This is a genomic window from Janthinobacterium sp. GW822-FHT07H10 (genome assembly GCF_058798675.1).
Genome location: NZ_JBXAKS010000003.1, coordinates 507,526 through 619,516 on the forward strand (window position 1 = coordinate 507,526; position 111,991 = coordinate 619,516).

Annotated in this window: 100 protein-coding genes (2 of these 100 running past the window's edge); 44 read left to right on the plus strand and 56 right to left on the minus strand. The window is 64.3% G+C overall.

Features of this window, described 5'->3' with window-relative positions; all coding sequences use genetic code 11:
* Together AC1RDJ_RS10085 and AC1RDJ_RS10090 are read left to right on the plus strand one after the other, a co-directional pair.
* Nucleotides 1–320: the 3' portion of an iron-containing alcohol dehydrogenase gene (locus AC1RDJ_RS10085; RefSeq protein WP_493027337.1), read on the plus strand. 838 nt of this gene lie to the left of the window's left edge; 320 of the gene's 1,158 nt are visible here — the last part of the coding sequence; the start codon falls outside the window, past its left edge; the stop codon is at nucleotides 318–320.
* A 44-nt stretch (nucleotides 321–364) separates the two neighbouring features.
* Nucleotides 365–1,156, plus strand: a complete 792-nt coding sequence (locus AC1RDJ_RS10090) for an EAL domain-containing protein (protein ID WP_493027338.1) — start codon at nucleotides 365–367, stop codon at nucleotides 1,154–1,156.
* A gap of 47 nt (nucleotides 1,157–1,203) precedes the next feature.
* On the opposite strand, the gene AC1RDJ_RS10095 is transcribed toward AC1RDJ_RS10090, so the two are convergent.
* From AC1RDJ_RS10095 to AC1RDJ_RS10125, 7 genes are all read right to left on the minus strand, one after another.
* On the minus strand, nucleotides 1,204–3,264 hold the full coding sequence (locus tag AC1RDJ_RS10095) for a 3-hydroxybutyrate oligomer hydrolase family protein (RefSeq protein WP_493027339.1): 2,061 nt from the start codon (nucleotides 3,262–3,264) through the stop codon (nucleotides 1,204–1,206).
* Between the two features lie 76 nt (nucleotides 3,265–3,340).
* On the minus strand, nucleotides 3,341–4,321 hold the full coding sequence (locus AC1RDJ_RS10100; RefSeq protein ID WP_493027340.1) for a branched-chain amino acid ABC transporter permease: 981 nt from the start codon (nucleotides 4,319–4,321) through the stop codon (nucleotides 3,341–3,343).
* Nucleotides 4,322–4,352: 31 nt separating this feature from the next.
* Nucleotides 4,353–5,237: a branched-chain amino acid ABC transporter permease gene (locus AC1RDJ_RS10105; protein WP_071325919.1), complete on the minus strand. Its 885-nt coding sequence runs from the start codon at nucleotides 5,235–5,237 to the stop codon at nucleotides 4,353–4,355.
* A 158-nt stretch (nucleotides 5,238–5,395) separates the two neighbouring features.
* A complete protein-coding gene (locus tag AC1RDJ_RS10110; protein ID WP_071325920.1) occupies nucleotides 5,396–6,613 on the minus strand; it encodes an ABC transporter substrate-binding protein in 1,218 nt (405 codons plus the stop codon).
* A 67-nt stretch (nucleotides 6,614–6,680) separates the two neighbouring features.
* On the minus strand, nucleotides 6,681–7,409 hold the full coding sequence (locus AC1RDJ_RS10115; protein WP_493027341.1) for an ABC transporter ATP-binding protein: 729 nt from the start codon (nucleotides 7,407–7,409) through the stop codon (nucleotides 6,681–6,683).
* Complete coding sequence (locus tag AC1RDJ_RS10120; protein WP_071325922.1) at nucleotides 7,409–8,179, minus strand: ABC transporter ATP-binding protein; 771 nt, start codon at nucleotides 8,177–8,179, stop codon at nucleotides 7,409–7,411. The genes AC1RDJ_RS10115 and AC1RDJ_RS10120 overlap by 1 nt, the downstream gene beginning before the upstream one ends.
* Before the next feature lie 133 nt (nucleotides 8,180–8,312).
* Nucleotides 8,313–9,938 (minus strand): GMC family oxidoreductase, encoded by a 1,626-nt coding sequence (locus AC1RDJ_RS10125; protein ID WP_071325923.1) that lies wholly within the window; start codon nucleotides 9,936–9,938, stop codon nucleotides 8,313–8,315.
* 1,508 nt (nucleotides 9,939–11,446) lie between these two features.
* On the opposite strand from AC1RDJ_RS10125, the gene AC1RDJ_RS10130 reads away from it, so the two are divergent.
* A complete protein-coding gene (locus tag AC1RDJ_RS10130) occupies nucleotides 11,447–12,205 on the plus strand; it encodes a 5'-methylthioadenosine/adenosylhomocysteine nucleosidase (protein ID WP_493027342.1) in 759 nt (252 codons plus the stop codon).
* 75 nt (nucleotides 12,206–12,280) lie between these two features.
* Here the strand turns inward: AC1RDJ_RS10130 and putA are convergent, their stop codons facing one another.
* On the minus strand, nucleotides 12,281–15,934 hold the full coding sequence (gene putA, locus AC1RDJ_RS10135; protein WP_493027343.1) for a trifunctional transcriptional regulator/proline dehydrogenase/L-glutamate gamma-semialdehyde dehydrogenase: 3,654 nt from the start codon (nucleotides 15,932–15,934) through the stop codon (nucleotides 12,281–12,283).
* 207 nt (nucleotides 15,935–16,141) lie between these two features.
* On the opposite strand from putA, the gene AC1RDJ_RS10140 reads away from it, so the two are divergent.
* Together AC1RDJ_RS10140 and AC1RDJ_RS10145 are read left to right on the plus strand one after the other, a co-directional pair.
* On the plus strand, nucleotides 16,142–16,597 hold the full coding sequence (locus AC1RDJ_RS10140; protein ID WP_010393827.1) for an Lrp/AsnC ligand binding domain-containing protein: 456 nt from the start codon (nucleotides 16,142–16,144) through the stop codon (nucleotides 16,595–16,597).
* A gap of 204 nt (nucleotides 16,598–16,801) precedes the next feature.
* Nucleotides 16,802–18,367, plus strand: coding sequence for a methyl-accepting chemotaxis protein (locus tag AC1RDJ_RS10145; protein ID WP_493027344.1), 1,566 nt, complete (start codon nucleotides 16,802–16,804; stop codon nucleotides 18,365–18,367).
* A 53-nt stretch (nucleotides 18,368–18,420) separates the two neighbouring features.
* Here AC1RDJ_RS10145 and AC1RDJ_RS10150 read toward each other — a convergent pair whose 3' ends face one another.
* Nucleotides 18,421–19,401: a LysR family transcriptional regulator gene (locus AC1RDJ_RS10150; protein WP_071325928.1), complete on the minus strand. Its 981-nt coding sequence runs from the start codon at nucleotides 19,399–19,401 to the stop codon at nucleotides 18,421–18,423.
* Between the two features lie 198 nt (nucleotides 19,402–19,599).
* Here AC1RDJ_RS10150 and AC1RDJ_RS10155 point away from each other — a divergent pair, with 198 nt between their 5' ends.
* Complete coding sequence (locus AC1RDJ_RS10155) at nucleotides 19,600–19,905, plus strand: hypothetical protein (RefSeq protein WP_071325929.1); 306 nt, start codon at nucleotides 19,600–19,602, stop codon at nucleotides 19,903–19,905.
* A 63-nt stretch (nucleotides 19,906–19,968) separates the two neighbouring features.
* Here AC1RDJ_RS10155 and AC1RDJ_RS10160 read toward each other — a convergent pair whose 3' ends face one another.
* The 5 genes from AC1RDJ_RS10160 to AC1RDJ_RS10180 all read right to left on the minus strand — a co-directional run bounded on the left by AC1RDJ_RS10160 (nucleotide 19,969) and on the right by AC1RDJ_RS10180 (nucleotide 23,344).
* Nucleotides 19,969–20,565 (minus strand): chalcone isomerase family protein, encoded by a 597-nt coding sequence (locus AC1RDJ_RS10160; RefSeq protein WP_493027345.1) that lies wholly within the window; start codon nucleotides 20,563–20,565, stop codon nucleotides 19,969–19,971.
* 109 nt (nucleotides 20,566–20,674) lie between these two features.
* Nucleotides 20,675–20,941: a YfhL family 4Fe-4S dicluster ferredoxin gene (locus AC1RDJ_RS10165; protein ID WP_071325931.1), complete on the minus strand. Its 267-nt coding sequence runs from the start codon at nucleotides 20,939–20,941 to the stop codon at nucleotides 20,675–20,677.
* A gap of 19 nt (nucleotides 20,942–20,960) precedes the next feature.
* Nucleotides 20,961–21,458, minus strand: a complete 498-nt coding sequence (gene coaD, locus AC1RDJ_RS10170) for a pantetheine-phosphate adenylyltransferase (RefSeq protein ID WP_071325932.1) — start codon at nucleotides 21,456–21,458, stop codon at nucleotides 20,961–20,963.
* Nucleotides 21,459–21,558: 100 nt separating this feature from the next.
* On the minus strand, nucleotides 21,559–22,218 hold the full coding sequence (gene rsmD / locus AC1RDJ_RS10175) for a 16S rRNA (guanine(966)-N(2))-methyltransferase RsmD (protein ID WP_198043842.1): 660 nt from the start codon (nucleotides 22,216–22,218) through the stop codon (nucleotides 21,559–21,561).
* Nucleotides 22,219–22,438: 220 nt separating this feature from the next.
* Entirely contained in the window at nucleotides 22,439–23,344 is a 906-nt protein-coding gene (locus tag AC1RDJ_RS10180; RefSeq protein WP_493027346.1) for a DUF6279 family lipoprotein, read from the minus strand.
* Nucleotides 23,345–23,371: 27 nt separating this feature from the next.
* Between AC1RDJ_RS10180 and glmU the strand changes: the two genes are divergently transcribed.
* Nucleotides 23,372–24,748 (plus strand): bifunctional UDP-N-acetylglucosamine diphosphorylase/glucosamine-1-phosphate N-acetyltransferase GlmU, encoded by a 1,377-nt coding sequence (glmU, locus tag AC1RDJ_RS10185; protein ID WP_493027347.1) that lies wholly within the window; start codon nucleotides 23,372–23,374, stop codon nucleotides 24,746–24,748.
* 665 nt (nucleotides 24,749–25,413) lie between these two features.
* Here the strand turns inward: glmU and AC1RDJ_RS10190 are convergent.
* Nucleotides 25,414–25,887 carry an Lrp/AsnC family transcriptional regulator gene (locus AC1RDJ_RS10190; RefSeq protein ID WP_071325935.1) on the minus strand — a complete coding sequence of 158 codons (474 nt, stop codon included), beginning with the start codon at nucleotides 25,885–25,887 and terminating at the stop codon, nucleotides 25,414–25,416.
* Between the two features lie 161 nt (nucleotides 25,888–26,048).
* Here AC1RDJ_RS10190 and glmS point away from each other — a divergent pair, with 161 nt between their 5' ends.
* Nucleotides 26,049–27,878 carry a glutamine--fructose-6-phosphate transaminase (isomerizing) gene (gene glmS, locus AC1RDJ_RS10195; protein ID WP_071325936.1) on the plus strand — a complete coding sequence of 610 codons (1,830 nt, stop codon included), beginning with the start codon at nucleotides 26,049–26,051 and terminating at the stop codon, nucleotides 27,876–27,878.
* Nucleotides 27,879–28,077: 199 nt separating this feature from the next.
* Here glmS and AC1RDJ_RS10200 read toward each other — a convergent pair whose 3' ends face one another.
* A complete protein-coding gene (locus AC1RDJ_RS10200) occupies nucleotides 28,078–28,947 on the minus strand; it encodes a methylenetetrahydrofolate reductase (protein WP_493027348.1) in 870 nt (289 codons plus the stop codon).
* 10 nt (nucleotides 28,948–28,957) lie between these two features.
* Nucleotides 28,958–29,863, minus strand: a complete 906-nt coding sequence (locus AC1RDJ_RS10205) for a LysR family transcriptional regulator (protein WP_493027349.1) — start codon at nucleotides 29,861–29,863, stop codon at nucleotides 28,958–28,960.
* 128 nt (nucleotides 29,864–29,991) lie between these two features.
* On the opposite strand from AC1RDJ_RS10205, the gene msuE reads away from it, so the two are divergent.
* From msuE to AC1RDJ_RS10230, 5 genes are all read left to right on the plus strand, one after another.
* The gene (msuE, locus tag AC1RDJ_RS10210) at nucleotides 29,992–30,573 is read left to right on the plus strand and encodes an FMN reductase (RefSeq protein WP_289888005.1); all 582 of its coding nucleotides are present in this window, start codon (nucleotides 29,992–29,994) and stop codon (nucleotides 30,571–30,573) included.
* Nucleotides 30,574–30,643: 70 nt separating this feature from the next.
* The gene (locus AC1RDJ_RS10215; protein WP_071325940.1) at nucleotides 30,644–31,621 is read left to right on the plus strand and encodes a DUF1852 domain-containing protein; all 978 of its coding nucleotides are present in this window, start codon (nucleotides 30,644–30,646) and stop codon (nucleotides 31,619–31,621) included.
* 26 nt (nucleotides 31,622–31,647) lie between these two features.
* Nucleotides 31,648–32,676 (plus strand): methionine synthase, encoded by a 1,029-nt coding sequence (locus AC1RDJ_RS10220; protein ID WP_493027350.1) that lies wholly within the window; start codon nucleotides 31,648–31,650, stop codon nucleotides 32,674–32,676.
* A 184-nt stretch (nucleotides 32,677–32,860) separates the two neighbouring features.
* Nucleotides 32,861–33,259: a VOC family protein gene (locus tag AC1RDJ_RS10225; protein WP_071325942.1), complete on the plus strand. Its 399-nt coding sequence runs from the start codon at nucleotides 32,861–32,863 to the stop codon at nucleotides 33,257–33,259.
* A gap of 209 nt (nucleotides 33,260–33,468) precedes the next feature.
* Nucleotides 33,469–35,940, plus strand: a complete 2,472-nt coding sequence (locus AC1RDJ_RS10230) for a DUF3772 domain-containing protein (RefSeq protein ID WP_493027351.1) — start codon at nucleotides 33,469–33,471, stop codon at nucleotides 35,938–35,940.
* Here AC1RDJ_RS10230 and AC1RDJ_RS10235 read toward each other — a convergent pair.
* A complete protein-coding gene (locus tag AC1RDJ_RS10235; protein WP_493027352.1) occupies nucleotides 35,937–36,425 on the minus strand; it encodes a DUF2938 domain-containing protein in 489 nt (162 codons plus the stop codon). The genes AC1RDJ_RS10230 and AC1RDJ_RS10235 overlap by 4 nt on opposite strands.
* 63 nt (nucleotides 36,426–36,488) lie before the next feature.
* Here AC1RDJ_RS10235 and AC1RDJ_RS10240 point away from each other — a divergent pair, with 63 nt between their 5' ends.
* From AC1RDJ_RS10240 to AC1RDJ_RS10255, 4 genes are all read left to right on the plus strand, one after another.
* Nucleotides 36,489–37,133, plus strand: a complete 645-nt coding sequence (locus AC1RDJ_RS10240; RefSeq protein ID WP_493027353.1) for an ArsR/SmtB family transcription factor — start codon at nucleotides 36,489–36,491, stop codon at nucleotides 37,131–37,133.
* Nucleotides 37,133–37,645, plus strand: coding sequence for a ClbS/DfsB family four-helix bundle protein (locus AC1RDJ_RS10245; protein WP_493027354.1), 513 nt, complete (start codon nucleotides 37,133–37,135; stop codon nucleotides 37,643–37,645). The genes AC1RDJ_RS10240 and AC1RDJ_RS10245 overlap by 1 nt, the downstream gene beginning before the upstream one ends.
* A gap of 95 nt (nucleotides 37,646–37,740) precedes the next feature.
* Complete coding sequence (locus AC1RDJ_RS10250) at nucleotides 37,741–39,456, plus strand: NAD+ synthase (protein ID WP_493027355.1); 1,716 nt, start codon at nucleotides 37,741–37,743, stop codon at nucleotides 39,454–39,456.
* Nucleotides 39,453–40,508 (plus strand): bifunctional nicotinamide-nucleotide adenylyltransferase/Nudix hydroxylase, encoded by a 1,056-nt coding sequence (locus AC1RDJ_RS10255; RefSeq protein WP_493027356.1) that lies wholly within the window; start codon nucleotides 39,453–39,455, stop codon nucleotides 40,506–40,508. Before AC1RDJ_RS10250 ends, AC1RDJ_RS10255 begins: the two co-directional genes overlap by 4 nt.
* Before the next feature lie 48 nt (nucleotides 40,509–40,556).
* On the opposite strand, the gene AC1RDJ_RS10260 is transcribed toward AC1RDJ_RS10255, so the two are convergent.
* Together AC1RDJ_RS10260 and AC1RDJ_RS10265 are read right to left on the minus strand one after the other, a co-directional pair.
* Entirely contained in the window at nucleotides 40,557–41,393 is an 837-nt protein-coding gene (locus AC1RDJ_RS10260; RefSeq protein ID WP_493027357.1) for a hypothetical protein, read from the minus strand.
* 139 nt (nucleotides 41,394–41,532) lie between these two features.
* The gene (locus AC1RDJ_RS10265) at nucleotides 41,533–42,435 is read right to left on the minus strand and encodes a LysR family transcriptional regulator (protein WP_071325948.1); all 903 of its coding nucleotides are present in this window, start codon (nucleotides 42,433–42,435) and stop codon (nucleotides 41,533–41,535) included.
* 127 nt (nucleotides 42,436–42,562) lie between these two features.
* Between AC1RDJ_RS10265 and AC1RDJ_RS10270 the strand changes: the two genes are divergently transcribed.
* Nucleotides 42,563–43,984: an MFS transporter gene (locus AC1RDJ_RS10270; RefSeq protein WP_493027358.1), complete on the plus strand. Its 1,422-nt coding sequence runs from the start codon at nucleotides 42,563–42,565 to the stop codon at nucleotides 43,982–43,984.
* A complete protein-coding gene (locus AC1RDJ_RS10275) occupies nucleotides 43,981–44,391 on the plus strand; it encodes a DUF4440 domain-containing protein (RefSeq protein WP_493027359.1) in 411 nt (136 codons plus the stop codon). Before AC1RDJ_RS10270 ends, AC1RDJ_RS10275 begins: the two co-directional genes overlap by 4 nt.
* 1 nt (nucleotide 44,392) lies before the next feature.
* On the opposite strand, the gene AC1RDJ_RS10280 is transcribed toward AC1RDJ_RS10275, so the two are convergent.
* The 5 genes from AC1RDJ_RS10280 to AC1RDJ_RS10300 form a co-directional block, all read right to left on the minus strand.
* The gene (locus AC1RDJ_RS10280; RefSeq protein WP_071325951.1) at nucleotides 44,393–44,968 is read right to left on the minus strand and encodes a DUF1349 domain-containing protein; all 576 of its coding nucleotides are present in this window, start codon (nucleotides 44,966–44,968) and stop codon (nucleotides 44,393–44,395) included.
* A gap of 25 nt (nucleotides 44,969–44,993) precedes the next feature.
* Nucleotides 44,994–46,385 (minus strand): efflux transporter outer membrane subunit, encoded by a 1,392-nt coding sequence (locus AC1RDJ_RS10285; RefSeq protein WP_493027360.1) that lies wholly within the window; start codon nucleotides 46,383–46,385, stop codon nucleotides 44,994–44,996.
* Between the two features lie 9 nt (nucleotides 46,386–46,394).
* Nucleotides 46,395–49,493: a MexW/MexI family multidrug efflux RND transporter permease subunit gene (locus tag AC1RDJ_RS10290; RefSeq protein WP_493027361.1), complete on the minus strand. Its 3,099-nt coding sequence runs from the start codon at nucleotides 49,491–49,493 to the stop codon at nucleotides 46,395–46,397.
* A gap of 15 nt (nucleotides 49,494–49,508) precedes the next feature.
* A complete protein-coding gene (locus AC1RDJ_RS10295; RefSeq protein WP_493027362.1) occupies nucleotides 49,509–50,618 on the minus strand; it encodes an efflux RND transporter periplasmic adaptor subunit in 1,110 nt (369 codons plus the stop codon).
* Nucleotides 50,619–50,680: 62 nt separating this feature from the next.
* The gene (locus AC1RDJ_RS10300; protein ID WP_493027363.1) at nucleotides 50,681–51,160 is read right to left on the minus strand and encodes a DUF2165 family protein; all 480 of its coding nucleotides are present in this window, start codon (nucleotides 51,158–51,160) and stop codon (nucleotides 50,681–50,683) included.
* 123 nt (nucleotides 51,161–51,283) lie between these two features.
* Here AC1RDJ_RS10300 and AC1RDJ_RS10305 point away from each other — a divergent pair, with 123 nt between their 5' ends.
* Nucleotides 51,284–51,943, plus strand: coding sequence for a helix-turn-helix transcriptional regulator (locus AC1RDJ_RS10305; RefSeq protein ID WP_493027364.1), 660 nt, complete (start codon nucleotides 51,284–51,286; stop codon nucleotides 51,941–51,943).
* On the opposite strand, the gene AC1RDJ_RS10310 is transcribed toward AC1RDJ_RS10305, so the two are convergent.
* Entirely contained in the window at nucleotides 51,930–53,216 is a 1,287-nt protein-coding gene (locus AC1RDJ_RS10310) for an MFS transporter (protein WP_493027410.1), read from the minus strand. The two genes, AC1RDJ_RS10305 and AC1RDJ_RS10310, sit on opposite strands and share 14 nt — an antisense overlap.
* A gap of 106 nt (nucleotides 53,217–53,322) precedes the next feature.
* Here AC1RDJ_RS10310 and AC1RDJ_RS10315 point away from each other — a divergent pair, with 106 nt between their 5' ends.
* The gene (locus tag AC1RDJ_RS10315; RefSeq protein ID WP_493027365.1) at nucleotides 53,323–54,222 is read left to right on the plus strand and encodes a LysR substrate-binding domain-containing protein; all 900 of its coding nucleotides are present in this window, start codon (nucleotides 53,323–53,325) and stop codon (nucleotides 54,220–54,222) included.
* Here AC1RDJ_RS10315 and AC1RDJ_RS10320 read toward each other — a convergent pair.
* Nucleotides 54,219–54,971 (minus strand): SDR family oxidoreductase, encoded by a 753-nt coding sequence (locus AC1RDJ_RS10320; protein ID WP_493027366.1) that lies wholly within the window; start codon nucleotides 54,969–54,971, stop codon nucleotides 54,219–54,221. The genes AC1RDJ_RS10315 and AC1RDJ_RS10320 overlap by 4 nt on opposite strands.
* Before the next feature lie 166 nt (nucleotides 54,972–55,137).
* The gene (locus AC1RDJ_RS10325; protein ID WP_493027367.1) at nucleotides 55,138–56,181 is read right to left on the minus strand and encodes a class I SAM-dependent methyltransferase; all 1,044 of its coding nucleotides are present in this window, start codon (nucleotides 56,179–56,181) and stop codon (nucleotides 55,138–55,140) included.
* A gap of 130 nt (nucleotides 56,182–56,311) precedes the next feature.
* Between AC1RDJ_RS10325 and AC1RDJ_RS10330 the strand changes: the two genes are divergently transcribed.
* The gene (locus AC1RDJ_RS10330) at nucleotides 56,312–57,202 is read left to right on the plus strand and encodes a helix-turn-helix transcriptional regulator (protein ID WP_493027368.1); all 891 of its coding nucleotides are present in this window, start codon (nucleotides 56,312–56,314) and stop codon (nucleotides 57,200–57,202) included.
* A 55-nt stretch (nucleotides 57,203–57,257) separates the two neighbouring features.
* Nucleotides 57,258–57,662, plus strand: a complete 405-nt coding sequence (locus AC1RDJ_RS10335) for a VOC family protein (RefSeq protein WP_493027411.1) — start codon at nucleotides 57,258–57,260, stop codon at nucleotides 57,660–57,662.
* A gap of 60 nt (nucleotides 57,663–57,722) precedes the next feature.
* On the opposite strand, the gene AC1RDJ_RS10340 is transcribed toward AC1RDJ_RS10335, so the two are convergent.
* The gene (locus tag AC1RDJ_RS10340) at nucleotides 57,723–60,593 is read right to left on the minus strand and encodes an insulinase family protein (protein ID WP_493027369.1); all 2,871 of its coding nucleotides are present in this window, start codon (nucleotides 60,591–60,593) and stop codon (nucleotides 57,723–57,725) included.
* A 292-nt stretch (nucleotides 60,594–60,885) separates the two neighbouring features.
* Here AC1RDJ_RS10340 and AC1RDJ_RS10345 point away from each other — a divergent pair, with 292 nt between their 5' ends.
* The 5 genes from AC1RDJ_RS10345 to AC1RDJ_RS10365 all read left to right on the plus strand — a co-directional run bounded on the left by AC1RDJ_RS10345 (nucleotide 60,886) and on the right by AC1RDJ_RS10365 (nucleotide 66,065).
* Complete coding sequence (locus AC1RDJ_RS10345; protein WP_071326778.1) at nucleotides 60,886–62,298, plus strand: HAMP domain-containing sensor histidine kinase; 1,413 nt, start codon at nucleotides 60,886–60,888, stop codon at nucleotides 62,296–62,298.
* The gene (locus AC1RDJ_RS10350) at nucleotides 62,295–62,837 is read left to right on the plus strand and encodes a hypothetical protein (protein WP_071325961.1); all 543 of its coding nucleotides are present in this window, start codon (nucleotides 62,295–62,297) and stop codon (nucleotides 62,835–62,837) included. Before AC1RDJ_RS10345 ends, AC1RDJ_RS10350 begins: the two co-directional genes overlap by 4 nt.
* A complete protein-coding gene (locus AC1RDJ_RS10355; RefSeq protein ID WP_493027370.1) occupies nucleotides 62,834–64,207 on the plus strand; it encodes a sigma 54-interacting transcriptional regulator in 1,374 nt (457 codons plus the stop codon). The genes AC1RDJ_RS10350 and AC1RDJ_RS10355 overlap by 4 nt, the downstream gene beginning before the upstream one ends.
* A 267-nt stretch (nucleotides 64,208–64,474) precedes the next feature.
* Entirely contained in the window at nucleotides 64,475–64,837 is a 363-nt protein-coding gene (locus AC1RDJ_RS10360) for a BON domain-containing protein (protein ID WP_034752546.1), read from the plus strand.
* A gap of 214 nt (nucleotides 64,838–65,051) precedes the next feature.
* Entirely contained in the window at nucleotides 65,052–66,065 is a 1,014-nt protein-coding gene (locus tag AC1RDJ_RS10365) for a bile acid:sodium symporter family protein (protein WP_071325963.1), read from the plus strand.
* Here AC1RDJ_RS10365 and AC1RDJ_RS10370 read toward each other — a convergent pair.
* Both AC1RDJ_RS10370 and AC1RDJ_RS10375 read right to left on the minus strand, forming a co-directional pair.
* Entirely contained in the window at nucleotides 66,017–67,486 is a 1,470-nt protein-coding gene (locus AC1RDJ_RS10370) for a UdgX family uracil-DNA binding protein (protein ID WP_493027412.1), read from the minus strand. The genes AC1RDJ_RS10365 and AC1RDJ_RS10370 overlap by 49 nt on opposite strands.
* On the minus strand, nucleotides 67,483–68,715 hold the full coding sequence (locus AC1RDJ_RS10375; protein WP_071325965.1) for a putative DNA modification/repair radical SAM protein: 1,233 nt from the start codon (nucleotides 68,713–68,715) through the stop codon (nucleotides 67,483–67,485). The genes AC1RDJ_RS10370 and AC1RDJ_RS10375 overlap by 4 nt, the downstream gene beginning before the upstream one ends.
* Before the next feature lie 141 nt (nucleotides 68,716–68,856).
* Between AC1RDJ_RS10375 and modA the strand changes: the two genes are divergently transcribed.
* From modA to AC1RDJ_RS10395, 4 genes are read left to right on the plus strand one after another with little or no spacing between them, the layout of a single operon-like run.
* Nucleotides 68,857–69,615, plus strand: coding sequence for a molybdate ABC transporter substrate-binding protein (gene modA / locus AC1RDJ_RS10380; RefSeq protein WP_071325966.1), 759 nt, complete (start codon nucleotides 68,857–68,859; stop codon nucleotides 69,613–69,615).
* Between the two features lie 16 nt (nucleotides 69,616–69,631).
* Nucleotides 69,632–70,303, plus strand: a complete 672-nt coding sequence (gene modB, locus AC1RDJ_RS10385) for a molybdate ABC transporter permease subunit (RefSeq protein WP_071325967.1) — start codon at nucleotides 69,632–69,634, stop codon at nucleotides 70,301–70,303.
* 5 nt (nucleotides 70,304–70,308) lie between these two features.
* A complete protein-coding gene (locus AC1RDJ_RS10390; RefSeq protein WP_493027371.1) occupies nucleotides 70,309–71,004 on the plus strand; it encodes a sulfate/molybdate ABC transporter ATP-binding protein in 696 nt (231 codons plus the stop codon).
* 40 nt (nucleotides 71,005–71,044) lie between these two features.
* On the plus strand, nucleotides 71,045–71,812 hold the full coding sequence (locus tag AC1RDJ_RS10395) for a TOBE domain-containing protein (RefSeq protein WP_493027413.1): 768 nt from the start codon (nucleotides 71,045–71,047) through the stop codon (nucleotides 71,810–71,812).
* A gap of 95 nt (nucleotides 71,813–71,907) precedes the next feature.
* Here the strand turns inward: AC1RDJ_RS10395 and AC1RDJ_RS10400 are convergent, their stop codons facing one another.
* The gene (locus tag AC1RDJ_RS10400) at nucleotides 71,908–74,982 is read right to left on the minus strand and encodes a response regulator (protein WP_493027372.1); all 3,075 of its coding nucleotides are present in this window, start codon (nucleotides 74,980–74,982) and stop codon (nucleotides 71,908–71,910) included.
* 250 nt (nucleotides 74,983–75,232) lie between these two features.
* Between AC1RDJ_RS10400 and fnr the strand changes: the two genes are divergently transcribed.
* Complete coding sequence (gene fnr / locus AC1RDJ_RS10405; RefSeq protein WP_071325969.1) at nucleotides 75,233–75,991, plus strand: fumarate/nitrate reduction transcriptional regulator Fnr; 759 nt, start codon at nucleotides 75,233–75,235, stop codon at nucleotides 75,989–75,991.
* A 125-nt stretch (nucleotides 75,992–76,116) separates the two neighbouring features.
* On the opposite strand, the gene AC1RDJ_RS10410 is transcribed toward fnr, so the two are convergent.
* The 11 genes from AC1RDJ_RS10410 to AC1RDJ_RS10460 all read right to left on the minus strand — a co-directional run bounded on the left by AC1RDJ_RS10410 (nucleotide 76,117) and on the right by AC1RDJ_RS10460 (nucleotide 88,014).
* Nucleotides 76,117–76,641 (minus strand): FixH family protein, encoded by a 525-nt coding sequence (locus AC1RDJ_RS10410; protein ID WP_071325970.1) that lies wholly within the window; start codon nucleotides 76,639–76,641, stop codon nucleotides 76,117–76,119.
* Nucleotides 76,642–76,696: 55 nt separating this feature from the next.
* Nucleotides 76,697–78,079, minus strand: a complete 1,383-nt coding sequence (gene ccoG, locus AC1RDJ_RS10415) for a cytochrome c oxidase accessory protein CcoG (RefSeq protein ID WP_083412060.1) — start codon at nucleotides 78,077–78,079, stop codon at nucleotides 76,697–76,699.
* Nucleotides 78,080–78,082: 3 nt separating this feature from the next.
* A complete protein-coding gene (ccoP, locus tag AC1RDJ_RS10420) occupies nucleotides 78,083–79,003 on the minus strand; it encodes a cytochrome-c oxidase, cbb3-type subunit III (RefSeq protein WP_493027373.1) in 921 nt (306 codons plus the stop codon).
* Complete coding sequence (locus AC1RDJ_RS10425; protein WP_289888054.1) at nucleotides 78,996–79,196, minus strand: cbb3-type cytochrome oxidase subunit 3; 201 nt, start codon at nucleotides 79,194–79,196, stop codon at nucleotides 78,996–78,998. Before AC1RDJ_RS10425 ends, ccoP begins: the two co-directional genes overlap by 8 nt.
* A 1-nt stretch (nucleotide 79,197) precedes the next feature.
* Complete coding sequence (gene ccoO, locus AC1RDJ_RS10430; RefSeq protein ID WP_071325973.1) at nucleotides 79,198–79,812, minus strand: cytochrome-c oxidase, cbb3-type subunit II; 615 nt, start codon at nucleotides 79,810–79,812, stop codon at nucleotides 79,198–79,200.
* Nucleotides 79,813–79,827: 15 nt separating this feature from the next.
* Nucleotides 79,828–81,255, minus strand: coding sequence for a cytochrome-c oxidase, cbb3-type subunit I (ccoN, locus tag AC1RDJ_RS10435; RefSeq protein ID WP_071325974.1), 1,428 nt, complete (start codon nucleotides 81,253–81,255; stop codon nucleotides 79,828–79,830).
* 214 nt (nucleotides 81,256–81,469) lie between these two features.
* Nucleotides 81,470–81,649, minus strand: coding sequence for a cbb3-type cytochrome oxidase assembly protein CcoS (gene ccoS, locus AC1RDJ_RS10440; RefSeq protein ID WP_071325975.1), 180 nt, complete (start codon nucleotides 81,647–81,649; stop codon nucleotides 81,470–81,472).
* A 3-nt stretch (nucleotides 81,650–81,652) separates the two neighbouring features.
* Nucleotides 81,653–84,079 carry a heavy metal translocating P-type ATPase gene (locus AC1RDJ_RS10445; protein WP_493027374.1) on the minus strand — a complete coding sequence of 809 codons (2,427 nt, stop codon included), beginning with the start codon at nucleotides 84,077–84,079 and terminating at the stop codon, nucleotides 81,653–81,655.
* A gap of 10 nt (nucleotides 84,080–84,089) precedes the next feature.
* Nucleotides 84,090–84,860 carry a sulfite exporter TauE/SafE family protein gene (locus AC1RDJ_RS10450; RefSeq protein ID WP_493027375.1) on the minus strand — a complete coding sequence of 257 codons (771 nt, stop codon included), beginning with the start codon at nucleotides 84,858–84,860 and terminating at the stop codon, nucleotides 84,090–84,092.
* A 10-nt stretch (nucleotides 84,861–84,870) separates the two neighbouring features.
* Complete coding sequence (gene hemN, locus AC1RDJ_RS10455; RefSeq protein ID WP_493027376.1) at nucleotides 84,871–86,319, minus strand: oxygen-independent coproporphyrinogen III oxidase; 1,449 nt, start codon at nucleotides 86,317–86,319, stop codon at nucleotides 84,871–84,873.
* 24 nt (nucleotides 86,320–86,343) lie between these two features.
* Entirely contained in the window at nucleotides 86,344–88,014 is a 1,671-nt protein-coding gene (locus tag AC1RDJ_RS10460) for a methyl-accepting chemotaxis protein (protein ID WP_493027377.1), read from the minus strand.
* A 256-nt stretch (nucleotides 88,015–88,270) separates the two neighbouring features.
* On the opposite strand from AC1RDJ_RS10460, the gene AC1RDJ_RS10465 reads away from it, so the two are divergent.
* Nucleotides 88,271–89,488 carry a DUF1444 domain-containing protein gene (locus AC1RDJ_RS10465; protein ID WP_493027378.1) on the plus strand — a complete coding sequence of 406 codons (1,218 nt, stop codon included), beginning with the start codon at nucleotides 88,271–88,273 and terminating at the stop codon, nucleotides 89,486–89,488.
* Between the two features lie 12 nt (nucleotides 89,489–89,500).
* Here the strand turns inward: AC1RDJ_RS10465 and AC1RDJ_RS10470 are convergent, their stop codons facing one another.
* The 3 genes from AC1RDJ_RS10470 to AC1RDJ_RS10480 all read right to left on the minus strand — a co-directional run bounded on the left by AC1RDJ_RS10470 (nucleotide 89,501) and on the right by AC1RDJ_RS10480 (nucleotide 93,124).
* Complete coding sequence (locus tag AC1RDJ_RS10470) at nucleotides 89,501–91,609, minus strand: EAL domain-containing protein (protein ID WP_071325981.1); 2,109 nt, start codon at nucleotides 91,607–91,609, stop codon at nucleotides 89,501–89,503.
* Between the two features lie 50 nt (nucleotides 91,610–91,659).
* Nucleotides 91,660–92,091, minus strand: coding sequence for an inner membrane protein YiaA (yiaA, locus tag AC1RDJ_RS10475; protein ID WP_493027379.1), 432 nt, complete (start codon nucleotides 92,089–92,091; stop codon nucleotides 91,660–91,662).
* An 85-nt stretch (nucleotides 92,092–92,176) separates the two neighbouring features.
* Nucleotides 92,177–93,124, minus strand: a complete 948-nt coding sequence (locus AC1RDJ_RS10480; RefSeq protein ID WP_071325983.1) for a DUF808 domain-containing protein — start codon at nucleotides 93,122–93,124, stop codon at nucleotides 92,177–92,179.
* Between the two features lie 192 nt (nucleotides 93,125–93,316).
* Here AC1RDJ_RS10480 and AC1RDJ_RS10485 point away from each other — a divergent pair, with 192 nt between their 5' ends.
* From AC1RDJ_RS10485 to AC1RDJ_RS10495, 3 genes are all read left to right on the plus strand, one after another.
* Nucleotides 93,317–93,958 (plus strand): LysE family transporter, encoded by a 642-nt coding sequence (locus tag AC1RDJ_RS10485; protein WP_071325984.1) that lies wholly within the window; start codon nucleotides 93,317–93,319, stop codon nucleotides 93,956–93,958.
* 103 nt (nucleotides 93,959–94,061) lie between these two features.
* Nucleotides 94,062–95,897: a DUF6600 domain-containing protein gene (locus AC1RDJ_RS10490; protein WP_493027380.1), complete on the plus strand. Its 1,836-nt coding sequence runs from the start codon at nucleotides 94,062–94,064 to the stop codon at nucleotides 95,895–95,897.
* Between the two features lie 364 nt (nucleotides 95,898–96,261).
* Entirely contained in the window at nucleotides 96,262–96,558 is a 297-nt protein-coding gene (locus AC1RDJ_RS10495; protein ID WP_034752493.1) for a DUF493 family protein, read from the plus strand.
* Here the strand turns inward: AC1RDJ_RS10495 and AC1RDJ_RS10500 are convergent.
* Nucleotides 96,551–97,756, minus strand: a complete 1,206-nt coding sequence (locus AC1RDJ_RS10500) for a multidrug effflux MFS transporter (protein ID WP_493027381.1) — start codon at nucleotides 97,754–97,756, stop codon at nucleotides 96,551–96,553. The two genes, AC1RDJ_RS10495 and AC1RDJ_RS10500, sit on opposite strands and share 8 nt — an antisense overlap.
* 129 nt (nucleotides 97,757–97,885) lie before the next feature.
* Here AC1RDJ_RS10500 and pdxR point away from each other — a divergent pair, with 129 nt between their 5' ends.
* The 4 genes from pdxR to ung all read left to right on the plus strand — a co-directional run bounded on the left by pdxR (nucleotide 97,886) and on the right by ung (nucleotide 102,006).
* Nucleotides 97,886–99,355 (plus strand): MocR-like pyridoxine biosynthesis transcription factor PdxR, encoded by a 1,470-nt coding sequence (pdxR, locus tag AC1RDJ_RS10505; RefSeq protein ID WP_493027382.1) that lies wholly within the window; start codon nucleotides 97,886–97,888, stop codon nucleotides 99,353–99,355.
* Between the two features lie 75 nt (nucleotides 99,356–99,430).
* On the plus strand, nucleotides 99,431–100,147 hold the full coding sequence (gene lipB / locus AC1RDJ_RS10510) for a lipoyl(octanoyl) transferase LipB (protein WP_071325988.1): 717 nt from the start codon (nucleotides 99,431–99,433) through the stop codon (nucleotides 100,145–100,147).
* Between the two features lie 37 nt (nucleotides 100,148–100,184).
* Nucleotides 100,185–101,201 (plus strand): lipoyl synthase, encoded by a 1,017-nt coding sequence (lipA, locus tag AC1RDJ_RS10515; RefSeq protein ID WP_034782748.1) that lies wholly within the window; start codon nucleotides 100,185–100,187, stop codon nucleotides 101,199–101,201.
* A gap of 142 nt (nucleotides 101,202–101,343) precedes the next feature.
* Nucleotides 101,344–102,006 carry a uracil-DNA glycosylase gene (gene ung / locus AC1RDJ_RS10520; protein WP_071325989.1) on the plus strand — a complete coding sequence of 221 codons (663 nt, stop codon included), beginning with the start codon at nucleotides 101,344–101,346 and terminating at the stop codon, nucleotides 102,004–102,006.
* Between the two features lie 68 nt (nucleotides 102,007–102,074).
* Here the strand turns inward: ung and AC1RDJ_RS10525 are convergent, their stop codons facing one another.
* Both AC1RDJ_RS10525 and AC1RDJ_RS10530 read right to left on the minus strand, forming a co-directional pair.
* Nucleotides 102,075–104,237: a TonB-dependent receptor gene (locus tag AC1RDJ_RS10525; RefSeq protein ID WP_493027383.1), complete on the minus strand. Its 2,163-nt coding sequence runs from the start codon at nucleotides 104,235–104,237 to the stop codon at nucleotides 102,075–102,077.
* 92 nt (nucleotides 104,238–104,329) lie between these two features.
* Entirely contained in the window at nucleotides 104,330–104,674 is a 345-nt protein-coding gene (locus AC1RDJ_RS10530) for a hypothetical protein (RefSeq protein ID WP_493027384.1), read from the minus strand.
* A gap of 155 nt (nucleotides 104,675–104,829) precedes the next feature.
* Here AC1RDJ_RS10530 and AC1RDJ_RS10535 point away from each other — a divergent pair, with 155 nt between their 5' ends.
* Both AC1RDJ_RS10535 and AC1RDJ_RS10540 read left to right on the plus strand, forming a co-directional pair.
* The gene (locus tag AC1RDJ_RS10535; protein ID WP_071325992.1) at nucleotides 104,830–105,987 is read left to right on the plus strand and encodes a PepSY-associated TM helix domain-containing protein; all 1,158 of its coding nucleotides are present in this window, start codon (nucleotides 104,830–104,832) and stop codon (nucleotides 105,985–105,987) included.
* A 90-nt stretch (nucleotides 105,988–106,077) separates the two neighbouring features.
* Complete coding sequence (locus AC1RDJ_RS10540; RefSeq protein WP_071325993.1) at nucleotides 106,078–106,500, plus strand: PaaI family thioesterase; 423 nt, start codon at nucleotides 106,078–106,080, stop codon at nucleotides 106,498–106,500.
* Nucleotides 106,501–106,565: 65 nt separating this feature from the next.
* On the opposite strand, the gene AC1RDJ_RS10545 is transcribed toward AC1RDJ_RS10540, so the two are convergent.
* The 7 genes from AC1RDJ_RS10545 to AC1RDJ_RS10575 all read right to left on the minus strand — a co-directional run bounded on the left by AC1RDJ_RS10545 (nucleotide 106,566) and on the right by AC1RDJ_RS10575 (nucleotide 111,495).
* Nucleotides 106,566–107,261 (minus strand): anti-sigma factor, encoded by a 696-nt coding sequence (locus AC1RDJ_RS10545; protein WP_071325994.1) that lies wholly within the window; start codon nucleotides 107,259–107,261, stop codon nucleotides 106,566–106,568.
* Complete coding sequence (locus AC1RDJ_RS10550) at nucleotides 107,258–107,848, minus strand: sigma-70 family RNA polymerase sigma factor (protein WP_071325995.1); 591 nt, start codon at nucleotides 107,846–107,848, stop codon at nucleotides 107,258–107,260. Before AC1RDJ_RS10550 ends, AC1RDJ_RS10545 begins: the two co-directional genes overlap by 4 nt.
* 96 nt (nucleotides 107,849–107,944) lie before the next feature.
* Nucleotides 107,945–108,466: a peroxiredoxin family protein gene (locus AC1RDJ_RS10555; RefSeq protein WP_493027385.1), complete on the minus strand. Its 522-nt coding sequence runs from the start codon at nucleotides 108,464–108,466 to the stop codon at nucleotides 107,945–107,947.
* 94 nt (nucleotides 108,467–108,560) lie between these two features.
* Nucleotides 108,561–109,247 carry a BON domain-containing protein gene (locus AC1RDJ_RS10560; RefSeq protein ID WP_071325997.1) on the minus strand — a complete coding sequence of 229 codons (687 nt, stop codon included), beginning with the start codon at nucleotides 109,245–109,247 and terminating at the stop codon, nucleotides 108,561–108,563.
* Nucleotides 109,240–109,836, minus strand: coding sequence for a phosphoheptose isomerase (locus AC1RDJ_RS10565; protein ID WP_071325998.1), 597 nt, complete (start codon nucleotides 109,834–109,836; stop codon nucleotides 109,240–109,242). The genes AC1RDJ_RS10560 and AC1RDJ_RS10565 overlap by 8 nt, the downstream gene beginning before the upstream one ends.
* 57 nt (nucleotides 109,837–109,893) lie before the next feature.
* Nucleotides 109,894–110,268, minus strand: coding sequence for a YraN family protein (locus AC1RDJ_RS10570; RefSeq protein ID WP_071325999.1), 375 nt, complete (start codon nucleotides 110,266–110,268; stop codon nucleotides 109,894–109,896).
* A 12-nt stretch (nucleotides 110,269–110,280) separates the two neighbouring features.
* Complete coding sequence (locus AC1RDJ_RS10575; RefSeq protein ID WP_493027386.1) at nucleotides 110,281–111,495, minus strand: penicillin-binding protein activator; 1,215 nt, start codon at nucleotides 111,493–111,495, stop codon at nucleotides 110,281–110,283.
* A 165-nt stretch (nucleotides 111,496–111,660) separates the two neighbouring features.
* Between AC1RDJ_RS10575 and rsmI the strand changes: the two genes are divergently transcribed.
* On the plus strand, nucleotides 111,661–111,991 hold the 5' end (the start) of the coding sequence (gene rsmI / locus AC1RDJ_RS10580) for a 16S rRNA (cytidine(1402)-2'-O)-methyltransferase (RefSeq protein WP_071326001.1). The gene runs 578 nt beyond the window's last position; the window shows 331 of its 909 coding nt (coding positions 1–331); it begins with the start codon at nucleotides 111,661–111,663; the stop codon falls past the right edge of the window.

Consider the following 111,991-nt stretch of genomic DNA (forward strand, 5'->3'; position numbering starts at 1 on the left):
GCTTGTCGAATGCGTTGGTGCTGCCGCATGTGCTGCGCTTTAACCTGTCGCACGCGGCGCCCCTGTATGCACAGCTGGCCACCGTGCTCCGACCCGGCATCACGGGCAGCGACGAGGCGCGGGCCAACACGCTGATCGACATCCTGCACGATATCGCGCTGGCCACCGGCATCGCGCGCACGCTGCGCGAGGTGGGCATCGACGCCAGCGACCTGGACCGGATGGCCGACGCCGCCATGCTGCAAACACGGCTGCTCGGCAACAATCCCCGCGCCGTCACGCGCGACGACGCGCGCGCCATCTACGCGGCCGCACTGTGAAGCAGCAGACGGATTAGCGTGGCCCGCCCTGCTACACTGCCGCCATGACGCCTCCCGATATCCGCATTCACGCCAACACGACCAATTTTCCGCACGGCACCTGTGCGGGCTGCCACGACAGCGCGCCGCTGGGTTTTGCGTTCGAGTATGCCTATCAACCCATCATCGACCTGGACACGCGCAGCATCTATGCGCACGAGGCGCTGGTGCGCGGCCCGCATGGCGAAAGCGCCGCCAGCGTGCTGGCGCACGTCAACGACGAAAACCGCTACCGCTTCGACCAGGCCTGCCGCGTCAAGGCCGTCGCTGGCGCAGCCAGGCTGGGCATGCCAGGCTTTCTATCGATCAATTTCCTGCCCAACGCCGTGTACCGTCCCGACGTCTGCATCCGCAGCACCCTGGAAGCGGCCACCTTGTACAACTTCCCGACCGACAAGATCATCTTCGAAGTAACGGAAGGCGAACGGGTACAGGACCGCCCCCACCTGGTCGAGATTTTCCGCGCCTACCGGCGCTTCGGCTTCCAGACGGCCATCGATGATTTTGGTGCCGGCTATGCGGGCTTGAACCTGCTGGCCGAATACCAGCCCGACATCGTCAAGATCGACATGGACCTGGTGCGCAACATCGACACCTCGCCGCCGCGCCAGGCCATCGTGCGCGCCGTTGCCGGCCTGTGCCGCGAGCTGGGCATCCGCGTGCTGGCCGAAGGCATCGAGACGCGCGCCGAGCGCGACTTCCTCGCCAGCTGCGGCATTTCTTTGATGCAAGGCTACTGGTTTTCCCAGCCTGTGTTCCAGGGCCTGGGACAGATCCCCGAGGCGGCCTGGGCATAAAAAACGGCCACGTGAAACGTGGCCGCTTGTTCCACAGGCAAGGTGCCCTAGTTGGGAATATCCACCATCGTACCAGTCACATTGATGGCATTGCCAGGCGCCGCAGCGGCCGCGATCGGCGGCACGTTGACGTTCGTGATCAGCGTCGACGCATCGGCGCGCGTCACCGTGCGCACCACCTGCGATGGCGGCAAGGCTTGCTGCGATGCCAGATGCGCATACATGGCGTCGAGCGCCCGGTTCAGATACACGTGCAGCGGCACGATCAGGGTCGGCAAGGCATTGCTGAAGGAATCGAAATGGTTCGCGTGCGTCACCTCGATATAGCGCAGCTTGCTGGCTGCGCCATCGGCAGCCGCATTCAAGCCCACATACGCGCGCGCGGCATGATTGACGGGGATCAGGGTGTCGCTGCGGCCATGCACGATGATGGCCGGCTTGCCCTGCAACTTGCCGCTCGCCCGTACCTCGGCCATGCCGGCGCGCACGCGCGCGCTCTGTCCTGCCAGCGTGCCCTGCAGGGTGGCGCCGGTAACGGCATCGCTGCCCGTCGCCAGGCTGCGCAAGCACAGGAAGCCATCGAGCGACTGGTCCGCCAGAGTGGTCGACGGCGAAACGCCCGCCGTATAGACCCTGGCGCCGCCGACGCTGTTTTCATAGACGACATTACCGAGGATGCCGTTCTGCGCGGCAAAACTGGCCGCCTTTTGCGCCGACGTGAACGCGACCGGATTACCGTTGAGGTCAGTCTGCGCAAACGTCAAGCCGCACACCTTGTCTGTCACGGAGAATTTGCCGTAGGCATACGCATACGTGACGGCCACCAGAATGTTCGTGCCCGCATGCGCCGCCTGCAAGGGATCGGAATCCACCAGCCAGCCATACGCCTGCAGGCGCTGCTTCGCATCCTGCTGCTGCGCCGCCAGGTCGGCACCGTTCAATAAACCCTTGCTGACGAGCGCCGTGCAGCGTCCCGCGTTGCCGGCCACGGCAGCGATGCATGGCTGATACAGCGCCGCATAGGTGGCGTAGTCGAACAGCGAACGTCCCGGCGTGTTTACCAGCACCCCGCCCTGGCGCACGCTGTAGCCGGTTGACGACGCCGGCTGGACTTGCGGCTCGCTGGCGGCGACGCCACTGATGAGTCCTTTGCTATCCTGCTCCGCCGCCAGCAGGGCCGAGCCGGCGCCGTTGGAAATGCTCGAGGCGATGGTGATGGTATTCCTCGGCGTCAGGCGCACGATGCGCGAGCTGCCGTCGCGCGCCAGCACACCGTAGCGCTCGTTCAACACGTAATAGGCCATCTCGATGGCCTGCAGGGTGACCTTGCCCCAGTCCTTCTCCGGATTCTGCTGCGAGTGCGCATGCTTGAAGGCGACGCGGTTCGGGTTGGCGCCAGCCCAGGCCAGCCGGTCGGCATCGCTCAGCTCCGGCGCGAAGATGGCGTTCTTGCCGGCGGCGACTCTGCCAGCGCGCACGCCGTTCTGCAAGTTGACGCTGTCGTCCTCGAACACATACAGGCCCGTACCCGAGCCCTTGTCCGCATACGCGACGGCGCAACCTTTTTTCAGTCCCCACTCGCCCGAGCTGCCGATGGCGCCGTAGATGCCGCGCGAACCGCTCGACGTGCCCGTGACGATGCAGGCGTGGTTGGGATCGAAGCTGGCCGGTACCTGCACCATCAGCGTCACGTTCTTCTTGCCCGTGCCGTCGTCGGCGTAGGCGAGGTACTCGCTGCCGGCGACCAGGCCCTCGCCCGTGCCCACCGTGCCGCCCGCGTCCACGTTCGGGCCGTACAGGGTGCCGTAGCCGCTGTTGGCGCTGATATCGAGCACGGCGCGGTAGTTGGCGTGTATCGCATTGCGGCGCAGCTCGAGCGGCGTCGGCTGCTCCCCGTTCGCATACGCGGGCGTGGCCGCCGCCAGCCCCGTCTTGCCCAGGCCGGCCGTGAGCAGATCATTGCTCTTGCCGTCGTAGTCGGCGCGCGTGATGGTGCCCAGGTAGCCGGGCATCTGGTTCAGCTCTTCCGGTGCATGGTTGCTGCCGCAGGCTGCCAACGCCAGCAGGGTGCACAGGCCGCTCCCCGCGCGCGTGATCGTCATTTGCATGGTGGTTCTCTCCGTTGAGGTAACAGTGGACGCACAATGAAAAACGCCGGACGAGCAGTCCGGCGTTGCTTGAAAATCAGACCGAGGCCTTGGCCGCCCTGCCGTCGAAGCGGGCGATGGCTTCGCCGACGATGCCGCGCCGGAACATCAGCACGCAGATGACGAAGATGATGCCGGTGACGATGCCCACCGATTCGCCCAGGGTACCGAACCACTCGACGCCCGTGTGCGTGGCCAGGTAGGTGCCGAAGTCGCCCAGCTTGTTTTCCAGCGCGATGATCAGCACGGCGCCGAGGATGGGACCGGCCATGGTGCCCATGCCGCCCACCAGGGTCATCAGCACGACCAGGCCCGACATGCCCCAGTACACATCCGTCAGGGTTTCAAAGCCCAGCACCAGGGTCTTGGTGGCGCCGGCTAGCGCCGCCAGCGAAGCGGACAGCACGATGGCCATCAGCTTGTACTTGTTGACGTCGTAGCCGAGCGAGATGGCGCGCGGCTCATTTTCCTTGATCGCCTTTAAGACTTGCCCGAACGGCGAGTGGATGGTGCGCACGATCAGGGCGAAGCCGGCGATGAAGATGGCCAGCACGAAGTAGTACAGCACGGTGTCGTTGCCCAGGTCGATGATGCCCAACAAGGTTCCACGTGGAACACCCTGCAAGCCATCCTCGCCGCCCGTGAACGGCAGGCGCAAGGCGAGGAAGTACACCATCTGCGCCAGCGCCAGCGTGATCATCGTGAAATAGATGCCCTGGCGGCGGATCGCCAGGCCGCCCATGATCAGGCCCAGGCCGGCGCCGGTGGCGACACCGGCCAGCAGACCCAGTTCCGTCGGCCAGCCCCAGGTGCGCAGCGCGTAGCCGGTGACATAGCCGGCGCCGCCAAAGAAGGCGGCGTGGCCGAACGACAGCAAGCCCGTGTAGCCGATCAGCAAATTGAAGGCACAGGCAAACAAGGCAAAGCACAGCAACTTCATCAGGAAGACGGGATAGCCGTAAAACGGGGCGGCCAACGCCAGCAGCAAGGCGATGGCGTAGCCTACATTCTTATTCATCGTAATTGCTCCAATACATGACTGATGAGGATTACTTCTCTTTGCCGAACAGGCCGGCGGGACGCAGCAGCAGCACGATGACCATCACGACGAACACCACGGTGGCCGAGCCCTCCGGATAGAACACGCGGGTCAGGCCCTCGATCACGCCCAGGCCCAGGCCTGTCAGGATGGACCCCATGATGGAGCCCATGCCGCCGATCACCACTACGGCAAAGACGACGATGATCAGGTTCGAACCCATCAGCGGCGAGACCTGGATGATCGGTGCCGCCAGCACGCCGGCGAAGCCGGCCAGCGCCACGCCGAAGCCGAAGGTCAGGGTCACCATCAGCGGCACGTTGATGCCGAACGCTTCCACCAGTTTCGGGTTTTCCGTGCCGGCCCGCAGGTAGGCCCCCAATTTGGTTTTCTCGATGACAAACCAGGTGGCCAGGCAGACGAACAGCGACGCCACCACCACCCAGGCGCGGTAGTTCGGCAGGATCATGAAGCCCAGGTCGGTCGCGCCGGCCAGCGCTTCGGGCACCGCGTACGGCTGGCCCGAGACGCCATAGAACGAGCGGAACACGCCTTCCATGATCAGGGTGATGCCAAAGGTCAGCAGCAAGCCATACAGGTGGTCGAGTTTATACAGCCAGCGCAGCATGGTTTTTTCGATCAGGATGCCGAACAGGCCGACGAGGATAGGGGCGATGACCAGCATGGCCCAGTAATTGATGTCGAAATAACTGAGGCCCATCCAGGCCAGGAAGGCGCCCATCATGTACATGGCGCCGTGCGAGAAATTAATAACGTTAAGCAAGCCAAAGATGACGGCCAGACCGAGGGACAACATGGCATAGAACGAGCCGTTGACGAGGCCCAGCAGCAGCTGGCTCATCATCGCTTGTAAAGGAACGCCGAAAATTTCCATGGCATCACAGTATAAAAAGCACCGCCGGATGACGGTGTGGTATCAAGGGAAACACGCCGCCGCAGACCGGCGCGACGGCGCAAGGCGAACCCTGCAGGCGACAAGCGTGCAGGACGGATGGCCCACGCCGGGCCATCCGTTGGAGTAGCTCTACAGCCTTACTTCCACAGCGAACACTTCGATTCGGCCTTGGTCACGTACGCTTGCGCGCCGGGCACGGTGGCCACCACCTTGTAGTAATCCCATGGGTATTTCGACTCGGACGGTTTCTTGACTTCCATCAAATACATGTCGTGCACCATGCGGCCATCGGGACGCACTTCGCCATTCTTCGTGAACATGTCGTTGATCTTGGTCTTTTTCAGGTAGGCCATCACCTTCTCGGTATCGTCGGTGCCGAGCGCCTTGACGGCTTTCAGGTAGTTCGCCGCAGCCGAATAGTCGGCCGCCTGCAGCATCGACGGTTCCTTCTTCATCTTGTCGAAATAACGTTTCGACCAGGCCCGCGTTTCCGGATTCAAGTCCCAGTACCAGCCATCCGTCAGGTACATGCCCTGCGTCAGGTTCAGGCCCAGCGAATGGATGTCGTTGATAAAGATGAGCAAGCCGGCCAGTTTCACGTTTTTCGTCACGCCGAATTCGTTGGCCGCCTTGATGCTGTTGATGGCGTCGCCGCCGGCATTGGCCAGGCCCAGGATTTGCGGCTTGGCCGCTTGCGCCTGCAGCAGGAACGAGGAGAAGTCCGAGGCGCCCAGCGGATGCTTGACGCTGCCCAGCACCTTGCCGCCGGCCGCCTTGACGACTTCGGCCGTGTCTTTTTCCAGCGAATGGCCGAACGCGTAGTCGGCCGTCATGAAATACCAGTTCTTGCCGCCCTGCTTGACGATGGTGCCGCCCGTGCCGCGCGCCAGCGCCACCGTGTCATACGCGTAATGCACGGTGTACGGCGTGCACTCTTCATTCGTCAGGCGCGAGGAGCCGGCGCCGATGGCGACGAAGATCTTTTTCTTTTCCGCCGCCACCTTGGCCATGGCCAGGCTGGCGCCGGAATTGGTGCCGCCGATCAGCATGTCGACGCCCTGCTGGTCGAACCACTCACGCGCCTTCGAGGCGGCGATGTCGGCCTTGTTCTGATGGTCGGCGGAAATGAATTCCACCTTCTTGCCGGCGATGACCACGCCGGCATCGGCGATCGCCATCTTGATGGCTTCCGCGCCGCCGAGGCCGTCGACGTCGGAATACACGCCGGACATATCGGAAATAAAGCCGATCTTGATGGTGTCGCCCGATACCTGGGCGTGCGCGGCGGCGGAAAAGCCCAGTGCAGACAGGGTACACAGGGTGGCGGTGGCAATGGCGATAGCGTTACGTTTCATGGTGTCTCCGTTGGGATTATTGTTTGCTATTCAGTCGATTGCGGGACGACGATACGGCATTACAGGACTACACGCCAAGCAGCTCGGTCAATACCGGCATCTTGGCCTCCAGTTCGGATGCAGCGAAAGTCTCGACGATCTGACCGTGCTCCATCACATAAAACCGGTCCGCCAGCGGCGCGGCAAACCGGAAATTCTGCTCCACCATGACGATGGTGTATCCCTTCGCCTTCAGGGTGGTGATCATGCGCGCCAGGCCCTGCACGATGACGGGCGCCAGACCTTCGGATATCTCGTCGAGCAGCAGCAGGCGCGCGCCCGTGCGCAGGATGCGCGCCACGGCCAGCATCTGCTGTTCACCGCCCGACAGGCGCGTGCCCTGGCTGTGGCGGCGCTCCTGCAGGTTGGGAAACATGGCGTAGATTTCGTCCACCGACATGCCCTTCTCGCCGCTGGCCAGGGTGGGCGGCAGCATCAGGTTTTCCTCGGTCGACAGCGATGAAAAAATGCCGCGCTCTTCGGGACAATAACCGATGCCCAGGTGGGCGATTTTGTGCGTGGCCAAACCTATCGCTTCGACGCCGTTGACCTTGATCGAGCCCGTGCGCGCGCCCGTCAAGCCCATGATCGCGCGCAAGGTCGTCGTGCGGCCGGCGCCGTTGCGGCCCAGCAAAGTCACCACTTCGCCCTGCTCCACTTTCAAGTTCACGTCATGCAGGATGTGCGATTCGCCATACCAGGTGTGCAGCTGGCCAATTTCCAGCGCGGCTGCGCTGCCATTCGATTGTGTCGTCATCAATGCGCCCCTTCCAGCTCGGCGTGGGTGGTGCCCATGTACGCTTCCATCACTTGCGGATTGCGCGACACTTCCGCGTAACTGCCTTCGGCCAGCATGGCGCCGCGCTGCAGGACGGAAATCTTGTCGCAGATGCCGGAGACCACATTCATATTGTGTTCCACCATCAGGATGGTGCGGCCGGCCGAGACCTTCTTGATCAGTTCCGTGACGCGGTGCACGTCTTCGTGGCCCATGCCCTGCGTCGGTTCGTCGAGCAGCATCATTTCCGGCTCCATCGCCAGGGTGGTGGCGATTTCCAGCGCCCGCTTGCGCCCGTACGGCATGTCGACCGTGATGGTGTCGGCAAACTCCGTCAAGTCGACTTCGGCCAGCAAGGCCATGGCGCGGTCGTTGAGCTGGTTCAGGGAACGTTCACTCTGCCAGAAGTGAAACGAGGTGCCGAGCTGGCGCTGCAAGCCGATGCGCACATTCTGCAGCACGGACAAATGGGGAAAGACGGCGGAAATCTGGAACGAGCGGATCACGCCCATGCGGGCGATCTGGGCCGGTTTGGCGGCCGTGATGTCTTTCCCATTGAACAGGATCTGTCCGGATGTGGGGACCAGGAATTTGGTGAGCAAGTTGAAACACGTGGTCTTGCCGGCGCCGTTGGGACCGATCAAGGCGTGGATATGGCCCCGCTCTACCTTCAGGTTCACATCGCTGACGGCGGTGAACCCCTTGAATTCCTTGGTCAAATTTCTTGTTTCCAAGATTACGTTTGACATCGTGTCTCCTAGTTGTACTTTTTGTACTACTTAGTCATTTTTATAATACACAACTTAAATTTAACGCACAATACAGTATAACTACGGGGATTTTTGGCTGGCCCGAATGGCGCAAATGCACGCGGTTACGCGGTCATTTCCAGGCGGCCTGTATCATTTGCGCCGCTTTTTCAGCGATCATCACCGTCGGCGAGTTCGTATTACCAGAAGTAATGTAGGGCATGATGGAGGCATCGACGACGCGCAGGCCGGCCACGCCCAGCACGCGCAACTGGCTGTCGACGACGCTCAAGGGATCGCTGGCCAGGCCCATGCGGCAGGTGCCGACCGGATGAAAGATGGTGGTGCCGATCTGGCTGGCAGCCTGCGCCAACTCTTCCTCGCTCTGGAACTGGATGCCCGGCTTGTATTCTTCCGGCGCAAATTGTTTCAGGGCCGGCGCCGCGACGATGCTGCGCGTCAGGCGCAAGGCATCGGCCGCCACGGCGCGATCCTGCTGCGTACTGAGGTAATTGGGAACGATCTTTGGCGCCGCATAGCTGTCGGCACTGGCGATGTGCACGCTGCCGCGCGACGTGGGCCGCAGATTGCACACGCTGGCCGTAAACGCGGGAAACGCATGCAGCGGTTCGCCGAATTTATCGAGCGACAGCGGCTGCACATGGTATTGCAGATTCGGCGTCGCTTGCCGCGGGTCGGACTTGGCGAACGCCCCCAGCTGCGACGGCGCCATCGACATGGGGCCGCTCTGGAACAGCGCATATTGCAAGCCGATCTGCATCTTGCCCAGCATATTGCTCGCCATGACGTTCAAGGTCTTGACGCCTTGCACTTTGAACACCATGCGCAGTTGCAGATGGTCTTGCAAATTGCCGCCCACGCCAGGGGCGTCGAGCACGGGCGCGATGCCATGTTCCTGCAGCAGGGCGGCCGGGCCGATGCCGGACAATTGCAGCAATTGCGGCGAGCCGATGGCGCCCGCCGTCAGCACGGTTTCACGTCTGGCTGACGCCTGCCACTGCGTGCCACCGCCCGTAAACACGATGCCCGTACAGCGCGGCCCAGTCTCCGTCGTTTCCAGCAATAACCGTTCCACGTGGCAACCGGTCATGATCGTGAGATTGGGCCGGCGCGCGGCCGGTTTCAAAAACGCCTTCGACGTATTCCAGCGGATGCCGCGACGCTGGTTGACGTCGAAATACGCGCTGCCGCCATTGTCGCCGCCGTTGAAATCGCTGGTTTTCGGAATGCCCACCTGCTGCGCCGCATCGCGAAAAGCGTTCAGGATATCCCACGACAGCCGCTGCTTTTCCACGCGCCATTCGCCGCCCACGCCATGGTTTTCCGAGGCGCCGCCGTAATAATCCTCGCTTTGCTTGAACAAGGGCAGCACTTTATCCCAGCGCCAGGAAGCGTCGTCCGTCAAGTCGGCCCAATGGTCATAGTCACCGGCCTGGCCGCGCATATAGATCATGCCGTTGATCGAGGAACTGCCGCCCAGCACTTTGCCGCGTGGATAGATCAGGCTGCGCCCGCCCAGGCCCGCGTCCGCCTGGGTGGAATACAGCCAGTCCGTGCGGGGATTGCCGATGCAATGCAAGTAACCGACGGGAATGTGGATCCAGACGTAGTCGTCCTTGCCGCCCGCTTCCACCAGCAAAACGGTGGCGTTCTTGTCGCGCGTGAGCCGGTTGGCCAGTACGCAGCCTGCCGTGCCGCCGCCCACGATGATGTAGTCGTATTCGCCTGCCGATTCCAATGAAGCTCCTTCAGGTATGCCATCAAGCTGTCGCGCGGCGTGTCTCCCCGCCGCGTCCCGTTTACCAGAGTCTGTGTTCGTTCACGCATGCACGGCCATGAAGTCGCTTTCAAGCCGCAAGCCAGAGTACCACCAGTACCGTGCCAGGGCGACAATAATCGTGCTGATGTCAGCGACTCCAGCGAGCCACGCGAACGTTTCAATGTGGCTAAAACAGGCAAAAACAGGGGCTGGAAGCTGTGGATAAGCATTGGGATATCCACAGGGACGATATGTGCGTAAACGAAAAATTTTTTAGACCGCTTTTTTTTGTCCAGAAACCATCCCAGCCAGATACAACGCTTACTCAACGCTTATCCGTACGCCAAGCGATTGTTTACAAGGATAAATCAGGACTTATCCACAGAAGTTGCTCGCGTTAACTACTATTACTATTCTTGTATACGATCTTATTAAGGTAAACCCGACAACGCGCGCTTTGCCTGCCCTTCTCCTTGAAGAACATGCACGGACCTGTCTTAAAAAAAAAGCCGGCAAGCAGCTTGGACTGAAAAAAAAATCCAGCCAACAACTGAGCAAGGAAAACCGGCACGGCCGGCATCACGTGCACAGCACTGCCAAACCGTTTTGCAAAATGGAAACGTCAACAGACCTGAGCAGACACACTGCCAGCAAGCTGTTCGATATCGAAGAGAGGGGGAATTTGCATCGATTGTGGATAAGTCGCTTGATATCCACAGGATGACTTGTGAGTAAACACGAAGTTATGCGCAGGCCCGCATTTTATACAATTTTGCTCCTCGCGTGATACAGCGATTATGCACGCTTTATTTTGCGCGTAAACGATTGATCCTGTTGAAAAAAAGCGACTTATCCACAGAAAAAAACGCGTTTACTATTACTACTATTTTTATATATAGATCTATTGTAAACCGACAAAAAAAGCGGAAGTCCGGGGATATTTCCAAAAAAGCATAAAAAAACATCAAAAAAAAGCCAACGGCGACAGTCAGAACCACTGCCAAACCGTCTTCCAGGAATCGCTTGAACGCGCACGTCCGTGAAAGAACCGCGCTCGTGGTCACTCAACGTTGATTGCCAGGCAAGGATAGAGGCATGCGAAGCACGTTAAACATGCCGCTAGAGCAAGAAAAACCGCGCTTTTTGCTTGCCGGTGTGGATAAGTGCCTGCATATCCACAGGATGAGATGTGGGAAAACCCGTTCTTTGTCCACAAGCGAACTTTTATCCCAAACAAGTCCTGCCTCGATACAATGTTTATGCGCGTACTTTTTTGTAGCCTAAGTTGATGATTTTTGGGTGGTATACCGACTTATCCACAGAAAAACCGTCGTTTACTATCACTACTATTTTTATGTATACATCTTTATTTAAAACACAGAGATAAACGCGCACGGTGGAAAAGCTGCCCCAATAGCTGTTTTCAGCCTGTAAACCGTCTTCCAACCTGACAAACCTGTAAAAACAGCATGAATTCAAGCAAAAAAATGCGGTTAGGCATCATCAGTGCCTTGCATGAAGAACAGCAGGGGCTGGTAGAAGCCCTGCAAGGGCCCGTGACGCGTTCGCACGGCATGCGCGACTACACCCTGGGAACCCTGTGGAATATCGACGCTGTGTGCGTCCTGTCGCGTCTGGGCAAGGTTGCCGCTGCCATGACAGCTTCTATCCTTGTGGAAAAGTATGGAGTTACCCACATCGTCTTCACGGGCGTGGCCGGCAGTGGGGATAAGCACGTGAAAGTCGGCGATATCGTCGTGGCCGAAGCGCTGCTACAGCACGATATGGATGCGCGCCCCCTGTTTCCCCGCTTCGAAGTGCCGCTGACGGGCTTGCAGCGCTTCGCCACCGACCTGGAACTGAGTTCCCAGCTGGCTGCGGCTGCCGACGATTTCCTGCGTGACGGGCTCGACAGCGTATTGAATGCCGGGCAGTGCCAGGAATTGGCGCTGCAACAGGCGCAAGTGCACCGCGGCATGATCGCCAGCGGCGACCAGTTCATCAGCAGCGCCGCGCATATCCACCAATTGAAACAGGACTTGCCCGATCTGCTGGCCGTCGAGATGGAAGGCGCCGCCGTGGCGCAAGTATGTTTCGAGCTGGGCGTGCCGTTTACCGTCATGCGCACGATTTCCGACAATGCAAATGAAGAGGCGGCCGTCGACTTCATGCGTTTTGTGCAGACAGTCGCCTCGCCTTATGCGTTTCACGTGATTCGCAAGCTGTGCCAGCGCCTGGCGCCCTGACATTTCCACGCCGTGTGCATAAAAAAAGGGCAGAACCACTGGTTCTGCCCTTTTCATTTACTTTCTGCCTAAAATTTAAACACTCAGCATCATCAGGCTGGCATTCCCGCCGGCCGCCGTCGTATTCACGCACAGCGCCCGCTCAGCGACCAGGCGCCACAGGGGGATGACAGCCTCCTCCGTGGTGGCGATCGTGCCCACCAGGGCCCCGTCACGGGCCGCCAGCAGCGGTTTGAGCAAGCTATCGAGGCTGGGCTCGATCATGGCGATCTGCACGTCGTGCTTGACCGACGCCATGTTGGTGATGACCTGGATGCGGTCCTTCAGCGCGGCCGGCAAGTCACCGGGGATCAGTTCGGGCGACTGCGCCAATACGAGGGCCTGGTTGCCGGTGGCCAGGACGGCCGCCAATTGATTCATCAGCACGCCTGACGTGGCTGCCGCGCACAGGATGGTGCCGCGCGCGGCAAAGCTCAGGGTATTGCGCTCGCCCGTCGGGCCCGGCAAGACGGTGGTGCTGCCCAGCAAGGTCGTGCGCGCGTATTCCTGCGCCAGCTGTTCCACCTTGTCGTGGCCATGCATCTTCGCCCACACGGTCAGCGCGTCGAGCGCCGGCGCCGCCTGGCGCTGGTGCTGCGCGCCGGCCGGCGCATTGCGCTGCAGGCGTTTCAGGTACAGGGGACCACCCGCCTTCGGACCCGTGCCCGACTTGCCTTCGCCGCCGAACGGCTGCACGCCGACGACAGCGCCGACGATGTTGCGGTTGACATAAATATTGCCCACATGCGCGCGCTTGGTGATGAAATCGATGGTTTCGTCGATGCGCGTATGGATGCCCAGGGTCAGGCCATAGCCGCTGTCATTGATCGATTGCACCAGTTGCGGCAGTTCGGCCCGCTTGTAGCGGATCACGTGCAGCACGGGGCCGAAGACTTCATGCGTCAATTGGTCCAGCGACTTGATTTCCAGCACGGTCGGCGCGACAAACGTGCCTTTTACCGTAGGCAGGCCCAGCGAGAAATGGTCGATGGCCACGGTTTTCATCTTGTTGATGTGCGCCAGCAAGTTGCCTTGCGCTTCCGCATCGATGACGGGACCGATATCGGTGGCCAGGCGGTCAGGATTGCCAACGCGCAATTCCTGCATGGCGCCTTTCAGCATGTGGATGGTCTTCTCGGCAATTTCTTCCTGCAGGAACAGCACGCGCAGGGCCGAGCAGCGCTGGCCGGCGCTGTCGAAAGCGGACGACATCACGTCCTGCACCACTTGTTCGGGCAAGGCGGACGAGTCGACGATCAGCGCGTTCTGGCCGCCCGTCTCGGCGATCAGGGGAATGTCGATCGACTCGTTCACGGCGCGCGCGGCCAGGTTGCGGTTGATCAACTGCGCCACTTCCGTCGAGCCCGTGAAAATCACGCCTTTCACGCGCGCATCATTGCACAGGCCGGCGCCAACGACTTCGCCGCTGCCCGGCAGGAATTGCAGGGCGCCGCGCGGCACGCCGGCCGCGTGCAGCAGCTGCACGGCGCGGTGGGCGATCAATGGCGTCTGCTCGGCCGGCTTGGCCAGCACCACGTTGCCCGCCGCCAGGGCGGCGGCCAGCTGGCCCGTAAAGATGGCGAGCGGGAAGTTCCACGGGCTGATACAGGTGACGGGGCCGAGCGCCAGGGTATTGGGCGCGTGCTCCACCTGCGCCGCGTAATAGCGCAGGAAGTCGACGGCTTCGCGAATTTCCGCGATGGCGTTCGGCAGCGACTTGCCCGCCTCGCGCACGGCCAGGGCCATCAGCTCGATATGGTGTTCCTCGAACAGGTCGGCCGCGCGCTGCAACGCTTGCGCGCGCAGCGACGGTTCCGTCGTTTGCCAATCCATGGCATACGCGCTGGCGCTGGCCAGGGCCGTTTCCACGTCGGCCGGGGCCGCTTCCATGACCTTGCCCACGATATCGTCGTGCTGGGCCGGATTGTGGATGGCGTGCGTGGGCGCGTTCAGGCTGACGGCGCCATCGATCAGCGGCGCGGCCTGCCATTGCTGCTGCAGCGCCAGGCCGGTGGCCAGGGTGCGCACCGTGTCTTCATTCGACAGGTCGAGTCCGGCCGAGTTCTTGCGCTCGCTGCCAAACATATCGAGCGGCAAGGGAATCGACGGGTGCGGCAAGCCGCCCTGCAGGCGCGCCATTTCCAGCGGATCGCGGATCAGGCTATCGATGGCCACGCTTTCGTCGACGATCTGGTTGACGAACGAGGAGTTGGCGCCGTTTTCCAGCAGGCGGCGCACCAGGTAGGCCAGCAGGGTTTCATGCGAGCCGACGGGGGCGTAGATGCGGCAAGGCTTGTCCAGGTTGGCCGGACCGACGACCTGGTCGTACAAGGTCTCGCCCATGCCGTGCAGGCACTGGAATTCGTAGTCGGTGATGCCGTCGCGCTTGGCCCAGGTGTAGATGGTCGACAGGGTTTGCGCATTGTGCGTGGCAAATTGCGGGTAGATCAGGCTGCTGGCGGCCAGCAGTTTTTGCGCGCAGACCAGGTAGGACACGTCCGTGTAAACCTTGCGCGTATAGACGGGATAGCCTTCCTGGCCATCGACTTGCGCGCGCTTGATTTCCGCGTCCCAGTACGCGCCTTTCACCAGGCGCACCATGAACTTGCGGCCGCTGCGCTTGGCCAGGTCGATCAGGTAATCGATGGCGAACGGGCAGCGCTTCTGGTACGCCTGCACCACGTAGCCGATGCCGTCGAAGCCGGCCAGATCTGCATCGAAGGCCAGGGCTTCCATCAGGTCCAGCGACAGTTCCAGGCGGTCCGTTTCTTCCGCATCGATGTTGAAGCCGATGTTGTACTGTTTTGCCAGCAGCAGCAGCGCCTTGACGCGCGGCAGCAATTCTTCCATGACGCGGGCGCGCTGGGCGCGGCTGTAACGCGCATGCAGGGCCGACAGTTTCACGGAAATGCCGGGGCCGTTCTTGATGCCGCGGCCATTCGATGCCTTGCCGATGGCGTGGATCGCCGTTTCATACGAGGCGTAGTAGTTGGCCGCGTCCTTTTCCGTCAGCGCCGCCTCGCCCAGCATGTCGTACGAGTAGCGGTAGCCGCGCGTTTCATTGTCGCGGCTGTTCTTCAGCGCTTCCTCGATGGTCTGGCCCGTGACGAACTGGTTGCCCAGCATGCGCATGGCCAGGTCGACGCCCTTGCGTATCAGCGGCTCGCCACCCTGGGCGATGAGTTTGGTCATGGCCGAACCGAGGCCCGATTCGCTGCTGGTACTGACCAGTTTGCCCGTGATCAGCAAGCCCCAGGTGGCCGCGTTGACGAACAGCGACGGCGATTCGCCCAGGTGCTTGCGCCAGTCGCCCTTGCTGATTTTGTCGGCGATCAGGCGGTCGGCCGTTTGAGTGTCGGGTATACGCAACAGCGCCTCGGCCAGGCACATCAATGCAACACCCTCTTCCGACGATAGCGAGAACTCGTGCATCAGTGCATCGACGCCGGACGCGCGTGTGCGTTTTTGGCGCACGGCGGACACGAGGCGGTGCGCCAGGGCCTGGCCTTCGGCCGTCGTTTCGGTGCTGCTGGCGCGTACTTGTTGCAGCAGCCACTGCACGGCGGAAACCTCGTCGCGCCTATAGGCGGCGGTGATGGCGGCGCGTTGTGGCGTCGCTTCGGGCAGGATTTCCGCCTGGAGCGCAGCAAAGGGAATCGGGGTAAAAGCCGAAGGGCCAGCAGGGTGCATAGGAGCTCTTTACAAGGAAAAATGGGACGAAACTCGCGGTAATTCTTGCTCTTTTTTGGTGCAAAAAAATACAGAAAGTCGAACGTTAAGATGATTCGATTGTAAAGGGGATTCTTATGGATTAATTCTGGTAATACAGAGGACTAGCAATAGATAGTTTTTGATGCGACAATTTAACCAAATAATATTTATACGGGGGTGATTCGAATGCTGGACAAGATCAGTAAGAAAATCTTGATGGAATTGCAGAGCGATGGTCGCATCAGCAATGTGGAGCTGGCCGCGCGCGTGAACCTGTCGCCGGCCGCCTGCCTGGAGCGCGTGCGCAAGTTGCACGAATCCGGTTACATCATGGGCTATACGGCCCAGTTGAACCCGCAGTTGCTCGATGTCTCGCTGCTGGTCTTCATTGAAGTCGTGCTCGATCGCACGACACCGGAAGTGTTCGACGCCTTCAAGCATAGCGTACAAATCATTCCAGAGGTACTGGAATGTCATATGGTGGCCGGCGGTTTCGATTACCTGGTCAAGGCGCGCGTCAAGGATATGGCTGCCTACCGCGAATTCCTGGGCAAGACGCTGTTGCAAAAAGGTGTGCGGGAAACCCACACTTATGCCGTCATGGAAGAAGTGAAAAACACGACCAAATTGCCGATTAAGTGACCTCGATGTAGCAGGTCCACTTTTCTGATTGAGCTATCGGAACAAATGTTGTAGGGTAGAACTACTATTCTGCTATCCGGTAGCCGCCTGACACGACGCGCAGACGTCAGGTTCAGGGTGCAAGGCGGGCAATCGTGCCCCCCGCATACGGTTACAGCACGTCCCCGCCTAGGGGGCGTGACGGGTTCTCGCAGCGGGGGACAAATGAAGCAGTTGCGGCATCAGCTGGTGCGTTTCCTTGTTTTCACCGTTCTGGCCATGGCCGTGGCCTGTTGCCTCGTCTATCTGCTCTTGCTGGCGACGGACGGCGGTCCTTCCCCGTATCTGATTGCCTGCGTGGCGGCCCTCACCGGCGCCGCGCTGCTGGCGTTTGCCAGCCGTGCGCGCGGCGAACCCGGCCTGCACCAGTTCGCCGATACGGTGGGCAAGGCCATCGACGCCATCATGATCGGCGCGGCGGAAACCTCGTATTTTGTCGATTCCGTCAAACAGAAGGTGGAACTGGACGTGCAGACGGCCAGCGACATCGCCGACAGTTCCGGGCAGAACGCCGTGATGACGGAAAAGATCGCCGCCAACGCGGAACGGGCCGCCAGGGTGGCTGCCGGCGTGCGCGAGGAAAGCGTGGCGGCGCGGGCCGAAGTGAACCAGGGCTTGCAGCGCATCAATCGCGCGCGCGAGGAAGCGCAAGGGGCGTCCAGCACCATGCTGAGCCTGCAGGAAAAATCCAGGCGCATCACGGGCTTTACGGAAGCCATTTCCGATATTTCCGCGCGCACCAATCTGCTGGCGCTGAATGCCGCCATCGAGGCGGCGCGCGCCGGCGAACACGGCCGCGGCTTTGCCGTGGTGGCCGGCGAAGTGCGGCAACTGGCGCAGCGCACCAAGGAAGCCTCCGATGAAATCAGCGTGATGGTGCGCGAAATCAATGAACAGTCGGAAAAAGCCGCACGCGGCATGAGTTCGCTTGCGGCCGGCGTCACGGAAGCGGCGCGCAACGTGGAAAGCGTGCACGCATCGCTCAGTCACATCGAGGAATCGTCGGGCGTGTCGGAAGACGAGATCGGGCAAATCGCCCGCGCCTCGCGCGAACACGTCGATACGACGCAAGTGATCGCCGACGCCATCCTGCAAATCCGCGACAGCATGTTGTCGACGAATGCCGAATTGCCGCGCGCCACGCAATCGGCGATGGCCCTGGCCGAGCGGGCCGAAGTGATCGCCGGCGCCCTCGGCGAAGCGAGCGTGGCCACGCCGCACGACGAGATCCGCCTGGCCGCCCAGCGCGCCGCGCGCGAGGTGGGCAAATTGTTCGAGCAAGCCATCGCCTCGGGCCGCATCACGCGCGAAGCGCTGTTCGACCGCCGTTACCGCCCCATCCCGAACACGAATCCGCCCAAGCACAACACGCAGTTCGACGCATTTACGGACAAGGTCTTGCCGGACTTGCAGGAAGGCGTGCTGGCCGCCCTGCCGCACCTCGCGTATGCGGGCGCCGTCGACAACAATGGCTATTTTCCCACGCACAACAAGAAGTTTTCCCAGCCGCTGACGGGCGATTACGCCACCGATATCGTCAATAACCGCACCAAGCGCATCTTCAGCGACCGCACGGGCGCGCGCTGCGGCAGCAACACGAAGCCGTTCCTGTTGCAGACGTACAAGCGCGACACGGGCGAAGTCATGCACGACCTGTCCGTGCCGATCCACGTCGATGGCAAGCACTGGGGCGGTTTCAGGATTGGGTATCGCTCGAGCAATCACGCATAGCAAAACGCCTGATGCGTGATCATCAGGCGTTTTTTCTGCTCGCGGCTACGGGCTTACTCGATATGCGGCTTGGGCGCCACGCCGCCGCCGGCCGCCGTGGCCGAACGCAGGGTGGGCGTATTCATTTCTTCCAGGTGGTTGCGCAGCCATTTGTGCGCCGGGCTGCGCGCATCGCGTTCATGCCACAGCATGTCCAGGTGGACGGCCGGCAAGGTGAACGGCAAATCCTTGTACAGCAGGGATTCCGTCATGCCCGTCGAGGCGATCAGATGGCGCGGCAAGACGGTGATCAGGTCGGAATTGGCCACCACGCGTCCGGCCGTGAAGAACTGGTTCACCGTCAGCAAGATGCGCCGCTCGCGGTGGATCTGCGCCAGCGCCTCGTCGACGAGGCCATGGGCACGGCCGGAAAAGCTCACCAGCAAGTGATTTGCCGCGCAATAGTTGTCCAGGTTGAGTTCCACCTTGGCCAGCGGATGGCCGCGCCGCATCACGCACACATACTTGCCGGAATATAAACGCTCGTGGCGGATGGGCGAACTGGTGTCGCTCGACAACTGCGCCGCCACGCCGGGAAAGAAGCCCACGGCCAGGTCGATGTCGCCGCGCAGCAGCATGGGGCGTGGTTCGCGCGTGGTCAGCGGCATCATGCGCACGTTGACGCCCGGCGCTTCCCGTTCGATCGAACGCATCAGCGAGGGCAGCCAGAAGGCGGCCGTGGCGTCGGCCATGGCCATGCGGAAGGTGGCGTGCGTCTTCGACACGTCGAAGGTTTCCGGCGTGACGGCCGCTTCCAGGCTGGCCAGGGCCGAGCGCACGGATGGCCACAGGGCTTCGGCGCGCGGCGTCGGTTTCACGCCATACGCCGTGCGGATCAGCAATTCGTCACCGAGGCTTTCGCGCAGGCGCTTGATGGCGTTCGATACCGCCGGCTGCGTCATCGCCAGGTGGCCGGCCGCGCGCGTCAGGTTTTGTTCCGTCATGACGGCGTCGAAAACGCGCAGCAAGTTCAGATCCAGCGTCAGAAAACTCATGGAAAGCCCAAGGTAAAAGTTGAATTCAAATAATTTAACTAAGAGTGTAAACCGCGCCGGGCACGAATATTTTCACTCGTAAAAAAATATTACAGTTTTCCATTCACGATTCATATAATTGGTATCAGGAAATGGAATTAGATTTATATGTTGCACTGCACTATAGTACTGGCAAATTCTATAATGCACTGGAACAGTATGTCTACCTTCGCCTCCGCCCTGTACGCAGTATCCGCACCCGTGCTGGAGATTTCACTGCTGAACGCCCTGCAAATCGCGCTGCTGATCGTGGCCGCGGGCGCCGTCGCCCTGCTGTTCAAGCCCTTGCTGGTGGGTATCGCGCGTGCCATGGTGCTGGTGGTGCGTCCCAAGCTGAGCCGCGAAGAGCGCCTGGCGCGCCAGCAGATGCGCGAAGCGCAAGCGCTCAAGCGCACCCTGGGCAAGATGGATGGCGTGTCGCCAAGCAACGCCGCCGAATTGCGCGCCTTGTCCACCCGCGCATAAGGGCGCTGTTGCCAGATGACTAGCCGGTGCCTGCACCGGCTTTTTTTACGCCTGCGTTGTGCGTCAGGCCACCTCGCCCAGCAAATGCGCGCGCAGGACAGTGTCGGCCGGATGGGCGCCGATCCAGATTTTCAGCAGGGCATTGTAGAACGCCAGTTCCGGCACCTTGTCGCCCACCTGCTTGCCGTTCAGCCGGCATAAGGTACCCTCTTCCGGCAGCCAGTCCACGGTCAGGATATCGCCCTTCTTCAAGCCCGGTACCATCTCGAACATGGCGCCGAACTGCATCGTCTGGCCCAGCAGGCGCGTACGGTCGGCCTGGTCCGAACTGCGCTTCAAGCCCTGCATGAAGGCTTGCCCCAGCTCGTCGGAACTGACGTCGCGCAGCATGACGATCTCGAGACGGCGCGGGCCGGGCAGCGCCAGGATGTCGGCCAGCTGGTTCTTCTTTTCCGGCAAGTACAGCGCGATCGTGTAGATCTTGAAGATGACCTTGTAGCGCACGCCGGCGCCGTTGAGTTTCAATTCGCGGCTGGCCAGCTGCACCGTCTCGTCGAGCTTGACGCCGCCCACCTCGACGGCCAGGACCGGCTGCGCCAGGGCGCCGCACAGGCAGGCGGCGGCCAGGGCGCGGGCCAGACGGGATGTGCTGATATGCATCTTCTGCCTCCGTGGAGAAACCAGTGCTGTGGATAAGTCCGCACAAGCACACAGTGTAGAACAGTTGGCAGAAGCTGGCGCCACGCAGAAGTGGCGCGGGAGGATGGTGTTATGCCTTGGGGGCGGGCAGTTCCGCCTGCAGGCGCTCGTACTTGGCCATCAGCTGTTCCGGGCTTTCGCGCCAGGCGGGATTGAAGGGGATGCAGCTGACGGGACACACTTGCTGGCATTGCGGCTCGTCAAAGTGGCCCACGCATTCGGTACACTTGTTGGGATCGATTTCGTAGATTTCCGCACCCATGTAGATCGCGTCATTCGGGCACTCGGGCTCGCAAATGTCGCAATTGATGCATTCGTCAGTGATCAGTAGTGCCATGGCTTAATTCAACTCTAGCTTATTCGGGTAAGGCAGCATTGGCGGCAATCTTGTTTTGCAGCCAGCGGTTCACCGAGGGGAAGACAAACTTGGAGACGTCGCCGCCCAGCGCCGCGATTTCGCGCACGATGGTGCCCGAAATGAACTGGTATTGGTCGGACGGCGTCAGGAACATGGTTTCGACATCGGGCAGCAGGTAGCGGTTCATGCCCGCCATCTGGAATTCGTATTCGAAGTCGGAGACGGCGCGCAAGCCGCGCACGATGACCCTCGCCTCGTGCTTGCGCACGAAATCCTTGAGCAAGCCGGAAAAGCTTTCCACCTGCACATTCGGATAGTGGCCGAGCACTTCGTTGGCGATTTCCAGGCGTTCGTCGAGCGAGAAAAACGGTTGCTTGTTCTTGCTGTCGGCCACACCGACGATCAGCTTGTCAAACAGACCCGATGCGCGGCGCACCAAATCTTCATGACCACGCGTGAGCGGATCGAATGTTCCTGGATAAACGGCTACAACCATTGCGGCTCCCTAACGATGCACCAATATAGACGCGCATTATGCCTGAAATTGGGGCATCGCCTTGGGCTGGGGGCAGCTTCTGCTCAATTTATAGGCAGATTCAGGCCGTTGCCGGCACTTTGTTGTAAGTTAGCAAATGATAGAAGACGGTGCCCGCTTTATCGGCGCGGATGACTTCCCACGGCGCCATCCATTCCGGCTTCTCCAGTTCGCTTTGCTCGTCGAAGACCAGCGGCAAGCCCGATTCCGCGTAGACCATGCCGCCTTCCTTGAGCAGGTTGGCGCACAGGGGCAGGACCTTGGCGAGGAAATCCTGCTGGTACGGCGGGTCGAGGAAGATCAGGTCGTAGCGCTGGCCGCGCGACGCCAGGCCTTGTGCCGTCAGCAGGGCATCGCCGCGCAGCAGTTGCACGTTGTCGGCGCGTAATTTGGCCTTGTTTTCTTCCAGCTGGCGTATCACGGGCGTATGCGTGTCGACCATGGTGACGGCGGCGGCGCCGCGGCTGGCCGCTTCGAAGCCGAGCGCGCCGCTGCCGGCGAACAGGTCCAGCACCTGGGCGTTGGACCAGTCGCCGTCGCGCAAGTGATTGATCCAGTTAAACACGGTTTCGCGCACGCGGTCCGGCGTGGGGCGCAAGCCCAGTGCCTGCAAGACAGGCAGCACGGAGCGTTTCCATTGGCCGCCGATGATGCGCACCTGGTTCGGTGGCGGCGCGTGGTGGACGGGCACTTTGGCGGGTTTTTTAATTTTCTTTTGCATGGGCATTTAAAACGCCTAACAAAACCTACTGCGCGTCGCGATGTGCGGCCGGCGATGCGCACTGTGCATTCGCACAGCTGCACTTCTTAGCCACCACTCACTGCCGCCCGCTACGGTTTTGTTAGGCGTTTGATTTCTTCGATTCGATGGCGGCCACTATAGCATATGGCCCCCTCGCCCCGCGCCAGGGCCCCCTGCTGGCGCTGGCGCGCGCACGGCCCTATTTGGGCTGGCTGGCCAAGGCGGTGAAATCGTCGATCCAGCCCTGCATGCGCTTGATGGCATGGGCTTTTTGCGCGGGCGTGGCGATCTTGATCACCGTCAAGACCAACTGCGCCGTGCCGTCCTGGTAGGCATCGAAGAAGGCCTTGCGCTCGGAATGCTCGAGGCGCTCGAAACTGTCCTTGATCAGGGTGTTGATCAGGGTCACGGTGGCTTCCTTGCCGAGCTTTTCCTGATGCACTTTCTTGACCAGGTTCAAGACATTCTGCTGGCGCCGCATGCGTTCGTCGAGCCAGATCTCGTTGTCCAGCGGACGCGCGTCGGATGCCTTGCGAATGATGGCTTCCTGCTCGCTGCTGAAGCTGCCGAACCACAGCTCGAATTGCTCCATGGATTTCTTGTAGCGCAGTTTCTGGCGCTTGTCCTTGTCGCCGCTCAGGTATTTCTTGCGATAGTCATCATTGTTCGCCTTGAACTTCTTTTCCATCTGCGCAATTTGCTCGGGCTTCAGCGAACGGGCCAGCTCGGCCAGGTCGGGCGCGGCCTTTTGCAGCAGCGCCTGGGTGCGGTGCTTGATCTCGCTGTAGTCGGCCATCAGGTCCGCCTGCGTGACATTGCCTTGCAGCTGCTTCTGGCCCGTGCGCAGGATGTCCACGTAATCCTTCAATTGCGTCTTGCGGTGCCAGTCGAACAGTTTGTCGATATCGTCGCGCACCCAGCCCTTCTGGTCGCGGTCCAGGTCGACATAGGCGTTCAGCCACCAGTACAGCACGGTATCGCCGTTGTTGTAAGCGAGGCGCAAGCCGCTGCAGCCGGCCATGACGACCAGTACGATGGCCAGCACGGCATAAGTAAAGCGGCTGAAGCGCGTGGAATACGGGGCCTGCGTGTTAAACTTTTTCATATTCTTAACTTAAAAAACTTACGGTCTATGAACGTTGTCATTCTCGCTGCCGGTATGGGCAAACGCATGCAGTCGGCACTGCCCAAAGTCTTGCACCCGCTGGCTGGCAAGCCGCTGCTGTCGCATGTGATCGATACGGCCCGCAGCCTGGCGCCGTCCCGATTATGCGTGATTTACGGGCATGGGGGCGCAGCGGTGCTGAAGTTGCTGGACGGCTACAAGACGCAGCATGACCTGGCGGTCGACGCCGCCGAGCAAACGCAGCAGCTGGGTACGGGCCATGCCGTGCAGCAAGCCGTGTCCTTGCTGGACGACAAGGTCCCCACCCTGATCCTGTACGGCGACGTGCCATTGACCAGTGCCGATTCCCTGCAGCAGCTGGTGCAGGCAGCCGGCAGCGACAAGCTGGCCATTCTCACCGTCGCGCAGGACGATCCCTTCGGCCTGGGCCGCATCGTGCGCGAAAACGGCGCCATCGTGCGCATCGTCGAGGAAAAGGATGCCACGCCAGAAGAGCGCGCCATCCGCGAAATCAACAGCGGCATCATGGTCGCGCCCACCGTGGCCCTGAAGAAATGGCTGTCGGCCCTGTCGAATGATAATGCCCAAGGGGAATACTATCTGACCGATATCGTCGCCCAGGCCGTCGCCGATGGCGTGGCCGTCACCTCGGCCCATCCGGCCGCCGTGTGGGAAGTGGCTGGCGTCAACAGCAAGGTGCAACTGGCCCAGCTCGAACGCATACACCAGAACAATATCGCGCAAGCCTTGCTCGAGCGGGGCGTGACCCTGCTCGACCCGGCCCGCATTGACGTGCGCGGCGAGCTGATCTGCGGCCGCGATGTCACCATCGATGTCGGCTGCGTATTCGAAGGCCGGGTGGAGCTGGGCGACGGCGTGCGCGTGGGCGCCAACAATGTCATCATCAACGCCAAGGTGGCGGCCGGCGCGCACATCAAGCCGTTCTGCCATATCGAGGACGCCGTTGTCGGCGCCGCCTCCATCATCGGCCCGTATGCGCGCCTGCGTCCCGGCACCGTGCTGGCCGAAGACGTGCATGTGGGTAACTTCGTGGAAGTGAAAAACAGCCAGATCGCCGCGCACAGCAAGGCCAATCACCTCGCTTACATCGGCGACGCCACCATCGGTTCCAAGGTCAACATCGGCGCCGGCACCATCACCTGCAATTACGATGGCATCAACAAGTTCCGCACCGTCATCGAAGACGATGCATTTATTGGCAGCGACAGCCAGCTGATCGCGCCCGTCACCGTCGGCAAGGGTGCCACGCTGGGCGCCGGCACGACCCTGTCGAAGGATGCGCCGGCCGGCAAGCTGACCGTATCGCGCGCCCGGCAAGTGACGATCGACGGCTGGACGCGTCCGGTGAAAATTCCCAAGTAAGCGGGTATACCCTCCAGTGCGCATGACGCCGCCAACCTGACCGGGTTGGCGGCGTTTTTTTTATGTTCATCGAGCCGGTTTCATGCCTGTGGGTAAGCCTGTGGAAAGTTGGCGCACAAGATGGGATAACTGGGCTATTCAGCGCTGCCGTGTCCCCATGCTGTTCTTTTCAGTGTGGATAAACATGTGAACAAGCAGGCGGACAAGTGATGGATAAACCCGGTATAAGCCTTGTATAAGCACGGTAAAAAGCGTGGAAAAGACGGGATAAGTTTTTCCGCCGGTTACGCCTCCGGCGCTTGATGGCTGTGACGGGCCAGCGTAAAAATAGGCCGCTCAATATGTCGCGCCGGAATGTGGATAAGCCTATGCGCAAGGATTGAATAAGCATGGAATAGCTTTCAAGTCCTTGTTTTTGATGGCTATTTTATCGCAGTGCTCAAGTTGTTCCTGTGGGTAAAACTGTGCACAAGCATGTGGCTAACTGGTGGGCAAGCTGCGGATAAGTCGGGATAACTGCTACGGCCAGTGTTATCCACGGATTCTTGAAGCCATCCGTTCGTGGCTTGCCATCGTCACGCCTGGCAGGAAGGCGCCGGCGGCATGTGGATAACCATGTGCATAAGCGGGAGAGCAAGTCGGGATAACTTGCCAGCCACCCTCGCCTACACGGCGATGCGCGTCTCGAACTTGCTGCGCAAGGTGGAAAAATAGGTTTTTACGTTGCGCACATTGGCGTGCGCGGCAAACAGGCGGTGCGCCAGCGCATGGTAGGCGGGCATGTCGGCCACTTGCACGATCAGCACGAAATCGGGCCCGGGCGAGACGCGGTAGCATTGCAGCACGGCGCTCTCCTGCGCCACCAGCTGTTCAAATTCGCCCATGCGTTCGAAGGCCTGCACGTCGAGCGTGATTTCCACGACGGCCGTCAGGCGCGCGCCCACCAATTCCGGCGCGACGATGGCGACCTGGCGCTCGATCACGCCGCTGTCCGTCAGCTGCTTGACCCTGCGCAAGCAAGTGGGCGCCGACACATGCACCAGGCGTGCCAGCTCACTGTTGGTTTGCGATGCGTCAACTTGCAGGGCGTTCAGGATGCGACGATCAATATCGTCGAGGGTAATATTGCTATCGCTCATGGCTTTGATGAAATGGAAAAGAAATTGATTTTAAATGAAATAATATTTCATCGTGAAATAGGCGTGAAATATTCGATCAAAAATACCATGATTTAGAAAGCATATTTCATCTTCTCTGCATTAGCATGCGTGCATTGATTAAATTTTAGACAGAGGTTTCCATGTGCGGCATCGTCGGCGCGGTAGCGCAACGTAATATCACTCCCATCCTGCTCGAAGGCTTGAAGCGCCTGGAATACCGCGGCTATGATTCCTGCGGCATCGCCCTGCACGCGGACGGCCGCCTGCAGCGTTCGCGTTCCACCTCGCGCGTGGCCGAACTGGAAAAGCAGATCGGCGAAGAAGGCTTGGGCGGTTTCACGGGCATCGCCCACACGCGCTGGGCCACGCATGGCGCCCCTGTCTCGTTCAATGCGCACCCGCATTTCTCGCCGACGGAAGAAAACGCCCGCGTGGCGCTGGTGCATAACGGCATCATTGAAAACCACGACGAACTGCGCGCCGAACTGACGGCCCTGGGTTATGTGTTCCAGAGTCAGACGGATACGGAAGTGATCGCCCACCTGGTCGAGCACATGTATAACGGCGACCTGTTCGAGACCGTGCAGCAAGCCGTGAAACGCCTCGATGGCGCGTATGCGATTGCCGTCTTCTGCCGCGATGAACCGCACCGCGTGGTCGCCGCGCGCCAGGGCTCGCCCCTGATCGTCGGCCTGGGCAACGGTGAAAACTTTGTCGCTTCCGACGCCATGGCGCTGGCCGGCACGACCGACCAGATCATCTACCTGGAAGAGGGCGACGTGGTCGACCTGCAGCTGTCGCGCTGCTGGATCGTCGACGTCGATGGCAAGCCTGTCGAGCGCGAAGTGAAAACCGTGCACGCACACACGGGCGCAGCCGAGCTGGGCCCGTACCGCCACTACATGCAGAAGGAAATCTTCGAGCAGCCGCGCGCCATCGGCGACACGCTCGAAGGCGTGACGGGCATCATGCCGGAACTGTTCGGCGACGACGCGTACAAAATCTTCAAGCAGATCGACCGCGTGCTGATCCTTGCTTGCGGCACCAGCTCGTATGCGGGCATGACGGCCAAGTACTGGATCGAAGCCATCGCCAAGGTGCCCGTCAGCGTGGAAGTGGCCAGCGAGTACCGCTACCGCGACAGCGTGCCGAATCCGAACACCCTGGTGGTGACGATTTCGCAAAGCGGCGAGACGGCCGATACCCTGGCCGCCCTGAAACATGCGCGCAGCTTGGGCATGCACCACACCCTGACCATCTGCAACGTGGCCACCAGCGCCATGGTGCGCGAATGCGCGCTGGCCTACATCACGCGCGCCGGCGTGGAAGTGGGCGTGGCCTCGACCAAGGCGTTCACGACGCAGCTGGCCGGCCTGTTCCTGCTGACCCTGTGCCTGGCGCAAGTCAACGGCCGCCTCAGCGACGAACAGGAAGCGGCGCACCTGAAAGCCATGCGCCACCTGCCCGTCGCCATCGCGTCCGTGCTGGCGCTGGAGCCGCAGATCATCGCCTGGTCCGAGGAATTCGCGCGCAAGGAAAACGCCCTCTTCCTGGGTCGCGGCATGCACTATCCGATCGCCCTGGAAGGCGCGTTAAAGCTCAAGGAAATCTCGTACATCCACGCCGAAGCGTATCCGGCCGGCGAACTGAAACACGGCCCGCTGGCCCTGGTGACGAATGAAATGCCGGTCGTCACCATCGCGCCGAACGATGCGCTGATCGAAAAGCTGAAGTCGAACATGCAGGAAGTCCGCGCCCGCGGCGGCCAGCTGTACGTCTTTGCCGACGTCGATTCGCACATCAGCTCCGGCGAAGGCTTGCACGTCATCCGCCTGCCCGAGCACTACGGCGACCTGTCGCCGATCCTGCACGTGGTGGCGCTGCAATTGCTGGCGTATCACACGGCGCTGGCGCGCGGCACGGACGTGGACAAGCCACGCAATCTGGCGAAGTCGGTCACGGTGGAGTAAGCGGGCCGGATTGCGCCTGTCGCTGGCGGCGCCATGTCGCCGGCGAGGCGTTCGTCACACCGGCAGGTCCCCCGGCAGGCCATCCTGGTTTTTTCGTTTCCGGAGGCGAATGCCGGGATAGGCGTGCCGTCCTGCCGTCACGTGGCGTCGTATTCATGCGTCAGGCATCGACCAGTGGCCTACGCATGCGCTGTGATGTTCAAGGGGCGGGGGCGATGCGGGAACGGTACTGCTCTATCCACTTCACGGATTGGGCGATGCCTCCAAATGGAAAGAAATGCAGGCTGACCTGTCCATGCGCTGTTGTCAGGCCGGCGGCCAGGCGCTCGACAAAAAGATCCGGCCCTGCCGTGCCGAACAGCTTGCCGATGGAGATGCCGTACTTGGACCACATCGATGCGCAGGCGCTCACGCCGCACAAGGCGGCATAGCGCGCCAGCACCGCGATGCTGGCGGGGCCCGGCACGCCGACGCGCACCGGATGCGCAATGCCACGCGCGCGCAGCGCTTGCAACCACGTCAACACGATGTCGGCATCAAAGGCAAACTGCGTGACGATCAAGGGCGTCATGCCGCGCTCGTCAATGCTGCGGCACTTGCGTTCGAGCACTTCCCACTGAGCGGCCGTGTTCATGACCGGATGGCCTTCCGGGTGACCACCCACGCCGATCACCTTGATGCCCGCGCGCTCGAAAACGCCGGTGTCGATCAGCGCGGCACTGTCGGAAAACGGTCCCATCGGGGTCGACGGGTCTCCAGCGATCACGAAGCAGCGCTCGACGCCGGCTTCCGCGACCGCGCGCTGGACGAAGGAATCAAACGCGGCGAGCGAGGCGATACGACGTGCGGAAAAGTGCGGCATGGGCTCGAAGCCGAGGGTGCGCACGATGCGGGCCGCGGCCAGTCGCGCGGCGTCATCCTCGCGTGGCAGGTAGGGAATGGCAATGGTCGACGCGGGCACTATCCGGGACGCCGCCGCGCTCAACGCCGGCATGTCCTTCGCACTGACTTCCAGGGAATAGGCGTGCGCGATGTTGCTGGCCGGCCTGGGCTTATCGGGATCAATCACGGGTTTTACCTTAGCTTCCCTGCGCAATGGCGTTGGCAGGCTGGCGCGCCAGCGCGATGAAGGCCCGCACGTAGTCGATGGCGGTGTCCGTCTCGCGTGCCCCCAGGAAGATTTGCTTGGCGACGCCGCGCGCGCCCAGCCGCACAGGCACCACGTCCATCTTGACCGCGTATTCCTCGACCAGCCAGCGCGGCAGGGCGGCCACGCCGCGACCGCTGGCCACCATCTGCAGCATGATGTCGGTGGTTTCGATGGCCTTGTGGCGCTTGGGCGTGACCCCGGCCGGCAACAGGAACTGGTTATAGATGTCCAGGCGCTCGATGTCCACGGGGTAGCTGATGAGCACTTCCCGGGTCAGTTGCTGGGGCTGCACATAGGCCGCGGTCGCCAGGGCATGGCCCTTGGCCACGACGAGCACCTGCTCGTAGTCGAACACGGGTTCGAATGTCAGCCCCGGCTTGTACAGCGGGTCGGGCGTGACCAGCAGGTCGATTTCGTAGCCGAAGAGCGCGCCGATCCCGCCGAACTGGAACTTCTGCTTGACGTCCACATCCACGTCGGGCCATGCGGCCAGATAGGGGGACACCACCTTGAGCAGCCACTGGTAGCAAGGGTGGCATTCCATGCCGATGCGCAGCGCGCCGCGCTCGCCCTGCGCGAACTGGCCCAGGCGCTCTTCGGCCAGGTCCAGTTGCGGCAGCACCCGGTTCGCCACCGCCAGCAGGTACTGGCCGGCCTGCGTCAGGCGCAGGCTGCGCCCTTCGCGCAGCCAGACGTCGGTGCCCAGTTGCTGTTCCAGCTTCTTCATGCTGTGGCTCAGGGCCGACTGGGTCAGGTTCAGCACACCCGCGGCGGCCGTCAAGGACCCTTGTTTCTCGACCTGCTGGACGATGCTGAGGTGGATGCGTTCAAGCATTGAGATGAGCCATGTTCATGGATGTATGAAATAAGACCATTATACTTCATGGATGCCCACCGCTATCATCGATGCCCTTGCTGCCGGCATTTTTCGGCCCTCGCGCATCACTCCCTATGAAAGCAAACATGACACGTCCCCTGCGTTTAGTCGCGGTTTCCGGCGGGCTGCAACGCCCTTCCAAGGCTGCAGCCCTGGCAGAGCACCTGATGGACCTGATCGCCGACGAAGTCCTGTGCGAACAACGCCTGGTCGAACTGGGGCAGCTCGCGCCGCAGCTGGCCGGCGCGGTGTGGCGCTCCCAGCTCCCCGATACGGTGGAGCGGGAACTTGCGGCGGTTGAGCAAGCGGACATCCTGGTGGTGGCAACACCGGTCTACCGCGGCGCGTACACGGGACTGTTCAAGCACTTCTTCGACTTCATTGATCAGGATGCCTTGATCGACAAGCCGGTCTTGCTGGCGGCCACCGGCGGCAGCGAGCGCCATGCGCTGATGATCGATCACCAGTTGCGGCCGCTGTTCAGCTTCTTCCAGGCACGCACCTTGCCGCTGGGCGTGTACGCGACCGACAAGGATTTCCTCGACTATCGCCTGCAGGACGAGGCCCTGATCCAGCGGGCCACGCTGGCGGTCCAGCGGGCATTGCCATTGATCGAGTTGACGCGCCATGCAAGAGCTGCCGCCGCCAAGGAAGCGGTCGCGGCCTGATACGCCTCACCACGCTCACCAAGCACTCAACACATTCATCATTTCGCAGACATCAGGACAGCAGATCACCATGAGCAAAGATTTTTCATTCAGCATCAAGAGCATTGTTTTCGATGAAAACTATCACCCATCGGACAGCACGCGCCTGACGACCAACTTTGCCAATTTGGCCAGGGGAAAGAGTCGCCAGGAGAACCTGCGCAATACCCTGAGGATGATAGACAATCGCTTCAACAGCCTGGCGCATTGGGATAATCCGACAGGCGACCGCTACGCTGTCGAGCTTGAAATCATTTCCGTCGAGCTCAATATCGATGCCGCAGGCGGCAATATCCCGCTGATCGAGATATTGAAGCCGAATATCATCGACAAGAAAACCAACGAACGTATCGATGGCATCGCGGGCAATAACTTCTCCTCGTACGTGCGCGATTACGACTTCAGCGTGCTGCTGCCAGCGCATAACAATAACAAGTCCACCTTTGACGCGCCTGACAATTTCGGCGATTTTCATGGAAAGCTGTTCAAGCACTTTGTAAAGTCACCCGCTTACAAGGAGCGTTTCAACAAGCCGCCCGTCATCTGCATCAGCGCCTCAAGCAGCAAGACCTATCATCGGACTGAAAACCAGCACCCGGTACTGGGCGTCGAGTATCGACAAAATGAATTTTCCCCGACCGATCAATATTTCGAAAAAATGGGGCTGCAAGTCCGCTATTTCATGCCGCCAAACAGTTTCGCACCGTTGGCTTTTTACTTTGTCGGCGACTTGCTCGGTGACTACACCAATCTTGAGCTGATCGGCACCATCAGCACGATGGAAACCTTCCAAAAGATTTACCGGCCCGAGATTTACAACGCCAATTCCGTGGCGGGGAAATGCTATCAGCCTAGCCTGAAGAACCAGGATTATTCATTGACGCAAATTGTCTATGACCGCGAAGAGCGCAGCCAGCTGGCTGTCAAGCAGGGCAAATATACAGAAGAGCACTTCATCAAGCCATACAAGCATATTCTTGAACAATGGGCCGCGAATTACGCTGTCTGATTCACCAACATACGAAATTATCTATCATGAAAAAATTATTGCCTACTTCGACTGCCGGCAGCTTGCCGAAACCTTCCTGGCTTGCCCAGCCTGAAAAACTGTGGTCGCCCTGGAAATTACAGGACGAGGAATTGATTGAAGGCAAACAGGATGCCTTGCGTTTGTCGCTGCAGGAACAGCAGCACGCAGGCATCGATATCGTCAGTGATGGCGAGCAGACCCGCCAGCATTTTGTCACCACGTTCATCGAGCATCTCGACGGCGTCGACTTTGACAAACGCGAGACGGTCAGAATTCGCGACCGCTATGATGCGAGTGTGCCGACCGTCGTTGGCGCGGTGAGCCGCCCGAAGCCGGTTTTTGTGGAAGACGCCAGGTTTTTACGCCAGCAAACCACGCAACCGATCAAATGGGCCCTGCCAGGTCCGATGACGATGATCGATACGCTGTATGACAGCCACTACAAGAGCCGCGAAAAACTGGCCTGGGAATTCGCCAAGATCCTGAATCAGGAAGCCAGGGAACTGGAGGCTGCCGGCGTCGACATCATCCAGTTTGACGAACCCGCATTCAATGTTTTCTTTGACGAGGTCAATGATTGGGGCATTGCCACCCTGGAAAGGGCGATTGAAGGGCTCAAATGCGAAACGGCCGTGCATATTTGCTATGGTTACGGTATCAAGGCCAATACGGACTGGAAAAATACGCTGGGCTCCGAGTGGCGCCAATATGAGGAATCGTTCCCCAAGCTGCAGCAATCCAGTATCGATATCATCTCGCTGGAATGCCACAACTCGCGTGTTCCAATCGACCTGATTGAACTCATACGCGGCAAGAAAGTGATGGTCGGGGCCATTGACGTGGCATCCAATACCATTGAAACGCCGGAGGAAGTCGCCAACACCCTGCGCAAGGCGCTGCGGTTTGTCGATGCCGACAAGCTCTACCCGAGCACCAACTGCGGCATGGCACCCCTGGCTCGCAGCGTCGCAAGAGGCAAACTGCATGCGCTCAGCGCCGGCGCAGAAATCATCCGCGGAGAACTTGCGGCCTAGCAGGCGGGTGAAATACCGGATGGATAGACAGATATCGTCGATTTATCGCATCGAACGCCGACCTTTGCGGGTCGGCGTTTCTGTTTCTGCACGCATGCCGCCCTGCCTGCTGTACGCTGAGCACTGCGGCTGACGGGCCGCCCCCGATGCCGGCGCTGATCACCTTCAACCCAGGAGTATTGCCATGCTGGACCATATCTTTCTTTCCGTGAGCGACTTGTCCCGTTCGATTGCTTTCTATACAGCCACATTCCAGCCGCTGGGCATTACCGTCCGGCACGACTATGACGGCAAGGATGGCCCGCCCGGCCACCCGGATCTGAAGGGCTTCGGCGCCAAGGGGCGCATCTTTTTCTGGCTGCGCGAGGGTATCGTGGAGGGGCGGGCCGTGCATGTGGGCCTGGTGGCGGGCAGCATGGCCGACGTCGACGCCGCGTATGCCGCTGCCATGGCGGCCGGCGCCACGGACAATGGCGCGCCGGGCGCGCGCCTGCATTACGATCCGCGCTATTACGCGGCCAATGTGCTCGATCCCGATGGTTACAGTCTCGAGTTCGTCTACAAAAGCTGGCAGCATCCCTGAGTGCCGTGCGGGGGCCGCCCGGCTCTCCCGCATTGCCGCACGAAAAGTTCCGCCATCCATCGCAGGAGTGCGTTAGTCTGTCGCTGTTTGCCGTACAGTTCAGCAACTCCCGTAACACCCATCGCCCCGGCGCCGGCCGCTGCAGCCGCTGTGCCCGCCGGCGTGATGCCGTCTCGCTTCCACCGTATTGACCTGGCCGATAGGACCGCATGATTTCTTTCCGTACCCCATATTTTTCTTCCGCGCGCCTGCCCTGGCGCGGCTGGCTGCTGCCGCTGCTGTTGACCCTGCTGCTGGCGTGCTCGCTATCGGCGCCGCCGGCCTGGTCCCAGCCCGTCGATGATGCCGCCACGGCCGATCAGCGCCTCGATGGCTTGCGCAAGCAGATCACGGGCATCCAGAAGGCGCTCGATGGCGAGGCCGACCTCGATGACGCGACCCTGTCGCAGATGCGGGCCGATGCGCTGGCGGCCAGCGCCGAGGCGGACAAGGTGGCCGAATCGCTCGCGCCCACCTTGTCGAGCGTGCAGGCGCGGCTGGCCGAGCTGGGCAAGCCGGTGGCGGGCAGCAAGGAAGCGCCGGACGTGGCGGCGCAGCGCAGCCAGCTGGACCGTACCAGCAGCGCGCTCGATGCGCAGGTGAAGCTGGCGCGCCTGTTGGCGGTGGAAGCGACGCAGGCCTCCGAGCAAGTGTCGACCGCGCGCCGCGCGCAATTGCAGGCGCGCCTGGGCGAGCGCACGGCGTCGATCCTGGCCGGTTCATTCTGGAAACAGCTGCATGGCGAATTGCCGCAGAATTTGCAGCGCCTGCGGGCGCTGGAGCTGGAATTGGCGAACGCGGCGCGCGCCACGCCGTGGTCGGCCTGGGGCGGCTTGCTGGCCGCCATCGTGGCCGTGATCGGCGCCAGCATCTGGGCTTCGCGCTACTTGCTGGTGGTCACGGCCACGCGCGTGCCGCACGGCCGTTTGCGCCGTTCGCTGCATGCGCTGGCCGTGCTCGTGCTGGCGCTGGCCACGCCGGGGCTGGTGGCGGAATTGCTGGCCATGGGCTTGCGCTGGGATGGCAGCCTGTCCGAGAAAACCTCGACCTTCCTCAGCAGCTTGATCGGCATCATCTGTTTTGCCGGTTTTACGGCCGGACTCGGCCACGCGCTGCTGTCGCCGCGGCGCGTCTCGTGGCGGCTGCTGCCCCTGCCCGATGCGCTGGCGCACCGCATGCGCAACTTTCCCTCCATGTTTTCCTTCATCGTCGTGCTCGTATGGGCGACGGAGCGGGTCACCATCGTCATCAATGCGGGCCTGTCGACGGCCGTGGCCGTCAATTGCATCGTCGCCCTGGTGATGAGCACGACCATCGCGTACGGCTTGATGCGCGCCGAGCGCTGCTGGCGCCAATTGCGCGAAGCCGATCCCGCCCATCTCGTCACGCCGCTATGGCTGCGCTTCGTCACGGTGCTGCTGTGGCTGGCGCTGGCGTCCAGCGTCATCAGCTTGCTGATCGGTTATGTGGCGTTCGGCAGCTTTGTCGCCAAGCAGATCGCCTGGGTCATCGTGGTGGTGTGCAGCACCTATCTGCTGACGGTGCTGGTCGACGATATCTGCATGCTGCTGGCCTCCACGCCGCCGCCGGCGGACGCTGTCAATCCCGTGCTGGCCACGCCCAAGGCGCGCGACCAGGCGGCCGTGCTGCTGTCGGGCATAGGCCGCGCCATCGTCGTGCTGCTGGCGCTGATGCTGCTGCTGGCGCCGTTCGGCGAAGGGCCGGGAGAACTGTTCCAGCGCGTCGGCAAGCTGCAGGATGGCCTGGCCATCGGCGAGGTGGCGATCCGCCCTGCCGCCATGATCCAGGCGCTGCTGGTGCTGGTGGTGGGTTTCATCGCGCTGGGCCTGTTCAAGCGCTGGTTGCAGAACAGCTACTTGCCGACCACCAATCTCGATTCCGGCATGCAAGTGTCGTTCATCACCCTGTTCGGCTATATCGGCGGCGTGCTGGCCGTGGCGCTGGCCCTGTCGGCGGCCGGCATCGGCCTGGAACGCATCGCGTGGGTGGCGTCGGCCTTGTCGGTGGGTATCGGTTTTGGTCTGCAGGCGGTGGTGCAGAACTTCGTGTCCGGCCTGATCCTGCTGGCCGAGCGCCCCGTGAAGGTGGGCGACTGGGTCTCCCTGGGCGGCGTGGAAGGCGATATCCGCCGCATCAATGTGCGCGCCACGGAAATCCAGCTGGGCGACCGCTCGACGGTGATCGTGCCGAACTCGGAATTCATCACCAAGACGGTGCGCAACGTGACCCTGGCCAATCCGCTGGGCCTGGTGCAACTGAAATTGCCGCTGCCCCTGTCTACGGATGCGGACGAGGCGCGCGCGCTGATCCTGGCCGTCTTTGTCGACAATCACGAGGTGCTGGACACGCCGGCGCCCAGCGTGCAGCTCGACGGCATCGACAATGGCTACCTGATGTTCAACGCCACCGGCTATGTGGCTTCGCCGCGCCTCGCGTATGGCGTGCGCAGCAATCTGCTGTTCGACCTGCTCAAGCGCCTGCACGCGGCGAATATGCCGATTTCCAAGCCCAGCACGATGGTGCTGAGCAGCGTGCCAGCCCAGCCCGAGGCGCCGCCCATCTCGGCGGTGGCGGCGGCCCCGGCGGCCGCACCGGCACCGGTGCCGCCCCTGACGACTTAACGCACGGTCGACCACAGCAGGGCCGCCAGGTACAGGCCGACGCCGAACGCCGCGTGGGCCATCAGGCTGCGCAGGCGGGCCGCGTTCGGATGCGGCGTCTTGCTGGCGGCAACGCCGGCGCCCAGGGCCGGCTGCAGGATGCAAAACGGCGCGGCCACGCTGACGAGGCCCGCCAGCAGGGCCGGCGCGAACGTCGGCTGCGCCGCCCACTCCTGTCCCACCAGCGCCAGCAGCACGGCCGCGAACAGCACGCCGATCGCATAGTGAAACGTCCAGCCCAGGATGGCCTCGTCGCGCACGGGCGCCGCCTGGGCGATATTGACGTGGGTCAAGGTGCCGCGCGGCAGATGGCCGAGCCAGCGTCCCACCATCGCAAAGTTCAGCGAGGGAATGCACCAGAAGCGTTTCAGGGCCACGGCCCACACATCCATCACCGCCGTCGCGCCCACGCCGATCGCCAGCGCATCTTGCCATTGTATTTGCATCGACTCTTCCTTATAACATTCAATTAATTGATTGAATGTTATAAGGGTGCTAGCATCGTGTCAATGAAAAATGCAGATATCGATGGCCTCACCGGCCCCGCCAGCTTTGCCCATATTTTAGGCAGCGCACCGCGCTTGCGCCTGCTCGAGCAAGTCGCGCATGGCGAATATGCGGTGGAACAACTGGTGGAATTGACGGGCCTGTCCGTGGCGAACGCGTCGCAGCATTTGCAGCAGCTGCGGCGTGCCGGTTTCGTGCTGGCGCGCCGCGACGGCAAGCGCGTGCTGTACCGGCTTGGCAGCGGGCCCATCGTCCAGCTGCTCGATGCCTTGCACCTGTATGCGCAGCACCAGCGCAGCGAACTGCAGGCGCTGGGCCGGGGCGACCATGTGGAAGCGATCACGGGCGACGAATTGCTGGCGCGCATGCACGAGGCCAGCATCACCGTGCTCGACGTGCGTCCGGCGCGGGAATTCGCGGCCGGCCACTTGCCCGGTGCGATCAATATTCCCTTTGACGACTTGCAGCGCCGCCTGGCCGAATTGCCAGCGAACCAGGACATCGCCGCGTACTGCCGCGGCCCGTATTGCGTGCTGTCCGTGCAGGCGGTGGCGGCCCTGCGCCAGCATGGCTTGCACGTGCGCCGCCTCGACAGCGGCTACGACGACTGGCACGCGGCCGGCTTGCCGGTGGCCGGGGCGGCGTGATGGCGATCCCCAACAGCAAGCGGGAACTGGTCGAGGCCATCACCACCAGCTACGCCAGGCTGGCGCAGGAGCTGGCGCGGGTGCCGCCGGCGCTGGCGCGCGTACCCGTGCTGGAGGGGCAGGTGCAGGGCACGCGCATGAGCGTGTGCGATTTGCTCGCCTACCTGGTGGGCTGGAACGAGCTGGTCCTGCATTGGCACGCCCAGCTGCGCGATGGCAAACGCATGGACGAGATCGCCTTTCCCGCCGAAGGTTTCACGTGGAACGCTCTGGGAAAACTGGCGCAGCGCTTCTATGCCGACTATGATGAACTCGGCATGGAAGATTTGCAGCAGCGCCTGGCGCAGGCGAAAGACCGGCTGCTGGCGCTGATCGAGCAGCATGACGATGCGCAACTGTATGGCCAACCCTGGTACACGCATTACACGATGGGGCGCATGATCCAGTTCAATACGGCGTCGCCGTATGCGAATGCGCGCACGCGCTTGCGGGCCTGGTTGAAGACCTTGTAGCAAGCGGACCGGCAGGCTTGCACGATTGCATCAGTACGCTCAGGAAAATTTCAGGCAGGATAGTGGTTTCAAGCGCAACCGACTCAAGGAGCACCATGCTGACCATCGCCCTCGCCCAGATGAATCCGACCGTGGGCGATTTTGACGCCAATGTCGCCGCCATCATCGCGCGCATGGGACGCGCCAGCGGCGATGGCGCCGACCTGCTCGTGTGTCCCGAACTGTCGCTGTGCGCGTATTATCCGGGCGACCTGCTCGAGGATGCCGCCTTCCTGCAGCACATGCGGCAAGCGCTCGACACGGTGCTGCAGGCGTCCACGCGCTGGCCGGCGCTGGTCACCGTCATCGGCGCGGCGCGCCCCAATCCCGGCGTCGGCAAGCCGCTGTACAACGCCTTGCTGGCCGTGCGCGACGGGCGCATCGTGGCCGAATACTACAAGCAGCTGCTGCCCACGTATGGCATCTTCGACGAGGGACGGCATTTCGAGCCGGGTCCGCCCGGCGCCTGCACCCTCGATATCGCCGGCTGCAAGGTCGGCTTCATGATCTGCGAGGATGGCTGGAATGACGATGGCCGCGCCTACGCCGTCAACCCGTTCGACGCCCTGCATGCGGCGCATCCCGACCTGGTCGTCAGCATCAACGCCAGCCCGTCCGACATCGGCAAGCGCGCGCAGCGCCACGCCGTGTTTGGCGCCGCCTGCGCCCGCGTGCACCTGCCCTTGTTGTTCGTCAACCAGGTGGGCGGCCAGGATCAGCTGGTGTTCGACGGCGCCTCGTTCGCTGTCTCGCCCGCGCTCGGCGTGCAGTACGAGGCGGCCCGCTTCGTCGAGGATTTCCAGCTGCTGCGCTTTGCCGGCGGCCGTTTTATGCGCACCGATGGCCAGCCCTTCCCCGTGCCCGACCCGGACGGCATCCCCGCCGTGGAATTTGCGCGGCGCCAGATCGTGCTCGGCTTGCGCGACTACGCGCGCCGCTGCCGTTTCACGCAAGTCGTCGTCGGCTGCTCGGGCGGCATCGATTCGGCGCTGACCCTGGCCCTGGCCGTCGAGGCGCTCGGCGCCGACAACGTGGTGGCCATCACCATGCCGTCCGTCTTTTCCAGCGCCGGCTCCGTCACCGATTCCGTCGCCCTGTGCGCCAACCTCGGCATCGCCCTCTACACGCACCCGATCCGCGACATCGTGGCCCACTATGAAACGGGCTATGCGGCGGCCTTCGATGGCAGGCTGCAGGGGCTGCCGCTGGAAAACCTGCAGGCCAGAGTGCGCGGCACGATCCTGATGGAATACTCGAATGCGTTTGGCGCCCTGCTGCTCACGACCGGCAACAAGAGCGAGATCTCGGTGGGCTACTGCACCCTGTACGGCGACACGAATGGCGGCCTGGGGCTGATCGGCGACTTGTACAAGACGGAAGTGTTCGCCCTGTCGCGCCACCTCAACGCCAGCGCCGGGCGCGAACTGATCCCCGCCGCCGTGCTCGACAAGCCGCCGTCGGCGGAACTGGCGCCGGGCCAGCGCGACACCGACAGCCTGCCGCCGTATCCCGTGCTCGATGAAATCCTCAAATGGCATATCGAGGGCAAGCGCCTGCCGGCGGCCGAGAGCGCGCAAGCGCTGTGCTTTGTCGACCAGCTGCGCGAGACGGACGACGGGCGGGCCCTCGTGACGCGCATCCTCGGCCTGGTCGCCCGCAACGAATACAAGCGGCGCCAGGCGGCGCCCATCATCCGCGTGCGTTCGCGCGCCTTTGGCAGCGGCCGTCAATTGCCGATCGCCGCCCACTATCCCACCGGAGACGACGCATGACTCTCGCCTATTCCGCCGACGCGGCCATCCTGATCGGCCGCTTCCAGCCCTTTCACAATGGCCATGCGGGCTTGCTGCAGACGGCGCTGGCCACCGCCGCCAGCGTGGTGGTGGTGCTCGGTTCCGCCTTCCATGCGCGCAGCCCGAAGAACCCGTTTACGTGGCAGGAACGGGCCGCCATGATCGCCGCCACCCTGCCCGAGGCGCAGCGCGAACGCGTGCATTACGTGGCCGTGCGCGACTATTACGACGATGGCCTGTGGGCCGATGCCGTGCGGCGCGCCGTGGCCGGCGCCGTGCCCAGGGCGCAGCGCGTGACCCTGGTGGCCTGCTTCAAGGACGCCACCAGCTACTATCTGCACCACTTCCCCCACTGGCAGCTGCTGAACCTGGAGATCGACGCCGGCGCGCCCATCGGCGCCACGGCGATCCGCAACGTGCTGTTCGAGGCCGAGGACGTGGACGTGTCGCTGAGCGCCGTGGCGCAGCTGCTGCCGGCGGCCATTAGCCACTACCTGAAGGCGTGGACCCTGTTGCCGTGGTACGCGCCGCTGGTGCTGGAATACCGCGCCATCGAGGCGTACAAGGCGCGCTGGCGCGTGGCGCCGTATCCGCCCATCTTCACCACCGTCGATGCGCTGGTGCAGACGGGCGGCCACGTGCTGCTGGTGCGCCGCGGCGGTTATCCGGGCAAGGGCTTGTGGGCGCTGCCGGGCGGCTTCCTGGAGCCGCGCGAACGCCTGCTGCAGGGCGCGCTGCGCGAACTGGCGGAAGAAACCCAGCTGGGCGTGCTGGCGCCCACCCTGGTCGAGGCGCTCGTCGGCGTGGCCGTGTTCGACCACCCGGACCGCAGCCAGCGCGGGCGCACCATCACGCATGCGCATTACTTCGACCTGAAGACGCGCCAGCTGCCGGCCGTGACGGCGGCCGACGATGCGGCGCTGGCGCAGTGGGTGCCGGTGGCCGCGCTGCCCGCCATGGAAGAGGAATTCTTCGAGGACCACTTCCACATCCTCAACCACTTCCTGAAGCTGACGCACGAGGGGCGCTGAGAGGGCACGCCCTGGCGTGCCCGTGTCGCCCTGCGCCGAGGGCAGCGCTCAGGAGGTCACGCGCTCCCAGCCATGCCTGACGGCCGCCTTGAAGTCGTCCCACGCCGATTGCGGATACGTGTGCTCCCAGTTGCTGCGCAGTTCGGGCTCCACCTGCTCCCAGCTTTGCCCGCGGTAGCTGTCGCTGCCCGCCATCGAATGGCCATAGCGGTAGGCGGGATCGTAGTCGTCGAAGCGCGCGCCGCTGGCCGCATACTGGCTGCTCCAGTGGTTGCGGTAATACTGCTCGTCGTCGTAGCTGGTGCCTGGCAGGTTGTCGGCGCCCGGGTAGCGGCGCGCGTTGGCGCCGGGGCTGGACGGCGGCGACGACGACGCCATGTCGCCGGCAAATTGCTGCGACCCTGGCGCCTCGTTCATGTTGAGGGAGGACGCGCCCTGCTGCGACGGCGCGCCGGACTGCATGCTGGCGCCCTGGCGCATCGCGCTATCGCCCTGCAGCGGGGCGCCCTGCCAGCCGCCGGCGCGCCAGCTGTCCGCATGCGCGTCGATATCGAGCGGCGCATAGCGCTCGACGATGTCGGTGGCGCGCTGGATATCGGCGTCGCTCGCTCCTTCCAGTGTCAGCACGACATGCCCGCGCCGCACGGCTTCCGCGTAGATGTGGCGGTCGGCGTGGCTGCCGAACAGATCGCCGAAGAAATGCTTGATATTGTCGAGCAGGCTGTCGCTCTCGTCGCGGCGGAGGTTTTCCGTGGCGGAAAATTCGTCGCTGCCCGCATCGTGCAGGCGGATGCTGGCGCCGGGCAGGCCAGCCGTGATCAGGTCGTGCCGCGCGCGTTCGGCCATGTCGCGCAGGACGAAAACTGCTGCCAATGTGTGTGCCATGATGGTCTCCAATCGGTGAACAACGTCCTTTCAGTGTAGGCCGTGACACACGAAATGGGCGCCCGTTTGCCCCTTGGAAATCGTTATATTCAACAAGTGTTAACGACATAACATACGCGCCGTGGCGCCACGTGGAACCTCAGTCCGGCGTGCCGACGTGGGCGCGCAGGAAATCGATGAAGGCGCGCACTTTCTCGGCAATATGCTGGGTGTTCGGATACACGGCATACACGCCCTGCTGCGGGAAGACGACGTCGGGCAACAGGCGGCGCAGGCGTCCCGCGCGCACCTCCGCTTCCACCTGCCATTGCGGCAGCAGGGCCACGCCACAGCCGCCCAGGGCAAAGCCCAGCAGGGCCGAGGCGGAGTCGGAGTGGATGGCGGCGTCGTCCTGCGCGGCGAAGGCGGCCGGGCCGTCCGGCGTCTGCACGTCCCAGCGCAGCGGCGCCGCCAGGCGGCTGTGCGCCAGCCAGCGCGCGCGCTGCAAGTCGTCCAGGGTGGCGATGCCCTTGCCGGGCAGGCTGGCCAGGTAGGCGGGCGACGCCACGGGCCAGATGGCGTAATGCTCGACGAGCGAGGCGCGGTAGCTCGAATCGTTGAGCGAACCCATGCGGATGGCCACGTCGTAGCGTCCGGAGATCAGGTCTTCATGCGACGACGACGAGGAATGCTGGATCTGCAGCTGCGGGTGGGCCGCGGCAAAGGCGATCAGCGCGGGAATCACCGTGCGGCTGCCGTACTCGACGGTGGTGGTCAGGCGCAAGGTGCCGCGCAAGCCCTGGTGGCCCTGGCGCGCCGTTTCGATGGCGCCCTGCGCTTCGCTGAGCACGCGCTGGCAATCCTCATAAAAGCGCCGCCCCACGTCCGTCAGGGCCAGGCTGCGCGTGCTGCGCGTGAGCAGCGACACGCCCAGCTCCGCCTCCAGCTGTTTCAGGTTGAAACTGACGACGGCCTTGCTCTGGCCCAGCACGGCGGCGGCGGCCGTCAGCGAGCCGGCGTCGACGATGGCGATGAAAATACCCAAACGGTCGAGACTGATCATGATGAAGAGTAAGTAGACATGCGGTTTTCAGGGCTTTGTCAAAATTTATTTGACAGTGTAATCGGGGCTGGCCCGTTACGCAAATGGCGCCGGACGCTTATGCTGGCCGTTTGCCATTCGGAGCACCATGGACTATCGCAAAAAGGTGGCGGCCATCTATCTGCTGGGGTTTTTCGTCGACCTGATCAACATGTTCATCACCAGCGTCGCCTATCCCGACATCGGCCACGCGTTTGGCGCATCGGTGACGCAGCTGGCCTGGATCAGCACGGCCTACATCGTCGGCCTGACCATCGTCATCCCCGCCAGCGCCTGGCTGGCTGCCTATTATGGCAGCAAAACCGTGTTCATGGCATCGTTGCTAACTTTTTTATGCGCCAGCATCGGCGCCGGCCTGGCGCCATCGATCGAGGCGCTGATCGTCTGGCGCTGCGTGCAGGGCCTCGGCGGCGGCCTGCTGATCCCGCTGGGGCAAAGCATGACCTACCAGCTGTACCGCCCTGCCGAGCGCCCCGGCCTGTCCTCCGTCATCATGCTGGTGGGTTTGCTGGCACCCGCCCTCTCCCCGGCCCTGGGCGGCGTCATCGTCGACAGCCTGTCGTGGCGCTGGATCTTTTACCTGAACGTGCCGTTTGCCGCGCTGGCGCTGCTGCTGGCCGCCTGCTGGCTGCGCCCGGACCCGCCGCGCGCGGCCGTGCCCCGTCTCGACGTGGCGGGCCTGGCGGCGGGCAGCCTGGCCATCGTGCTGCTGTTGCTGGGCCTGACCATGCTCGGCACGCCGGACGACGCGTTGGCAGGCGCCGGCGTGCTGGCGCTGGGCGTGGCGTGCGCGTGGGGCTATGTGCGCGGCGCGCTGCGCAAATCCTCGCCGCTGCTGAACCTGCGCCTGGCCGCCGAGCCGCTGCTGCGCATTTCCATGCTCATGTATCTGCTGGTGCCGGGCGTGTTCATGGGCGTGAGCCTGCTGGCCATGCTGTACCTGCAGGGCGTGCTGGGCATGACGGCATCGACGGCGGGCGCGCTGATGCTGCCGTGGGCGCTGGCCTCGTTCGGCGCCATTTCGCTCACTGGCAAAAGCTATCGCCACGTCGGGCCGCAGCCCCTGTTTCTCGCCGGCGCCCTGCTGCAGGCGGCGGGCATGCTGATGCTGCTGTGGGTGGGCGCGGCGGACCAGCTGTTCTGGCTGGCCGGCGCGTATGCCGTGATGGGTTTTGGCGGCGGCTTGTGCAGCAGCACGGCGCAAAGCACGGCGTTTTTGCACACGCCCGATGCGCAGCTGAGCCAGGCCAGCGCCGTGTGGAATATCAACCGCCAGCTGGGCTTTTGCCTGGGCGTGGCGCTGCTCAGCGTGCTGCTGAATGGCCTGCTGGCGGCGCATGGCATGGCCTCGCTGGAGGACCCCGCGCAGCACCTGCGCGCGGCGCGGATTTTTCACTGGTGCTTTGCCCTCGCCGCCGCGTCGTGCGTGCTGCCGCTGGCGCTGTGCATGCGTCTCGATAACCGCGCCGTTCTCGATCTTTTACATCCCCATGGAGCAAGCAAAAAATGACTGCATCGACCCCCTATTTTGACGACATCCTGTCCACGCATGTGCTGATCCGCGAGTGGCTCTCCGGCGAGGCGGCGGCAGCGGAAAACTGCACCGATTTACTCGCGCGGTTTTCCCCCGCTTTCACGTTGGTGGCGCCCGGCGGCAAGCAGCTCGACTTTGCCGGATTGACGGCATTTTTCCGCGCCGCCGGCGGCAGCCATCCGGGCCTTTCCATGCGCATCACGGACTTGCAGCTGATCCAGGAAAGCGCCGCCGGCGCCAGCGTGACTTACCGCGAGTGGCAGACGCTGCCCGGCGGTGACAACACGCAGCGCCTGTCGACCGTCGTGTATGAGAAGACAGCGGCTGGAACGCTGCTGTGGCGCCATTTGCACGAAACATGGGCAGCGCAAGCGGACGCCTGATCTAGCTCAGATCGTGCAAGTCTTTTTGCTGCGCCGGAGCGATGGAAAACCGGGAAAAAACCACTTCCAGGCCGCCGCGCTCCGGCGTGCAGCACATGGGGCCGACGAGGTAGTTGCGGGCCTCGGGAAACGGCGCCAGGCGCAGCAGCGGCCAGCGCTGGCCATCGGTCGAATACTGCACGCGGATCACGCCTTGCGCCACCGTCACGCGCAGCCAGAAACCGTCGGGCATGGCGGGCGCCACACTGACGGCCCAGTCGGATTTTTCCAGCGTCAGCACGCTGCTCAGCAGCAGCTGGCCATCGGAAAATTCGACGCCGCATTTGATCCAGTTTTCCGCATCGATGCGCACCATCAAGCCGGCCTGGTCGTACAGCGACGCATACTGCGCCGCCACGTGCAGCTGCGCCGTAAAATCGCCGTCGGTTTCGGTGCCGAAAAAGTGGCCGCTGTCGCGGATAAAGCCATACGAGGTCCTGCGCCAGAAATCCGTGTTGGCATCCGTCGTCACGCGCAATTGCGCCGCGTCGGCGGACCATGTTTCCGGTGGATTCAACCAGCTGCCTTGCGTGAACATCGCGCCCCTTTCCGAGCAAATAGAATCACATAGTGTGCCCCCATCCCAGCGCCTTGTACAGGGCGATCGCATCGATGTAGGACGCCGTTTCCGCCAGCAGCGCTTCGCGGCGGATATCGAACAGGGCGCGCTGGTTTTCCAGCACCGCCTGGTAGCTGCCGGCGCCGCCCGCGTAGCGCGTGCTGGCGATGCCGAGGGCCGCGTTGCCGTGGCGCGCCGACTGCAGCAAGGAGGCCAGGCGCGCCTGGTTTTCCGCCAGTTGCGTGACGGCGTTTTCCACCTCCTCCTGCGCCAGCAACATCGTCTTTTCATAGCGCGCCAGGGCCCCCTGCGCCTCGGCTTGCGTGCCGCGCAGGCGCGCCTTGACGCTGCCCAGGCGGAACGCCGGATAGCTGACGATGGGGGCCACCTCGACCGCGCGCGCGCCGCCGTCGAAGACGCCGCTGCCGCGCAGCGCGAAGAAGCCCAGGAAGCCGCCCAGGCTCAGGCGCGGATACAGCTCGGCCGTGGCGGCCCCCACGTCTTCGCTGGAGGCGGCCAGCAGGCGCTCGGCGCGCACCACGTCGGGGCGCCGCTTGATCAGCTGGTTGACGTCGCCCAGCGGCAGCTGGCCCGCCAGCGGCGCTTCCTGCCGTGGCGCGGTGGCCAGGGCGATGGCGCCCGGCGCCTGGCCGCTCAGCACATCGAGCCGGTACTGCGCCTGGCGCAAGCCCGCCTGCAGGGGGGGAATGGCCGCCTCGCTGCGGGCCAGGTTGGCCAGCGCATTGTGGCGTTCTTCCGGCAAGCCGCTGCCGGCGCGGATGCGCGCGTCGATCAGGGCCACCGTGTCCTGCCAGCTGCGTACCTGCGCCTGCGTCAGCGCCAGGTTTTGCTGGTAGCCCAGCGCCTCGTAGTAATTGCGCGCCACCTCGGCGGCAATCGTCAGCTGCGCCTGGCGCAAATCGGCCTGCGCCGCATCGGCGCGCGCCTGCGCCGAGCGGCTGATGTGCGCCAGGCGGCCGAACAGGTCGATCTCCCATTGCGCGTCGAAACCCACGCGCGTATTCGCAGTGGCGGCGCGGCTATCGGGGGTGTCCTGCTGCACGCTGCGCCGCCATCCCGCCTGGCCCGTCACGGCGGGCAGTTCATCGAGGCGGCGCTCGTCGAAGACGGCGCGCGCGGCCAGCAGGTTCGCCTGCGCCTGCGCGATATCGAGGTTGTGCTCCAGGGCGCTGGCGATCAGTTGCGACAGGCGCGCATCGTCAAAGAAGGTCCACCAGGCGGCGTCGCTGGCTGCCGTTTGACCGGGCGCGAATTGCGTTTGCTGCGGGCTGGCCAGATGGATGTCGGGCGTGCCCGGTGTGACGTAGGCGGGGCTGACGGCGCAGCCGGCCAGCAGCAGGGGGAAACAGGATAAAACGTAGCGGATGTTTTTCATATGGGTTCCTTAGTGCGCCTCGTCTTGCGCCAGCGCCTGCGACAGGTCGCGGGCGCGTGGCGTGGCATCGTCGGCCGTATGGCGGCGGGCGAGGAAGGTGTACACTGTGGGCAGCACGAACAGGGTGAAGAAGGTGCCGATCAACATGCCCGAGACGATCACCACGCCCAGGCCGAAGCGGCTGTTGGCGCCGGCGCCGGAGGCGAACAGCAGCGGCACCAGGCCGACCACCATGGCGGCCGTCGTCATCAAAATGGGACGCAAACGGATCTGCGCCGCCTTGCGGATGGCGCTGAGGCGGTCCAGCCCTTCATGCACCTGCAATTCGTTGGCAAACTCCACCATCAAAATGCCGTGCTTGCTGATCAGGCCGATCAGGGTCACGAGGCCGATCTGCGTGTAGATATTGACGGTGGCGTAGCCGAGCGCCAGCGGAATCAGCGCGCCGCAGATCGATAGCGGCACCGTGATCAGGATGATCAGCGGGTCCGTCAGGCTTTCATACTGGGCCGCCAGCACCAGGTAAATGACCACCACGGCGGCCAGGAAGGCCATCAGCAGCGCATTGCCTTCCGTGGCGAACTGGCGCGCATCGGATTGCCAGTCGTAGCTGAAGCCCGGCGGCAGGGTTTGCGCCACGCCGTCGAGGAAGGCGACGGCGTCGCCCAGGGTCACGCCCGGCGCCGGCACGCCCTGGAAGGTGGCCGCATTTTGCTGGTTGAACTGCGTCAGCATGTTCGGCTCGATCTGCTCGCTCACCGAGACGACGGCGGACAGGGGCAGCAGGCTGCCGTCGTCGGCGCGCACGTACTGCTGCGTCAGGGCTTGCGCCGTCAATCTCTGCTCGCGCGGGCTTTGCGCGATGACGTCATATGCGCGGCCATCCATGCCGAAGCGGTTCAGGTAATTCTCGCCCACCAGCACGGCCAGCGATTCGCCGATGTCCTGCATGCGGATGCCCAGGCTGTTCGCCTTGGAGCGGTCGACGCGCACCTTGACCACCGGGTTGTTGTAATCGAGGTCGCTGTCGACGACGGCAAACAGGCCGCTATCGCGCGCGCGCTGCTTGACGTCTTCCATGGTGCGGAACAGGGTGGCGTAGTCCTGCGCGCTGCGCAAGACCATCTGCACGGGCAAGCCGCCGCTCGATCCCGGCAGGGGCGCCAGCTGGAAGGCGAAGATGCTGGTGCCTTCCACGTCGCCCACGGCGTGCTGCAGTTCGGCCTGGATGACGGCCGCGTTGCGCGAGCGCTCGGCCCACGGCGTCAGGTTGATGCCGCCGATGCTCGATGCCGGCCCTTCGCCGCCGTTGATGATCCAGCGCGAGTCCGTTTCGGGGATATTCTTGTAGATGTCATCGAGCTTGTACGAGAAGCGTTCCACGTAATCGAGATTGGCGTGCTGCGGCGCCTTGATCGCCGTCAAGACGCTGGCCTGGTCTTCCGCCGGCGCCAGTTCGCGCTGCGGCAGCAGGTACAGGAAGGGCAAGCTGACCATCACCAGCGCGGCGAAACCGGCGCTCAGCCAGCGGTGGTGCAGCGAGCGGTCCAGCAGCCGTGCATAGCGGCTGGTCAGGCCCGCGAAGAAATGCTCGGCGGCGCGCGCCATGCGCCCTTCCGCCTGTTTCGGCTGCAGCAGCAAGGAGCTCATCACGGGAGATAACGTCAGCGCCACCACGCCCGACACCACCACGGCGCCGGCCAGGGTCAGCGCGAATTCCTTGAACAGCGCGCCGGTGAGGCCCCCCATCATGCCGATCGGCGCATACACGGCCGCCAGCGTGATCGTCATGGCGATCACGGGACCGGCCACTTCGCGCGCGCCCACCAGGGCGGCCGCCACGGGCGTCTTGCCTTCCTCGATATGCCGGTGCACGTTTTCCACCACCACGATGGCGTCGTCGACCACCAGGCCCACGGCCAGCACCATCGCCAGCAGGGTGAGCAGATTGATGCTGAAGCCGAAGGCCAGCATCAGCGCCGCCGCGCCCAGCATCGACAGCGGGATCGTCACGACGGGAATCAGCACCGAGCGCAGGGAACCCATGCACAAATAAATGACGATGACGACGATGAGCAGCGCTTCGAGCAGCGTGTGCGCCACTTCGTCGATCGACGACTGGATGAAGCGTGCCGTCTCGAACGCCAGTTCGACCTTCACGCCGGGCGGCAGGGTTTTCTGGATCTCGGGCAGCAGCTTCCTGATGCCGTCGACGATCACCAGCGGATTGCCGCCGGGCGTGGGCGACAGGCCCAGGTACACGGCCGGCACGCCGTCCATGATGCCGCTCGTTTCCGTGGCGGCCGCGCCCAGTTCCACCGTGCCCACGTCCTTCAGCCGCACGAGGGCGGCGCTGTCATCGCCGCCCTTCTTGACGACCATGTCGCGGAACTCCGCCACGCTGGTGAGATCCGTGTTGACGCTGATGTTCGAGACGACGAACTGTCCCTTCACCTTGCCGGGTGCCGCCTGGTAGTTATTGCGCCGCACGGCGTCGGCCACGTCGGCCGCCGTCAAGCCGCGCGCGGCCAGTTTTGCCGGGTCGATCCACAAACGCATGGCCAGCTGCTGGCCGCCATACACGTCGACCTTGGCCACGCCGTCGATGGTGGCGAACATGGGCTGCACCACGCGCGCCAGGTAGTCCGTCAGCGCGGGCGCGGACACGCTCTCGCTGGCAAAGCCGACATAGGCGACGGCCGAGGAATCGCCGGCCGCGCGCTCGATGACGGGGTCAAAGGCGCCTTCCGGCAATTTATAGCGCACCTGGTTGACCTTGGCCATGACTTCCGTCAACGCCTGCGTGGAATCGCGGTTCAATTCCATGCGCACGGTGACGGTGCTGCTGCCCTGTACCGAGGACGACGTCAGGTAGTCGATGCCTTCCACCGACGACACGGCTTGCGCGATCGGCTGCGTGACGAAGCCCTGCATCAGTTCCGCCGAGGCGCCCGGATACGTGGTCTTTACCGTGATGGTGGACGATTCGAGCATCGGATACTGGCGGATCGGCAGTTGCTTGATGGCGATCACGCCCAGCATCAGGATCAGGGTGCTGATCACCAGCGCCAGCACGGGGCGGCGCACGAATAAATCGGTAAATTTCATGGTGGCGGCCTTCCCTTACGAACCGGATTTGGGCGCGGCGCGTTTCGCCTCGTCCAGGGTATTGGCCACGGCTTGCACGGCCATGCCGTCGGCCAGTTTCAGCTGGCCCGAGGCGACCACGCGCTGGCCTTCGCGCAAGCCGTCCAGGATGGCCACGCGGCCCCCGGCCCGCTCGCCCAGCTTGACGCCCACGCGCTTGACGGTGAGCGGCTGCCTGCCCTCCTGCTGCGCGACGAAAACCGTGTCGCCATACGCGCTGTAGGTCACCGCCGTTTCCGGCACCGTCAGTTGCTGGCCAGCTTCGCGCGCCACGCGCACATTCGCGTACATGCCGGCCCTCAAGGCGCCGCGCGGATTGCCCAGCGCCGCCTGCACCTGCACCATGCGCGAGCGGACGATCAGCGGGTCGATGGCGTTGATCTTCGCCGTGAAGACGTCGGCGGGGTACGCGTCCACCAGCACTTGCACGGCCTGCCCCGGCGCCAGTTTCGCGCTGCTCTGTTCATCGAGGGCGAAGTTCACCAGCAGCGACTTCGTGTCGATCAGGCTGGCCACCGTGTCTGCCGCGTTCAGGTACTGGCCCACATGCACCTTGCGGATGCCCAGCTGGCCCGCGAACGGCGCGCGGATGGTCTTTTGCGCGATCAGCGCCTGCGTCTGGCGCACGTCGCCCAGGGCGGCGTCGCGCGCGGCCACGGCGGCGTCGAGCTGCTCCTGCGTGGCAGCCTTTTCCCTGACCATCTGCACGGTGCGGGCATGGCTGCTTTCCGCGTTTTTCAGCTGTGCGCGCTGGCGCAGCAGGACCGCCTGTTCCTGGGCGTCATTGAGCTGCACGAGGATGGCGCCGGCCGCCACGTGCTGGCCCGACTCGAAGCGGATTTGCGTGACGCGCCCGCCCGTCTCGGCGGCCACCTGCACCTGGCGCGCCGCTTCGAGCTCGCCCACGCCCGTGAAGTAACGTTCCTGCGTGCCCAGCACGACGGGCACCAGCGCCACCTTGGTGGCGGACGTGGCGGCATCGGCCGCATGCGCCGCGGCGTGTGACGCGGCGCGGGGGTAGAGCGCGGCGCCGGCGACGGCCAGCGCGACGGCCAGCGCGGAGGCGCCGACGATTTTCGTATTCATGATGAAGTCCTTTACGGCGGGGAAAAAGAGGCGCAGCGGAGGCTGGTCAGGTCCGCTGCGCGTTAGAAGTGAAAATTAAAGAGAAAGAACAGGCCGATGCTCCACAGCAGCAGCACCAGGTGCGTCGTCTGCAAGCCTTCCTGCGCGATCCAGTAGCCGAACCACAGGCCGCCCAGGTGCATCAGCAGCAGGAAGGCGGCCATGGCGCACAGGGCCAGGTTCAGCCAGGGCAGTGCTTCGGCCAGGGAAGCGCCGAGCAACAGCGCCACGCCGGTCCAGGCGGCGATGGCGGCCAGTAGTTGCAGCACCAGCACCGTCAGCAGGCTCAGGCGGTGCAGGAGCAGCGAAGTGAGCGCGCGGCGCAGCAGCGGCGTTTCGATGGTCGGATCCTGGCGCAGCGGGTCCATGCGCATGGTGTTGCCGATGGCCCAGACGGCGCCGTGGAAGGCGTGCAGGTTGTTGACGGTGGCCAGGCTCAGCCAGGTGGCCAGGCCGGTGGCGAGGATGGCGTGAAACAGCCAGATGGAGTGCTGCAGCTGCATGGTATTCCAGTCGAGAGAGTGTCTTGCCGGCAAGCAGACGTGGAAACTCCTCGACAGCGGGGAGCTACCGGCCTATTATGCAAGCAATTAGTTGGTTAACTGGTCCCATGATAGTTGAGTGAAATGAATTACACAAGTAAACGTTTGGATAATCAAGAGGCGCCGCAAACGACGGAGCGCATCCTGTATTTCATCAAGACCAAGGGTCCCGTCTCCACGGCCACCCTGGCCAAGACGCTGGACATGACGGGCGAGGCGGCGCGCCAGCAAGTGCAAAAGCTGGTGGCGGCCGGTCTCATCGAGGGGCGCCAGGAAGCGCAGGCGGGCGCCGGACGGCCGCGCCAGAACTGGGTCTTGACGGCGGCGGGCCATGCGCGCTTTCCCGACACGCATGCGCAGCTGACGATCAAGCTGATCGGTTCCGTGCGCCAGCTGTTCGGCGAGGCGGGGCTGGACAAGCTGATCACCCAGCGCGAAGAGGAAAGCCGCGGCGCGTATGCCTTGGCGTGCTCGGCGCCGGACTTGCCCACGCGGCTGCGGCAGCTGGCGGCCGTGCGCGACGAAGAGGGCTATATGGCGCGCGTGGAAGAGGACGGCGAAGACTGGCTGCTGATCGAAGACCATTGCCCCATCTGCGCCGCCGCGCGCACCTGCCAGGGTTTTTGCCGCTCCGAACTCCAGCTGTTCCAGGAAGTGGTGGGGCCGGGCGCGACCATCGTGCGCGAGCAGCATGTATTGGCGAATGCGATGCGCTGCGTCTACCGCATTTCTACCCGGTCTTGAGTGAAGCCTTGGGAAACAGGGGCCGGGCCAGCAGCGCCACCAGGCCCGCCAGCCACCAGACGACGGACCAGTTGCTGGCCGCCAGCAGGTGGGGGATGGCGATGGGCGTGAGGAACAGGCCTACGTACACGGCCGTGTTCGCCATGCCCAGGGCCGTGCCCGCGCTGGCCGCGCCAGCCTGCGTTGCCAGTTCCGTGTAGGCCACGCCATGCCAGGCGGAAACGGCGATGCCGGAGAGCACCACGGTGGCTATCAGCAGCCAGCCCGGCGCCTGGCACGCGGCGGCAATGCCCAGCAGCACGAAGGTGGCCAGTGCCACCAGGGCCGAGCCGCGCAGGTAGGCGGGCCGGTTCGCATGGCGGTCCGTGTGGCGTCCACTCCAGATGCGCATCGCCATGGCGCCCGCCTGCAGGGCCACCATCACGGTCGTGATGGCCGCCAGGCCCAGGTGGCCATGGTCGTGCAGGAACACGGTGGCATAGCTGAGCACGGCAAACTGCGGCACGCACAGCAAGCCGATGGCGCCCACCATGCGCCAGACTCCGCGGTTTCTGAGTGGACCTTGCGGCGCCGCCGCTGGCCTGGCATCAGACAGGCCCGTGGACGCGATGTGCGGGCCTATGGCGGCCTCGGCAGAGAAATCGGGCTCATGCATCCACCGCCATGTAAAAAACGCCGACAGCGCGCATACGCAGGCCAGGGCGCCGAAGACGGGCATGAAGCCGTAGCGCGACGCCAGGTTGGGCAGGACGAGCGCGCCGAGGCCGCCGCCGAGCGGCACAGCCGTCTGGCGGATGCTCATGGCGAAACCGCGTTCGCCGGCGCCGAACCAGCGCATCACGGCGCGGCCGCTGGCGCCGTTCACGCTGCCGCCCAGCACGCCGACTGTCGCCAACCCGGCTGCCAGCGCCCACAACGGCGGCACCGTGCCGTCAGCCGGCGTGATCCAGAAAAGCAGGGCCAGCAGCGCCAGCATGGTGCCCAGCAAGCCTGTCAGCAGCACGGGGCGGTCGCCCCAGCGGTCGGTGGCCATGCCCCAGGGTAATTCAGACAGGGCCACGCCCAGGCCCATGGCGCCCAGCGCCACCCCCAGTTGCGTATTGCTCAGGTGATAGCCGCTGCGCAGCCAGATGGCCGTCGTGGGCATGCCGTTGGCGGCGGCGGAAAAGCTGGCGTTGGCGGCCACGCCGACGGCCAGCACCTTCCAGCGGTGCGCGGCGCCCAGGGCGGGGGCGGACAGATCGGATGTGGCGGCGGGGCAGGCAGTGCTCATGGTCATGAAGGATAGTGGTTGACCCTGACAGTGTTGCGCGCTACGATCATTCTGAATATCAGATAATTTACGATCCACCATCCCATAAAAGCGGACGATTTATGCCATGAGCCTGCTCAATTTCGACATCGCCTTCCTGCGCAGCTATGTGGCCGGCGTCGAGCTGGGCAGCTTTGCCCGCGCGGCCGACAAGGTGGGCCGCTCCACTTCGGCCGTCAGCGCGCAGCTGAAAAAGCTCGAGGAGCAGGCGGGCCTACCCCTGTTCCGCAAGGATGGCCGGGGACTGGCCCTGACGCCGGCCGGCGAAGTCCTGCTCGGCTATGCGCGCCGCTTGCTGGAACTCAATGACGAGGCGGCCGTTGCCTTGCGCGGCGTGGAGCTGGAAGGCTGGATCAAGCTGGGGCTGCAGGAGGATTTTGGCGAAGCGCTGCTGCCGGACGTGCTGGGCCGCTTTGCGCGCGCCCATCCGAAGGTGCGCATCGAAGCGCACGTGGCGCGCAACACGGAGCTGATGGAGCGGCTGGCCATGGGCCAGCTGGACCTGGCCCTGTTGTGGGGCGGCGCCTGCATCGCCGACGTGGCCGACTATCCGCTGCTGCAACGGCAACGCATCGCCGAGCCGGACATGCGCTGGATCGCCTCGTCCAGCCTGGCATGGCGGTCCGACTCGGGCGAACCCTTGCCCTTGATTACGTTCGACCGCGAATGCCTGTTCCAGCGCTGCGCCACGCAGGCGCTGGACCGGGCCGGCATCGCCTGGCGCACGGCGTTTACCAGTCCCAGCCTGGCGGGCCTGTGGGCGGCCGCGGCGGCCGGGCTGGGCGTGACGGTACGCACCAGCCTGGGCTTGCCGTCCACCGTGCGCGCCCTCGACGAGGGGGAGGCCGGCTTGCCCGCCCTGCCCGCGCTGGCGCTGGAATTGCTGTATGGCGCCGCCACGCCCAGGCCGCCCGTCGAACGGCTGGCGGCCCTGATCGTCGCCTCGCTACAGGATGGCGACGCTTAAAACTCTTGCACCGTCGGGCGCAGCACGATTTCATTGATGCTCACGCCGTCCGGCTGCTCGATCGCATACGCGACGGCGCGGGCCACGGCGTCGGCGGGAATGGCTTGCTTGTAAAACTCTTGCAAGCCAGCCGCGCTTTCCGCGTGGCTGCTGCCGCCGGCCAGTTCCGTGTCCACGGCGCCCGGCAGGATGGTGGTGGTGCGGATGGTGCCGCCGCTGGCGGCCAGTTCATGGCGCAAGCCTTCCGAAATGGCGCTGACGGCAAACTTGGTGCCGCTGTAGACGGTGCCGCCCGGGCTGAACACTTTCGCGCCCGCCACCGACGAGATGTTGATGAAGTGGCCGTTGTTTTGCGCGCGGAAATGCGGCAGGGCGGCGGCGATACCGTACAGCACGCCCTTGATGTTGATATCGATCATGCGCTCCCATTCCTCGACCTTCAGCGCGTCGATGGGGGCGATGGCCATCAGCCCCGCATTGTTGACCAGCACGTCGACCTTGCCGAACACGGCCAGCGCCGTGTCGATCAGGCGTTTCAGGTCGCCAGCCTGGGTCACGTCGGTCTGCACGACGGCCGCCTGGCCGCCGGCGGCCGTGATTTCCTCGGCGATGGTGTTGAGCAGATCCATGCGCCGCGCGCCGAGCACGACGGAGGCGCCCAGTGCCGCCAGGTGGCGCGCGGTGGCTTCGCCCAGGCCGCTGCTGGCACCGGTGATGACGACGACTTTCCCTGCAATTGCTTGACTCATGATGGATTCCTTATGGAGGCAGCACCGTGCTGCGGATGACATCGATCGAGGATGCGAACGCCATGCGGCGTATCGCGCGCAGTGCGGCGGTACTGGCGAACCAGGCATCGTCAGGAAGCGGCCACGCGGCAGGCATAGCTTAGCGTATTTGCTGCAATAATGATAATTATGCGGTGTGCGCGATCAGTACCTGCACGGGCGCCATGGGGAAATCGCTGGCCTGGTATTGCTCGACGCGTGCAAAGCCGGCGTCACGCACGTGCTGCGCCAATTCGCCCTGCCGCGTGACGGCGCGACCCAGCATGCGCATCGGCAAATAGTAGGGCAGCACCCGGGCCGCCGCTTCCGGCGTGGCGGCGATTTCCGCCTGCACGCACACGAGCACGCCGCCCGGTTTCAGCGCCGCGCGCATCTTGCGCAAGGCCGCTGGCATGTCGGGCACGAAGTGCAGCACGGACGAGCACCAGATGAGGTCGTAGCCGCCGCCGATGTCGTCGCTCGCCAGGTCGCCGCCCAGGGTCTCGAGGCGTTCAGATAGTTGCGCGTGAGCGATATTCGCGGCCGCCACGGCCACGGTTTCAGGCCAGTCGAAGACGCAGCCGCGCAGGCCGGCGTGGGCTTGCGCCAGCGCAATGGCAACCCAGCCGGGACCGCCGCCGAGGTCGAGCAGGCGCAATGGTGTCGCGCCTGCCGCAAATGGCGCGATGCGCTGCATCACGGACAGGGCCGCGCGCATGGTGACGGCGCGCTGCTCCTGGCCGATTTGCTGCTGCGCGGCGGCGGCCCAGTTGACGCCAGTGGCCGTGCGGTAGGGCGCCACCTTGCCGCCGTCGCGCACGAGGGGGCCAAGCTGCGTGGCGAAATGGCGCAGCGCATGCAGCCGGTACAGCCAGGCATCGCCGCAAAAGGCGGCAGAGGAGCGGCAGAAATATTGCAAGGTGTTGGCAGTGCAGCGGTAGCTGGCCGCGGTATCGCCGGCGCTGGGGGCCACGCCGCGCTCGAGCACCTGCATGCTCCACAGTAATTCCAGCAGCAGCGCCGTGTGCGGCGCATGCAGCGACAAGGTCTCGGCCAGCTGCGCCGGCGTGTGCGGCGTCGCCAGCACCTCGAAAATACCGAGTTCCAGGGCGGCGGCCAGCGCATCGGCCTGGATGGGCGCGACGGCCAGGTCCCAATACGGTTGCAAGGCGTGCTGTGAGGTGAACGACATGGTGCTTCCTTTCGATATGGTGGGCATGCCGCTCATTTTATGCAACAATGAGAATAATTATCATTTGCATTTGTGTGCGAAACGGCGCATTTCGTCTGCGCGACGGCGCACCAGGACAGGGGGGGAAGCGATGATGGAACACGACAGGGAAGCGGCTGGCTGGACGCGGCGCCAGCTGGATCCGGGGATGGGTGCCTGCCGCGCCGACCAGCGGCAGGTGGATGACGGCTTGCTGCTCGTGCATTCCGACTACCGTCCGCGCCTGGCGCTCGTCGAACAGTCGAACCATGCCGATGCGGGCGGCCTCGTGATCACCATCGGCCTCGAAGGCGCGTCCGCCTACGCCACGCGCGATGGCGGGCAATTGCGTTTCCAGGGTGGCCATACGACGCTGACGGTGTTTCGCCATACGCGCGGCGAGCGCCGTTTCGAGGCGAAGCACAGGGCGGCGCAATTGCGCGTGCTGGTCGATGAACAGGCACTGGCGCGCTATTGGCAGCCGGGACTGTCTTCGCTGCTGCCCCACGGCGGCGCGCGCCAGCTGGCGCATGCGGCCACCACGGCTGCCTCCGCACTGCACGCCCGCTCGCTGCTGCGCGCGACGGACCCGCTGGCCGTGCATATCGGCGTGCTCAGTCTGTTGGCGGAGCAGCTGGAAGCCTTGCGCCCGGCGCCCGTGCGCGTGCCGCGCTGGCGCGAGGACGATATCGCCCGGATCGAGCGCGCATATGCGCTGATGCAGGAGCAGATGGCGCAGGAACTCACGCTCGCTTACCTGTGCGCGCAAGTGGGCCTGAGCTTGTTCAAGCTCAAGCAGGGGTGGCGCTACCGTTACAACGACAGTCCGCAGCGCACCCTGCTGGCGCTGCGCATGCAGCGGGCCAAGTTGCTATTGGAAAATGGTTACCAGGTGGCGCAGGCGGGCTGGCAAACGGGCTATCGCCACCCTGCCAATTTCAGCACCGCCTTTGCGCGCTATTTCGGCTATACGCCGAAGAGCGTGGGACGCGCGGGCACGTAAAAAGCCGGTGTAGAATCGGCGGGCAGCATTTTTCATCTCACCTCAAGGAGACATGATGGCCCGTAAAATCTTTGTCAATCTGCCCGTGCAGTCGCTCGAGCGTTCCGTGGCGTTTTTCACGGCGCTGGGCTTCAGTTTCAACGCCCATTTCACCGATGAAACGGCGACGTGCATGATCGTTGCCGACGATATCTTTGTCATGTTGCTGACAGAAGACAAGTTCAGACAATTCACGCCCAAGCAGCTGTGCGATACCAAGGTGGCGACGGAAGTGCTGGTGTGCCTGTCGGCCGAGAGCCGCGGCGAAGTCGATGAGCTGGTGGCGAAGGCCGTCAAGGCGGGCGGCAGCATCTACAAGGAGCCCATCGATTTCGGCTTCATGTATGGCCACAGCTTCCAGGACCCGGATGGGCACCAGTGGGAACTGATGTACATGGAGCCGAGCGCAATACCGCAATAGCGGCGCAGGTCGGATTAGCGGCGGCGCGCCGCGTAATCCGACATGATTCGCCTGGCCAGTTTAGGACGCCAGCGCCAGCAGGTCGACCACTTCCAGCCCGGCCAGGTCTTGCGTCGTGTTGCCCGCAAACGCGGCGCGGCTAGGCTGGCCGTTTTTCAGCCAGGTGCGTGTGACATCCTTGATCTGGCTCAAGGTGCAGTTCAGCACGCCGCTGCGGAACTGCTGGCGCACGGCTTCCGTCGTGCCCCGCTGCTGCATGTTCCACGCCGTCAGCGCTTCCGCGTAGGGCGAATGCGGCTTGTCGAGGCCCTTGATGACGCAGATGATGGCTTCTTCCACCTGCTCTTGCGAGAAGTCGCCGTCGAGGATCTGTTCCAGGGTCGTGCCGAAGTCGGCGAACGTGCCGGCCAGGCGCGGATCGCGGTAGGAGCTCAGGGTGAACGTGCCGGCGCCGGCCGCATAGCTGGCGCTGCCGCCATATGCGCCGCCTTTTTCGCGCAGGGCCGTATGCAGCACCTGGTTCGTCATCAGTTCGGCCGCGACGGCCAGGGCCGAGGCGTCCGGATTGTGCACGCCGGGCACGGCCCAGGAAACGAAGCAATGGTTGATCTGGCTCGTCGCATGCAGCGCCGTATTGGCCAGCGGCAATGCTGCTGGCGTTGGCACTTCCGCTGGCGCGGCCGTGTCGGCAGTGGCGGCCGGCAATTCCAGCAGGCGCGCCAGGACTTCGCCATCCTGCTCCAGTCCCGCACACAGCACGGTCGGCGGCTGGGCGATGATGTGGGCGTGCAAGGTGTCGAGCTCGCGCGCGATTTCCTGCAAGCCCGCCGACGTCTTGCTCAGCTGCTGCAAGCGGCGGTAGAACGGCAACGCGGCCGGGCCGCCGACGATGTCGTCGAAGCGGCGCGTGGCCGACAGCGGCGCCGTCGACGCCAGCATGGCGTAGCGGTTGCCCGATTCGGCCAGGCTCGAGAGTTTGTCCTGCACCAGGCTTTCGATCAGGAAAGCCAGACGTTCTTCTTCATCGAAGCGGGGCTTGGCGATCCACGCCGACAGCACGGCGGCAATCGCCACGTGTTCTTCGCGCAGGCCGCTGGCCGAGAACGACAATTCCACGCGCATCGCCTGTTGCGGGCGGGGAATGGCCTCCAGGCCGATGTGGAACGATGGCACCATGCTCTGGCGCCAGGCGCTGGCGTCGTCGAACGACATGTCGCCCACGCCCAGTTCCGGCGCCAGGTCCGTGTACAGGCGCAGCCATGGCCACGACGCTTCCGGCAGGCCCGACACGTCGTACAGCACGTTGGCGTAGCTGATGCCGTTCGAGGCGATACTGAACGCCACGGCGCCGTCGACGGCCGGGGGAATCGGCAGCGCCGGGCGCGGCAGCGCGCTGACGTCGCCGGGACGGATGCGCGGCAAGACTTCCGAATTCGACGGCAATTGCTGGTGCGCTTCCAGCGCCGCCGATTCGGCGATGATGTGTTCGCGTTCGGCATCCGTCAGGCTCGCCTGCAGGGCCGCCAGCTTGGCGTCTTCCTGCGCGGCGCGGTCCGTGAAGTAGGCGCTATCGGGCACTACGCGCGTGGTCAGGCGGGTCGGGTTGGCGATCAGCTCGCGCACCAGTTGCTTGAAGAATGCCGGATCTTCAATTTGCTGTTCCAGGGTTTCCAGGATGGCCGCATTGTCGAAGGCGTCCATCACGTCGCCGCCATACATGGCCAGCGGCAAGGCGTGCAGCAAACGGCCCAGGCCGTAAGGCATGCGGCCGCTGCTGATTTCGCGCTGGCTGTACTTGATGTCGCGCAAGGCCGCATGCAGCACGGCGGCCGGGATGCCCTCTTCCGCCGTTTCTTCCAGTGCCGTCCAGATGCGCTGGTGCGCATCGGCGATCTGTTCCTCGGTCAAGCCTTCCATGCCGATGTGGAACACCATCTGGCGGATGCCGGCGTCGCGGCCATTCATGTCCGACGGGCGGCCATAGCCGGCCGATTCCATGGCGCGCATGACGGGCGCCGACGATTCGCCCAGCAAGCCGTGCGACAGCAGGTGCGCGTGGTAGTAGGCGATGGGGTCGCTCGACTCGCCCATCAGCCAGGCGAACTGCAGGCCGAATTCATCGTCGCGTGCTTCCTGCGATGGAATTTTCACTTCGTTTTCCTGCGGCGCCGTCCAGGCCGGCGCCAGCTGCGGCAGGCGGCGCGGGCTAAAGCCGCTGAGCTTGGACAGCACGCGCTCGGCCACCTGCTCCTGCACGGCCGACGCTTCGATATTGCCGGAAGTCATGATCACGGCTTGCGACGGGTGGTAGTGGCTGGCGTGGAATTCCTTCAGCATGGCATGCGTGAGTTCCGGGATCACCAGGGGATCGCCACCCGATTCCACTTCATACGTCGTGCCCTTGAGCAAGGTGCTGGCGATGCCGCTGTCGAGCGCGCGCATGGGGCTGTTGAAGGCGCCCTTCATTTCATTGAAGACGATGCCCTGGTACACCAGCTTGTCGCCTTCGAACGCATGGCGCCAGCCTTCCTGGCGGAAATTCAGGTAATCGAGGTTCGGGAAGAAGGCCGCATCGAGGTACACGTCGAGCAGGTTGAAGAAATCCTTGCGGTCCGTGCTGGCGAACGGGTACACGGTGCGGTCCGGATACGTCATCGCATTCATGAAGGTGGCCGTCGAGCGGCGCAGCATCGAGAAGAAGGGATCGCGCACCGGATAGCGGGCCGAGCCGCACAGGGCCAGGTGCTCGAGGATGTGGGCGCGGCCGTCGCTTACCTCCGGCACAGTGGGAAAGGCCACCAGGAACACCATTTCAGCCTGTTCGGTATGCATGTGGATATGGCGCATGCCCGTTGCCGGGTCGACGTATTGCTCGATGGTCGCCTGCAAGACTGGAATGAAGTTGCTGCTGACTTTTTCAAATGTGCTCATGCGGTATGGGATCTCTGCGGTAGGTGATTCGGAAATTCGGATTGCGGTGGGCATGCATCACATCTGGGGACAAAGTGGCGAAACGCCAGGGCTAGCCAGCCACGTTGATGCCTGTGTGAAGTTTTTCCCTATTGTACTAGGAGTAGTCCTGCGCCGCCGTGGAAGGCCGCCAGGCGCCGTGTAGCGCTGCAATATTGTAAGATAGGCCACTTTGGGGTCGGTGGCTCCCCGCATGGAACGCTTAGCGTACCATGCGCCTTTTGCTCCGCAGACCGCACCGAAGGCCGTTACCGTGTCCAGACTTTCCTTTCGCCAACTGTTATTCGCCGCCTTCATCCTGACGGCCGGCATCTTGACGGCCACCTCCGTGCAAGCCTTGCTGACCCTGGAACACCTGGCGCGGCTGGGGCGCGAGACGGCGGCGCAGGCGATTACCCTGACGGAACAGTCGCAGCGCCTGTCCGAGCGCACGCTGGCCATGGAGCGCAGCGCGCGCCAATTCCTCGTGCTCGACGACCCCGTCTTCCGCGAGCGTTATGCGGCGGCCCGCGACGAGGCCACGGCGGCCCTGCAACTGCTGAACCGCGCCACGCCCGAGTTCGCCCCGCAGCTGGCCGACGAGTGGACGGCGCAGGCGCAGGCGGCGTGGGAGGTGTTGCAGGCGGGAAAGCGCCGCAAGCGCGATGGCCATGCCGTCGTGTACCGCGCGTTTGCCCGCATGACGCAGATCAATGACACCCTGGCGCGCGAAAGCAAGACGGAAATCGGCAGCCGCAACGACGCCTTGCTGGTCGAACTCGAGCGCCAGCGCCGCCTGCTCGGTGCGCTGGTGATCGGCGCCGTGCTGCTGGCGGCCGTGCTGGCCACCTGCTTCGGCTTCTTGCTGTCGCGTCCGTTGCGCCGCATCGAGACGGCCATCGAGCGCCTCGGCGACAAGCGCTATGACCAGCGCATCGTCGTCGGCGGCCCGGCCGACACGCGCCGCCTGGGCCAGCAGCTGGACTGGCTGCGCCAGCGCCTGGCCGACCTCGATGCCGACAAGGAACGTTTCCTGCGACATATCTCGCACGAATTGAAAACGCCGCTGGCGGCCCTGCGCGAAGGCGTGGCCTTGCTGGAAGACGAGGTGGCGGGCAAGCTCAGCGATGGTCAGCGTGAAATCGCCGGCATCCTGCAACAAAACACGGCGTCGCTGCAAAACCAGATCGAGGACTTGCTGCGCTACAATACCGCCGCCTTCGACGCCCAGCACCTGGCGCACAGCAAGGTGGACTTGCTGGTCTTGCTGCAAGAGGTGGTGGCGGAGCAGCGCCTGCAATGGCAGGCGCGCCGCCTGAGCGTCGAGGTGGCGGGCGCCTCGCTGATCGTGCAGGCCGACCGCGACAAGCTGGCCACGGCCCTGGCGAACATCCTGTCGAACGCCGTGCGCTTCAGCCCGGAAGGCGGCACCGTGCGCTTCAGCCTGTCCCGCGAGGCGGGGCGTGCGCGCATCGACTGCACCGACGAGGGTGCCGGCGTGGCGCCCGAGGATGTCGCCCGCATCTTCGAACCGTTTTACCAGGGGCTGCGCCAGGCGGCCGGCGCGCGCAACGGCAATGGCATCGGCCTGTCCATCGTGCGCGAATATATCGCCGCCCACGATGGCAGCGTCACTCTTTTACCGCGCCAGGCCGGCGCGCATTTTCGGATAGAACTGCCCTTATGATGACGAGAATTTCCCTGGCCGGCATGGCCGCCTGCGTAGTGCTATTGGGCGCTTGCGCCGCCAAGCCCGCCCAACAGACGCCCGTGCTGGTGCAGACGCCGCCGCGCGTGGTGGTGGTGACCGATCCCAAGCTGGGCGAGTTGCTGGCATACCAGAATGCCTTGCGCCTGATGACGCCGTCGGAACTGGTGAAAGCCCAGCTCGACCTGGCGAAGGCCGATCACGCGCCGTACAACACGCTGCGCCGCGCCATGCTGCAGGCAACCCTGCGCGGCCCCGGCGACCTGGCCCGCGCGCAAGCCTTGCTCGAGCCGCTGGCCACGGCGACGGGCAGGGACGAGCAGGTATTGGCACCGCTGGCGCAAATGCTCAGCAGCCAGTATGCGGACTTGCGGCGCCAGGAAGACAGCATCGAGAAACTCAATGGCCAGCTGCGCGACGCCCAGCGGCGCATCGACCAGCTCAATGAAAAACTTGAAGCGCTGAAGAACATCGAGCGCAGCCTGTCCGTGCGCCCCGCCGCGGGAGCGCCGAAATGAATGCCCAGACGCATGCCCACATCCTGTTGGTCGACGACGACCCCGACCTGCTGCGCCTGCTGACCATCCGCCTGCAGGCCGGCAACTACCGCGTCACGGCCGTCGGCAGCGCGGAAGCGGCGCTGGCGCGCCTGGCCGTGGAATTGCCGGCGCTGGTCATTACCGACGTGCAACTGCCGGGCCGTGACGGCCTGGCCCTGTTCGATGAAATCCGCCGCCAGCATTCGGCCCTGCCCGTGATCCTGCTGACGGCGCACGGCACCATTCCCGACGCCGTCGAAGCGACGGCGCGCGGCGCGTTTGCCTACCTGACGAAACCGTTCGACGGCAAGTTGCTGATGGAAAAGGTTGCCTACGCCGTCAACCTGTCCACCGTCATGCCGGCGGCCGCCTTGAGCGACGAGAGCTGGCGCGCCGAACTGATCAGCCGCAGTGCGCAGATGGCCGAGCTGCTGGCCGAAGCCAAGCTGGTGGCGGGGTCCGATGCCAGCATCCTGATCCGCGGCCCCAGCGGTACGGGCAAGGAGTTGCTGGCGCGCGCGCTGCACAACGCCAGCCGCCGCGCCAAGGCGCCGTTCATCGCCGTCAACTGCGGCGCCATTCCCGAGCAACTGCTGGAATCGGAGCTGTTCGGCCACGTGAAGGGCTCGTTTACGGGCGCCGTCGGCAACCGCGAAGGCTTGTTCCTGGCGGCCGATGGCGGCACCCTGTTCCTGGACGAGATCGGCGACATGCCCTTGCCGCTGCAAGTGAAGTTGCTGCGCGTGCTGCAGGAGCGGGCCGTGCGTCCCGTCGGCGCCGACCAGACGCGTCCCGTCGACGTGCGCCTGCTGTCGGCCACGCACCGCGACCTCGACGTCGCCATGGCGGAAGGGCAATTCCGCGAAGACCTGTATTACCGCCTGAACGTCGTCACCCTGACCCTGCCGCCGCTGGCCGAGCGCCGCGAAGACATCGCCTTGCTGGCGAACCATTTCCTGCACAAGCTGGCGGCCAAGTACCAGAAACCCCTGAACGGCTTCGCGCCCGACGCCTTGACGGCGCTGGTGGCCGCGCCGTGGCCCGGCAATGTGCGCCAGCTGGTCAATGTGGTCGAGCAAGTGTGCGCGCTGGCGACGGCGCCGCTGGTGCCGTTGACCCTGGTGCAGCGCGCGCTGCGCGTGCCGTCGCTCGAGGCGCTCAGCTACAACGAGGCCAAGCAGCGCTTCGAGCGCGATTACCTGATCCAGTTGCTGCGCCTGACGGATGGCAACGTGGCCGATGCGGCCCGCCTGGCCGACCGCAACCGCACGGAGTTCTACCGTTTACTGCAGAAATACGAGCTGACGCCGGCCCTGTTCCGCACGGATGGCGACCCTGTCGCTGAATAGCGACAAAAATAAAGCGTGTTAAATCAGGGGCTTAGTCAAAAACATTGCCATTGCTGCCATAAGTTGTCGCCGTCTGGCGACAAAAAGCCCCGATTTTCGCGCCGGCGCGCCGCGAAATGGGCCGGAAAAATCGAATGTGATGCTAAGTCATTGATTTTGAATGGGTTTTAAAAGCTGGCACGGTGCTTGCTGTATGGGTAGATGTAACGCTTCAAAGTGTTGCTTTATCCAAGTAAGAAGCTTTTAACTTCATTGAGAGGAACTACCATGCAAACATCGAAACTGTTCAATACCCTGGTTGCCGCTATCGTACTGTCGGGCGCCTCGATCACCGCTTCGCATGCAGCTGACTCCGCACCAAAAGCACAAGCTCCTGCTGACACCGTGGTTGCCGCGAATGCCGCCGCTGCCGTGCCTGATGAAACCATCACTTCCTCGGCCAAGGCCGCCCTGAGCGCCGATGCGCAAGCCGCTGCCCTGCCAGTCAAGGTAGCAACCCAGCAAGGCGTCGTGGTCCTGTCGGGCGACGTGCCGAGCGCCGAAGCGGGTGACCGCGTCGTGCAGATCGTCGCTTCCGTGAGCGGCGTGAAAGAAATCAAGAACGAGCTGAAAGTCAAAGCCGCCGGTTAATTCCCTCGCGCTGTACTTTACTCCGGGTTGCCCTGTCTGCGGACAGGGCATTTTTTTTGCCCGCCCGGTTTGCACGGGAAGTCATACCGCCAGGCAAGGAGCTGGGCAAGGAACCGGACAATGCAGGTAGAATAGCCAGCACTGGCGCCGCTCCTGGCGCTGTTTGTCATCCACGGCACAGTGCTGCACGGCTGCGCCGCTACCAGGCTACTGCATGTCTTCTTTCTCTCCCGCTGCCCTGTTGCGCAATCTGAAACCCGACTCTTTCACCATCGCCCTGCTCGTCACCGTGGCGCTGGCCAGTTTCCTGCCCTGCACGGGCCAGACGGCCGTGGTGTTCGGCAATATCACCACCGTCGCCATCGGCGCCCTGTTCTTCCTGCACGGCGCCAAGCTGTCGCGCGAAGCCGTGGTGGCCGGCGCCATGCACTGGCGTCTGCACCTGCTGGTGCTGGCCAGCACCTTCGTCCTGTTCCCCCTGCTCGGCCTGGCCCTGCGCCCGCTGGCGCTGACCTTCCTCACGCCCGACCTGTACATGGGCATTTTGTTCTTGTGCGCCCTGCCGTCGACCGTGCAATCGTCGATCGCCATGACGGCCATGGCGCGTGGCAATGTGCCGGCCGCCATCTGCAGCGCCTCGGCCTCGAACTTCATCGGCATCTTCCTCGCCCCCATCCTGGTGGGCTTGCTGGTGGCCAAGGGCGCGGAAAGCAAGTCCTCGGTCGACGCCGTGCTGTCCATCGTCATGCAACTGCTGCTGCCGTTCCTGGCCGGCCAGTTCCTGCGCCGCTGGATCGGGCGCTGGGTCGACCGCCACAAGGCCACCTTGAAATACGTCGACCAGGGTTCCATCCTGCTGGTCGTCTACACGGCCTTCAGCGAAGCCGTCAGCGAAGGCCTGTGGCACACGATTTCGGTGGAAACCCTGGTGGCGCTGGGCCTGATCAGCATCCTGCTGCTGGCGCTGGTGCTGGGCATCGCCACCTTCGTCAGCCGCCGCCTGGGCTTCAACAAGGAAGACGAGATCGCCATCGTCTTTTGCGCCTCGAAGAAAAGCCTGGCCAGCGGCGTGCCGATGGCCAAGGTGCTGTTCTCCACGCGCTCGCTGGGCATGGTGATCCTGCCGCTGATGCTGTTCCACCAGATCCAGCTGATGATCTGCGCCGTGATCGCGCAACGCTATGCGCGGCGCGACGAGGGGCAGGAAGTGCCGGCCTCGACGCTGTGATGGCTATCCTGCCCTAGCAGCAGCGCCTGCCGCAGCCCCGCCACGATCACTGCGTAAGCCTGGCGCCGGCTTGCCGCATCGGGCGCGCGCAGCACATACGCTGGGTGATATACGGTAATCACCCAGCGCCCGTCGTGCAAGACGGGCGTGCCGATCAGCGGTGTCATGCTCGCCGCGCCATCTTGCAATAGCGCCTTCAATGCCGTGCTGCCCAGCGCTACGATCACCTGCGGTTTCACGCTGGCCAGTTCCTTTTCCAGCCAGCCATGGCAGGCGAGGATTTCGCGCTGCGTGGGCGTCTTGTGCAGGCGGCGCTTGCCGCGCGGTTCCCACTTGAAATGCTTGACAGCATTGGTCAGATACACGCTGTCGCGCGCCATGCCCGCTTCATGCATGGCTTGCTGCAGCAGCGCGCCGGCCGGGCCGACAAACGGCAGGCCCGCCAGGTCTTCCTGGTCGCCCGGCTGCTCGCCGATGAGCATGATGCGCGCCTGTTCCGGCCCCGTGCCGGGCACGGCTTGCGTGGCGGTCTTCCACAATTCGCAGCGGCGGCACCGGTCCAGGGTGGTGGGCAGGTCGCGCGCGGGCTGGGCGCGTTCGGCGGAGATCGGGATCATGGTCGCGCCGCTGCGCTGGCCCACGCTCGCCGTCTGGCCCGTGCGCCGTTCGCCGTTGGCGGCGCCGCTCAGCATGGCGGGCACGATGGCGCCTTCCGGCAGGTTCTTCCAGAAGCGCGAGGGGATATGGCTGTGCAGCAAGCCGGCATTCACGCGCGCGGGGTTGAAGATGCTGCGGTAGTAGGTCAGCCACAGGGCTTCGCCCGCATCGTCGATGTCGGCCGCGCCACGCAGCAGCGCCGGTCCCGCATGCAGGGTGGCGCCATCCCACAGCATGCTGGCCCGGGGCGTGGCGATCATCCAGCTGATGGCGCCCATGCGGCGCGCAAAGTGGCGCGCCACTTGCGGCAGCACCTCGTGCGCGGGCTCGAACCAGGCGACGAAGCGCGGCGCGCCAGCCGCTTCGTCGCGTTCCCTGAAGCGTACATAGGCATGCATGTCGTGTTCTTCGCGGCGCACGGCCTTGGCCATGGCGTGCAGGCGCGCGCCGTCCGCATCGGCGGGAGACAGTACGTCGTGCTGGCCCAGCTGCCAGCGCCACAGCACCTGGTACAGAAAGGCCCAGCGGTCGGCGGCGTTGAAACAGGCGGCCGCTTCCAGCAGTTCCACCAGCTGGCGCGGCAGGCGCAAGGCGGGCGCCGACATGACAGCGTCGGCAGGCGCAGGGGCGGACGAAAACAGGTCGCCATCGCCCGCTTGTGCGTGCCAGGCGACATCGGCAGGTGGCACTTTGCGCGCGATCAATTCGCGGGCGGCCGCGCGCCACTCGTCGAACGACTGCGCCAGCCGCGCCACGGCGTTCATGCCGCCTGCAATTCCGGCCACAAATGCATCTGCCGCGGCGCTTCCGCCATGGCCTGGCGCAGGTGTTCGGAAGCCGTGGTGTCGCGCGCGGGGAAATAATCGGCCGTGATGATGAAGGGCGCGATTTTCTTCATGCTGCAGCGCAGGCGCGACAGGTCGGCGTAGCGCACTTGCCGCAGCCGGCGCAGGTCGACGATGCGCTGTGCGTTGCGCAAGCCGATGCCGGGCACGCGCGCGATCATGTGCTGCGCCGCGCGGTTCAAGTCCAGCGGAAAATGTTCGCGGTGCGCCAGCGCCCACGCCAGCTTGGGGTCGATATCGAGCGCCAGGTTGCCGCCCGTTGCCGGCAGCAGTTCGCTGGCCTGGAAACCATAGCTGCGCAGCAAAAAATCGGCCTGGTACAGCCGGTGTTCGCGCAGCATCGGCGGCGGCGCCAGCGGCACGCTTTTCGGGCTGTCGGGGATGGGGCTGAAGGCCGAGTAGTACACGCGCTTGAGCTTGTAGCTGCCGTACAGGGTCTCGGCCGTGGAGAGGATCTGCTGGTCGTCGCTGGCGTCGGCGCCGACGATCATCTGCGTGCTTTGCCCGGCCGGCGCGAAGCGCGGCGACCTTGGTTCCTCTGCCTTTTCATCGAGCTTGCGGCGGATGGCGCCCATGGCCAGCTTGATCGTGTGCACGCTTTTTTCCGGCGCCAGTGCTTGCACGCTGTCCTGCGTCGGCAGTTCGATATTGACGCTGAGCCGGTCGGCATAGCGGCCCGCCTGCGCGATCAGGGCGGGATCGGCGTCGGGGATGGTTTTCAGGTGGATGTAGCCGCGGAACTGGTGCACTTCGCGCAGCTCGCGCGCCACCTGCACCAGCTGTTCCATCGTGTAGTCGGCCGACTGGATGATGCCGGAACTGAGGAACAGGCCGTCGATGTAGTTGCGCAGGTAAAAATCGGCCGTCAGCCTGACCACTTCGGCCACCGTAAACCGCGCGCGCGGCACGTTCGAGCTGCGGCGGTTGACGCAGTACTGGCAATCGTACAGGCAGTAATTGGTCAGCAGTATTTTCAGCAGGGAGACGCAGCGCCCGTCCGGCGTGTAGCTGTGGCAGATGCCCATGCCCGAGGTGGCGCCAAAGCCGTCCTTGCCGATGGAGTCGCGCTTGGGCGCGCCACTGCTGGCGCAGGACGCGTCGTACTTGGCTGCGTCGGCCAGGATTTCCAGCTTGTCCGTCAATTCCATGGCTCACCTCGATATACTGTGTTTATATACAGTATATCAGGGAATGCATGCTGTGCTGTCTTGACTTGTGCGATGGCAGAACGTTATATATAAGTGTATATTACGCTCCTTGTTCACCGTTCACTTTACAAGGATACGACCATGCGCCTCACCCCTCTCGCCCAATTCTTCGGCGCCGCCCTGCTTGCCACCGTCGCCTCGTCCGCCCTGGCCGGCGAAGTGGTGGTCTCGGCCGCCGCCAGCCTGACGAATGCGTTCAAGGATGCGGCGCAGGGCTATGAGGCGCAGTATCCGGGCAGCAAAGTCTCGCTGAACTTCGCCGCCTCGGGCGTGCTGCTGCAGCAGATCGTCAAGGGCGCGCCCGTCGACGTGTTTGCCTCGGCCGACCAGGAAACCATGGATGCGGCGCAAAAGCAGGGCCTCGTATTGCCGGCCGACCGCCAGGATTTCGTCGGCAACAGCCTGGTGCTGATCGTGCCGCACGACAGCAAGCTCGGCATCAAGAGCCTGACGGACCTGACGCACAAGGGCGTGACCCGCGTCGCCATCGCCAACCCGGCCAGCGTGCCCGTTGGCCGCTATTCGGAAGGCGCGCTGAAGAAGGCCAAGCTGTGGGACGCCGTGCAGACCAAGGCCATCGGCACGCAAAACGTGCGCCAGTCGCTCGATTACGTGGCGCGCGGCGAAGTCGATGCGGGTTTCGTGTATGCCACCGACGCGGCCATCATGAAGGATAAAGTGAATGTGGTGCTGGAAGTGCCGCTGGACGCGCCCGTGCTGTACCCGATCGCCACCATCAAGGACAGCGCCAACCAGGCCGAGGCGAAGCGTTTCGTCAGCTATCTGCAGACGGCGCCGGCGCAAGCCATCCTCGCCAAGTACGGCTTCAAGAAACCATAGTTAGTCAAGTTCCCGCATGGATATCGCCTGGACCGCGCTGGCCCTGTCGCTGAAGGTGGCGGCGTGGGCCACGGCGCTCAATTTGTTGCTCGGCATCGGCACCGGCTATCTGCTGGCGCGTGCCCGCTTTCCTGGGCGTAACCTGCTCGATGCGCTGCTGACCTTGCCGATGGTGATGCCGCCCACCGTGCTCGGCTACTATTTACTGGTCTTGCTGGGCCGGCGCGGCACGCTCGGTATCTGGCTGCAGGATACCTTCGGCATCAACCTGATCTTCACCTGGCAAGGCGCCGTGATCGCCTCGACGGTGGTGGCCTTCCCCCTCGTCTTCAAGCCCGCGCGCGCCGCCTTCGAGGCCGTCGATGGCCAGCTCGAGCAGGCGGCCCGCGTGCTGGGCATCTCGGAGCTGGCGATTTTCTTCCGCGTCACCCTGCCGCTGGCGTGGCGCGGCATCCTGGCCGGCGTGCTGCTGGGTTTTGTGCGCGCGCTGGGCGAATTCGGCGCCACCCTGATGGTGGCTGGCAGCATTCCCGGCAAGACGCAGACCCTGTCGGTCGCCGTGTATGAAGCCGTGCAGGCGGGCCAGGACGATGCGGCCAACATGCTGGTGCTGATCACTTCCGTCGTCTGCATCGTGGTGCTGCTGGCCGCCGGCCGCCTGGCACCGGGACGCATCGCTCACAAATGACCGCCATGCAACTTGACCTCGACCTCCGCGCCACCTTGCGCTCCGGCAAACGCCGTTTCGACATGCACGTGCAGTGCACGTCCAGCAGCCAGCGCATCGCCATGTATGGCCCGTCCGGGGCCGGCAAGAGCATGACCCTGAAAGCCATTGCCGGCCTCTTCACCCCGGACGCAGGCCATATCCGCCTGAACGGGCGCACCCTGTTCGATTCCGCCGCCGGCATCAACCTGCCGCCGCAGCAGCGCAATGTCGCCTATCTGTTCCAGGACTACGCGCTGTTCCCGCACCTGACGGTGCGCCAGAACGTGGGCTTTGGCCTGGCGCGGGGCTGGTTCAATCCGCGCGCGCGCGAAAAGTTGCAGAAAGTCGAGCACTGGCTCGACGCGTTTCACCTGCAGGAACTGGCGCACCAGTTCCCCGACGAGTTGTCCGGCGGCCAGCGCCAAAGGGTGGCGCTGGCAAGGGCGCTCGTGGCCGAACCGGCCGCCCTGCTGCTCGACGAGCCGTTTGCCGCCCTCGATCCGGCCCTGCGTGTCAAAATGCGCCTCGAGTTGAGCCAGTGGCAGCAGCGCCTGGACGTGCCCATGATCCTGATCACGCATGATCCGGAAGATGCGCGCATCCTGGGCGAACATGTGCTTTACTTGCGCGACGGACAAATTGACAGCATGGAAGAGGCATTGGGTGAACGCATTGGATAAATCGGCGGCAGCGGAAATCGGCCTGCAAGGCTCGGTATGGATGACGGTGGGCGGAGAAAATCTGGGCGGTGCCGGACGCGTGGAATTGCTGGGCGCCATCGCCGAGTGCGGTTCCATCACGCAGGCGGCCAAGCTTGTGAAGATGAGCTACAAGGCGGCCTGGGACGCCATCGACGCCATGAACAACCTGGCCGGCGAGCCGCTGGTGGAGCGCTTGACGGGCGGCAAGGGCGGCGGCGGCACGCGGCTGACGCAAAGGGGGCGCCAGCTGGTCGACAATTTCCGTATCATCGAGCGTGAGCATGCGCGCTATCTGCGCCAGCTGGGCAGCCAGGCGGAAGGCATCGCCGACGATCTTTTACTCATACGGAGAATGGCCATGAAAACCACGGCACGCAATCAATTCCTCGGCAAGGTAGCCGACATCAAGGTGGGCGCCGTCAACGACGAAGTCACGCTGGAATTGCCGGGTGGCCAGCAGATCGTCGCCATCGTCACGCGCGACAGCAGCGAAAGCCTGGACCTGGCCGCCGGCGTGGAAGCGTTCGCGCTGATCAAGGCTTCGTCGATCATCCTCGTGGCCGACAGCGAGGGCGCGCGCTTCTCCGCGCGCAACCAGCTGGCCGGCACCGTCACGCGCGTGCAGACGGGCGCCGTCAACACGGAAGTGGTGCTGGACCTGCCGCGCGGCGGCACCATCGCCGCCATCATCACGAACCAGAGCAGCACGGACCTGGGCATCGAGATCGGCAGCAGCGTGACGGCGATCTTCAAGGCCTCCAGCGTGATTTTGGGTGTGCCGGCATAAATTGCGTAGGCCGGATTGGCGCGGCAACGCCGCGCGTGATCCGACAACATTGTTGGCCGATCATGTCGGATTACGCGCCTGCGCGCTCATCCGACCTACTCTTTTAATCGTGCCAGCCACTCGCGCGCCGCCGCCAGCGCCTGTTCCAGCTCGCTTCCCACCGTCGCCAGCAGCGCCGCCACTGCGTCGAAACGGCCGGCATCGATGGCTTCCTCGGTGGCGAAGGCGGCGCGTATCAGCCGCTTCGTGCCCAGGGTCCCGACGGAGCCGCGCAAGCCGTGCAGGATGCGCGCCACGTCGCTGTGGCGTCCCGCCTGCAAGGCCGTTTCCGCCTCGCGCACGGGCGTCATGCCCTTGTTCAGCGCGTCTTCGACCATGCGCCGCAGCACGCCGCGTCCCTTGGCGTCGCGTCCCATCACGCGCATCAGCGGCGCCATGGAAAACACCTCGTCATCGGCGGGCGGCGCCGCTTCGGCGGCCTGCGCCTGCGGGCGTTTCGGCAGGTGGCGCAGGATGACGTCCATCATCTCTTCCACCACCACGGGCTTGGCGATGAAATCGGTGATGCCGGCCGTCATGCAGCGTTCGCGTTCGGAAGCGAGCACGCCGGCCGTCATGGCGATCACGGGCAGCTGCAGGCGCAGTTCCGTGCGGATGATGTGGGTGGCGCTGAAGCCGTCCATGATGGGCATCTGCATGTCCATCAGCACGATGTCGTAGCGCAGCGCTTCCGTGCGCAGCCGTTCCACGGCCTGCGAGCCGTCGCCCACCACGTCCAGCGTGGCGCCCATGTGCTCGAGGATGCCGCGCGCCACGGCCTGGTTCAGATGATTGTCTTCCACCAGCAGGAAATGCACGCCGGCCAGTTCCGTGCCCAGCGGCTGCTGCAGCATGCGTTGCTCGCCGCCATCGTTCTTGGCGATCAGCGCCTGGTGCAGGGCGTCGAACAGGCTCGACCCCGTGATCGGCTTCATCAGCACCACGTCGGCTTCGGCCGCGCTGGAGATTTCTTCCAGGTGGTTGCGCGCGAAGGCGTTGACCATCACCACGATGGGCTGGCGCTGGCCGGACGCGGCCTGGCGGATGGCCTTGGCCGTGGCCAGGCCATCCATGACGGGCATGTGCCAGTCGGCCAGCACCACGTCGTAGGGCTGCTGCTGCGCCAGGCGTTCGCGGTACAGCTCGATGGCGGCAAAGCCCGAGTCCACTTCGTCGGCGGCCCAGCCCCACGCTTCGATCAGCTTGACGATCAGCTCGCGCGTGGTGCGGTTGTCGTCGGCCACCAGCAGGCGCAGCGGCCCCAGCGACGGCGTGCGGCGCGCCTCGGCGGGCAGGGCCAGCACGTCGAACGGCACGCTGAACCAGAAGCGGCTGCCCTTGCCTTCGCTGCTGGCCACGGCGATCTCGCCGCCCATCATATGGATCAAGTGCTTGCTGATGGCCAGGCCCAGGCCCGTGCCGCCGAAGCGCCGCGTGATGCTCTGGTCGCCCTGCGAGAAGGCCGTAAACAGCTGGGCCTGCTGCTGGGCCGTCATGCCGATGCCCGTGTCGCGCACTTCGAAGCGCAGCCAGGCCCGCTCGTTCCTGCTTTCGGCCAGGCTGACGGCCACCACCACTTCGCCGCTCTCGGTAAACTTGATGGCATTGCCGGCCAGGTTGACGAGGATTTGCTGCAGCCGCTGGGCGTCGCCGACGAGGCGGCGCGGCACGTCGGGTTCGACGGCGATGGCCAGCTCGAGTTCTTTCTCGCCGGCATTCATGGTCATCGTCGTGGCGAGGGTATTCATGACTTCATCGAGGTCGAACTCGACGGGAGACAGATCCATGCGGCGCGCCTCGATCTTGGAAAAATCGAGCACATCGTTGAGGATGCCCAATAACGACTGGCCCGCCACGCGTACCATGGTCAGGTACTTGCGCTGCTCGGTGTTGAGCTTGGTATTGCCGAGCAAATACACCATGCCCAGCACGGCATTGAGCGGCGTGCGGATTTCATGGCTCATGTTGGCCACGAAATCGCTCTTCGCGCGGTTGGCCGCCTCGGCCCGGTCGCGCTCCTGCTCCAGCTCCGTTGCGCGCGCCTCGAGCTCGTGCTGCAGCCGGTCGCGCTCGCCCATCAGGCCGTTGAACGCCTCCGTCAGCTCGCCGATCTCGTCGCGCTGCTGCACCGGCACGGGGGTGAAGCGGTTGCCCGAGGCGCGCAGCGACAGCAGGGTGTCGCGCAGGCGCACCAGCGGCGACAGCAGGCGCACGGTGACCCAGCCCAGCACGGCCGCGGCCAGCAGCGAGGCGCAGATGCTCCAGAGTACCAGCCGTGACAGTACGCCGTTGAACGGCTCGAACGCGTCGGCCACGGGCAACGAGGCGGCCAGCAGCCAGTTCACGGATTTCAATCGCTTGAAGCTGTTGACGGCCGTGATGCCGCGGCTGTTGGTGCTGACCATGCTGCCTTCGCCGTCTTCTTTCAGCAGCTGCGTGGTGGTCTGGTTGGCGTTCGGCGCGCGCGGCTGCAGCAGGCGGCTGGTATCGGGGTACAGCACGTAGCGCGGCACGGCTTCGCGCGTGAGGATGAAGTAATAGCCGCTCTTGCCCACCTTGGCCGTGCGCAGGTGGCCCAGCATATTGTCCTTGTACAGGCGCAGCACGCCGATCACGATGCCGGCCACGGCGCCGTTCTTGTCCAGCACGGGCGCGACCATCTGCACGATGGGCAAGTGGCTGGTCTTGCCCAGCATCGGTTGCGTGATCATCGCCTGTTTCGTGCGCATGACGGTATGGAAGTAATCGCGGTCCGTCACGTCGGTGCCGTTGCGTCCCGGCACCTCGGGCACGTTGGCCACCACCTTGCCCTGCGTGTCGAGCACCAGCACGTCGTCGAACAGGGCCAGCATGGCGCGCTGCGTGTAGTACTCGCGCAATGCGCCGGCGTCGGCCATGAGGGCGGGCGGCTGGTGGCGCGCCGTCTGGGTGATGATGTCGAGCAGCATCGCCAACTTGTCGTCGAGCTCTTCGGCCGTGCGCTCGATCAGGGCCGTTTGCTGGACCAGCAGCACTTGCGTGAAATCGTCGCGCATGTGCTTGACCTGGATCATGGTGACCAGGGCGATCATGGCGATCGAGGTCAGGCTGGTGGCCAGCGCGACTTTTGCTTTAATGCCGAGAGGCTTCATGATTTCCTTTTCAGTCCCCGAAGGGACAGGCGGCAGATAATGCTGTCAGGAATTTTCCTATCAATACAGCAACTTGGCAAGCGCCGGCCGCGTAAATTCCCGCCGTCAAAGCAGCAATTGACGATGTTGCCATAAAATTAAATGCAGGACGTCGTTTATTCAGCGAAATTAGCGTGAATGACGGGGAAAATGGCACAGGCAAGCGCGCTATGCAGTAAACTTGTTATTGCATTTTCAAAAAGGTACTGACATGACAGAAGCGCTACTCTCTCCAGCCTTGCCCGCCGTGAACGTGGAAGCGTTGCGTGCGCGCTGCTCGACGTGCAGCATGCATCAATTGTGCCTGCCGATGGGCCTCGACGTGGGCGACATGGACAGGCTGGACCAGATTATCGGCCGCCGCCGCAAGGTCGCGCGCGGCGCCTCGCTGTTCCGCATCGGCGACTCGTTCCAGAACCTGTACGCGATCCGCCTGGGCCACTTCAAGACTTACCAGATCAATCCGGGCGGCGAAGAGCAGGTGACGGGCTTCCAGATGGCTGGCGAACTGCTGGGCATGGACGCCATCAGCGCCGACCGCCACCACTGCAATGCCGTGGCGCTGGAAGACAGCGAAGTGTGTGAAATTCCGTTTTCCAGCCTGGAACAATTGCTGGGCAATATGCCCACCCTGCTGCGCCATTTCCACCGCATGATGAGCCAGGAAATCACGCGCGAGCAAAGCGTGATGCTGTTGCTGGGCAATATGCAGGCGACGCAGCGTTTTGCCGCCTTCATCGTCAACCTGGCGTCGCGCTACGAGGCGCGCGGCTATTCGGGCAGCAACTTCCAGCTGCGCATGTCGCGCGAGGAAATCGGCAACTACCTGGGCCTGACCATCGAGAGCGTCAGCCGCTTGCTGTCGAAGTTCAAGAAGGAAGGCTGGCTGCGCGTGTCGAACCGCGAGATCGAGATCCTGCAGCCGGCAAAATTAAAAGCCATTACGGCCGGCACCGACACCTGCAAATAACGGCACCGTCAAAACCCGCTGCGCGTCGCGCTTTGCGGCTTGCGCTGCGCGCTGTACACCGGCACAGCTGCGCTGCTCGGCCGCCCATCACTGGCGCCCGCCACGGTTTTCCCCGGCGCAGTGCCTTACAGTTCCTCGTCCGCATGCAGCGCGATGCTGCGCTGCGCGGGCCAGGTCCAGATGCCCGACAGGCGCCACTCGCGCGTATTGTTTTCCACCAGCACCTGCCAGCGGCTGCGCTCGAGCATCGGCAGCGCCACCGAGAAGTTGCCCATGGCGTCGGGCTGCACCAGCAGCTTGATATCCTTTTCCGGCAAGGTCGCGTGCGCCAGGTGCAGCTGCAGCGGCGCCTGGTAAGCCTTGCCGAAGCTGTGCACGGAGCCCGTCAGGCGTGCTTGCGCCACGTCGTACGCCAGGCTGGTCGACATGGCCAGGTTGCTGGCGGCCGTATCGCGCCGCAAGTCCTGGTTGATGGCCTTGCCCTGCTTGTAATAGTCGCCCACCACCAGCGCGTCGGGTTGCGTAAACGCGATATAGCCCATGAAGCTGCCGACGACGACGGACAGCCCGGGACCGATCATCAGCAGCCATGGCCAGCGGTGCTTGTACCAGGGCGCGGCGGGGGCTTGCAGTTTCAGACTGTCGGACATTGTTTTCTCCTTGTGACGGCGGCAAGAACACGGGGATTCCTGCCGCCTTTCCTGCTTAACGTGGCACGATGAACACGGCGCTTTCGCGCACGTGCAGCGACGGGTCGTCCAGCGACTGCAGCTCGATCGTGATCTTGTTCGAGCCCTTCTCTCCCACGCCGTGCGGCACGCGCAGGCGGATCGGCCAGCCCAGCGTTTCCGTCGCCTGCAAGGTCACTTCATCGCGCGTCAGCAAGGTCAGGCCCGGCAAGCCGGCAACGCTGATCCTGAAGCTCTGGCTTTGCTCCGAAGTGTTCATGATCTGCAGGCGGTAGACGTTCTCGATCATGCCATCTTCCACTTCGCGCCCCATCGAGCCGCGGTCGCGGATGACGTCCATCTTCAGCGGCGTGCGCAGGGCCAGCGAGGTACACACGGCGATGATGATCAGGGCCAGGATGGAGGTGTAGATCAGCACGCGCGGGCGCATGGCGCGCTGGCGGATCTGCTTCGAGTCGAAGTTGTTTTCCATCGCATGGTCGGTACTGTAGCGTACCAGTCCGCGTGGCCGGTCGACCTTGTCCATCACGCTGTTGCAGGCATCGACGCAGGCGGCGCAGCCGATGCATTCATACTGCAGGCCGTTGCGGATATCGATGCCGGTCGGACACACCTGCACGCACAGGGTACAGTCGATGCAGTCGCCCAGCTTGTCGTTGTTGCCGGCCTTCTTGCTCAGCGCACCGCGCGGTTCGCCCCGCTTGGCGTCATAGGTGATGATCAGGGTGTCCTGGTCGAACATGGCGCTCTGGAAGCGCGCGTAGGGGCACATGTATTTGCACACCTGCTCGCGCAGCCAGCCCGCGTTGCCGTAGGTGGCCAGGCTGTAGAACAGCACCCAGAACCATTCCCACGGGCCGAAGTTCAGCGTTTGCACGGAATGGGCGAGTTCCTTGATCGGCGTGAAGTAGCCGACGAAGGTAAAGCCCGTCCACAGGGCGATGGCGCCCCACACCAGGTGCTTGGCCGTCTTCTTGGCCGTCTTGCGCAGCGACGGGCCCTGCTTGTCAAGGGCCATGCGCGCGCTGCGCGTGCCCTCGATCTTGCGTTCGACCCACAGGAAGATTTCCGTGTACACCGTTTGCGGGCACGAAAACCCGCACCATACCCGCCCGGCGATGGCCGTGACGAGGAACAGCAGATACGCACAGATGATCAGCAGGGCCGCCAGGTAGATGAAATCCTGGGGCCACAGCACGACGCCGAAAATGTAGAACTTGCGCGTGGTCAGGTCGAACAGCAGGGCTTGCCTGCCATTCCACGTCAGCCACGGCAAGCCGTAGAACGCGAGCTGGGTAAGCCAAACGCATACCCATCGCCAGGTAGCGTAGCGTCCTTTGGCCTCGCGAGGGTAGATTTGCTCGCGGGCCGCATACATCTTGATGACTTGAGGTTCCATTGTTTACTTCGCGGGCGCCTGCGGATTCGACAGGCTCCAGACATACGCCGACAGCACGTGCACCTTCGATTCGCCGAGGAAGTCGCTGAAGGCCGGCATGGTGTTGCTGCGGCCCTTGCGCACGGTTTCCATGATGGTATCGGCGCTGCCGCCATACAGCCAGGTCTTGTCCGTCAGGTTGGGCGCGCCCAGCATCTGGTTGCCCTTCGCATCGGCGCCGTGACAGGCCATGCAGGCGCCGAACTTGGCCTTGCCCAGCACGGACTTGACGGGATCCGACGTGGAACCGGACAGGCTCAGCACGTAATGGGCCACGTTCTCGACATCCTTCTCGGAACCGAGGGCGGCGCCCATCGGCGGCATCTGGCCATTGCGGCCGTGCATGATGGTGGTCTTGATGACGTCAGGTTCGCCGCCATACAGCCAGTCCTTGTCGGTCAGGTTGGGGAAGCCCTTGTTGCCGCGCGCATCCGAACCGTGGCATTGCGCGCAGTAGGTGAGGAACAGGCGCTGGCCGATGGCTTGCGCCTGCGGATCGGCGGCCACCGTCTTCAAGTCCTGGCTCAGGTACTTGTTGAACAGGGGACCGTAATCGGCTTCCGCCTTTTTCAGCTCTTCCTCGTACTGGCCCGTCGATTTCCAGCCCAGGCTGCCGGCATAGTTGCCCAGGCCCGGATACAGGAACAGGTAGGCCAGCGCGAAGACGATGGTGATGTAGAACAGCCACATCCACCAGCGCGGCATCGGCGTGTTGAGTTCCTTCAAGTCCTCGTCCCAGACGTGGCCCGTGGTGCCGTCGGCGGGGGCGCCGGCCGCCACTTTCACTTTCGACTGCGAGTACAGCAGCACGCCGCAGCCGATGATGCCCAGCAGGGACAGCACGATGATGTAGATGTTCCAGAAGCCATTCGTAAAGTCAGCCATGGTTGCGCTCCTCTTGTGCTTGCGCGGCCGGGGCCGGATGGTCGAGCGCCTCGTCGGCGAACGGCAAACGTGCCGCCGCGTCGAAGTCGCTATTGCTGCGGCTGAACGTCCACCACAGGATGCCCACGAACGTCGTAAAGGAAACCACCGTCATGACGCTGCTGGCGCTGTCAAACAGGTTTTCGATTGCCATGCTAATTCCTTGTTTTGATTAATGTACCGAGGCCTTGCAGATAGGCGACCAGGGCGTCTTCTTCCGTCTTGTCCTGCAGCTGGGCCGGCGCGGCGGCGATTTCCGCGTCGCTGTACGGATCGCCCAGGCGGCGCAGCGCGCGCATCTTCGGCATGATCTCGTCCGGCACCAGCTTGGTCTTCGCCAGCCAGGGGTAGGACGGCATGTTCGACTCGGGCACCACGTCGCGCGGGTTGTTCAAGTGCGTGCGGTGCCATTCGTCGCTGTAGCGCGCGCCCACGCGGGCCAGGTCGGGCCCCGTGCGCTTCGAACCCCACTGGAACGGACGGTCGTAGACGAACTCGCCGGCGACCGAATAGTGGCCATAGCGTTCCGTTTCCGCGCGCAGCGGGCGCACCATCTGCGAGTGGCAGTTGTAGCAGCCTTCGCGCACGTAAATGTCGCGCCCCGCCAGGCGCAGCGGCGAGTACGGCTTCAGGCCGGCGATGGGCTCCGTCGTGCTCTTCTGGAAGAACAGGGGAACGATTTCGACGGCGCCGCCGATGCTGATCACCACCGTGACCAGGGCGATCAGCAGCCAGGGGTTTCTTTCAATCCATGCATGTGAAAATTTCATTTGCTTTTGCTCCTATCAGGCGTGCGCCGCGTTCAGTTCCGGAATGCGGGCGACGGGGAGTTTGCTGCCGCGCAAGGTCATCCAGGTGTTGTAGCCCATGATGCACATGCCCGACAGGTACAGCAGGCCGCCGGCCACGCGCACCACGTAGTACGGATACGTGGCTTTCACGCTCTCGACAAAGGTGTAGGTCAGGGTGCCGTCAGGATTGACCGCGCGCCACATCAGGCCCTGCATCACGCCGGCGATCCACATCGCGGCGATGTACAGCACGATGCCGATGGTGGCCACCCAGAAGTGCACGTCGACCAGGCGCGTGCTGTGCATCTGCGTGCGGCCCGCCAGGCGCGGCAGCAGGTAGTAGATGGAACCCATGGTGATGAAGCCGACCCAGCCCAGGGCGCCCGCATGCACGTGAGCAACAGTCCAGTCCGTGTAATGGGACAGCGAGTTGATGGTCTTGATCGACATCATCGGACCTTCGAAAGTGGCGATGCCGTAGAACGACAGCGAGACGATCATGAACTTCAGGATCGGATCGGTGCGCAGCTTGTGCCAGGCGCCCGACAGGGTCATGATGCCGTTGATCATGCCGCCCCAGCTTGGCGCCAGCAGCACCAGCGAGAAGACCATGCCGATCGATTGCGTCCAGTCAGGCAAGGCCGTGTAGTGCAGGTGATGCGGGCCGGCCCACATGTAGGTGAAGATCAGCGCCCAGAAGTGGACGATGGACAAGCGGTACGAGTACACGGGGCGCTCGGCCTGTTTCGGGATGAAGTAGTAGACCATGCCCAGGTAGCCGGCCGTGAGGATGAAGCCCACGGCGTTATGGCCGTACCACCACTGGATCATGGCGTCCTGCACGCCGCTGTAGGCGGAGTACGACTTGCCGGCCGATGCCGGCATGACGGCGCCATTGACCACGTGCAAAATTGTCACGGCCAGGATGTAGGCGCCGAAGAACCAGTTGGCCACGTAGATATGCTTGACCTTGCGCTTGATCAAGGTGCCGAAGAACACGATCGCATACGCGATCCAGACGACGGCGATGAGCAGGGCGATAGGCCACTCGAGTTCGGCGTATTCCTTGCCGCGGGTCAGGCCCATCGGCAGGGTGACGACGGCGGCCAGGATCACCGCTTGCCAGCCCCAGAACGTGAAGGCGGCCAGCTTGTCGGAAAACAGGCGCACCTGGCACGTGCGTTGCACGACGTAGTACGAGGTGGCGAACAGGCCGCAGATGCCGAAGGCGAAAATCACGGCATTCGTGTGCAGCGGACGCAAGCGTCCATACGTCAGCCATGGTATGTCGAGGTTCAGGGCAGGCCATGCCAGCTGCGCGGCGATGATAACGCCAACCAGCATGCCGATGATGCCCCATACCACAGTAGCGACCGCGAATTGCTTCACGATCTTGTAGTTATAGTTCAGCGATTGATCCACAAAGACTCTCCCTGGAATTACTATTTATGATGGTGGCCAGAGAGTAAGTGTTTGACCGCTAAAAAACTTTGATGTGGATCAAAATTCCCCAGATGAAATAGGCGTAGTTAACTGACATCAAAATAAAACGCGATTCAGCTAAAAAAAGCCATGCAAGATCCCTGCAACACGGGCTGGATGGGGGGCTGAAAGCAGCGCCGCCAGGCAGGCGCAATCAGGCGTGCGGCGCTTCGTCGGATGCCGTCGTCTCGGTCGCGTCGTCGTCCTGCAGCACGCGCAAGCCCGGTCCCACCAGGTCGTCGAACTGGCCGCCGTCCGAGGCCGTGAAGAAGACCCACAGAGCGATGAAAACGACGACGATGCTGAGGGGGATGAGGAGGTAGAGCGCTTCCATGGTTCAGGCTTTCCGCAGGCGCAAGGCGTTGGCGATGACGACGGCCGAGCTGGCGGCCATGCCGACGCCGGACAGCCACGGGTTCAAGAAGCCCAGCGCGGCGGCGGGGATGGCCGTCACGTTGTACAGGGTGGCCCAGCCCAGGTTTTCGCGGATGATGCGCATGCTGCGCGCGGCCGTTTTGGCCGTGTCGAGCACGGAGCGCAGCTGGCTCGACAGCAGCACCGTGTCGGCATGCGCCTGCGCCAGCGCGGCGCCCGAGCCCATGGCGAAGGAGACGTCGGCCGCGCTCAGCACGGCGGCGTCGTTGATGCCGTCGCCGACCATCGCCACCACGGCGCCCGTCGCCTGCAGCTGCTGCACGAAATCGAGCTTTTCATCGGGCAGGCACTCGCCGCAGGCCGTGCCGATGCCCAGTTCCGCCGCCACGCTTTGCGTCAGCGCTTCCTGGTCGCCGCTGAGCAGCACGACCTGCTTGCCGCGCCGGTGGAAATACGCGACGACTTCGCGCGCTTCCGGGCGCAGCGCGTCGCTGAGCAAAAAGCGCGTCAGCCAGCGGCCCTGCATGCCCAGGTACAGCGGCGTCATGCCCTGCACGCCGACGGCCGTGTCGCCCAGCGGCGGCCCGGCGATGGCGGCGACAAAGGCTGCATTGCCCAGCCGGTAGCGCACGCCGTCGATCACGCCTTCGAGTCCCTGCCCCTGCACTTCCTGCAGGTTTTCCGCATGCGCGCGCGGCTGTTCCTTGGCCGCATCCATGATCGCTTGCGCCAGCGGATGGGCGCTGCCCGCTTCCAGCGCGGCCGCCACCTGCAGGCAGGCGTCATCCGTCATGCCGCCCAGGCCCTCGACCTGCTGCAGCACGGGCCGGCCCAGGGTCAGGGTGCCCGTCTTGTCGAAGACGATGTGGGTGGCGCGGTGCAGGGTTTCCAGCACATGCGGCTGGACGATCAGCACGCCGCGCCGCAGCAGGCTGTCGGTGGCGGCGGCCAGCGCCGTCGGCGTGGCCAGCGACAGCGCGCACGGGCACGACACGACCAGCACGGCGATGGCCACGGGCCAGGCCTGCGACGCATCGTGCCAGCTCCAGAAGGCGAACACGGCGCCGGCGAACAGCAGCAGGCCCAGCACGAACCAGGCGGCCACCTTGTCGGCCCACTGCGCGATCTGCGGCTTGCCGCTGCCGGCCCGTTCGATCAGCTTTAACAGGTCGGACAGGGTGCTTTCGCGCGCCGGTTTGAGCACGCGCAAGATGATCGCCGCGCTGGCGTTGATGGCGCCGCCCGGCACCCGTTCGCCTGTTTTCCTGCGCTGGGCCGCGCTCTCGCCCGTCAGCAGCGATAAATCGAGCGCGCTCGTGCCCTCGACGATGACGCTGTCGGCGGCGATCGCCTCGCCCGGTTTGACCAGAATCACGTCACCGACGGCCAGGCTGCCGGCCGGCACCAGGGTGGTGGCGCGGTTGTCCGGGAAGCCCGCCATCAGCGAGGCCGAGGCGGGCAAGGCGTGCTGCAGGCGCTCGAGGGCCGAGGCGGCCTTGCGGCGCGCCTGCAGTTCGAAATAGCGGCTGCACAGCAGCAGGAAGATGAACATCGTGGCCGAGTCGTAATACACCTCGCCGCGGCCCGTAAACGTCGCCACCACGCTGCCGCAGAAGGCCGCCAGGATGCCCAGCGCCACGGGTACGTCCATGCCCAGGGTGCGCGCGCGCAGGCTGGCCCAGGCGCCCTGGAAAAACGGCATGGCCGAATAGCAGATGGCCGGCAAGGTCAGCAGCAGGCTGGCCCAGCGCATCAGGCTGGCCATATTGTCGTCCAGCGTGCCATCCTCGGCCAGGTAGGCGGGCGCCACGTACATCATCACCTGCATCATCGACAGGCCGGCGACGAACAGCTGGCGCCCCAATGTCTTGCTGGCTTTCTGCAGGCGCTCGCCATGGCGCACGGCATCGTAGGGATAGGCCGTATAGCCGACTTGCCGCACGGCTTGCAGGATATCGCCCGGTTCGCACTGCGCGCGGCTCCAGCGCACGTACAGGCGTTCCGTGGCGACGTTCAGGCTGGCCGCCTGCACGCCGGGCAGGCGCGTCAGCTGTCGCTCGATCAGCCAGACGCAGGCGGCGCAGCGTATGCCTTCGACGGACAGGGTCGCTTCGCAGCTGCTGGCGTCGCGCGCGAATTGCGCGTCGTCATTGCTGTACAAATGCAGTTCGGGCGGCATCAGGGTGGCATCAAATGCGTTGACGGCGTATTCGTCGCGGTCGCGGTAATACGCGCTCTGGCCGATGTCGACGATGGTCTGCGCCACCGCTTCGCAGCCGGGGCAGCACATGGCGCGCGGCTCGTCGCCTATGGTGACGTACCAGTGGGAACCGGCGGGCACGGGCAAGCCGCAATGGAAGCAGGCGGCGGGTTTCAGGACAGCATTCATACGTTTCTCTTCATGGATGGCCCGTGACGCACAGGGCGTCGAGCCAGCCCAGCGATACGCCGTGGGCCGCGCGCAGCAAGCCCAGCACGCCAAAGCCCAGCACCAGCACGCCGCTGGCGATGCGCACGGGACGGCGCTGCAGCTGCGCGCGCAGCCGCGTGCCCAGCAAGCCCATGCCGAACAGCATGGGCAGGGTGCCGAGGCCGAAGGCGCCCATGGCGGCCGCGCCGCTCAGGGCCGAGCCTTGCAGCATGGCCGTCAGCAAGGCGCTGTAGACCATGCCGCACGGCACCCAGCCCCACAGCCCGCCCACGGCCAGCGCCTTGCACGGCGTATCCATCGGCATCAGGGGTTTCAATAAGGGGCGCACGCGGCGCCAGATCAGGTTGCCGGCGGCCTCCAGGTGCGCCAGGCCGCGCCAGGCATCCATCAGGTACAGGCCCAGGGCGATGAGCATCAGGTTGGCCAGCCAGTAGCCGGCCACTTGCAGCGCGGCGAGGTGCAGCATGCCGGCGCCGGCCAGGCTGCCGGCCACGGCGCCGGCCAGCATGTAGCTGCCGATGCGCCCGCCGTTATACGCGAGCACGCGCAGCACGTTCGAGTGCGAGGTTGTCTGCCATGCGGGGCGCGCCACGGCGATGGCGATCACGGGGCGGGCGGCCTGTGCCGGTGCAGCGCCGCTGAGCGACAGCGCGCCGACGATGCCGCCGCACATGCCGATGCAGTGCACGCTGCCGGCCAGGCCGACCAGGAACATGGGCACGAGGCTGAGGGCGTTCATCGGCGCTGCGTTACACGGTTTTCGAGTAGCGCAACGGCTGCACGGCGTCCGGCGCGGTGTTGGCGCGGGCCAGGGTCAGGTAGCGGTCGAAGACCATGCAGATATTGCGGATCAGCAAGCGCCCTTTCGGCGTCACCGTCAGCCAGTCTTCCTCGATGACGAGCAGGCCGTCGCGCGCCAGCTCGCGCAGTTTTTCCAGCTCGGCGGCGAAATAGCTGCGGAAGGTCACGGGATGGGCCTGTTCGATGGTGGCGATCGACAGTTCGAAATTGCACATCAGCATCTGGATGATGATACGGCGCAATAAATCGTCCGTGTCGAGCTTGATGCCGCGCGCGATCGGCAGCACGCCTTCGTCGAGTCTTTCGTAGTACGCGTCCAGCGTCTTTTCATTCTGGCTGTAGACGGCGCCCACGGAGCTGATGGCCGACACGCCGCAGGCGATCAGGTCCGCTTCCGCGCGCGTCGAGTAACCCTGGAAGTTGCGGTGCAAACGGCCCTGGCGCTGCGCCACGGCCAGGTCGTCCGTCGGCTTGGCGAAATGGTCCATGCCGATGTAGACATAGCCGGCCGCCGTCAGGCGCGCGATGCACAGGCCCAGCATGGCCAGCTTGGTGGCGCTGTCGGGCATGTCGGCGTCGAGGATGCGGCGCTGCGGCTTGAACAGGTGCGGCATGTGCGCGTAGTGGTACAGGGCGATGCGGTCGGGACTGGCGGAAATCACTTTGCGCAGGGTTTCCGTCATCGTTTCCAGGTTTTGCTTCGGCAAGCCGTAGATCAGGTCGATGCTGATCGAGCGGAAACCGGCGTCGCGCGCGGCCTGCATGATGGCCACCGTTTCCGCTTCCGGCTGGATGCGGTTGACGGCTTTTTGCACGTCGGCGTCGAAATCTTGCACGCCCAGGCTGATGCGGTTGAAACCCTGTGCGCGCAGCGAAAACACGCGTTCGCGCGACACGCTGCGCGGGTCGATCTCGATCGAATACTCGCCATCCTCGTCGGAAGCGAAGTCGAAATGCTGGCGCAAATGGGCCATCAGTTCGTCCATCTGCTTTTCGCTCAGGTACGTCGGCGTGCCGCCGCCGAAGTGCAGCTGCTCGATCTGGTTCATGCCGGCAAACAGCTTGCCCTGCATGGCGATTTCCTGCTTCAGATAGCTGAGGTAGGTGGCGGCTTTGCTGCGGTCTTTCGTGATGATCTTGTTGCAGGCGCAGTAGTAGCACAGGGTGTCGCAGAACGGCACGTGCACGTACAGCGACAGCGGACGGCGGCCGCCGCGCATGCGCAGCGCGGCCAGGGCTTCAAGGAAATTACCGTAGCCAAATTCTCCGTTGAAACGGTCGGCGGTCGGGTAGGACGTGTAGCGGGGGCCGGACTGGCTCATCTTGCCGATGATGACCGGGTCGAATTCGACGACCGCATCCAGTTCGGCGGAAGCACTGCTGAGTAGTGTAGGCATGATATGTTTTAAGTCTTGAAAGGTTTAGGCGGCCAGGCGTTTCAGGCCGCTGGGCTTGCCGGCTTGCGTAGCGTTTGCGGCGCCCGATTTGCCGCCTGGCATGGCGACACGGCGCGGCGGCGGCATCTTGCCGAAATTGAACAGGCTCACGGCTTGCGACAGGCTGGCCGCCTCTTCCGCCAGGCGCGTGGCGGCCGCGGCCGCTTCTTCCACGAGGGCCGCGTTTTGCTGCGTCACCTGGTCCATGTGGGCGATGGCCTGGTTGACCTGGTCGACGCCGATGCTCTGCTCGCGCGAGGCGATGGAGATTTCCTGCATGATGGCCGTCACCTGCTGCACCGAGCTGACCACTTGCTCCATGGTGGCGCCGGCGCGGTTGACCTGCAGCATGCCGGCGCCCACCTTGCCGACGGAAATTTCAATCAGCTGCTTGATGTCCTTGGCTGCCAGCGAGGAGCGCTGCGCCAGGTTGCGTACCTCGCCCGCGACGACGGCAAAGCCCTTGCCCTGTTCGCCGGCGCGGGCCGCTTCCACGGCCGCGTTCAAGGCCAGGATGTTGGTCTGGAAGGCGATGCCTTCGATCAAGCCGATGATGTCGACGATCTTCTTCGACGAGGTGTTGATGTCGTCCATGGTGGTGATCACCTCGGCGACGATTTCGCCGCCCTGCACGGCCACTTTCGAGGCGGCCACGGCCAGCTCGTTGGCCTGCACGGAATTGTCCGCATTCTGTTTCACGGTCGACGAGAATTCTTCGATGCTCGAGGCCGTTTCTTCCAGGCTGGCCGCCTGCGATTCCGTGCGGCCCGACAAGTCCATATTGCCGACGGCGATTTGCTTGGTGGCCACGGCCATGGTTTCCACGTTGATGCGCACGTCGCGGATGGTGGCGATCAGGTTGCTGTTCATCTGCTGCAGCGCGCGCAGCAATTGCCCCACTTCATCCGTGCTGTCCGTTTCAAAACTGCCCGACAGGTCGCCGGCGGCGATCGCGCGCGCGCCGTTCAGGGCCTTGCCCAGCGGTTTGAGCACGGACATGCGCAAGGTGTACCAGAGGAAGACGTTGATCAGGAAGCCGAACAGGGTGGCGCCGAAGATGGCGTAGTTGGTGATCTCGCCGCCGCTGGCGAACAGGCTGATGATGCACACCAGCAGTTGCAGGCAGTTGACGATGGAGGTGGCGGCCCAGATGCGCAGGTTCAGCGACATGTGCGTCAGGCTGTGCAGCAGGTGCGCCAGGCCGGGGCGTACGATCTGCCCGTGCTTGATGACGATCTTGCCGTCTTCCTGGTTGCGGATGGCCGCGTACGCTTCCTCGGCCACCTTCACCTGGTCCTTGTCCGCCTTTACGCGCACGGACATGTAGCCGATGGTCTTGCCCGCTTCGCGGATGGGCGTGACGTTGGCGCGTACCCAGTAAAAGTCGCCGTTCTTGCAGCGGTTCTTGACCAGGCCCGTCCACGGCGTGCCGGCCTGGATCGAGGCCCACAGGTCGGCAAACGCCTCGGCCGGCATGTCCGGGTGGCGCACGATGTTTTGTGGCGAGCCGAGCAGCTCTGCCTCGCTGAAGCCGCTGACCTGGCTGAAGTAGGGGTTCACATACACGATATTGCCGTTCATATCCGTTTTCGACACGATGGCCTGATCGTCCAAGACGAGGACTTCACGGTTAGTCACTGGCAAATTTTGGCGCATGGTCGCGGCTTCCTGATCAGTTGAATAAGTAATTGGTGGGTAAGACTTGCACGATTGCAAGAACGGAGATCAGTGTAAGGAGTCGCCTACGCAAATTTATTGATGTAGATCAAAATCCCCCAGATTGGTTCGGCTAATTTGCCGTGGCTCCACTGCGTGTACTGGTTTCCCCATGGCAGGTTTTCGTTTACAGTATCAATTTGGCTATTTCTTTTGCCAGGTATCATCTTTTTCGTACGGTCATCACTGGAGCAGCATGGGTTTTTTCGATTTCTTCCGCGCCCGTCCCACGCCTGACGGCTTTGCGGACCTCGTCCTGCGCCAGATCGGCCAGCGCGGGCCGGCGCGGGCATGCCATTACGAGGCGGCGCAATTTCGCATCGTCTTCGACGGCGATGCCCAGCAGATTTTCAACCTGGACAACGCCTACCGCGATTACTGCGCCGCGCCGCGCAAGCAGCGGCCGCACGTGCTGCAAAACTACCTGGCCGGTATCGACGTGCCGGGCTTGCCGGCGACCTTTGCCGAGGCGCGGGACAGCCTGATGCCCGTGATCCGCAGCCGCAGCCAGGGCGACTATCTGCGCCTGCTGGCCTTGCGCCAATCGCCGCGCCCGGCCGTGGCCGATGCCTGGCAAGCCCTCGACGACGATGCCCTGATCCTGCTGGCCTACGACACGCAGGCGTCGATGTCGACCATCGGCCAGGCCACCCTGGCGCAATGGGGCGTGACCTTCGAGCAGGCGCTGGCGGTGGCCATGGACAACTTGCGCGAGCGCACGCCGCACAGCTTCGTGGCGCTTGGGGACGGGCTGATGATGGGCGAATGGCACGATGCCTACGATTCCTCGCGCCTGCTGCTGCCCGACCTGCTGTACCGCGCCTGTGCCGGCGGCGAGCCGCTGGTGATGATCCCCACGCGCGGGCGTTTCCTGCTGGCCTCGTCACACAATGTGGCGGGGCAATTGGCGATGGTCGCCCTGGCCGACCAGCTGATGCAGGACGAGGGCCGGCACGTGTCGCCTGCCATGTATGGCGTACGGTACGGAAGAATCGTCGCCTGCCAGCCCACGGACGGGGCCGTTGCTGCGGCCCTGGCGCGCCTGCAAACGATGATACGGGCCCATCACTATGGCGAGCAGAAGCAGGAATGGGATGAACTCAACGACAGCATCGGCGAGGATGTGTTCGTGGCTACCTGCATGCTGTTCCAGCCGAAGGAGAGCGAAGGCGTGGTGTCGCTGGCGACGTGGACGCGCGGCGTCGATACCTTGCTGCCACGCACCGATATCGTTGCCATGGTGGTGCCCGACGCGGCTGGCGGCGACAGCGTCACGAAGATGCTGGCGTGGCACGAGGCGCTGGCCATCGGCGGCGAGCTGATGCAGGAAGTCGATTGCTACCCGGTACGCTATCGCGTGCGCGACTTTCCCGACCCGCAGCGCCTGGCGGCGGCGCCGCCCTGGGACAGCTAAGGGCGCCAGCGCCTAGTCCGCGCCGGCCGTCAGCGGGCGCAGCTTGCCCACGGCGTAGCCTTGCGCATAGTCAATGCCCAGGTCGCGGATGATGGCCAGCGTCGCCGCGTCTTCCACGTATTCGGCCACCGTTTGCAGGCCCATCACGTGGCCCACTTCATTGATGGCCTTGACCATGGCGCGGTTGATGGCGTTGCTGGCGATGTCGCGCACGAAGACGCCGTCGATCTTCAGGTAATCGACGGGCAAGGCTTTCAGGTAGCCGAACGAGGAAAAGCCGCTGCCGAAGTCGTCGAGCGAGAAGCGGCAGCCGAGGGCCTTGAGCTTGTGCATGAAGGCCTGCGCCTTGGGCAGGTTGGCGATGATGGCCGTTTCCGTGATTTCAAAGCAGATCTGTTCGGGCGCGATCGCGTATTGCACGAACTGCTCGGTGATGTAGTCCTGCAAGCCCGTGTCGGCCAGCGACATGCCCGACAGGTTGATCGAGTACAGGGCCGGCGCGCGGCGGCGGCTTTCCACCAGTGCGGCGAGCGGCGGCAGGCTGTCGCGCACGCTCTGGATATGGTGGCAGACGGCGCGGATCACCCAGCGGTCGATGGACAGCATCATGTCGTAGCGTTCGGCGGCGGGAATGAAGGCGCCGGGCAAGATCAGGTCGCCCTTGCTGTTGCGGATGCGGATCAGCACTTCGTCGTGGTGTTCCGCGCTGTCGCGCAGGTGCACGATGGGCATGGCGTACAGGCGGAAATAATCGTGCGTGAACGCTTCGTTCAGGCGCGAAATCCACAGCATTTCGCCATGCCGCTGCGCCAGCATGACATCCGATTCCTGGTACACGTGGATGCGGTTGCGGCCCTGCTCCTTGGCCAGGTAGCACGCCTGGTCGGCCGCGCTCAGCAGCTCGCTCATGGATTTGCTGTCCTGGTTGATTTCGACGATGCCGATGCTCACGCCCAGCTCGAAGCTGCGTTCGTCCCAGGCGAAACGGAATTCGCGGATGGACTGGCGCAGCTGCTCGCCGATCAGGCGCGCATGCTCGAGCGGACAGTGCGGCAGCAGCACGCCCAGTTCGTCGCCACCGAGGCGCGCCAGGATGTCGCTGTCGCGCATCTGTCCCTGCAGCATTTTCGCGAGCAGCTGCAGCAACACGTCGCCGGCGCCGTGGCCGCAGGTATCGTTGATGACCTTGAACTGGTCGAGGTCCAGGTACAGCAGCGCATGCACGTGGCCATCCTGCTTGGCCGTGCGCAGGGCGCCGGCCACCAGGTGTTCGAACTCGCGCCGGTTGATCAGGCCCGTCAGGGTGTCGTGCGTGGCTTGCCACGACAGCTGCTGGCTCAGCTTGCGTTCGTGGCTGACGTCGCGAAACACGACGACGGCGCCGAGGATGTCGCCGTCGCGCGACCAGATCGGCGCGGCCGATTCCTCGACGGCGATGCGCCGCCCTTCGCGCGTGATCAGCTGCGTGTGCGTGGACATGCCGATGGCCTGGCGCAGGCGCAAACACTTGATGGCCACGTGCTCGGGCGCCTGGCCCGTGTGTTCATCGACCAGGTTCAGCGTTTGCGCAATGTCGAGGCCCTCGGCCATCGGGTGGCTCCAGCCCGTCAACTGCTCGGCCACGCGGTTCAGGTAGCGCGTCTTGCCCTGCGGGTCGGTGGTCATCACGCCATCGCCGATGGAACTGAGCGTCACTTCGGCCAGTTCCTTGCGCTCGGCAATCATGAGTTCGCGCGCCCGGTGTTCGGTGACATCCCAGATGATGCCCAGCGTACGCTCGGGCCGGCCTGCCGCATCCATGAACACTTGCGCCTTCGCCGCCAGCCAGTGTTCGCTGCCGTCGGGCCAGACGACGCGGTATTGCAGCGCATAGCCGTCGCGCCGGCGCACGCCTTCCTGCAGCACGGCCACCACCTTGTCGCGGTCGGCGGCATGCACGCAGTCGAGGAAGGCGTGGAAGGAATGCGTGAGCGCGCGCTCCTCCAGGCCCAGCAGGGCTGCCCCCCTGGCCGACCAGCTCACCGAGCCGTCGATGACCCGGCCCGCGACGATGCGCGAATCCCAGATCGCCATGTGCGCCGCTTCCAGTGCCATTTGCAATCGTTTTTGCTGGTCGCTCATCGCCCTTTCCCGACATGGATATGCTCATAGCATAGACTCGCCGGCGCGCATTAGGTTCCCGTCGCCTCGGCCGGCGTGGCCGCCGTGGCGCGCGCCACGGCGCGCACGTTCTTTTGCACGGCCACGGCGGCAAACAGGCTCAACAGGAAGGCCATCGCATAGAAGCCCTTTTCGCTGTTGTGCAGGGTGGCATTCCACAAGCCGGCCGTCAGCAGCAGCAAGGCCAGCAGCACGGAAATCCAGCACAGGCCGAAGTAGATGCCGGTGACGGCGATGCCCTCGGCGCGGTCGCGCACGGATTTTTGCAGCGAGATGGCGGCGAACAGGCCGTACAGGAGGAGGGTGAAATAATAGCCCTTCTCGTTGAGCGCCATGGTGGCGTTCCACAGGCCCGACAGGTAGGTGATGGCGCCGATCAGCGGGGCGGCCCAGGAAGCGCCGATAAAGGCGTTGCTCGGGCGTTGGACGGGGGATGGCAGCATAGGATCTCCATGGACGGGCAGGCGCCGCCGGCATGGCCGCAGCGGCAGGCACGGATGCGCCTGCCGCTCCATGAGAACAGAAAGCTTACTTGCCCGATTTGACCAGGCGCAACAAAGCCGAGACGGCCGTGACGCCGGCCAGCACCAGGCCGCCGGCGATGACGCCGGCCACCGCGTTGATCAGGCTCGGCGTGACGGCCGCCAGCACGGGACCGATGCCGGCCACGCCGCCCACGGCCGCCTCCGCGTGGTGCAGCATGGCGCTGGCCCACGGCCAGCCGTGCGTCAAAATCCCGCCGCCGACCATGAACATGGCCAGGGTGCCCACCACGGAGAGAAACTTCATCAGTTTCGGCGCCGCCGACACCAGCATGCGGCCAAAGCCGCGCACGCCATCCATCAGCGCGCCCGCGCCCTTGCGCGCGGCCAGGTAAAAGCCCGCGTCGTCGAGCTTGACGATGCCGGCCACCAGGCCATACACGCCCACCGTCATGATGATGGCGATGCCGACGACGACGGCCACCTGCTCGGCGAAGGTGGCCGCGGCCACCGTGCCCAGGGCGATAACGATGATTTCCGCCGATAAAATGAAATCGGTGCGGATGGCGCCCTTGATCTTGTCCTTTTCCAGCGCCACGAGGTCCACCTGCGGGTCGCGCAGCGCCTGCGCCAGCTCGGCCTTGTGGCTGTCGTCCGGGTGCAGGTATTGATGCGCGATCTTTTCGAAGCCTTCGAAGCACAGGTAGGCGCCGCCCACCATCAGCAGCGGCGTGATGGCCCACGGCGCAAACGCGCTGATGGCCAGCGCGGCCGGCACGAGGATGGCCTTGTTCTTCATGGAACCGACGGCGACGGCCCATACCACGGGCAACTCGCGCTCGGCGCGCACGCCGGCCACCTGCTGCGCGTTCAGGGCCAGGTCGTCGCCCAGCACGCCGGCCGTCTTCTTGGCGGCTACCTTGGTCATCAGGGAAACGTCATCGAGGATGCTGGCGATGTCGTCGAGCAGGGCCAGCAGACTGGAGCCGGCCATCTCAGCGCGCTCCCATGGTGGCGGCGGGGAATGGTTGGGCTAGGAAAGTGTTGTTTTTCATGATGTTATTCTTGGTTGTACGGCAAGGGATGACGTCGGTAAGGCATGACTGCGATCTTACCCCAGGCATGGCCGGCAGCGCCGCACGGGGCGGGGTAAAATTGCTTTTATTCACCATTTTCTGGACGCCGCATGCATTTTGCCACCTGGATCGCCTTTGTCTTCGCCGCCACCATCATCGCCGTCTCGCCCGGCTCGGGCGCCGTGCTGTCGATGTCGCACGGCCTGTCGTACGGGGTGAAAAAGGCCAGCGCCACCATCCTCGGCTTGCAGCTGGGGCTGCTGGTGGTGCTGTTCATCGCGGGCGCCGGCGTCGGTTCCCTGCTGCTGGCCTCGGAAGTGGCCTTCAATATCGTCAAGACGGTGGGCGCGCTGTACCTGATCTACCTGGGCCTGTCGCAGTGGCGCGCCAAGGTGGCCGTGGCCGGCGACCTGCATGCGGCCAGCGCGCTGCCGTCGCTGCATCGGCGCGTGCTGACGGGGTTTTTGACGAACGTGACGAATCCGAAGGGCATCATCTTCATGGTGGCGGTGTTGCCGCAATTCATTAGCGCCACGGCACCCGTGCTGCCGCAGCTGCTGATCTTGGCCGTCACCATGTGCACGATCGACTTGCTCGTCATGCATGGCTACGCCTTGCTGGCGTCGTCCATGCAGCGCTTCTTCCGCGATGCCCGCGCCGTGAAAAAGCAGAACCGCTTCTTTGGCGGCCTGCTGATGGCCGTCGGCACGGCCTTGTTCTTCGTCAAGCGGGGCGCGCACGCGGCTTCCTGAGCCAGGTCAACATGCAAACATTTGTAAGCCTGCTTGCGATGCCGGCCGAAGAGGGCTGTAATCCAGTCATGTCATCATTGTAAGTCTTGCCTGGAGCGCTGCCATGCGTCCGACCCTGTCCTTCCCCCTCCTGAAAATCGTGTGCGCCGTGCTGCTGTCGTCGGCGTGCGCGCTGGCCCTGGCCGACGACCCGCCCGCCCGCGTGGGGCGTCTGTCCACCGTCGAAGGGCAGGTGCTGGTGCGCGCCGGCGATGGCGAAGCGCAGGACGCCCTGCTGAACTGGCCCGTCACGACGGATAACCGTTTAAGTACCATGCGCGGCGCCCTGGCCGAGTTTCGCGTCGGCGCGGCCGCCGTGCGCCTCGATGGCGATTCCGAGCTGGAAGTGAGCGAACTCGATGACGACAGTTTCAAGCTGCACCTCAGTTATGGCAGCGTCAGCGTGCGCGTGCGCAACCCGGACGCGCTGCGCGGCCTCGAACTGACGACGCAGCAGGCGCGCGTGACCCTGGCCCAGCCGGGCTGGGTGCGCATCGATGCCGGGCGCCAGCCGGGCACCAGCGTCGTCAGCGTGCTCGAAGGCGTGGCCGACGTGGATGGCGCGACGGGCAGCGTGACCTTGCGCGCCGGCAAGCGCGCCGAACTGACGGACGAGGAACTGCGCACGGGCGCCCTGCAGCGCGTGGCCTTCGACCACTGGCCCGAAGCCTTGCCCGCCGCCGCGCCGGCCCTGCGCTATGTCACCGAGGATACGACCGGCTATGAAGAGCTGGACCGTTACGGTGCCTGGCAGGACGATGCCGAGTATGGCCCGCTGTGGCTGCCCACCACGGTAGCTGCCGGCTGGGCGCCGTACAGCGACGGGCGCTGGACGTGGATCGCGCCGTGGGGCTGGACCTGGGTCGACAAGGCGCCGTGGGGCTATGCGCCCTCGCATTACGGCCGCTGGGTACTGCTGGGCCACCGCTGGGGCTGGGCGCCGGGGCGCGACCGCGCGCGCGTGCCCTGGGCGCCGGCGCTGGTGGGCTGGGTCGGCGGCGCGCATGGGCCACAGCATGGATCGCGCCCCGGCGTTGGCTGGTTCCCCCTGTCGCCGCACGACCGTTACGTGCCCGGCTACCGCGCCAGCGCCGACTATGAACGCCGCATCAACCGCGTCGCCGAAGGCCGCCGCCCCGTGGCGGGCGAACGCGAACGCCGTCCAGGCATGACGATGCTGCCCGGCGAGCGTTTCGGCACGCAGCGCACGGTCGACGTGCCGCGCCGCAACCGCACCACCATGCCGCCGCCCGTCATGCAAAGTTTGCCCTTGAGCACGGCGCCTCCGCCGGCCGGCAACTGGCAGCGCCCGACCGAACGGCCGCGCATGGACAACCGCACGGACAACATTCCCCGGCGCGACTGGGTCAACCGCCCGGGCCGCCTGCAGACGGACGACGGCCAGACGCGCGTGGCGCCCCGTCCGCTGATGCCGCAGCGCCCGCCCGTGCCGGCCGCGCCGCCCATTCCGCCGCAGCCATCCGCGCCGCCCGTGCCGGCACAGCCGATGCTGCCGGCCATGCCGGCCTTGCCGCCTGTGCAAGACCACGTGGGCCGCCAGTCCGGCTGGCGTGGCGAGGCGTATCCGCGCCATGAGCGGGCGCCGCGTCCTGTGATGGAACGCCCGGCCGATGCGCCGCGCCAGGACGGTGGCCGCTGGGAGCGCGGCAACCGCCGCGAGGTGTTGCAAACGGCGCCGCCGCCTTCACCGCCGCCGGTAGCCGCGGCACGCCCGGCACCGCCAGCGATGCCGGCGCCGGCACCGCGTCCCGCGCCGGAAGCGCGCGGCGGCGAGCGCGGTGCCGAGCGCGCCAGTGCCGCGCGTGAACGGGCGCATGAGCGGGGCAGCGAGCGCGGCGGTCCCGGCCGCAGCGGCCGCGTGCAGGAACAGGAGCGCTGAACGAGGCATTGGCGCCGGGCCGATTCCCGTCTGGTCGCGCCGTATGGACGTTCAGGCCGTCAAACCGGCAGTTCGTCACATGCCGGAGGCAATGCCGCGGTGTTTTCTCTACAGTAGGGGCATTGCAGAACAGCGCAATGCCGCACGTAGTGACAGCACCGATTTTTTCCCGCTATTTTGTCCAAACGAAATAGTTTTAAGCCAGCTTGCATAGCTGGCTTTTTTTTCCGCCATGCGGGCGCCATCGCCGGCGCCATGGCAACGGGCGCATGCGTCCCCAAAGTTGGCTACAATACGCTTTTATGCAGCCGCCGCGCGATGTATGCTGCGCCGCCTGTCCTTACCGGCACTGATTGGATTTCCCATGCAAACCACCCCTCCTACCGAAGTCACGATTCCTCCCAGCGAATCGCTGATCGAATACCCGAGCGATTTTCCCATCAAGATCATGGGCCCGACGCATGTCGACTTCGCGCCGACCATGCTGGAACTGGTGATCAGCCACGATCCGACCTTCCACGCGGGCCGCATGGAAGAGCGCCCATCGGGCAAGGGCAATTACACGGGCCTGACCGTGACCGTGCGCGCCATCAGCCGCGAACAGCTCGACGCCCTGTACACGGCGCTGTCGGGTCACCCGATGGTGAAGATCGTCATGTAAGCGTTGCCGCCGTCACGCTGGCCCGGCTCTTCGTGAGCAGCCAGACGGCGGCAAAGGCGCAGCTGGCGGCCGTCGTCACCCACAGCAGGGGCTTTTCGCTGCCGTCGGTGATGGCGGCCAGCAGCGCGCCGCAGGCGGCCGTGATCGCCATCTGCACGAAGAAGAACAGGCCCGAGGCGCTACCCGCCTGGGCGCCATACGGCTGCAGCACGGCCAGCTGGCAGGCCGGGATGGCCATGCCCACCGACACCATCACCAGCAGCATCGGCGCCACCAGCGACGCCACGTGCTGCGGCGCCAGGCTGCCTGCCAGCAACAAGCTGGCCGCCCCCGCCACATTGATCAGCACGGCCACGCCCAGCATGTGCTCGGCGCCCAGGCGCGGTCCCAGCGCGCGGAACAGGCTCGACCCCGCGATATAGCCGCTCACCGTCAGCGCGAACACCAGCGCATACGCGCCGGGCGACAGCTGCATGCCCCTTTGCAAGAGCACGGACGATTCCGCGATGAACGGGAAGTACGTGCAATACACGCAGCCGATGGCCAGCGCATAGCGCAGGAAATAGGCATCGCCCAGCAGGCGCCGGTACAGCGCCAGGGTATTTGCCTGCGGTGCAGTGTCGACGGGCCTGGTTTCCGGCAAGTAGGCGGCGATCAGTCCCAGCGACAGCGCCCCGAGCAGGCACAGCACGCCAAACACGGCGCGCCAGCCGAATGCCGCGTCGAGCACGCTGCCGGCCAGCGGCGCCAGGATCGGCGACAGTCCCATCACCATCGAGATGCGTCCCAGCATGCGCGCCTGCGTGGCGGGATCGAAGCGGTCGCGCACCATGACCCTGCCGATGATGGTGCCGCTGCAGCCGCCGAACGCCTGCAGCACGCGCGCGGCGATCAGCACGTGCACATCGGAAGTCACCGTGCAAACGATGCTGGCGAGCACATAAATGCCCGTGCCGGCCAGCAGCACGGGGCGGCGTCCGTAGCGGTCGGCCAGCGGTCCGCAGGCGAGCATCGAGGCGGCCGAGCCGGCCATGAACAGGCTCAGGGTCAGTTGCAACTGCGCATCGCTGGCGTGCAGGGCATCGGCCATGGCCGGCAACGACGGCAGGTAAATGTCGATGCTGATGCGCGACAGGCAGACCAGCAGCAGCACGATGCTGCCCCAGGCCCACAGTGGCATGGATGTGTTTTTATTCATGTTTTCCAGACGCAAGATGGCATGGCGCGCCACGCTGGCGCACCGGAACGGTGAGAGTAGAATGGTTGTGGTGTAATGCGAAGTGCCAGTCATCACTTATTTCATTGGACCACTTGGACGACCATCATCATGCCGCGAGGAAAATCACCGCACGCCCTGGACTTGCCCCGCCCTACCAGCTGGCTCGACAAGGCTGGCGTCAACAAGCAGGATGGCGCGTATGAAGCGCTGCGCGCGGCCATCCTGACGAAGATGCTGCCGGCGGGCAGTCGCCTGCCGTCCAGCCGCACCCTGGCGGAACGGTGGGAGTTGTCGCGCGGCACCATCGAAACCGTGTTCGACCGCCTGCACGCGGAAGCGTACGTGACGCGCGTACCCGGTTCCGGCACGCGCGTGTGTGCCGTCGTGCCGGAACGCTTCCTGATGGCCGGCCTGGACGATGCCCTCCCCGCCACGCTGGCCGCGGCGCCGGCGCCCGCCTCGGACACGGGCGTGCGCGACGGCTTGCCCTTCGTGGCCCGGCGCGCCGACGCCAGCCTGTTTGCCATGGCCGCCTGGTCGAAGTGCGCGGCGCGGGCGCTGGCCGCCGCCACGCCGGAGCAGCTGTGCAGCGCCGATCCGGCCGGCCTGCCCCGGCTGCGCCAGCAGATCGCCGATTTCCTCGGCAAGTACCGCGGCATCCGCTGCGACCCGCAAGACATCGTCGTCACCACCGGCATCCGCCACGCGATCGACTTGCTGGCGCGCAGCATCGTGCGCGATGGCGACAAGGTGTGCCTGGAAGAACCGGGCTACCCGGCCGCGCGCGCCCTGTTCGCCCTCAGTGGCGCCGTGCCGGTGGACATTGCCGTCGACGCCGAGGGCATCGATTGCGCCGCCCTGCGCGCCCACGCCGACGCCTGCCTTGCGTACGTGACGCCGGCGCACCAGTCGCCGCTGGGCGTGACCATGTCCGTCACGCGCCGCCTGGCCCTGCTGGAATGGGCGAACGACAGCGGTGCCTGGGTGGTGGAAGATGATTACGACAGCGAATTCAATTACCACAGCGCGCCGCTGGCGGCCCTGAAGGCGCTGGACCAGTACCAGCGCGTGATTTATTGCGGCAGTTTCAACAAGACCCTGTTTGCCGGCCTGCGCGTGGGCTTCATGGTGCTGCCGCCCGGCTTGCGCGCGCAGCTGCTGCGCACCCTGCAGTTGACGGGCCGGTCCGTCGGCGTGACGGAACAGCTGGCGCTGGCCGCCTGGATGGAGGAAGGCGCCTTCGTGCGCCATTTGCGCCAGGCCAGGCTGGCCTACAAGGAGCGACGCGACCTGCTGCTGGCCGTCCTCGAGCAGACCGCGCCCGGACGCTACGCCATTTCCGGTCAGCAAGCGGGCTTCCATTGCGTACTGTGGTTGCCAGCCGGCAGCGACGAGCGCGCATTTTGCGCGCGCGCCGCGCAGGAGGGGCTGGCGCTGCAGCCGCTCGGCGACTTTTGCCACAGCGCCAGGCTGGCGCCGGCCGTGCTGCTCGGCTATACGGCCCTCAGCGCCGCGCAGATACGCCATGCTGCCCAAAAGTTAGGCAGGCTGCTGCTGCCGGCCGCCGCGCCGGAATGAAACGGCGGCCTGGCTTATAATCACGGCTTCGCCGCAGCGTCCGCAGGGCGCCGGCAGCTGACCACAGAATCTGTCATGACCACCACCCGAACCGAAGCGGCGCTGATCCGCGAGCTGGGCCGCGTCGATTACGAGCCGACCTTTGCCGCCATGCGCGCCTTTACCGACGCGCGCACGACGGACACGCGCGACGAACTGTGGATCGTCGAGCATCCGCCCGTGTTCACGCTGGGCCTGGCGGCCGACCGCGGCCATTTGCTGGCCGGCGCAGCGATTGAAGAAAATTCGATCCCCGTGGTGCAGACGGACCGCGGCGGCGAAGTCACATTCCACGGCCCCGGCCAGGTGGTGATTTACCTGCTGATGGACTTGCGCCGCAACAAGCCGGGCGGCAAGCTGTATGCGCGCCAGTTCGTGCATAAAATCGAGCAAGCCATCATCAACGTGCTGGCGGCGTATAATCTCGCTGGCGAGCGCATCGATGGCGCGCCTGGCATTTATATTGCCGGCGGGCCAGACAAGGGTGCGAAGATCGCCGCGCTGGGATTGAAAGTGCGCGGCAATGGCTGCACCTACCATGGCGTGTCGCTCAACGTGGCGATGGACCTGGCGCCGTTTTCCTGGATTAACCCCTGCGGCTATTCCGGCCTGAAGACGGTGGACATGCGCAGCATGGGTGTGGTGGCGCCGCTGGCCGACGTGCAGCGGGCCCTGGCCCGGGAATTGACCGTATTACTCGATGTAACCGAGGTAAACAGCGCCGCAGGCGCGCCTCAGGCAGCGGATGCCTGAGCAAACAAACCAACATCGCCCGCAAGGGCTTGCAGCCATGACTTCTGAGACCATTTCCAGCACCGCCCCCGCCGCGACCGCCGCTCCCGCGTACAACCCGAGCGAAAAGCAAAAAGGCGCCAGCAAGACTTCGCGCATCCCGATCAAGATCATTCCGATCGAGCAAGTCGAGCGCCTGAAAAAGCCGGACTGGATCCGCGTCAAGGCCGCCTCGGCATCGACACGCTTCTATGAAATCAAGGACATCCTGCGCGAAAACAAGCTGGTGACCGTGTGCGAGGAAGCCAGCTGCCCGAACATCGGCGAATGCTTCGGCAAGGGCACGGCTACCTTCATGATCATGGGCGACAAGTGCACGCGCCGCTGCCCGTTCTGCGACGTCGGCCACGGCCGCCCGGACCCGCTGGACAAGGAAGAGCCGGCCAACCTGTCGAAAACCATCGCCAAGCTGCGGTTGAACTACGTCGTCATCACCTCCGTCGACCGCGATGACTTGCGCGACGGCGGCGCCGGCCATTTCGTCGAGTGCATCCAGCAAACGCGCGCCCTGTCGCCGAACACCCGCATCGAAGTGCTGGTGCCCGACTTCCGCGGCCGCCTGGAAAAAGCCCTGAACCTGTTCAAGGATGGCTTGCCGGACGTCATGAACCACAACCTGGAAACGGCGCCGCGCCTGTACAAGGAAGCGCGTCCCGGCTCCGACTACATGCATTCGCTGAAGCTGCTGAAGGATTTCAAGGCCATGTATCCGGACGTCAAGACCAAGTCCGGCATCATGGTGGGCCTGGGCGAGACGGACGAGGAAATCCTGCAAGTGATGCGCGACATGCGCGAGCACGACATCGACATGCTGACCATCGGCCAGTACCTGGCGCCATCGAACAGCCACTTGCCCGTGCGCCGCTACGTGCACCCGGACGTCTTCAAGATGTTCGAGGAAGAAGCGTACAAGATGGGCTTCACCCACGCCGCCGTCGGCGCCATGGTGCGCAGCTCGTACCACGCGGATGAACAGGCGCACAGCGCCGGCGTGGAATCGGCGCTGAATTTCTAAGCACCTTGCGCTGCATCAAAGCCGCCGGCTGGAGCTGGCGGCTTTTTTTTGCCTGTTCGAATCGTATGCGCCTCATCCGGCCGGGCGTTCTATACTGTCATGTTGAAAAAGCATGGTTGACGGATAAGCTATGAGGTGAGGCATGGACGTACGCATCGATGCATCGTGGAAGGCGCGGCTGGCAGCTGATTTCGCCGAACCTTACTGGGAACGCCTGGCCGCCTTCGTGAAGGCGGACTATGCGGCGGGGCAGTGTTTTCCCCCGGGTAAATACATCTTCCGCGCGTTCGACCTGACACCATTTGAGCAAGTGAAAGTCGTGATCCTCGGCCAAGACCCGTACCACACGCCGGGTGCGGCCATGGGCCTGTGCTTTTCCATACCCGAAGGCACGCCGCCACAGCCCAGCCTGCAGAATATCTTCAAGGAGTTGCATGGCGACGTGGGCGTGGCGCGCACGCGCACGGATTTGTCCGACTGGGCGCAGCAAGGCGTGTTCCTGCTCAATAGCGTGCTGACGGTGCGCGCCGGCGTGGCCGGCTCGCATGCGGGCAAGGGCTGGGAAAAGCTGACCGACAGCGCCATTCGCCACCTGTCCGCCGAGCGCAGTCATCTCGTCTTCATCCTGTGGGGCGGCTATGCGCAAGCCAAGCGCAGCCTGATCGATCCCGGCAAGCACCTGGTGCTGGCCGCGCCCCACCCGTCTCCCTTGTCGGCCAGTAAAGGTTTCTTCGGCAGCAAGCCGTTCAGCCAGGCCAATGCGTATCTGCAGGCGCATGGCCAGGCGGCCATCGCCTGGGGATAATTTTTGGAACCGGACGGCAACCGACAGCGGCAGGCGTTGCTCCCTGCCGCTGTCTTCGCGCGTAACTTTTAGAAGCTTGTCGACAAGCCGGCGTAGAGGCTGCGGCGGGCGCCATACTGGGGCGCCCCCACGCCCACGCCGGAACCGTCGCGCAGCAGATACGATTTATCGAACAGGTTGATCAGGGCCAGCCGTCCTTCCACCTTGCCGAGCGGCGTGTTTTTCCACGTATGCGTGAGCGCCGCATTGACGGTAAAGTAGCTGGGCAAATGGCCGGAATTCGGCGCGCCGCCCTCCGGAGTCATGCGCAGGCCGCTGCCGTAGAGGAAGTCAGCGCTCACTTGCGAATCGCCGAAGTGATAATGTCCGCCGCCCGACAGCGTGTATTTCTGGTCATGATCGAGGTAGACATAGTTCTTGCTGATGTAGTTCAATTCATCGGCGCCAAACAGGGCCTGGCCCGAATTGATGTTGCGTCCCTGCGCTTTTTGCGTGCTGGCGTTGAGGAACAGGCCCCAGTTTTTCTCGCTGTAGATGGCCGACAATTCCAGGCCCTTGGCGTAGCCGTCCGCATAGTTGAATGGCGTGAGGATCAGCGCCTGGCCGAACTGGCCTTCGTCGAGCAGGTTGTTGATCTTTTTATAGTACACATCGGCCGTCACGGTCAGTTGCGCATTCACCTGATGGCTGATGCCGACGTCGTAGTAATGCGTGCGCTCGGACTTGACGTTGTCGGACTGGCCGATTTCCGGCGCGTTCGTCGTGTTCGCGTACAGGTCGATGCTGCCCTGCGCGGCCAGTTCCTGCGGCGGCGGCGTGAAGTAGCGCGAATAGCCGGCGTGCAGGGCCGTGCCCGGCGCGAGCTGGTAGGCCAGGTTCACGCGCGGGCTCCATTGCTGCTCGCTCGTGTAGGCCGAGACCTTGTCGAAGCGCGCGCCGTAGTTCAGGGTCAGGGGCTTGCTGATATGCCATTCATCCTGCAGGTAAAAGCTGGCCAGCGTGCCCGTCTTGCCGCTGTTGTCCCGCACCGTGATGGGTGTGGTGGACGTTTGCGCGCCGTCCATGGCGGGGAAGACGGCCACCGTGTTGTCGCTCGTCGTCTTCTGGCGCGTGTAGGCCAGGCCCGCGCGCACGGTGTGGTCCGGGAGCAATTTGTAGCTGGCGTCGAACTGGGCGCCCGAGGCGCTGTTCGAGCGGCGCGAATCCGACGCCACGCCGTTGTAGATCAGGTCGCCAATGGCATCGGGCGTGAAGTGCAGTTCCGAATACTGGTGGAAGGCCGAGACCTGGTAATTGAGGTCGCCCAGGCTTTTTTGCAGCGACAGCACGAGGACGCGGTTCACCTCGCGCTGGTTTTCATTCAGCTGCGACGACGGCAGGCTGGACGTGCCCGCCTGTGCATCGCTGTGGCCATCGAGCGAGAAGGCGGGCGCCTGGTTCGGATTGTTCGGGATCTGGAAGCGGCCGTTGTAGGTGCCGAACATGGCGCCCAGGCGCGTGTTGTCATCGAGGAAATACGACAGGCTGCCGAACGACTTATTCTGGCGCGTCTTGTCGTGCAGGGCGCTGCGCGTGTCTTGCGGGTTTTCCACGCCCAGGGAGTTACCCAGATAGCTGCCGGACAGGTAGTAATTGAACTTGCCGACGCTGCCGAAAAATTCGGCACTCGGTTCCACATGATCGTGGCTGCCGACGAGGATGCCGATGCGCCCGCCCGGCGTCATGCCGCCCTCCTTCGTTTCGATATCGACGATGCCGGCCGTGCGCAGGCCGAACTGGGCCGGCAAGGCGCCCGTCATGAAATCCGTATGGTCGATCAAGCGCGTGTCGATCGACTGGCCGAAGCCGCTGATGCTTTCCGGCAATTGCACGCCATTGATGCGGTATTGCACGTTGGCATGGTCGTCGCGCACGTGCAGGGCGCCGGAACCCTTCGAATCCTGCGACACGCCTGGCAGGCGCAGCAGCACTTCATTGAACGGCGTGTTGTCGCCCTGGCCCAGCATGCCGACCATGTGGCTGTCGATGCTGTAGATGGTGGTGCCGACTTTCGGCGACAGCTCGATACGCGCGCTTTTCAGGTGGGCGGACGTGACTTCGACCTTTTGCATCTCTGGCGGCGCGGCATCGGCGGCCGTATCGGCAGGAGTGGCATCGGCCGCATGGGCGGACACGGTAAACAGGCTGGCAAGGGCGAGCGACAGCGCGCTCAGACGGGGAGTGTGTTGCATGGTAAACCTCAAAGATAGTCAACGCCAGGCGGCCCGGCGCGCATCAAAGCGCGGCAAGGGACCGCCTGAAAAAAGGAAAGACAGCGTGGGAACTACAACGAGGCGGCAGGCGGGCCGCGCACGGGCGGCAGCAGGATGGCGGCGACGGGCGCCAGGGCGGCCGGCACGGCGGCCAGTAAGCGGTACGGCAGTAATTGGGCGGGCGGCTCGGCGATGGCCGGCGGCACGGCGAAATCGGCCACCTTGTCGATGGCCGTGGCGCACAGCGCGCACTCTTCCGCGTCGAGGCTGGTCTTGTGCAGGTGCGAGGCGGCCGTCGACAGCAGGAACACGAGGGCCAGCGCACTGAACAGTGCCACGCACAGCCGCCACGGCGTGCGCGCGAGGACGGCGGCGCCGTGATGAGCAAGCTTGCGGGTGGGCTGGCGGGAAGACATGGGCGCATAGTAGCAAGAAAATCGCCCCGCTGTCAGCGCCTGTTGCAATTCATTTGCGCTACGGGGGCAGGACAGGATGCCAGCTGATAATGATTTTCACTCCGGGCCTTTCATGCTATCGTTCCGCAGCCCAAAATTCCCAGAGTCCCCCCTTCATGTCCAAGCGCCCGATCAAATGGCTGTTAGCCAAGCTGCACCTGTATGCGGGCCTGTGGTTCGGCGCCCTGTTCGTCCTGCTGGGCTTGACGGGCTCGGCTATCGCCTGGATGCCGGAACTCGATGCCTGGCTGAATCCGACGTTGTTGCAGGCGAGCACACCCGCGCCTGGCCAGGCCTTCCAGGTGACGCCGCGCAGCGTGCAAACGGTGGTGGATCAGCTCACGGCCGACCCCGCCTACGGCAAGCCTACGCAACTCAATCCGCCGGCCGACGCGCGCGACGTGTATGTGGCGTCGTACCGCCAGCCAGCCAAGCCGTCCATGTTCAGCCAGGCCATCGTGCGCCAGGTGATGGTCGACCCCTACACCCTGCAAGTGAAGGGCGAGCGCGACTGGGGCCGCTTCGGCCTCACGCGTCCGCTGTTGATGTCAGGCATGTTTCATTTGCACCGCTATCTGCTGTCGGGCGACGCGGGCAAGACGGTCACGGGGATTTCCGGCGTGCTGCTGCTGATGATGGCCCTCAGCGGCATCTATCTGTGGTGGCCGCGCCTGCAGTGGAAGGCGATCAAGCGCGCCCTGACGGTGTCGCATGGCGGGTCCTGGCCCCGTTTCAATTATACGTTTCACAAGGCGGCCGGTTTCTTTGCCGCCCCCGTGCTGGCCGTGCTGGCCTTTTCCGGCATCTATTTCAATTTGCCGCAGCTGGTGGTGCCGCTGGTGGCGCTCGTGTCGACGGCGCCGGACACGGCCAAACTGAAAAATCTGCAGAACGATGGCGCCGTGCTCGATGCGGGCCAGGCCATGGCCGCCGCGCAGACGCTGTATCCGCAGGCGCGCGTGTCGCGCATCGTGTTGCCGGCCAAGCCGGACCAGCCGTATGACGTGCGCGTGCGCCAGCCTGGCGAAATCGCCGACGGCGACGGCGCCACGCGCATCACCCTGGACGCGCGCAGCGGCTTGCCCCTGCGCATCCGCGATCCCTTGCGGGCGCCGGCCGGCGACGTCTTCCTGGGCTGGCAATTCCCGCTGCATTCGGGCCAGGCGTTTGGCGCGGCCGGGCGCGCCTTCATCACCCTCTTCGGCCTGATGCCGCTGCTGTTCATGCTGACGGGAACCCTGGTGTGGTGGAAACGGCGGCGCGGCCGGAAATAGGCGGCCGCCAAACCGATGCGGGGAAAGTTGCTATCATCATAGTATTCTCCGGCAGATCCGCTGCCCGGATTCACCCGCACAAGGACCAGCATGAGCCATCCCGAGATCACCGTAGCACTGTTGAATGAACGCGGCACCGGCCGCCTGCCCGGCCACCTGGGCATCGTCATCACGGACGTGGGCGACGGCCAGCTGACGGCGGAACTGCCCGTGCTGCCGCATCTGCTGGCGCCGAACGGCTATCTGCACGCGGGCAGCGTGGTGACCCTGGCCGACACGGCTTCCGGCTATGGCTGCATCGCCAACCTGCCCGAAGGCGCGAGCAACTTCACCACCATCGAATTGAAGTCGAACCACCTGGGCACGGCCCGCGACGGCACCATCACGTGCACGGCCAAGGTAGAGCACAAGGGCCGCAACACGCAGGTGTGGGATGCCGTGGTGAAAAGCAAGGAAACAGGCAAGACCATCGCCCTGTTCCGCTGCACGCAGATGATTCTGTACCCTAAATAACCGCAAGAGCGACCTCCGGAGTCGTACCCTGCAGGATACGGCCCCAGCCCTCGCTTTTGCGCTGCTTAAATTTTCACCCAGTTACCCTTGTACAAGATTGGTCCCGTCGGTCCGTTCGGATCGGGCGAACCGCCTTTCGGCTCGAGGGTGACGGCCAGGAGGGCCACGTCGTCGCCGATGGCGCGCTGGGACAGGGCCAGTTTTATATTGCCCTTGTCGGCGAGTAAGCCGAGCGAACGGGGGTTGCCGCTCTTCGGCACGGCCCACAGTTCCAGGTCGCGGTCGGCAGGCACGGGCGCGTTGCCCACCATGCGCACGTCGAGCGCACCGTGGCGGCTGTCGGCCGTCAGCAGCAGGGCCGTCTGCGCCTTCTCGTCCGTCAGGCTGGCCACATAGCTGATCTGCGGCGCGTCCAGCAGGCGCGTGGCCACGACGATCACCAGCAGCGCGGCGATGGCGCTCGAGGCCATGCCGAGGCTGCGCCAGAACGACAGCGAATCGCGCCACAGGGCCCAGCCGCCTTGCGGCGCCAGGTGCAGCCGCTGCTCGATCTGCTTCCAGACTCTGTTCGGCGGCGCCACGGGCGTGGCGAATTCCGCCATCGGTTCCAGGCGCTGGCGCCATTCGGCCGTGATATTGCGCAAGCCGGCATCGTTGTGCAGCCAGCCTTCGAAACGCCGCCGGGCGCCCCCTTTCAGCGTGCCCAGCACGTATTCGGATGCCAGTTTCTGGCGCAGCGCGTCATTGCCGCGGATATTCATGATGCCTCCCGTTTCGCCAGGCACGTGCGCAGCCGTTCCAGGCTGCGGCGTATCCACGTCTTCACGGTGCCGATCGGCAGCGACATCTGCTGCGCCACTTCGCTGTGCGACAGGTCGTGATAGAACGCCAGGGCAACCACCTGCCGGTGCAGCCCTTCCAGGGCCGACATGCAGAATGCCAGCGCCTTGGCGTCACCGCTCAGCTGCAGCGATTCGATGGGCGTGGCCTGGGGGTCTCGGAGTGCATTCATGACTTCGCTATCAAACTGTTCGGCATCGATTTCCACGGTATCGTCGCTGCGCCGCAGCACATCGAACGCCTTGTTGCGCACGATGGTGGCCATCCAGGTCATCGGCGCCGCCAGATGACTCTGGTAAGTGGCGGCGTTGTTCCAGATGGCGACGAACCCCTCTTGCAAGGCTTCTTCAGCGAGCTCTTGCTTATGCAATATACGCAGCGCGAAGCCAAACAGTTTCGATGAGGTGGAGTTATATAGCTGACGGAACGCCGTGGCGTCCTTGTTGCCGGCGGCAAGCAGCCAGGCTTTCAGTTGCTGCGGGTCGGGCGGTTGAGCGGCTAGGGACACGGCTGGCCTTCACAAGGTGAATGGGATCACGCAAGGGAAGGTTATAACAGATGGGCAACACCTGGCAACAGGGTTTTGTAAGGTGTCTGAGGGGGATCAGCCGGCGATGGCCGTTTCCAGCAGCTTGTGCAGTTCGGCAAACTCGGGCTTGCCCACATAGCGCTTGAGGATCTTGCCTTGTTTGTCGAGCACGAAGGTCGTGGGCGTCAGCGCCACGTCGCCGTAGGCCTTGGCCGCCTCGCCCGTCACGTCGAGCGCCACCTTGAACGGCAGCTGGCGCGTTTTGGCAAAGTTCAGCACGTAGTTGGCCGGGTCGTATTTCATGGCCACGGCCACGAATTCCAGTCCCTGCGCCTTGTACTTGTTGTAGGTGTCGACCATTTCCGGCATTTCCGCCACGCAGGTGGTGCACGAGGTGGCCCAGAAATTGACCATCACCACCTTGCCGCGCAGGCTGGCCGACGTGATTTTCTCGCCATGGATGCCGTGGAAGGTCACGTCCGGCGCGCTCTGCTTGTCGTTCAGCGACAGGTAGCCGGCCGCCGCCACGCCCGCCACGAAGACGGCGATGAGGGCTGGCTTCAGCCAGGATTTGCTTGCAGATGGCGAAGTTGACATGGTTTTCATTTCAAAAGCGCGGCGATGCGGCCACGATGCGACCATTATAGCCGTATCGCCGCGCTGGATCCGTAGGCCGGATGGGGGAGAACGCTTATTGCTGGACGGTATCGCTGACCGTGCTGGTGGTGCGCTGCTGCGGCGCTTCCGGCTGCAATTGCTTCAGTTCCGCTTCCGAGATGTAGTCGAACAGCTTGATCACCTTCTGCACGCCGCTCACGCCGCGCGCCACGTCGGAGGCGACCGTGCCTTCGCGCTGGGTGACGCGGCCCATCAGGAAGACGGTGCCGTTTTCCGTGACGACCTTGAACGAGGCGGCCGAGATGGTTTTCATGTCCACCAGGCTGGCCTTGACCTTGGCCGTGATCAGCGCATCGTTCGAGCGCGAGGTGTAGCTGGCCGGGCCGGCGATGATCAGCTCATTGGCCACCGATTCCACGCCTGCGATATTGCGCACTTCGCGCTCGACGGCATTTTTCATCGCTTCATCGCGCACTTCGCCCGTCAGCAGGACGCGGCGGTTGAAGCTGGTGACGTTCACGTGGCCCACGTCGCCGACGATGGAGGGGATGCGCGACTCGCCTTTCAGGGCGATCGACTTGTCTTCGGTCTGGGCGCCCAGGGTGCGGCGGTCGGCCGCGGCGACGCCGCCCATCACGGCGCCGCCGACCATCAGTTCGATGCAGCCGGTGAGCGAGGTGAGCATGGCGCCGCACAGCAAGGCGGTCGCCAACGGGCGTTGTACGCGTTTCCAGCCTGGGCCAGTACCGAATTTAGTCATTCACGTCTCCTCCGAACAAGGCGACATCGATGCCGTCGCAAATGCAGTGTATGGTTGTCAAATGTACTTCCTGGATGCGCGCCGTGCGTTCGGCCGGCACGCAGATATGCACGTCGGCGTCCGTCAGCATCTTGCCGATGGCGCCGCCGTCCTTGCCCGTCAGCGCCACGACGCGCATTTCGCGCTCCAGCGCCGCTTCCACGGCCGCCATCACGTTGGCCGAATTGCCCGAGGTGGAGATGGCCAGCAGGATGTCGCCGGCCTGGCCGAAGGCTTGCACCTGCTTCGAGAAGATGTCGCGGTAGCTGTAGTCGTTGGCCACGGCCGTCAGGATCGACGTATCGGTCGTCAGCGCCAGCGCCGGCAGCGGAAAGCGTTCGCGCTCGAAGCGTCCCACCAGCTCGGCCGCGAAATGCTGGCAGTCGGCGGCGGAACCGCCGTTGCCGCAGGCGAGGATCTTGTTGCCGTTGGACAATGCATAAAACATCAGGTCGATCGCCTGCGCAATGGGTTGCGCCAGTACGGTGGCGGCCTGGATCTTGAGTTCGGCACTTTCGTGGAAGTGCGAGAGGATGCGTTGATTATTCATAGTCTGCCGATTATAGTGCAGGCGCGCGGCATGGCGGACAAGCACTGTTAAAAATGCTTACATATCGAGGATGTTCTTCAGCCAAGTGATGCGCCCGCCATCGATGGCCAGCGCATCGAAGCGGCATGGCGGCAGCGTTTCTTGCCCCTGCAGCCAGGTTTGCGCCGCGTACACCATGCGCCGCTGCTTGGCTGGCGTGATGCTGGCCAGGGCGCCGCCGAAGGCCCGGCTGGAGCGCAGCCGCACTTCGACGAAAACAATGGAGGGGCCATCGCGCATGATCAGGTCGAGTTCGCCGCCCCGGCACAGGTAGTTGCGTTCCAGCAGCACCAGGCCTTGCAACAACAGATATGCGAGCGCATCGTCTTCCGCCTGCCGCCCGTCCCGTCCCTGCGCGCGCTTGCGCTTGCCGGGGAAGGGCCAGGACGGCATGGCGCCTTGTTCCTATTGCGTCAACGGCAAGGCGGCCGGCACGGGCACTTCCTTCGGCGGCCAGGTGCCCAGCACGCCCTGCTGGTAGCTGGCTGCCTGTTCCGTGCGTTCGAACACGCTTTGGCCATGCTCGAAGCGCACGGCCAGGCGGCCCGTCACGCCATCGAGCGTAAACGGCGCGTTCGGCCGCAGCGCCACTTCGCGCGCCACGCGGAAGGCATCGATGCCCAGCGCATACAGGCGTTCCATGTCGGCTGTCAGGCGGCGTTCGGCCGGCTGCGGCGGCTGCGGATACACCATCACCTGCGGATGGTCGCGCTGCACCTGCCACGGCAAGTCCAGCAGGCGCGTACCGTCGAGCTCGGGGCCGCTGGCGCCGCGCCCCGTGCCCGGATTCAGCGAGGACGTGCCATACAGGGGCAGGTCGCTGCCGATGGCCACGCGCAGCTGGCGCGCCTGGTCGGCGTCGAGCGCGGCAAACAGCAGGCCCGGCGGCGTGGCGGCCAGGCGCGCGCGCAGCTGCACCATCTCGGCATCGCTGAGGTAGCCATTCACGGCCGACAGTTCCACCAATTCGACTTTACCGCCCTGGCGCAGCCATTCCTGCTTGAAGGCGGCGCTGGTGCGGCGCTGCGACGGCGAGCCGGCCGACAGGATCAGCGCGCTGGCGCCCGGCTGTTCGCTGGCGGCCCAGGCGGCGACCTGGCGCGCTTCGGCTTCGATCGACAGGCCCATGATGAGCATTTTTTCGGGCAGGCGCGCCTCGCCGCGGTTGTCGGGATGGTTCAGGGCGATGGTGGGCTTGCGCACCAGGTCGCTATTCGCCACGGCCGTGACGGCGGACCGCGACAAGGGCCCCACGACGATGTCCTGTTCCTCTTGCGCTTGCGCAAACTTGTCCAGGACGTCGCCGCTGCCGTCGCCCGTATCGATCACCGTCACTTCGAAGCCGCTGCGGTCGCGCTCGTACGCCGCCATGAAGCCGGCGCGCAGCAGTTCGGCGGCCGGACCCAGGGAAGGCGAGCGCAGCGGCAGCAGCAGGCCGATGTGGCGCACATTGCCATCGGCTGGCGCCGGCGCCGTGGCGGCCGGCATGTCGAGCGGCGTGCCGGTGGCCGGCTTGCCCTTGACGGGCGCCAGCGGCGCGCCACTCTCGTCGTACGAGGTAATATTCGGCACGGCCACGGCAAATGTCACCGGTTCCGGCGCTGGCGGTTTCGGCGGCACGGGCGGCGGCAGCGGCTTCGGTGGCGGTAGTGGCCTTGTGTTAGATTCAATAGGCGCGCACAATTGCCCGGGCGCGTCGCAAGGCGTGCTGCAAGCGCTCAGCATGCCGGTCGCGGCACAAACAAGCAGTAACTTCACACTATTAGCAAGCATTTAACCTCCAAAATGACCGTACAAGAAATCAGTTCCATCGCCAGCCTGCCCATCATGACAGAGGCGGCGCACCAGGTCTATCCTAGCGCAACATTGTATATAGTGGCCACGCCGATCGGCAATGTGACCGATATCAGCTTGCGCGCGCTGCATTTGCTGAGCATTGCCGATGCCGTCGCCTGTGAAGATACGCGCAACACGGCGCACCTGCTGACGCGTTTTGGCCTGAACAAGCCCTTGATTGCGGCACATCAACATAACGAACGGGAAGTGGCGGAAACGCTGATTGCCCGCCTGCACGCCGGCGAACGCATCGCCCTCGTCTCGGACGCCGGCACGCCGG

Coding starts and splice junctions, on each gene's coding strand:
- AC1RDJ_RS10090 (WP_493027338.1), top strand. CDS start 365: ATGACGCCTCCCGATATCCGCATTCACGCCAACACGACCAATTTTCCG.
- AC1RDJ_RS10095 (WP_493027339.1), bottom strand. CDS start 3,264: ATGCAAATGACGATCACGCGCGCGGGGAGCGGCCTGTGCACCCTGCTG.
- AC1RDJ_RS10100 (WP_493027340.1), bottom strand. CDS start 4,321: ATGAATAAGAATGTAGGCTACGCCATCGCCTTGCTGCTGGCGTTGGCC.
- AC1RDJ_RS10105 (WP_071325919.1), bottom strand. CDS start 5,237: ATGGAAATTTTCGGCGTTCCTTTACAAGCGATGATGAGCCAGCTGCTG.
- AC1RDJ_RS10110 (WP_071325920.1), bottom strand. CDS start 6,613: ATGAAACGTAACGCTATCGCCATTGCCACCGCCACCCTGTGTACCCTG.
- AC1RDJ_RS10115 (WP_493027341.1), bottom strand. CDS start 7,409: ATGACGACACAATCGAATGGCAGCGCAGCCGCGCTGGAAATTGGCCAG.
- AC1RDJ_RS10120 (WP_071325922.1), bottom strand. CDS start 8,179: ATGTCAAACGTAATCTTGGAAACAAGAAATTTGACCAAGGAATTCAAG.
- AC1RDJ_RS10130 (WP_493027342.1), top strand. CDS start 11,447: ATGCGGTTAGGCATCATCAGTGCCTTGCATGAAGAACAGCAGGGGCTG.
- putA (WP_493027343.1), bottom strand. CDS start 15,934: ATGCACCCTGCTGGCCCTTCGGCTTTTACCCCGATTCCCTTTGCTGCG.
- AC1RDJ_RS10140 (WP_010393827.1), top strand. CDS start 16,142: ATGCTGGACAAGATCAGTAAGAAAATCTTGATGGAATTGCAGAGCGAT.
- AC1RDJ_RS10145 (WP_493027344.1), top strand. CDS start 16,802: ATGAAGCAGTTGCGGCATCAGCTGGTGCGTTTCCTTGTTTTCACCGTT.
- AC1RDJ_RS10150 (WP_071325928.1), bottom strand. CDS start 19,401: ATGAGTTTTCTGACGCTGGATCTGAACTTGCTGCGCGTTTTCGACGCC.
- AC1RDJ_RS10155 (WP_071325929.1), top strand. CDS start 19,600: ATGTCTACCTTCGCCTCCGCCCTGTACGCAGTATCCGCACCCGTGCTG.
- AC1RDJ_RS10160 (WP_493027345.1), bottom strand. CDS start 20,565: ATGCATATCAGCACATCCCGTCTGGCCCGCGCCCTGGCCGCCGCCTGC.
- AC1RDJ_RS10165 (WP_071325931.1), bottom strand. CDS start 20,941: ATGGCACTACTGATCACTGACGAATGCATCAATTGCGACATTTGCGAG.
- coaD (WP_071325932.1), bottom strand. CDS start 21,458: ATGGTTGTAGCCGTTTATCCAGGAACATTCGATCCGCTCACGCGTGGT.
- rsmD (WP_198043842.1), bottom strand. CDS start 22,218: ATGCAAAAGAAAATTAAAAAACCCGCCAAAGTGCCCGTCCACCACGCG.
- AC1RDJ_RS10180 (WP_493027346.1), bottom strand. CDS start 23,344: ATGAAAAAGTTTAACACGCAGGCCCCGTATTCCACGCGCTTCAGCCGC.
- glmU (WP_493027347.1), top strand. CDS start 23,372: ATGAACGTTGTCATTCTCGCTGCCGGTATGGGCAAACGCATGCAGTCG.
- AC1RDJ_RS10190 (WP_071325935.1), bottom strand. CDS start 25,887: ATGAGCGATAGCAATATTACCCTCGACGATATTGATCGTCGCATCCTG.
- glmS (WP_071325936.1), top strand. CDS start 26,049: ATGTGCGGCATCGTCGGCGCGGTAGCGCAACGTAATATCACTCCCATC.
- AC1RDJ_RS10205 (WP_493027349.1), bottom strand. CDS start 29,863: ATGCTTGAACGCATCCACCTCAGCATCGTCCAGCAGGTCGAGAAACAA.
- msuE (WP_289888005.1), top strand. CDS start 29,992: ATGACACGTCCCCTGCGTTTAGTCGCGGTTTCCGGCGGGCTGCAACGC.
- AC1RDJ_RS10215 (WP_071325940.1), top strand. CDS start 30,644: ATGAGCAAAGATTTTTCATTCAGCATCAAGAGCATTGTTTTCGATGAA.
- AC1RDJ_RS10220 (WP_493027350.1), top strand. CDS start 31,648: ATGAAAAAATTATTGCCTACTTCGACTGCCGGCAGCTTGCCGAAACCT.
- AC1RDJ_RS10225 (WP_071325942.1), top strand. CDS start 32,861: ATGCTGGACCATATCTTTCTTTCCGTGAGCGACTTGTCCCGTTCGATT.
- AC1RDJ_RS10230 (WP_493027351.1), top strand. CDS start 33,469: ATGATTTCTTTCCGTACCCCATATTTTTCTTCCGCGCGCCTGCCCTGG.
- AC1RDJ_RS10235 (WP_493027352.1), bottom strand. CDS start 36,425: ATGCAAATACAATGGCAAGATGCGCTGGCGATCGGCGTGGGCGCGACG.
- AC1RDJ_RS10240 (WP_493027353.1), top strand. CDS start 36,489: ATGAAAAATGCAGATATCGATGGCCTCACCGGCCCCGCCAGCTTTGCC.
- AC1RDJ_RS10245 (WP_493027354.1), top strand. CDS start 37,133: ATGGCGATCCCCAACAGCAAGCGGGAACTGGTCGAGGCCATCACCACC.
- AC1RDJ_RS10250 (WP_493027355.1), top strand. CDS start 37,741: ATGCTGACCATCGCCCTCGCCCAGATGAATCCGACCGTGGGCGATTTT.
- AC1RDJ_RS10255 (WP_493027356.1), top strand. CDS start 39,453: ATGACTCTCGCCTATTCCGCCGACGCGGCCATCCTGATCGGCCGCTTC.
- AC1RDJ_RS10260 (WP_493027357.1), bottom strand. CDS start 41,393: ATGGCACACACATTGGCAGCAGTTTTCGTCCTGCGCGACATGGCCGAA.
- AC1RDJ_RS10265 (WP_071325948.1), bottom strand. CDS start 42,435: ATGATCAGTCTCGACCGTTTGGGTATTTTCATCGCCATCGTCGACGCC.
- AC1RDJ_RS10270 (WP_493027358.1), top strand. CDS start 42,563: ATGGACTATCGCAAAAAGGTGGCGGCCATCTATCTGCTGGGGTTTTTC.
- AC1RDJ_RS10275 (WP_493027359.1), top strand. CDS start 43,981: ATGACTGCATCGACCCCCTATTTTGACGACATCCTGTCCACGCATGTG.
- AC1RDJ_RS10280 (WP_071325951.1), bottom strand. CDS start 44,968: ATGTTCACGCAAGGCAGCTGGTTGAATCCACCGGAAACATGGTCCGCC.
- AC1RDJ_RS10285 (WP_493027360.1), bottom strand. CDS start 46,385: ATGAAAAACATCCGCTACGTTTTATCCTGTTTCCCCCTGCTGCTGGCC.
- AC1RDJ_RS10290 (WP_493027361.1), bottom strand. CDS start 49,493: ATGAAATTTACCGATTTATTCGTGCGCCGCCCCGTGCTGGCGCTGGTG.
- AC1RDJ_RS10295 (WP_493027362.1), bottom strand. CDS start 50,618: ATGAATACGAAAATCGTCGGCGCCTCCGCGCTGGCCGTCGCGCTGGCC.
- AC1RDJ_RS10300 (WP_493027363.1), bottom strand. CDS start 51,160: ATGCAGCTGCAGCACTCCATCTGGCTGTTTCACGCCATCCTCGCCACC.
- AC1RDJ_RS10305 (WP_493027364.1), top strand. CDS start 51,284: ATGAATTACACAAGTAAACGTTTGGATAATCAAGAGGCGCCGCAAACG.
- AC1RDJ_RS10310 (WP_493027410.1), bottom strand. CDS start 53,216: ATGAGCACTGCCTGCCCCGCCGCCACATCCGATCTGTCCGCCCCCGCC.
- AC1RDJ_RS10315 (WP_493027365.1), top strand. CDS start 53,323: ATGAGCCTGCTCAATTTCGACATCGCCTTCCTGCGCAGCTATGTGGCC.
- AC1RDJ_RS10320 (WP_493027366.1), bottom strand. CDS start 54,971: ATGAGTCAAGCAATTGCAGGGAAAGTCGTCGTCATCACCGGTGCCAGC.
- AC1RDJ_RS10325 (WP_493027367.1), bottom strand. CDS start 56,181: ATGTCGTTCACCTCACAGCACGCCTTGCAACCGTATTGGGACCTGGCC.
- AC1RDJ_RS10330 (WP_493027368.1), top strand. CDS start 56,312: ATGATGGAACACGACAGGGAAGCGGCTGGCTGGACGCGGCGCCAGCTG.
- AC1RDJ_RS10335 (WP_493027411.1), top strand. CDS start 57,258: ATGGCCCGTAAAATCTTTGTCAATCTGCCCGTGCAGTCGCTCGAGCGT.
- AC1RDJ_RS10340 (WP_493027369.1), bottom strand. CDS start 60,593: ATGAGCACATTTGAAAAAGTCAGCAGCAACTTCATTCCAGTCTTGCAG.
- AC1RDJ_RS10350 (WP_071325961.1), top strand. CDS start 62,295: ATGATGACGAGAATTTCCCTGGCCGGCATGGCCGCCTGCGTAGTGCTA.
- AC1RDJ_RS10355 (WP_493027370.1), top strand. CDS start 62,834: ATGAATGCCCAGACGCATGCCCACATCCTGTTGGTCGACGACGACCCC.
- AC1RDJ_RS10360 (WP_034752546.1), top strand. CDS start 64,475: ATGCAAACATCGAAACTGTTCAATACCCTGGTTGCCGCTATCGTACTG.
- AC1RDJ_RS10365 (WP_071325963.1), top strand. CDS start 65,052: ATGTCTTCTTTCTCTCCCGCTGCCCTGTTGCGCAATCTGAAACCCGAC.
- AC1RDJ_RS10370 (WP_493027412.1), bottom strand. CDS start 67,486: ATGAACGCCGTGGCGCGGCTGGCGCAGTCGTTCGACGAGTGGCGCGCG.
- AC1RDJ_RS10375 (WP_071325965.1), bottom strand. CDS start 68,715: ATGGAATTGACGGACAAGCTGGAAATCCTGGCCGACGCAGCCAAGTAC.
- modA (WP_071325966.1), top strand. CDS start 68,857: ATGCGCCTCACCCCTCTCGCCCAATTCTTCGGCGCCGCCCTGCTTGCC.
- modB (WP_071325967.1), top strand. CDS start 69,632: ATGGATATCGCCTGGACCGCGCTGGCCCTGTCGCTGAAGGTGGCGGCG.
- AC1RDJ_RS10390 (WP_493027371.1), top strand. CDS start 70,309: ATGCAACTTGACCTCGACCTCCGCGCCACCTTGCGCTCCGGCAAACGC.
- AC1RDJ_RS10395 (WP_493027413.1), top strand. CDS start 71,045: ATGACGGTGGGCGGAGAAAATCTGGGCGGTGCCGGACGCGTGGAATTG.
- AC1RDJ_RS10400 (WP_493027372.1), bottom strand. CDS start 74,982: ATGAAGCCTCTCGGCATTAAAGCAAAAGTCGCGCTGGCCACCAGCCTG.
- fnr (WP_071325969.1), top strand. CDS start 75,233: ATGACAGAAGCGCTACTCTCTCCAGCCTTGCCCGCCGTGAACGTGGAA.
- AC1RDJ_RS10410 (WP_071325970.1), bottom strand. CDS start 76,641: ATGTCCGACAGTCTGAAACTGCAAGCCCCCGCCGCGCCCTGGTACAAG.
- ccoG (WP_083412060.1), bottom strand. CDS start 78,079: ATGGAACCTCAAGTCATCAAGATGTATGCGGCCCGCGAGCAAATCTAC.
- ccoP (WP_493027373.1), bottom strand. CDS start 79,003: ATGGCTGACTTTACGAATGGCTTCTGGAACATCTACATCATCGTGCTG.
- AC1RDJ_RS10425 (WP_289888054.1), bottom strand. CDS start 79,196: ATGGCAATCGAAAACCTGTTTGACAGCGCCAGCAGCGTCATGACGGTG.
- ccoO (WP_071325973.1), bottom strand. CDS start 79,812: ATGAAATTTTCACATGCATGGATTGAAAGAAACCCCTGGCTGCTGATC.
- ccoS (WP_071325975.1), bottom strand. CDS start 81,649: ATGGAAGCGCTCTACCTCCTCATCCCCCTCAGCATCGTCGTCGTTTTC.
- AC1RDJ_RS10445 (WP_493027374.1), bottom strand. CDS start 84,079: ATGAATGCTGTCCTGAAACCCGCCGCCTGCTTCCATTGCGGCTTGCCC.
- AC1RDJ_RS10450 (WP_493027375.1), bottom strand. CDS start 84,860: ATGAACGCCCTCAGCCTCGTGCCCATGTTCCTGGTCGGCCTGGCCGGC.
- hemN (WP_493027376.1), bottom strand. CDS start 86,319: ATGCCTACACTACTCAGCAGTGCTTCCGCCGAACTGGATGCGGTCGTC.
- AC1RDJ_RS10460 (WP_493027377.1), bottom strand. CDS start 88,014: ATGCGCCAAAATTTGCCAGTGACTAACCGTGAAGTCCTCGTCTTGGAC.
- AC1RDJ_RS10465 (WP_493027378.1), top strand. CDS start 88,271: ATGGGTTTTTTCGATTTCTTCCGCGCCCGTCCCACGCCTGACGGCTTT.
- AC1RDJ_RS10470 (WP_071325981.1), bottom strand. CDS start 91,609: ATGAGCGACCAGCAAAAACGATTGCAAATGGCACTGGAAGCGGCGCAC.
- yiaA (WP_493027379.1), bottom strand. CDS start 92,091: ATGCTGCCATCCCCCGTCCAACGCCCGAGCAACGCCTTTATCGGCGCT.
- AC1RDJ_RS10480 (WP_071325983.1), bottom strand. CDS start 93,124: ATGGCCGGCTCCAGTCTGCTGGCCCTGCTCGACGACATCGCCAGCATC.
- AC1RDJ_RS10485 (WP_071325984.1), top strand. CDS start 93,317: ATGCATTTTGCCACCTGGATCGCCTTTGTCTTCGCCGCCACCATCATC.
- AC1RDJ_RS10490 (WP_493027380.1), top strand. CDS start 94,062: ATGCGTCCGACCCTGTCCTTCCCCCTCCTGAAAATCGTGTGCGCCGTG.
- AC1RDJ_RS10495 (WP_034752493.1), top strand. CDS start 96,262: ATGCAAACCACCCCTCCTACCGAAGTCACGATTCCTCCCAGCGAATCG.
- AC1RDJ_RS10500 (WP_493027381.1), bottom strand. CDS start 97,756: ATGAATAAAAACACATCCATGCCACTGTGGGCCTGGGGCAGCATCGTG.
- pdxR (WP_493027382.1), top strand. CDS start 97,886: ATGCCGCGAGGAAAATCACCGCACGCCCTGGACTTGCCCCGCCCTACC.
- lipB (WP_071325988.1), top strand. CDS start 99,431: ATGACCACCACCCGAACCGAAGCGGCGCTGATCCGCGAGCTGGGCCGC.
- lipA (WP_034782748.1), top strand. CDS start 100,185: ATGACTTCTGAGACCATTTCCAGCACCGCCCCCGCCGCGACCGCCGCT.
- ung (WP_071325989.1), top strand. CDS start 101,344: ATGGACGTACGCATCGATGCATCGTGGAAGGCGCGGCTGGCAGCTGAT.
- AC1RDJ_RS10525 (WP_493027383.1), bottom strand. CDS start 104,237: ATGCAACACACTCCCCGTCTGAGCGCGCTGTCGCTCGCCCTTGCCAGC.
- AC1RDJ_RS10530 (WP_493027384.1), bottom strand. CDS start 104,674: ATGTCTTCCCGCCAGCCCACCCGCAAGCTTGCTCATCACGGCGCCGCC.
- AC1RDJ_RS10535 (WP_071325992.1), top strand. CDS start 104,830: ATGTCCAAGCGCCCGATCAAATGGCTGTTAGCCAAGCTGCACCTGTAT.
- AC1RDJ_RS10540 (WP_071325993.1), top strand. CDS start 106,078: ATGAGCCATCCCGAGATCACCGTAGCACTGTTGAATGAACGCGGCACC.
- AC1RDJ_RS10545 (WP_071325994.1), bottom strand. CDS start 107,261: ATGAATATCCGCGGCAATGACGCGCTGCGCCAGAAACTGGCATCCGAA.
- AC1RDJ_RS10555 (WP_493027385.1), bottom strand. CDS start 108,466: ATGTCAACTTCGCCATCTGCAAGCAAATCCTGGCTGAAGCCAGCCCTC.
- AC1RDJ_RS10560 (WP_071325997.1), bottom strand. CDS start 109,247: ATGACTAAATTCGGTACTGGCCCAGGCTGGAAACGCGTACAACGCCCG.
- AC1RDJ_RS10565 (WP_071325998.1), bottom strand. CDS start 109,836: ATGAATAATCAACGCATCCTCTCGCACTTCCACGAAAGTGCCGAACTC.
- AC1RDJ_RS10570 (WP_071325999.1), bottom strand. CDS start 110,268: ATGCCGTCCTGGCCCTTCCCCGGCAAGCGCAAGCGCGCGCAGGGACGG.